The sequence below is a fragment of the Giesbergeria sp. genome (genome assembly GCF_028686475.1).
Classification (GTDB): Bacteria; Pseudomonadota; Gammaproteobacteria; order Burkholderiales; family Burkholderiaceae_C; genus Simplicispira.
Genome location: NZ_JAQUCA010000004.1, coordinates 14,568 through 128,515 on the forward strand (window position 1 = coordinate 14,568; position 113,948 = coordinate 128,515).

Genomic DNA, 113,948 nt, shown 5'->3' on the forward strand with positions numbered 1-113,948 from the left:
CCCTGACCGAAGCCGGTGCCGCTGCTGCCAATGACTTTGAGTCTGGTAACAACAGCTTCGCCTTGGGCGTGGTCGCCACCGATGCCGCTGGCAACGCTTCCGCTGCCACCACCGTGGCGCTGAACGTCACCGACGTGGATGAAACCCCTCCTGACACCGCTGCTCCCGAAGTAGCTGCCGACCAAGCCTTCGACTACGCCGAAAACCAAGTTGCTGGCGCTGTGGTGGCTACCGTGGCTGCTACCGATGATGTCGCCGTGACTGCCTTTGAAATCGTCTCTGGCAACGATGAAGGCTACTTCGCTATCGACGCCGAAGGCAAAATCACCCTGACCGAAGCCGGTGCCGCTGCTGCCAATGACTTTGAGTCTGGTAACAACAGCTTCGCCTTGGGCGTGGTCGCCACCGATGCCGCTGGCAACGCTTCCGCTGCCACCACCGTGGCGCTGAACGTGACCAACGTGGAGGAAAACGCATCCTCTACCTTCACTCTGACCGCAGCTGCTCCGTCTGTGGCCGAAGGTACTGCCGCAGAATTCACCCTGACTGCTGGCCCCGCTGCCGATGTCGATCAAACCTTCCACTTGGTTATCACTGGCGACGACAAGAATGGTGCTGTTGGTATCACCAAAGCTGAACCCGCTGATTTTGCTGCCGATGTGGTGCAAACCGTAGTGCTGCCTGCCGGTCAAACCTCGGTTACCTTCAGCATCACGCCCAAGGCCAACGATGGCACTGAAGGCTTCCAAGGCTTCAAGGTAGCGCTGCTCAACAGCACTTTTGATGCTGTGGCCACCAGTGCTACGGTCATCATTACCGATGGCACCACCGATAGCGATGCCCCCGTAGTAGCCGCCGACCAAGCCTTCAGCTATGCTGAAAACCAAGAAGCTGGTGCCGCTGTGGGCACCGTAGCTGCCACCGATGCTGTGGGCGTGACCGCCTTTGAAATCACCTCGGGCAACGATGAAGGTTTCTTCGCTATCGATGCCGAAGGCAAAATCACCCTGACCGAAGCTGGTGCCGCTGCTACTGCCGCTTCCAACGACTTCGAAACCGGTGACAACAGCTTCACCCTGGGCGTAGTCGCCAAAGATGCCGCTGGCAACGCCTCCGCTGCCACCAACGTCACCGTCAACGTGACCGATGTGGACGACGTGGCCCCCGAGGTGGTGGCCGTCACTGCCAATGGCACCGTGGTCAAGCTCAACTTTGACGAAGCCCTGCAAGCCGCTGTATTGCAAAACCCTGCCGCTTTGTTCACCGTGACCCAAGGCGCTACCAGCTTCAGCGTTGGCACTGCCACCATCAGCGGCAGCTCGGTCACCCTGACACTGACCCAAGCCTTGGCCGCCACAGGCGAAGTCAAGGTCAGCTACGCTGGCAACGTCCTCAAGGATGAAGCCGGTAACGAAGTTGCTGCCATCGACGCTAAGCTGGCCAGCTCCGACGTGGTCGCCCCCACCTTGGCATCGTCCAGCCCCGCCGACAACGCCTCCTCTGTGGCAGCTACAGCCAACCTGACCCTGACCTTCTCCGAAGCTGTGGTTCTGGGCACCGGCAACATCACCATCACCAATGTGAATGATGCTACCGACACCCAAACCATTGCCGTCACCGACGCTGGCAAGGTCACGCTCGATGCCGCCACCAACACCATCACCGTCAATCCTGCGAATGACCTGAAGGTGGGTGCTTCCTACTACGTCAACGTGGCCGACACCGCCGTGCTGGATGCTTCCGGCAACCCTTACGCTGGCATCAGTGACCAAACCACCCTGAACTTCACCGTGGCTACTGCTGCCCCGGTTGATCCTACTGTGGCCAGCTTCACCCTGACCCCCGCAGTGGAAGAGTTCACCCAGCCCGCTGGCAAAGCCACTGCTGGAAACGATACCTACATTGCTACCATCTCTGCTGCCGCTGCTAACACTACCCTGAACACGGGTGATGTGATCGACGGTGCCGCTGGTACTGACACCCTGAACCTGACCATTGACACTGCAGCCGTAAACCCCGTTTACACCCTGAAGAACGTGGAAGTGGTGGAAGTACGCAATGCTGCTGCTGGTGCAGTGTTAGACTTGGCTAACAACCTCGACAACTCCGTCAAGACTGTGGTCGAAAAGCAATCCACTGCTGGCCTGACCGTCAACAACATTGCTGCTGCTGATGTGGCCGTGTCCATCAAGGATGCCACCACCGCCAGCCAAACTTCCGACTACAACTGGAAGTCGGGCGTGCTGTCTGGTACTACCGATGCCGCCAGCCTGACGCTGAACAACGTGGTCGGCGCTGCCGGTGGCCGTTACACTGTCAACTTGGACGGTGGTGCTGCTACCCAAGGCTTTGAAACCGTTAACGTCAAGACCGAAGGCGCTGCCAGCAACTTGGCTGCTCTGAACGTGCGTGACAACGGCGCTGTCAACACCCTGACTAAGCTGGTGGTAACCGGTGACCAAGACCTGACCTTGGGCACCTTGAACCTGGCCAATGCTGGCGGTACGGTCGATGCTTCCGCCTTTGCTGGCAAACTGGCCATCAATGCCGTCAATGCCGTGGATGTGGACTTCAAGGGCGGCACCGGCAACGACACCATCTTGTTTGCTGGCTCGCTGGATGCTGGCGACAAAATCGACGGCGGCGCTGGCAACGACACCTTGGGTGCCAACACCTTTGCCGCACTGCAAGCTGCCTTCAATGCGGGCCGTGTGTCGAATGTGGAAGCCATCAACATCCAAACCCGCCTGACCGCTGGTACTTTGGATGTGTCCAAGGCTGGTAACGTGAATAACGTCACAGTGTTTGGTACGGCAGGTCTCGGCGTAACGACGCAGATTGATAACCTGCAAGACAACGCAGCCTTGAATGTTCTGAATTCTGGCTTGGGTACCATTGCAGCCAACATCAAAGATGCTTCTTTGGCTGGCACCGCCAACACCCTGAACCTGAATTTGGGTACGGCTACCGACGCTGCTGCAGTGGCTGCCGGTACTCTGACCGCTGCAGGTGTCGAAACCCTGAACGTGGCTGCTTTGGGCCGTAGCACAGCTACCAACACTGTGACCGTGACTGGCAATGCCGATCTGGCCAAGCTGGTGGTTGCTGGCTCCGAAGCCCTGACCGTCAGTTTCGCTGGTGGCGGTGCTGCGCTGAAGGAATTTGATGCCAGCGCATCTACCGGTGCGCAAAACACCAGCGCCATCGACTTCTCGGGTTCGGGTGCCACCATCAAGGGCGGTAGCAAGAACGACGTGCTGGTCGGTGATGCCGGTAACGACAACATCGTCGGCGGTGCAGGCAATGACATCTTGGATGGTGCTGCCGGTTCTGACATGTTGACCGGTGGTGAAGGTTCGGATCGCTTTGTTCTGAGCAACAACGGCAATCTGGCCGGCGCTACCAACACCGTAGTCGATAGCATCACTGACTTCACCTTGGGCGCTGGCAATGACGTGCTGGATTTGAGCGGTTTGGGTCTGTCTGGTGCCAACGGTACGGTTTCGTCCACCGTGGTCAAGGCCTTGAACGGTGCTTTGCCTGCTGTTGGTGGCACTGCTGGTACGGCTGAACTGATTATCCTTGACAGCACCATGTCGGACATGCTGGCTGCTGATTCTCAAGCGCTGCAAGCTAAGTTGTTCAACTTGGCTGGTGGTACTGCTGGTGATACTGTGCTGGTGGCCTACTCTGCCACTGCTGGTGGCGATGTGCGCCTGGCCACTGTGACTACCACTGCTACTGGTAGTGGCGTTGACCTGCAAAACGTAGTGGACTTGGCCGTGCTCAAGGGCGTGACCACCGCTTCTTTGGCCGCTGGCTTTGATGCCTCCAACCTGTTGCTGGCTGCTGCACCTGTACCGGTGGTGGCTGCTCCTGTGGCTGTGGCCGCTGGTGGTGCCGTTGCCGCTACTGCAGGCGCGACTACCGCCGATACGGCTGTGGTAGCTACCGCTGCTGCAACCACTACTACGGTAGGCGTGGGCGGTGCTCAAGCTACCCCAGCAACGCTGGCACCCGCGACTGCTGCTAAGGATGGCGGCCAAGATACCATTGTGCTGGCAGCCAAGCCCGTGGCTGCTTCCACTGTGAACATCACTGGCTTCACCGTTGGTACTGGTGCCGATGCTGATAAGCTGCAACTGGGTGGCTATGCCAATCAAGCTGCACTGAATGCAGATATCACCTCCATCGTGGTTTCTGAGTCGAACTCGGCGTTCAATGCTAGCTTCCCTGCTGCTGCGAACAAGCAGTTCCTGAACTTTGCGGTCACCATCAACGGTGCTACCGTCAACTTCAATGACCTGATCGCCTTTGATGCTTTGGCTCCGGCTGTCAGCGCACTGTTGGTTGATGGTGTGACCACTGTACCTGTTGCCGCGACTGCTAATGCTGCTGCTGCTACTGCTTTCGGAACACCTGGCTTCCAGGGTGCCGCTACTGAAACCTTCAACACTCCCGCCGACATCGCTACCATCGTTGGTACCATCGCTGGCAACCTGGAGTTCTTGGGTTAATCAGCCTCGTAGGTTGGGTTGCGTGCAACCCAACATTGCGCGGTAAACGGTAAACCAAACCGCCTTATCCCTTCGGGGGTGGGGCGGTTTTTTCATGGCGGCGTGGAACCCAACACCACGCGGTAAACGGTAAACACAAAAACCGCCTTATCCCTTCGGGGGTGGGGCGGTTTTTTTTATGGGGTGCATCGGTTTGGGGTTTGGTTTGGGGAGCTTCGTAGTTGTGCGGGCTGGCGTTGTGCCGTTAGTCCTTGGGCAGTGTCAGATGCCCCTGTTTGACAGCAAGGGGACTCAAAACTACAATTGTAGTTTATTGCTACAAGGAGAAGCTGCAATGGGTATCCCTATCCGAATTGATGAAGCACTGTACGAGACCGCAAAAGTGCGGGCCAAAGCAGAGATGCGCTCTATTCCCCAGCAAGTGGCCTATTGGGCTAAGGTGGGTAAAGCTGCACTAGACAATCCAGACTTGCCGGTTGAATTTGTGCGCGACACTTTGCTGGCACTGGAAGAGGAGTCAGAGCCATTTGATTTTCCAAATCCATGATAATGGCGTTGCAGCAGCGTCCTGCTTTTAAGCGGGCCTATAAAAAACTACATCCCAATCAGCGCGATGCCGTTCATGAGGCAATGCGTGCAGTGATTCTTAATCCTCAGCTGGGAGAGGAAAAAAAAGGCGACCTTGCTGGTGTGCGGGTGTACAAATTCGACTGCATGAAGCAGCTTTATCTGCTGGCCTATCTGTACGACGAAACTTCACGCACTTTTCTGGCCATTGGCCCCCATGAAAATTTTTACCGCAACCTCAAGCGTTAATAACCTTTTCATGCACCCACACTCCCGGCTCCATTGAAAATCCAGGGGATTGTTGGGTTGCTTACGCAGCCCAACCTACGGGGTGGGGCGGAGGGTGGGGTGGTGGCGGTGGATGCTGCTGTATGGCCAATCTTCGGGGCGTTCTACATACCCATGCTTCACCGGGTTATGGTGAATGTATTGCACATGGTTGGCAAAATCGCGCTCATCCAGAATGCGGTGCTCCCAAAACCGGCGCTGCCAAATCGCTTGCTCTTGCTTGTCGGCGCGACTGCCCCACACGGCGGGGCGTTCTTCGGCGGGCACTTTGGCGGTAAATCCGCGCTTGATGTTGCGCCACCGGGTTGAATAATCGCTATCACCCTCGGGCAATGTCCAAATTGTATGGAGGTGGTCGGGCATCACCACAATGGCGTTAATCTCAAACGGTCGCCGTGCTTTCTCATCGGCAAACGCTTGCCGCAAATGGGCCACATGCCGGGCATCGCTAAACCACGGCCAACGCCTAAACATCACCACGGTAAAAAAATACGTCCCGCCGGGGGTGTTGTCGCGTCGGTATTGCATGGCTGCATGTTGCCATATCCTCGTAGCTTGGGTTGCGTGCAATCCAATATTGCGCGGTCAACGGCCCACTATCTACGCTAATAGCGTACAATGGAAAGCATGGTTTTTGTGGAGCTTCCTATCTTCATTCGCTGTGCCCAAGCGCTGTTTTCGGATGAAGAAATATGACAAATGCAGCTAACGTTGCTAGAGCGTCCTGCTGCTGGTGATGTGATTCCCGGCGGTCGCGGTTTGCGTAAGTTGCGCGTCCCGCTGTCAGGACGTGGCAAGCGCGGTGGGGCCAGAGTGATCTACTACCACTGGGCTAATCAAGACCAGTGCTATTTTGTCTATGCCTATGCCAAGAATGTGGCAGAAGACCTCACACCAAATCAGCTACAGCGTTTGGCCGATGTCATGGATATGGAGTTAAATCATGGACGATAAGCAATTTGAAGAATTGTTACAGAGCGTTCGCGACATGGGTTCTCACATGGATGGCAAAGTGGTCGCCGGTGCCAAGGTGCATGAATTTCCAGAACCTGATGTCAAGGCCATTCGGGAGCGTACCGGTCTAAGCCAGAGCCGCTTTGCCTACCTGATCGGTGTCAAGCCTAAAACCCTACAGAACTGGGAACAACACCGGGTTCGCCCTACCGGCCCGGCTCGTGCATTATTAAAAATCGTCCAAGCTAATCCAAATGCCTTGTTAATGCTCCACACCTGAAAATTTTAGCTGCGTAGCATTGTCGAGAATGGTGGCCTGCCCATCGAGTTGCCTCGCCCCAACCCCACTACACTGGCCGCTATCAAAGATGCTAAGGCAGGTAAAACCACCCGCACCACGCTTGAGGATTTTTGAGCTTGGCACGATCACCACTACAAAATAATTTTTTGGGTACCCCAATTGAGTTCTACCTCCCGCCTTTTGCTGTCGGCGTGTTTGCTGGGGGCCGCTACCGGCGCGCACACGGCACCCGCTGTTCAAACCAGCCCTGCTGCTGTGGTTGCCCCTCCCCCACAGCCATCGGTTGCCCCCTCCTTGCAAGCCAGCAACCCCTTTGACCCTGCGCGCAAAGTCTGGCCCGACCGGGTACCGCCGCCGCCACCGCCGCCGCCACCACCACCACCCACCCCGATTACCGACCAAGATTTGCAACTCTACGGTGTCGTGATTGCTGGCCCGGTCAAGCGGGCCACCGTCAAGGTGGGTAAACGCTTTGCCCATTTGGCCCCCGAAGGCCGTGCTTTTGCCACCCTGAGCGAAGGCCAATCTTTGGGTGAATTTACCTTGGCCAAAATTGAGCCACACCAGCTGGTGCTGCAAGCCAGAGGCGGGCAATTGTGGGTACCCTTCACCAAAAAAACCGACCGCAACGCCAGCGCAGCGGCCCCCGTAGCGACGCCCGTGCAAGGGGCCAGTGCTACGCCCGAAAGCGCGGGCGCTACGGCAGGAGGGGGCACCTCTTTGGCCAACGCCATTGCCACCGCTGGTGCCGAAGGCGCGGCAGCAGCTCCCGCCCCAGCCCCTAGCAGTACTAGCGCAGCAGCACCCAGTACGCCCGGTAGCATCGCGGTGGGCCAAAACGGCAACGCCAATAGCCCTTCTCCCCCAGCAGCTGCCGAGGCCAATCCCAGCAGTGGAGGAGGCTTCAATAGTCTGGCAGCCGCTTTGGCCGCTGCACGCGCCAATGCTGGTGTGCCACGGCCTGTGCAGCCGTTTGTCAATCCGTTTAGCAACTTGCAGCGCTAAACAAAAAAGCCCGCAAGCGTTAAACCTGCGGGCTTGGCAAGCAAGACTGGCGCAAGCAGCGCGCCAGCCGGGCCGGGTTTACATACCCATACCGCCCATGCCACCCATACCGCCCATGCCACCCATGTCAGGGCCGCCTGCCGATTCGGCCTTGGGGCTTTCGGCCACCATGCACTCGGTGGTCAGCATCAAGCTGGCCACAGAAGCGGCGTTTTGCAGCGCAGTGCGGGTTACCTTGGTGGGGTCCAGAATACCCATTTCGATCATATCGCCGTAGGTATCGTTGGCAGCGTTGAAGCCGTAGTTGCCCGAACCAGCCAAGATGGCGTTGACCACCACCGAAGGCTCGCCACCGGCGTTGGCCACGATTTCGCGCAGAGGCGCTTCGATGGCCTTCAATACCAAGGCGATGCCGTGGTCTTGGTCGGTGTTGTCACCCTTGATGGTGCCAGCCGCTTGGCGTGCGCGCAGCAGGGCCACGCCACCACCGGCCACAATGCCTTCTTCCACCGCAGCGCGGGTAGCGTGCAGCGCGTCTTCGACGCGGGCCTTCTTTTCCTTCATTTCGACTTCGGTGGCAGCGCCCACCTTGATGACAGCCACACCGCCAGCCAACTTGGCCACGCGCTCTTGCAGCTTTTCGCGGTCGTAGTCGGAGGTAGCTTCTTCGATTTGCACGCGGATTTGCTTAACGCGGGCTTCGATGTCAGCGGCAGCGCCGTGGCCGTCGATGATGATGGTGTTTTCTTTGCCCACTTCAATGGTCTTGGCTTGGCCCAAATCGGCCAGCGTGACTTTTTCCAAAGTCAGGCCGACTTCTTCAGCGATAACCTTGCCGCCAGTCAGGATGGCGATGTCTTCCAACATGGCCTTGCGACGGTCGCCAAAGCCAGGAGCCTTCACAGCCACGACCTTCAGGATGCCACGGATGGTGTTGACCACCAGCGTTGCCAAGGCTTCGCCTTCGACATCTTCGGCCACAATCAGCAGCGGACGGCCAGCCTTGGCCACTTGCTCCAGCGTGGGCAGCAGGTCGCGGATGTTGCTGATTTTCTTGTCGAACAGCAGCACGAAGGGGTTGTCCAGAATCGCGGCTTGCTTTTCGGGGTTGTTGATGAAGTAGGGCGACAGGTAGCCACGGTCAAACTGCATACCCTCGACCACGTCGAGTTCATTTTGCAGGCTCTTGCCGTCTTCTACCGTAATCACGCCTTCTTTGCCCACTTTGTCCATCGCGTTGGCGATGATTTCGCCGATGCTGGTGTCAGAGTTGGCAGAAATCGAACCCACTTGGGCGATTTCTTTGGAAGTGGTGGTGGGCTTGGAAGCCTTCTTCAGTTCGGCAATCAGGACTTCAACCGCCTTGTCGATACCGCGCTTGAGGTCCATCGGGTTCATGCCAGCGGCCACGTACTTCATGCCTTCGCGCACGATGGACTGGGCCAGCACGGTAGCGGTGGTAGTACCATCGCCAGCGTTGTCAGAAGTCTTGGAAGCGACTTCCTTGACCATCTGTGCGCCCATGTTTTGCAGCTTGTCTTTGAGTTCAATCTCTTTGGCCACGGACACGCCGTCCTTGGTCACGGTGGGGGCGCCGAAGGAGCGCTCCAGCACCACGTTGCGACCCTTGGGGCCGAGCGTGACCTTGACCGCATTGGCCAAAATGTTCACGCCTTCAACCATGCGGGCGCGGGCTTCGCCGCCGAAAACTACGTCTTTTGCTGCCATGTGTATTTCTCCAAAATGCTAAAAATAGGGTTCAGTGCGGTAAGCGCTTAGGCTTCCACTACGGCGAACAGGTCATCTTCTTTCATGACCAACAGTTCATTGCCATCGACCTTGACGGTTTGGCCGCTGTATTTGCCAAACAACACGCGGTCACCCACTTTGATGTTCAGGGCGATCAGTTCGCCCTTGTCGTTCTTTTTGCCGGGGCCGACGGCCAGCACTTCGCCTTGGTCGGGCTTTTCGGCGGCGTTGTCAGGGATAAAAATGCCGGAGGCAGTCTTGGTTTCGCTTTCGATGCGCTTAACGATGACACGGTCGTGCAGGGGGCGAAGTTTCATAGGTCTATCTCCTGAAGGGGTGAAAAAATTTACTTTGTTTACCGACATCTGCATGGGCAGACGCTTGGCCAATCTTCCGCTGACAGGGTGTTGTTAGCACTCTTGCCAGTCGAGTGCTAATGATAAGGGCTTTTTGCCAGCTTTCAAGGGGTAGGCCTACAAAGCCTGTGCCTTAACATTGGGCTTTGCAACAAGAACAACACCATGCAAACTTCTATCCCCTCCTTGCACCAGTCGGTGTTTGAGTACCTGCCCGATGCGGTCTATCTGCTAGACCCGCAAACTTCCAACATCCTCGATTGCAATGCCGCCGCTTTGCAGCAGGTGGGCCTGCCGCGCCATGAAGTGGTGCAGCAGTCGGTGCTGAGTTTGCAAAAAGATGTGATTGGGCTGGAACAATGGGCCAGCATTGCCCAAGCCGTTCGCGCGGCGCAGGGGCAGTTTGTGTTTATTGGCAGCCACCGCCACCGCAGTGGCGCTGAAGTGCCGGTAGAAGTCGCCACCAGTGCGTTCATGCACGAGGGCAAGGAGTATTTTGTCTCGGTAGCGCGCAACATTGGCCGCCGTTTGGCGCTAGAGCAAGACCTGAACGACCGCGATGTGCAATTGCGCTATGCCCTGACCGAGGCATCCGATGGCTTGTGGGATTGGAATTTGCTCAACAACGAAGTCTTTTTTAGCCCACAACTCAAGCGCATGTTGGGCTACGGCCCGCACGAAATGAAGCCTACCTTAGAGACTTGGGTCAACAATGTTCATCCCGAGGATGTCAGTCGGGTGCGCCGCGCCCTGCAAGAACATATCCAAGGCCTGCGCGAACGTTACGAGGCCGAATACCGGCTACGCAACCGCAACGGCCATTACCTGTGGGTACATGACCGAGGGCGGGTGTGCGAACGCGATGCGCAAGGCCAACCAACGCGCGTAGTGGGTATGGTGCAAAACATTACCGACCGCAAGCACGCCGAACAAACTTTGCAAAGGCAGGCCTCACACGATGTACTGACAGGGCTGCTCAATCGCCGCGAGTGTGAACGCATTTTGCCCCAGCAGTTGCAGCGCTGCCAGCGCCAAGAGATTGCTATGGGTTTGTGCTTGCTGGATTTAGACCACTTTAAGGACATCAACGACCGTTTTGGTCACCAAGTGGGCGACCAGGTTCTGCGTACCGTAGCGCGCGAAGTGAAAGCGCAAGTGCGGTCCACCGATTATCTGTTCCGCTGGGGGGGTGAAGAATTTTTGTGGATTAGTACCGGCATGGGCTGTGAACAGGTACAACTCGCTGCCGAGCGCGTGCGCCAGTGTCTAGCAGCCTTGCAATGGCCCGAAGTGCCGGGGCTACAAGGCATCAGTTGCAGTTTTGGTTTGGCGATGTTTCCCCAGCATGGGCAGCGGGCTGATGAGCTGTTTTTGGCGGCTGATTCGGCGCTGTACCGCGCCAAGGCCCAAGGGCGTAATCGGGTAGAAGTGGCTGAGCAGCTGGTAGCCTAGGCGCTGGTTAAGCCCAAAAAGTGGTCTAGCATATGGAAGTGGTCTTCAAAAAACTCGGCTTCTAAGGCGGCCAATTGGCTAATCGGGTGCCATTGGGCGTGCGCGGCATCGTCTCCGGCTTGCACGGCGGGCAAGGCTTGCGTGCCCAAATCAAAATAATGGGTATGCGTGATGGTGCGTCCGCGCTGGCTGCGGTCGGGGTGGTCAAACACGGCCACTTGGCGCAAGGCGGCGCGCAAGCTTTCCTCTGGCAAATTACAGCAGGTTTCTTCGGCCAGCTCACGCAGGCACGATTGCCATAGGGTATCGCGTGGCTCCAAAAAGCCACCCGGCAGCGCCAGCTGCCCGATGCCGGGTGCATGGCCGCGCCGAATCAACAGCACCTGGTCTTGACAGCGCAACAAGGCATCTACCGTGACAAACACCGGCGCATAAGGGGCGCTGGCCCAAGCCGCGCGGTATTGGCGCAGCATCTCCCATTCTCGTTGCAGTGGCGAATAATCACTGCTTTGGGCAAAGCGGTGCAACAGCGCCAAAGTCGTGCTGGGCATCTGCTCGGCCAGTGGGGCCAAGGCCCCTAGCACGGCACCACGGCCAGCGCCAAAATAGGCATCGCGGATGGTGGTGGCATCAATGGCCCCTTGGCGCGCTACGTCCAGTAGCTCCCAACCGGGAAAGCTACGCAAATAGCTGCTGCTGGCATCTTTGAAATGCCCCACCAAAGCAATGCGCGCCCCCGCAGGTATGCGGGCAGCTACCTCTTGGCGCACGTTGGCCACCCAACGCGCTTCGTTGTAATAGTCGCGCACCGGCACAAACTGCACACGGGCATGGTCAGCGGCGGGCAGGGCTTGGCGCAGCATCTCGGCGCGTTCTTGCCAAGAAAAAGGGTTCTTGGCCGAACGCGCTTGCCACGCCGAACCCAACACCACCACTACTTGGCGCGCCTGGGCCAGCGCATGGCGTAACAAGGCGACGTGGCCTTGGTGAACCGGCTGAAAACGTCCAATATAAATAGCGGTGTCGTACATGGTGAAAGGATATTTACAGCCCTGCGGCGGCACGCAGCAGCGCCGCTTTGTAACGCAAGGCGGCTTGAAGCTGCTGGTGCAGCTTCATGGGGCTTTACAGCCCCGCTGCTGCACGCAGCAGCGCCGCTTTGTCGGTGCGCTCCCAAGTGAACTCGGGTTCTTCGCGGCCAAAGTGGCCGTAGGCAGCGGTTTTTTGGTAGATGGGGCGCAGCAAGTCCAGCATTTGGATGATGCCCTTGGGACGCAGGTCAAAATGCTCTTGCACCAGCTTAGACAACTGCTCATCTGGGATCACGCCCGTGCCCTCGGTATAGACCGTGACGTTCATGGGGTGCGCCACACCAATCGCATAGGCCACTTGGATTTGGCATTGCTTGGCTAAACCAGCGGCCACAATGTTTTTGGCGACATAGCGGGCAGCGTAAGCCGCAGAACGGTCCACCTTGGTTGGGTCTTTGCCCGAGAACGCACCGCCGCCATGCGGGCAAGCGCCGCCGTAGGTATCGACAATAATTTTGCGGCCGGTCAAACCGCAATCGCCTTGCGGGCCACCAATCACAAAGCGCCCGGTCGGGTTGATGAGGTATTTGGTGTCTTGCAACCACTCTTTGGGCAGCACCGGCTTGATGATTTCTTCAATCACCGCCTCGACAAAGCTGGGCTTCATCTTGTTGCCATCGCTTTGGTCGGGATGGTGTTGGCTCGACAGCACCACGGTGTCGATGCTGTGCGGCTTACCATCTACATAGCGCATCGTGACTTGGCTCTTGGCATCGGGGCGCAAAAAGGGCAAGCGGCCATCTTTACGCAATTGGGCTTGGCGCTCGACCAAACGATGTGCGTAGTAGATGGGGGCGGGCATCAGCTCGGGGGTTTCGTCGCAAGCGTAGCCAAACATCAGGCCTTGGTCACCGGCGCCAATGTTGAGGTAATCGTCTGAGGCATGGTCCACCCCTTGGGCGATGTCGTTGGATTGCTTATCGTAAGCCACCAGCACCGCACAGCCTTTGTAGTCAATGCCGTAATCGGTGTTATCGTAACCAATGCGCTTGATGGTGTCGCGCGCCACTTGGATGTAATCGACATGCGCGTTGGTGGTGATTTCTCCGGCCAGCACCACCAAACCGGTGTTGGTCAGGGTTTCGGCCGCTACGCGACTGCGCGGGTCTTCGGCAAAGATGGCATCCAGAATCGCATCGGAGATTTGGTCCGCCACCTTGTCGGGATGGCCTTCAGAGACCGATTCGGAGGTAAAAAGAAAGTCGTTCGCCATTTGAATAAACTCCTGTAGTTCAGCACTTGGGCGTTGCGCCCACTCGGAACGAGTTTTGGCGAACGCTTTAGCAGATGTGTTTAACGTCGCCCTGCAAGTTGCTCTTTTTAACTCAGCGACCCCTACATCTTAATGCCTATTGCTTTTCAAGTCTTTTCTAAGCTGCCATTGTGGTTGTTGCACGCTGTGGGCGCGGTGCTGGGCTGGCTGGTTTTTTGTACCTCTGCCAGCTACCGCCGCCGCCTGATAGCCAATGCGGCCTTGGCGGGTTACCGTTTTGCCCAAGTGCGGGCTGGCGTGGCCCACGCCGGGCGCATGGTGGCCGAATTGCCGCGCTTGTGGCTGGGTGCGCCGCCGCCGTGCCGCTTGGTGGGGGAGGAGCATGTGGAGCGCGCCTATGCAGCTGGACGCGGCGTTGTTTATCTCACGCCCCATTTGGGTTGCTTTGAGTTGTCGGCCCAAGCCGCTGCCCGGCGCTGGAGCGCCACGCATGGCCCCATCACGGTACTGTACCGTCCGGCACGCCAGCCGTGGCTGGCCAAGGTGATGGAAACCGCACGCAACCGCCCCGGTATGCAGGCGGTGCCGACCACCTTGGCCGGGGTGCGCCAGATGATTAAAGCGCTGCGCCGGGGCGAGGCCGTGGGCCTGTTGCCCGACCAAGTCCCCCCCGAGGGCCAAGGCCATTGGGCCCCCATGTTTGGCCGCGATGCCTACACCATGACACTGGCAGCCCGGCTGGCCTTGCAAACTGGCGCTGCTGTGGTGCTGGTGCGCTGTGAGCGCCTGTCGTGGGGACGCGGTTTTGTAGTTTTCTTTGAACCCTTGCCCGTGCCACTGGCCCCGCAGCTAGAAACTGCCGTGTTGCAAATTAACCAAGCTATGGAACACCTGATTCACCAATGCCCGCAACAGTATCTGTGGGGTTATGACCGCTACAAACACCCACGCAGCGAGGCAGCAGCACCCACCACCGGAGCTGCTACATGAGCGCGCGCTGGGGGGTCTGGTTGATGCGCCATGTGCTGGCCCGTTGGCCGCTGCCTGTGTTGCGGGCTTTAGGCTGGCTGATTGGCAGTGTGCTGTTTGCCCTGCCGCTATCACGGCGCAAAATCGCCTTGCGCAATCTGGAGTTGTGCTTTCCGCAGGCCAGCACCGCGCAACGCAAGGCGTGGGCGCGCGAGTGTTTTATTGCCTTCTGCCAAACTTGGTTAGACCGCAGTTGGCTCTGGGCCGCCCCGCGTGAAGTCGTGTTAGAGCGGGTGCAATTGCAAGGTGCCGTCCATGAACTCGATGGTGATACTCCCACCATTATTTTTGCCCCGCACTTTTATGGCATGGATGCGGGCGGGCTGGCACTGCCACTGCATACCAACCGGCCTTTTACCTCGATTTTTTCTACGCACCCCAATGCGGCGGTAGATGCGTGGTTTATGCAAGGCCGCCAGCGTTTTGGTGATGTGCGCATGCTCAATCGCGCCGATGGTGTGAAACCGATCATCAGCAATTTGCGCCAAGGCGGACTGTTGTACCTGTTGCCGGATATGGATTTTGGCGCGAACGATTCGCTGTTTGTGCCGTTTTATGGCGTACCGGCGGCCACGGTGCCATCGTTGTCGCGCTTTGCGCGTTTAGGCCGCGCCAAAGTGGTGGGCATGGTGACGCGCCTCACGCCCACGGGCTATGTGGCAGAGATTACCCCGGCATGGGAGCATTTTCCCAGCGGCGACGTGGAAGCGGACACCCTGCGCATGAACCAAGAATTGCAGCGCTACATTGACCCGATACCGGGCCAATATTACTGGGTGCATAAACGCTTCAAAACCCGGCCCGCTGGCGAGCCGGGGGTGTATTAAACCTCTGTGGGTGCCAGTGCCTGCACCAGCAGTTGGCCATCCTCGCGCACCGAAACTTTGTAGGCGTTTTCCTTGACGGTTTGGTTGTTCGACACCAACGCCGTTTTGACGGTGTAGTTTTTGCCCTGGGCTTCGGCGGGCAACTTGAATTTGGAGGTGGTTTGGTAACGCCCCGCGCCATCGACGCTGGCCACGTCTTCCGTTTTTTGTTCTACCAGCTTGTTGTGTTCGTCGTAGATGGCGTAAGTTTGCTGCACCTTGGGTGCTTGGTCGCCATAACCCACCAAATCGGTATTGGCGGTGATTTGCACTTCCTTTTGCCCTTTGGTATCGGGTGCAGCGCTGCTGACTCGGGGTTGAAACTTGGCCACTACCACATCATTTTTGGGTAGATTGACCCGATTTTTAGGTTGAAGTTGGTTTTGGCGTGCGTATTCAGCATTAATTTCTTGGGCAGTTTTGATTTTTTTCGATTCAAAGTGCCACGCAATCATGAACCCCGCCGCCGCACCCACCACGGCACCGGCTAAACAGCCTTTTTTGCCATCAACGGCCGAACCGACAGCGCAGCCCGCCGCTGCCCCCAACAAAGCGCCCATGACTTTACTGTCCAGCTGCTTCGTGCCATCGGGGGCGGTGACGCAAGCGGACAACAAGAAAGCGCTCGCTAAGGCTGCCGCAACGGGCCGTTGTATTTTTTGAAACCCCATCAATCTACCCTCCTTCAGTTTATTGAACAACGCTGGCAATCGGATCATCAATCCCGTGATCGCTGACGTAAGGCCGTTGCTGATTTTCGGTCAAATCGCGCACCCGGCGCGTGACGTAACGCTTGAGGCCACTGGGATAAACCAGCTGGTCGCGCGTGTCTTGCGCCTCGCCGCGCAAACCTTCAATCAAGGCTTTGGTGAAAGCACCATTGCCCCATTCTTCGGTTTCTTGCGATTGTTCTTTGGACGTGGAAGAGGCAAACACAATCACGCCGCGCTCTTCGTCCATCGCATTGATAATACTGGTTGCTCTGGCCTGATTGGCCAGCGCGCCAGAGTAGCAAGTATCTAAGAAAAACAAGGCGCGTCCTGGCAAATTTTGCAAGGTCTCGACAATTTCGGTGCCAGCCAGCCAATCGTTTTGTTTTCCAGCATCATTCGGGCGGTACGGAATGAAATAATAGGCATTGTCCTGCGAAATACCATGCCCGGCCAAAAAGACCACCCCGGCATCTTTTTCGCCCACCTTCTCGCGTAGCCATTGCAGTCCAGCGTGGATATTTTCTTGTGTGGCTTGCTCATCCACCAAAATACGCATTTCTTGGTTGCGGTACAGCTTGACTTTGCCGGGAGGTGGGTTGGCCACGCGCGTCATTTGGCGGCGAAAATCTTGGGCATCCTTCACTGGCAGTTGCAAAGCATTGGGGCCGTGGTATTTGTTGATGGCCACAATCAACATATACAGGGTGTCGTAAGTCTCTAAGTAGGGTGGGGCTTCCGACTTGGCGCTGGCTTCTGGGGCTTGGCGACGCACCTGCACGCTCACCGGCTCGGATTTGCTGTGCCGGTTTTCGGCAATCAGCACAATTTCGGAATTTTTTGGGGGCACCGGAATGTAGCTTTCGTACACCGTGCCATCCACCCCCCGGTTGCTACGCAGCTTGACCTTGCGTTCTAGCTTGCCATTGACGCGCACCTTGACCGCCGTTAGCGGCGCGTTGTCTGGCGAGCGCACCGTGTAGCTGAGGGCAATCTCGGGGGCCAAGCTGTCAATTTGTTGGCCCGATTGCAGCTCAATCACGGGAGGTAAAGCGGCGGTGATAGATGCAGAAGGCGTTGGCGTTGGTGTGGGCGCGCTGGGGCGCACGGCGACTGGCTGGGGTGCAACGGGACGGCTTGGAGGCGCTTCCTCGGCGGCGTTCATGCGTTCCAGCAGCGCCAGTTCTTGTTGTTGCGCGCGCACGGCGGCGGTTTCATCGCCCAATTCGAGCAATTTTTGCACCACGCTGGGCTGGTAAAAGCGTTCACGAAAACGCCCGACCGAGAAAAAATCCGAGGCTTGGTTAAAAGCCCGGTTGACGTGCCAGCCCACCAGCGACTCGCCCCCCATTGAGGTGTCGTAGTAACCCGAGGGAGTCCAGACAATCCAGCGTTCGCGGTCCGCATGGACAAACAAGGCCAACTGCTCTAGGCCGTCGTGGCTGCGGTACCAACGTACACTGCCATCGCCCAGTGCTGCCACAATCCAGCGGCCATCTTGGCTGGCATTGACGGCCCAGACCACGCCGGGGGTGCGGCTTTGCCAGCGCAATCGGCCATCGGTGCCAAAGCAGCGCAAAGCCCATTCGCTGCCCAGCGCAAAGCCTTGGGCCAGTGCGACAGCGCTACGCGCGACCTCGCCTGGTTGCAAGGGCAAAATTTGGCCGCGATAGCGTGGCTGTGTGCTGTTGCGCCACTGTTCTAAGCCCGCTGGCAAGGTCGGCGCTTGGGTGTTGGGCGCAGTATCGCCGGGGCGCAATTCGCCTTGGGTCAAGTCAAAGCTGATGACATCACGCCCACCCATTGTCATGGGCAGCACCAAGGATTTTGCATCGGCACTGACGCGAAACGCCACCCCAGCATCCCGAAAATCGCCACGCGGCGAAGCCTGCATGAAGCGTGGCTGGGCTTGGGCATCCAGCGCCAGCCAAGCGGGTTCGGCAGAACTGGCCACCACGCCTTGGGCATGGCTGGCCAGCGCGCTGATGATGTTGCCAAAGCTGGCCACTTCACGCCCGGCGGCACGACCACGCTCGGCAAAAGCAAACACGGCAAAACGCCCGGCGCGGCTGGCGCTGCCGCCCGCATAAATGGTGCGTCCGTCTGCCGACCACGCCACGCGTCCCAAATTGCCCGCACCACCGACTTCTAAGGCGTGGCGCGGTGTCAAGGTGTCTGCGTCCAAAATCAGGGCACTGGGGCGGTCTTGTAGCCCCACCACCAATTCACGTCCATCGGGTGACCAAGCAATGCCATAAGGCACGCCCGGCAATTGCTTGCGCGCCACACGTTGCAATTGCCCTTGGGCGACGACGTAGAGACGCACTGCGCCGTCCAAACTGGCCACGGCCAAGCGTCCATCTGGGGCAAAGGCGGCCCCATACACCACGTCATTGAACTCAGGGTCTGCGCCAACAAAAGACAAATTACGCCGAAAAACGCGCACCCCTTGCTGGCGCAAACCCACCGCCACCAATTCGCTATCGCTAGACCAGGCCAGCTCGGTGATGGGGGCTTCTAATCCCACCAAGGTGCTTTTGGGCGGCAAGTTGGCCGTGGCCCGGTCAAATAGATACAGGGCGTGGGCGTTGCCATCAAAGGCCGAATTGCCACCTGCAACCACCTGCCGTCCGTTGGGCGAGATAGCAGCGGCGTACAGCGCCCCGAGTTTTTCTGGGCCAATCGGTGGACGTAGCACCGCCAAATGTTGCCCGTTGAGCAGGTTCCAGAGGCGAACCGTTTTGTCTTCGGAGGCGGTGACGGCCCATTGCCCGGCCTTGTCAGCGCTGATGCGGGTAATAGGGGCCAAGTGGGCACCGGTTTCGATGCGTAATACCGGCTCTTTGGGTACTTCTACCGCACCTGCGATGCCAGAGCAGCACAAGACCCAGCCCAAGATCAGGATTTTCCACATGGCGGCCCCTATCGTTTAACGTTGAACGTTTAGCGCACCAACATTTCCACCCGACGGTTGCGCGGTTCTTGTACTTCGTCGGCGGTTTTGACCAGTGGTTCGCGCTCGCCGCGCCCTGCCGCTTGGATGCTATCGGCCGGTAGACCCTGTGTCAGCAACAGCTGGCGTAGCTTTTCGGCCCGGCGCAGTGCCAGCCGGTCGTTATCGGCCAATGGCCCAACCCGGTCGGTGTGCCCTACCACCACCACATCGGGTGCCGGGCGCAGTTTGACGGCCTCTAACACCTGTGCAAAATCGGCCTGCGAGGCATCGGTTAGCTCGTCACTGCCCTCTTTGAAATACAGGGTAAAACGCAGCGGCGCATCGGGTTTGGCCGACAGGGCCTCGCCAAACAAGTTTTGGATTTGTGGCTGCGTTAAGGTAACGCGCTCTGGGGTGCGCCCGGAATGCCCCACAGCGCTGGCATAGGCCCCAGAGATTTGCAGCGCTTGGCCTTGGCGCGGTTGAACCGTCAGGCTACCGGCCTGACCATCGGCCCCCGGCAAAACGGTATAAGTTTCCTGTGGGCCTGCACAGGCAGACAGCAAACCCAGTAGCAGCAAGCCGCCCAGAATGCGTGCGCTTTTTGCGTGTTGCTGCATCCTTATTCTCCTTCTACATGCACAGCAAACTGCTGCGTTTTACCGCTGACGGCGGCTTGGGGGGTTTTCAAGCGCACCGCATCGGGTTGTGCTTGGGCCAAATTGCCCGCCTCAATGGATACGGCACCGCGCTTGACAAAGGCATCAAAAGCCCCTTGGTAGGTGGTGGAATCGTAGGCATAGCGCTCCAACAGCACCTCGCCATTGGGTCCCATCGATAACACCGAGTTGTCGTTGAACATCACCCCCACCGAACCGTTGGCAGCAGTCAATAAGGTGTCGTTTTCTTTCAGGCGCAACCCGACTGGAGCTGGAAAACGCTGGCCAGCGCGCTCCAGCTGGACAATCCCTCGGGCGACTTTGACCTGCGCCACCCAGCCGCCAGTTTGCGCCCAAGCACTGCCCAACAGCAGCAACAAGAGCGCAGGCCCTATTTTTTTACATTGCAACATCGTGACCCTGCTATCAAGAAAGTGTGCAAGATTGCACACGGTTCTTTTCCTGTCCCGACGTGTCTTGCTGACCACATTCGTATCTAACAGGCGTGACTTTCCCGGCTATGGCAGAGACGGTCTCTGTCACAGCGCCGCCGTTGCCGGTCGGACTCGCCACGGGTAGGGCAGTTTCGGTTGCCAGCCGTTGTAGGTTGAGCGCGGCGTTGTGGTCTCGGTCATGGTGGCTGCCGCAGTGCGGGCATGTCCATTGCCGATCTTTCAGCGTTAGCGCTTCGTTTTTCCAATCACAGACCGAACACAGGCGACTGCTTGGATACCAGCGGTCGGCGATAACCAGCCGGGTAGCAAAGCGTTTTGCCTTGTATTGCATCTGCGTGCCAAACATGCCAAAGCCCATATCGCTGATGGCGCGTGCCAGCTTGTCGTTGGCCAGCATCCCTTGGACATTCAAATCCTCGATGACTACCGCTTGGTTTTCGCGGCACAGTCGGGTGGTGAGCTTGTGCATAAAGTCGGCTCTGATATGGGCAATGCGCGCATGGTGCCGTGCCAATGTCGCAGCAGACTTGCTACGGTTGTTAGAAATGGGTAGTCGTGTACCTTTGGGCAGCTTGGCGTTTGGCGCAAACCCAGCCTGAACTTTTGCAGATTCGATTTTGCGACTGATACGCCGCGCACGGATTTTCAGCCTGCGTAGTGCCGCTTTGAGTGGTTTTGGCCCTTGGATGGATTCACCGCTAGAGAGGGTGGCGACTGCCTTGATGCCAAGGTCAACGCCGGTGATGCCGTGTGCTGTTCTGGCCCGGTAGAACTGTGTATCGGGCACTTCCACTTGAATCGCCACAAACCAAGTATCTGCGGTGCGCGAAACTGTTGCGCCGCAGATTTTGCCCTCGAAGCGTAGCGCCTCCGTCATAGCCACTTTGCCAATTTTTGGCAGGCGAATCGTCATGCCATCCACACTGAACTTGTCATTGGCCACATAGAAGCTGTCGCGGCAGCGTCCCTTTTTCTTGAACTGCGGTGCATGGGCGCTTTGGCCTGCCTTGACCTGCGCGAAGAAATGGCTCCAAGCTTTTGCCAGATGTGCAAAGGGTTGGGCGTGGGCATCGCGGTGAATGTCGCGCAACCACGGCTGACCATTTTCATCCAGCCATTGCGCGTCGCTGTACTTGATGGCATTGAATTGCTTTTTCAGTGCCATCGCATTGGGCTTTTGTCCGGCTGCGTATTGACGGTTCCACTCGGCCAGTGCCCAGTTCCAGACGCGCCGCGCAGTGCCGCAAGCGCGCTTGAAATAGTCAGCCTGTTCTGGGGTTGGGCAAAGCGCAATTTTGTGGGACAGTTGCATCGCTGAATCCAATGGTTCGTCTGTCATGAGCGTTTTGATTTCCCGTCACCCGACTGCATCCTATAGGAATTAACCGCCCCTCACGCTCCCAGCGTCGTAGCGTTTTAACCGATATGCCCAGCAGCTTGGCCGCTTTGCCTATACTCATAGTGTTTTTTACAGGAATGATAATACGCATATCATTAGAAATGCCAGAGTTGAGTTCCTTTTCTCTTGACATCGTACCTGCCCAAGCCTCAGATTAGAACCCAGTTGCTGCTGCTTGGGTCAGCAACGAGGACAAAGAACCCGCCAGCACCACGTCACCGCCATGCAGGGTGTACAGCACCAACCCATCCAGAGTAAACAGGCAAATACCGCTGGCAGCGTAACTGCGACCATAGGCCCCAGGAATGCCTTGCAAACAAGCATGGCCCTGTCCTGAGGGCGTGCCTGCGCCCAAAGTGCCGCCCAGCAATTGCTCGGCCCAAGCAAATACCCGGTCGGCCGAGCGCATTTGCGCCGTGGGCACCGGGGCTTGCAGGTTAAGCTTACGCACTGGCACCATCGCGGTACGCTGGATGCTGCTGCGCCCGTCTGACACTTCCACGCTAATCGGATGTTCACCAGCAGGCAAGGCGGCCAAGCTGGCAATGATTTGGTGCGTCTGCCCTGCAGCCAGCCCATCGGCTTGGGCCAACACCGTGTGACCGCTCATCACCTTCACGTTGAGCGCATCGCCATCCGCATCGGTCAATTGCAGGGTCACGGCTAACACATGGCGTGCTGAAGGGATAGAGCGCAATTGCACTGGCCCCATATAAAAATGGCGTGATTCGGGAAGCTCCAATGGGTCGATACGCAAATAGCGCACCATATCGCCCCAAGTGCGCGCACTGGCTGGCTCATACACCAGCTGACTCATGTCAAACCAATAGCGCTGCAAGCCAGGCAACAAAATTACATCGTCGGACGTGACACCTGGGTCGGCATCGTTGGCCTTCCAAGCCAAGCGCATCATGGCACCGCGCGTCAACTCGCTTTGCGCTGTGGCATCCATCGGCACATACAAATCAAAGCCCAACCAACGGTAATTGTTGGCAGCAATTGGATAAGTGTTTTCTTGGAAGGTTAAAAAGACATGCGGATCGCCTTCGGTTTGACCGCTACGGGCTGGCTGGGAAGTGGCATGAAAAAAAGAACCGCTTTGTTCCAAATCTGGAATGCGGTTGATGTATTCCCAACCGCTTAAATTGCTCAGCTCTGGGCGTTTGACTTGGCCCGGTTGCATCGTCCAAGCCTTGCCCTGCTCTACCAAAGCGTAGTCTTCACCATCTTCGGGGCTGGGCGACAAGATTTTGACGCTAGGCCGCGCGTTGATGGTCAATGGCGTATCGTTATAGGCCACAGTTTCTTGTAAGCCTGCCGTCGTGGTGAGGCGTACACTATGCAAGGTAAAGCCGATCCCTTGGTCTACAGCCGGGCCATTGAGGGGGTCAATACGCAAAGCACGTACCAGCCCGGCCCATTGCGGATAACGCTGCAAATCAATCTGGTAGGTAGCACGACCGGCCTGCACTGGAATAAAGTCACTGGGGTGGCGCACGGCCGCCGCCTGATCGCCCCACCAGACCAACAAGCCCGACTCGTCTGGCGGGATGCGGTCTAGGCTCATGTCGATGGTCAGGTAGCGGTATTTACTGGCATCGATCGGCTGCTGCTGTGGAATATCCAGTTGTAGAGACGGATCAGGGTTATTGGTAGTGGCTCGCAGGCCATTGCTATCCGTACTGGCCCCAGATAAACCATAGTTGCTAGACCACAGCACGTCGTTTTGTGTGTCAAACGTCCAAGCCTTGCCGCGCTGGCTCAGGGCGTAATCCCCATCACTGATAGCTGCAACCCGGTAACTACCGGGCGGCAAACTGGCTACCGCCCCTGGTTGGTTGCCCACAGGCAGCACGGTGTTTACAGTTTGGCTGCTGCCTGTGGGTTGGATTTCGGTCAGCCAATGGGTTTTACCGGCTGGCAAACTAATGGGGGTGGCTTCATTTGGATGGTACAAACGTGCCCAATCAATTTGAAACTGCACATTGCATCCGACACAAGGATCAATACGCAAACCGTACATCGTGCCGTTCCACGGCAGGCCTACCCGCGGCGGTAGGGCAGCCAAATCAAAATGGTACAAATGCCAACCCGGATAGACCGGAAACAGTGCCGATTCGGAATAAGCAGCATCAAAAGCCGCGACGGTGTTGCCACCGTGGTGCCACACCAGTCGCCCATTGCTGGCACCAGAGACCACCGTGTCCGGCAACCACATCAAAATAGACAAATGGGTATAACGGTTGGCATCTATCGGGGTTTGTGCCAAGTTGAGTGCAGAGATGGCCGAAGGGATGGGCGGAAACTGCAACCAAAAATGCGGATCTGTATCCCGCGCAGTACCCGTCATCGTGCCATTGGCCACCGTGGCAGCACGGAGGTTGTGTGTCCACCACAGCGGATAGACATCGTCTTGCCCGGTCATGTCCCACGCATTGCCCAAGACTTGGCTGGCATGGTCAGGGCCTTCGGCCACCGTTTGGGCTGCCGCGCCCAAAGCGAAACCCGTGCTAAAACAAGCGACCAAGGCCGCACGAAGAATGGTAGAACGCAGGCGCACAACAAAATCCTTTGGCATGATGATGGACAAGACAGACCGAACCGGAGCTACCCCCAAGCAAAGCCCCTGAAACAATGGTAGCGCTAATCGGCGGTTACGCCGCAGGTTTTCTTCGGCCTTGGCACTGCAATGGACACACCCACAGCGCGCCCGGCCTAAAATCACCCTCCCCCCCTGAATGCACAGAGAGACCACTATGGGACGCACCCTGTACGACAAAATCTGGGACGAACACGTCGTCCACACCGAAGAAGACGGCACTGCCGTTCTGTATATTGACCGCCATTTGGTGCATGAAGTCACTAGCCCGCAAGCCTTTGAGGGCCTGCGCCAAGCCGGGCGCAAAGTCTGGCGCGTCAGCTCGATTGTGGCCACGGCCGACCACAACACCCCTACCACCGGCTGGGAGCTGGGCTACGACGGCATCACCGACCCCATCAGCAAAGAGCAAATTACCACGCTCAACGCCAACATTGCCGAAACCGGCGCGGCGGCGTTCTTCCCCTTCATGCACCAACGCCAAGGCATCGTGCATGTGATGGGGCCAGAAAACGGCGCCACCTTGCCCGGCATGACCGTGGTCTGTGGTGACAGCCACACCAGCACGCATGGTGCCTTTGGCGCTTTGGCCCACGGCATCGGCACCAGCGAGGTGGAGCATGTCATGGCCACGCAAACCCTGCTGGCCAAAAAAGCCAAAAACATGCTGGTGCAAGTGGATGGCAACTTGGCCCCCGGTGTCACGCCCAAAGATGTGGTACTGGCCATCATCGGCAAAATTGGCACCGCCGGTGGCACGGGCTACACGATTGAATTTGCAGGCTCCGTCTTTCGCGCCATGAGCATGGAAGGTCGCATGACGGTGTGCAATATGGCGATTGAGGCTGGCGCGCGCGCTGGTTTGGTGGCGGTGGATGACAAGACCATCGACTACGTCAAAGGCCGTCCCCTGTCGCCCACCGGCGTAGAGTGGGAGCAAGCCGTAGGCTATTGGAAGACGCTGCATTCCGATGCCGATGCCCAATTTGACACCGTGGTCACTCTGAATGCCGCAACCATCGTGCCGCAAGTGACTTGGGGCACCTCGCCCGAGATGGTGTTGGGTATTGATGCCGTCGTGCCCGACCCCGACAAAGAAAAAGATGCCAACCAGCGCGGGGCCATCGAACGCGCTTTGCAGTACATGAACCTGCAACCGGGCAAGCCCCTCAACGATATTTTTGTCGATAAGGTGTTTATTGGCTCCTGCACCAACAGCCGCATCGAAGACATGCGCGAAGCCGCTGCCGTGGTGAAAAAGTTGGGCCAAAAAGTCGCCAAAAATATCAAGCAAGCGCTGGTCGTGCCCGGTTCTGGCTTGGTAAAAGCCCAAGCCGAACGCGAAGGACTGCACGAAATCTTCAAGGCCGCCGGTTTTGAATGGCGCGAACCCGGTTGCAGCATGTGCTTGGCTATGAACGCCGACCGCCTAGAGCCGGGCGAGCGCTGTGCCTCCACCAGCAACCGCAACTTTGAAGGTCGCCAAGGCGCAGGGGGCCGCACCCATCTGGTCAGCCCGGCGATGGCGGCTGCGGCTGCCATCTACGGCCATTTTGTCGATGTACGCACTTTGGCTTAATCACCTTGAAAGAGCATTGTTGTGAAAAAGATTGCCACTCTCATCGCCCTGTCGCTGGCCTTTATGCTGGCTGGCTGCAACACCGTCAAAGGTGTGGGCCAAGATATTGAAAAAGCCGGTTCCGCCATCGAACGCGCTGCCAAGTAACCCACCTACCGCCATGCAAAAATTCAACGTACACCAGGGCCTTGTCGCCCCTATGGACCGCGAGAACGTCGATACCGATGCCATTATCCCCAAGCAGTTTCTCAAGTCGATTAAAAAAACCGGCTTTGGCGTGAACCTGTTTGACGAATGGCGCTACCTGGACCCCGGCGAACCCGGCCAAGACCCCGCCAGCCGCCAGCCCAACCCGGATTTTGTGCTAAACCAAGCACGTTACCAAGGCGCATCGGTTTTATTGGCGCGCAAAAACTTTGGCTGTGGCTCTAGCCGCGAACACGCCCCGTGGGCGCTGGAGCAATACGGTTTCCGTGCCATTATTGCGCCGAGTTTTGCCGATATTTTCTTTAACAACTGCTTCAAAAATGGTCTGCTGCCGATTGTGTTGCCCGAGGCCACGGTGGCGCAGTTGTTTGATGAAGTGGCGGCCTTTACTGGCTACCAACTGACCATTGATTTAGAGCGCCAAGTGATTGTGCGGCCACAAGGCGAAGAAATCCCGTTCGATGTCGTGCCCTTCCGCAAATATTGCCTGTTGAATGGCTTTGACGATATTGGCCTGACCTTGCGCCACGCCGACAAAATCAAAACCTTTGAGGCCGCGCGCTTGGCTACCAAACCTTGGCTGGCACATACGATGGTGGCTTAAAAGCCTATTGCCCCGATATTTTATTTTTCAAAGAAATGACATTATGAAAATTGCAGTTTTACCCGGTGATGGCATTGGTACCGAAATCGTGGCTGAAGCCGTCAAGGTATTAAACGCCCTCGATTTGAAGTTTGAGCTGGAAACCGCCCCCGTAGGCGGTGCCGCTTACGAAGTGGCAGGTCACCCCCTGCCCGAATCTACCCTCAAATTGGCACAAGCAGCCGATGCTATTTTGTTTGGTGCGGTGGGTGATTGGAAATACGACACACTAGACCGCCCACTGCGCCCCGAGCAAGCCATTTTGGGTCTGCGTAAAGCGATGGGCCTGTTTGCCAACTTCCGCCCGGCCATTTGCTACGAGCAACTCACGCACGCCTCTAGCCTGAAGCCCGAGCTGGTGGCAGGCTTAGACATCCTCATCATCCGTGAACTGACCGGCGATATTTACTTCGGCCAACCGCGTGGCCGTCGCATTGCCACCGATGGCCACTTCCCCGGCGCGGAGGAAGCCTTTGACACCATGCGCTACTCGCGCCCTGAGATTGAGCGCATTGCCCATGTGGCTTTCCAAGCAGCACAAAAGCGTAGCAAGCGCGTGACCAGCGTGGACAAGGCTAATGTGCTGGAAACCTTCCAACTCTGGAAGGATGTGATGACCGAAATCGGCCAACAATACCCCGATGTGGCGCTAGACCATATGTATGTGGACAACGCCGCTATGCAGTTGGTGAAAGAGCCGAAAAAGTTTGACGTGCTGGTCACGGGCAATATGTTTGGCGACATTTTGAGCGATGAAGCCTCGATGCTGACCGGCTCGATTGGTATGCTGCCCTCGGCCAGCTTGAACAGTCAAGGCCAAGGTTTGTACGAGCCTAGCCACGGCAGCGCCCCCGACATCGCTGGCAAAGGCATTGCCAACCCCTTGGCTACCATTTTGAGCGCTGCCATGATGTTGCGCTTTAGCCTGCAACAGCCCGAAGCGGCCGACCGCATCGAGAACGCCGTGAAAGCCGTATTGGCCCAAGGTCTGCGTACCGGCGATATTTACAGTGCAGGTACAACCAAAGTGAATACCGTGCAAATGGGTGATGCAGTAGTTAAGGCATTGGGTTAATTAATAATTGGGTTAATCAATAGCCAAGTGCGACGCCATCTTTACCATCTGGGGTTAGGCTGGTGTTTGCTGGCGGCCCCACTGGCGCTGTGGGATATGCAGGGGCGCTGGGCAGAACCTGAACGTGGGATGGTGGTGGCGTTCAAGCTCTGGCTCTTTTGGGCCGCTTGGGCCTTGCTGCCTTGGCTGCTGGCGCTGTGGCCCAAATTGCGCCAAGGTGCTACCAGCACTGGCCAGCGCTGGCTGCACTGCTCAGGGTTGGTCGTGTTGGCAGTGGCTGCTTGGGCTGCTTTGCTAGAGCCGCGTCTGTTGGCATTGCACACCCATCGGTTGGCCGTACTGCCAGCAGGCGCTACGCCGCTGCGTTTGGCGTTGGTGTCCGATATACATGTGGGCCTGTTTGTGCGTGCTTGGCAGTTGGAGCGTTTGGTAGAGCTGCTCAACGCCCAAGCGGTCGATGCAGTGGTGGTAGCCGGTGATTGGACTTACGCCCCCCCACTGGATTTGCAGGCTACTTTAGCCCCGTTGGCCCGGATACGCCACCCAGTCTGGGCGGTTTTGGGCAACCACGACACCCAATCGCCCGGCCCAGCACTGACTTTGGCCCTGCGTGCGGCCCTGCAAAGCCACGGCGTACACCTGTTGGATGGCCAAATGCTGCGCTTTAAGGGCTGGGACATTGTTGGCCTGAGCGATTTATGGGGTGGAAATCCTCATGCCGACATCGTCCGCTGCTTGCCACCCCCGCCACTGGCCCGGCCCCGACTGGTGTTGGCACACCAACCAGACACTGCTGCTTTACTGCCTGCCGATGCGGCTACCTTGGTATTGAGCGGCCATACCCACGGTGGCCAGATACGCCTACCGTGGATTACCCAGCAGCGCGTGCTGCCTGGCATCAGCGCCCACGGTTGGTATGCAGGCCACTACAGCACACCTGCCGGAGCCTTGTTTGTATCCACTGGCGTAGGCACTATTGGGCTGCCAGCAAGGTTGGGAGTGATACCCAGGGTAGATGTGCTGCAACTGCACTAAAGACCAACCACGGAGGGTTGCACCGCATTCAACGCACGCTGGCGTTTAAGCCAGCTTGCCGTGGCACTGCTTAAATTTGGGGGTCAGATTCCAATTATTCCTTGCTTTGGCGCAATAGCACTGCCCGAATCCAGATAGCAAAAATCTGCACCAACTCGGGCTAGGAAAACAGCAGTTTGTAGAAGGCGTGGGTAATGCCTCTAGGGGAGGCGGATTATGAGAGTCTGACCCCCATTTTTCAAGAATTAAAAACCTGCACTTATACGGCAGAAATCCGTATTTTTCTGTAAGGATTTAACAGGATTGACTTCCTAAAATGCCATTTTTTTTACGCGGCAAGCAGCCGCGATGCTTTAGGAGACCCATGTCCAATCCACTGTACGAAAACATCAAGCGCGACCCGCGCTATGCCGAGCTGATACAGCAGCGCGGGCGCTTTGCCACCATGCTGGCCTTGCTGGTAATTGGTGTTTTTTTCAGTTTTGTGCTGCTAGTGGCGTTTGTGCCCAGCGCCATCGCCGTGCGTATTTTTGACGGCAGCAATTTGACGGTGGGCGTGGCACTGGGGTTTTTCCAGTTCGTGTTCTTCTGCTTGCTTACCTGGGTGTATGTGCGCCGTGCCAATGGCGAGTTTGATGCCTTGAATGAACAAATCATCCAAGATGCCCTGAGGAAAACCAAATGACCCGAACGCCTTCTCTACTGTCCCGCCTCGGGCATCCACTGGCGCTAGCACTGTTGTGCCTGCCCACGCTGGCCTTGGCTGGCCCCGACTTGGGAGCCGCTGAAAAACAGCCACTCAATCTGCACGCCATCGGTATGTTCTTTGTCTTCGTGCTGATGACGCTGGGTATCACCTACTGGGCGGCGGGCCGCTCCAAGTCGGCCTCAGACTTCTACACCGCCGGGGGCGGTATCAGCGGCAAGCAAAACGGCTTGGCGATTGCGGGCGACTTTATGTCTGCCGCCACACTGCTGGGACTGACCGCCATGATTTACGGCCAAGGGGTGGATGGCTATATCTACATGGTCGCATTCTTTGTGGGCTGGCCCATTATCCTGTTCCTGATGGCCGAGCGCCTACGCAACCTAGGCAAGTTCACCTTTGCCGACATCACTGCCTACCGCCTCAATCAAGGCCAGGTACGCACGATGGCTGCCATCAGCTCGCTGGTGGTGGTGTGCTTTTATCTGGTGGCGCAAATGGTCGGTGCTGGGCAGCTCATCAAGCTACTGTTTGGGCTAGATTACAACGTGGCACTGGTCGTCGTGGGCGTGCTGATGATGGTGTACGTCATTTTTGGCGGCATGGTGGCCACCACTTGGGTGCAGATTATCAAGGCGTGCATGCTGCTAACGGGCGGTACTGCCATCATGCTGCTGGCGTTTAGTAAGTTTGGCTTCAGCTTCGAGACCCTGACCAACCGCGCTATGGAAGTACACAAGCTGGGACCCAATTTGCTGGCCTCGGGCAGCCTGTTGGCCGACCCAGTAACGGCCATTTCGATGGGCCTGGGCCTGATGTTTGGTATTGCCGGACTGCCGCACATCCTGATGCGCTTCTTTACCGTGACCAACGCCAAAGAAGCGCGCAAATCGGTGTTCTATGCCTCCGGCATCATCGCTTTCTTTTTCCACGTGATTGCCTTCATGGGCCTGTGTGCCATCGTGCTGGTGGGCACCGATCCGCAGTTCTTTGAGGGTGGCGATGTCAGCGGCAAGCTGATTGGCGGCAGCAACATGGTTGCGTTGCACTTGGCCAAGGCCGCTGGTGGCAATTTGCTGTTGGGCTTTTTGTCGGCGGTGGCTTTTGCCACCATCTTGGCCGTGGTGGCAGGTCTGGCACTGGCGGGTGCCTCGGCCATCTCGCATGACCTGTATGCTCGCGTCATCATGAAAGGCAAGGTCTCCGAAGAAAAGGAAATCCGTGTCTCTAAGATGGCGACGCTGGGCCTGGGCGTGGTGGCGGTGCTGTTGGGTGTGGTCTTCGAGAAGATGAACGTGGCCTTCATGGTGGCACTGGCTTTTGGCGTGGCCTCCTGTGCCAACTTTCCGGTGCTGCTGATGTCCATGTATTGGCGCGGCCTGACCACGCGCGGCGCGCTGGTGGGCGGCTATACCGGCCTGATCAGCTCGGTGCTGTTCGTGGTGTTCTCTAAGTCGGTGTGGGTGGATGTGCTGGGCAACGCGGCCCCGCTGTTTCCGTACACCCAGCCAGCGCTGTTTGCCATGCCGCTGGCCTTCCTGTGCATTTACGTGTTCTCCAAGTTGGACAACAGTGAACAAGCTCGGATGGAGCGTGCCGCCTTTGATGACCAGTATGTTCGCGCCCAAACGGGTGTAGGTGCCGACAGCGCTGCTGCACACTGATTCTGTCCCGCACAGTTCATGCGCCTTCGGGCGCATTTTTTTTGCCCGGCGCAGGGGGATGTTGGGTTACATGCGTAACCTAACCTACGCTTTGCGCCGCCGTGTTGGTTTAACTGGAAGCACCGGGGCGATGGCTGCTGTCAGTGCTTGGTAACGGGCAAACAAAAAGGCCACGCGGGCAGTATCGTCGGGTGGGCCTTGGTAGCCACAGGCGAAAAACTCACTCTGGCCTACGCTCGGCCTCATTTTTATTACCACCCTTGCCTGGCTGCATGAATTTTCGTCCAGTCGGTATCCAGTTTGCCGTTGTGAATTTCGCAGCTGGCGTTTTGCGTAACGTAGCCACCATAACCGTTGGTGGCATGGATGGTGATGGACAGGACGCGCCCCTCTTTAGAAGGCGCTGTGTAATAGGCACCTGCTGGATCGCGTAACTTTGGCTTGTACCAAGCCAAGCATGTATCCGCTTCGCGCGTCAGGGGGGATGGCTGGGCTACCGGCGGCGAAACAGGGGGCGGCACCACGCTAGGCTGTGGTGGTGCTGGTGCCAGGTTGGACGTTGGGTTGGCTTGAGCGCTGGTAGGGGCAATGACAGAAATAGGACGTACCTCGAATTTTTCTCCTTGACCAGAGCAAGGGGCATCTTGGTAAGAAACTTTGCCATCAGGCCCGGTGCATTTATGGGCAGCCCATGCTTGGGGAGCAAATATCAGGATGCTGAGAAAAATAACAGGGTTGAACATATAAAAATCAGGGTCAGATAACAACTAAACCAATAGAACCTGCACCCGTTTGCCCAATGCTGCCGCATACTTTTGCAGCGTAGCCAATGATGGTGAATGCTTGCCACTGACCAGCGAGGCCTCCAAACGGGCCACCGCAGGGGCCTTGGTGCCCATGCGCTCTGCCACCTGGGCTTGCGTTAAACCTGCTTCGTGCCGGGCTTTCAGAATGGCATCGAGCATGGGCATTTCTTCGCGTTGCAGGCGTTCGTACTCTGCACGCACGGCTGGATTTTGCAGTGCTTGGGCCTTGAGTTGTTCATGGGTGAGCATCTTTAATCTCCTTTAAGCGTTTGTGGGCCACTGCCAATTCCTTGGCTGGGATTTTGTCGGTTTTTTTAATGAAACTGTGCAACACCACGATGCGCTGCCCGACCAAAGTGCAGTACAGCACACGGGCGATACCCTCAGCGCCTTTGAGGCGCAGTTCTAGCAAACCATCGCCCAGAACCTTGGTGTGCGGCAAGCCCAGATGGGGGCCGTAATCCACCATGCGATCAGCCAAGGCAATGTAACGGGCCAGCTTCGTAGTTACATGCGTAACCCAACCTACGCTTTGCGTCGCCGTGTTGGTTTAACTGAAAGCACCGGGGCGGTGGCTGCCGTCAGGGCTTGGTAGCGGGCAAACAAAAAGGCCACGCGGGCGGCATCGTCGGGTGGGCCTTGGTCGCCATAGGCAAAAAACTCACTCTGACCCTCATGGCACAAAGATAAGCCCCGAGGCAAGAATTTGAAGGTGGGCTGACACCCGGCGCGGTGGTAGGCTGAAGTTGCAAAACCAAACAGCAAACCATCAAGGAGTCAGCCCGCATGAAGGATAACCAATCCAAGCATTTTGATGAGGCGCATTTGCTGCGCCAGCAGTTTGCCCAGTATCCTGACGCTGCCTTCGAGCAAGCACTCAGCGCCGAGCAAATTTGCTCTGTTGTCGAGCAACACTGCCTAGCCACCGTGCGCCAACGCCAGTATCCGCCGCTCAAGACCTTGCGCCTGTTTGTCGGGCAAGCACTGGGCAGCGATGGCTCGTGCCAGAATGTCGTCGTGCGCCAGCTGGCCCAGCGCCTGAGTGCAGGATTGAGCGCCGCCTCGACCAACACCGCCGCCTACTGCCAAGCGCGTATGCGCTTGCCAACGGCCATCGCTTGCGATCTGTCAGCCACGCTGGCAGCGCAACTCGAAGCCATGAGTCCCAAGGTCTGGCGCTGGCAGGGCCGAAGCATCAAGCTCTTTGATGGCACCAGCATGTCCATGCCCGATACCGCCAGCAACCAGGCCGCCTACCCCCAAAGCCGCACACAAGCGCCGGGGCTGGGTTTTCCCATGGTACGCATCGGTGCCTTGATCGGCTTGGCCAGCGGTGCCGTGTTGGGCTACGAGTTGACACCTTTGCGCGGCAAAGGCTCGGGCGAGCAAACGGTGCTGCGTGGCCTGCTCAACAAAGTAATGCCGGGCGATATCGTGTTGGCCGATGCCTTGCTGGCCACTTGGTGGCTGATCCACGCCATCAGTGCGCGCGGTGCTGATGTACTCATGGCCCAGCACGGTAGGCGCAAAAGCGATTTCACGCAGGGCCAGTCTTTGGGCAAGAACGACCATCTCGTGCAGTGGCCGCGCCCAGCCAAGCCGCAGTGGATGAGCGAGCAAGAGTATGCACAGTGCCCGGCTGTGCTGCACATGCGCGAGAGCCAGGTCAATGGCCGGGTACTGGTAAGCACCATGCGCCAGCCCAACTATGCCAGCGCCAAAGCACTCGATCAACTGTACGCTATGCGCTGGAACATTGAGGTCGATTTTAGGGTGATCAGGGCGACGCTAGGGATGGATGTGCTGCGCTGCAAATCGAGCCAGATGATTGACAAAGAGATCGCCGTGGGTATCTTGGCCTACAACCTGGTGCGCTGGGCGATGGCCGCCAGTGCGGTACTGGCCCAAGTGCTGGCGCGCAGTCTGAGCTTTAGCACAGCCAAGCGTTTGCTGGAGCACTTTGGCGCTGCACTGCTCCGTGGCAAAAGTCAGGATGAGGCTGCGCTGGTGCAGGCACTGCTGCAAAACATAGGCAAGCTGCACCTGCGAGCGCGCCCTGGACGCATCGAGCCTCGGGCCAAGAAGCGAAGGCCGAAAAACTTGCCCTTGCTTAGGCAACCACGCCAGCAAGCCCGCGAGGCTATTCAGAGCAAGCGTGGGCTTATCTTTGTGCCATGAGACTCGGTAACGATTTTTACAGCAGTGGTTTGTGGAATGAACGAGGCTATATGCTAGGTTACGACCAGCTTGATCTACCATTTGCGTTAATCAGGCGCATTGCCGCATGGCAGCCTCGTAGGTTGGGTTGCGTGCAACCCAACATTGCTTAATCCAACATTGCTTAACCCAACACCAAACGGCAATTGCATCACTTCTTTGGGGATAAGGTGGTGGTCCGGGTTGGGGGGATGTTGGGTTACATGCGTAACCCAACCTACGCTTTGCGCCGTTTGGGTCGGCTGGCGCTGACGGGGGCGGTGGCTGCTGTCAGGGCTTGGTAACGGGCAAACAAAAAGGCAACGCGGGCGGTATCGTCGGGTGGGCCTTGGTAGCCATAGGCGGCATCGACGGCTTTGTCTAATTGTTGGTGGGCTTTGCTCAGTTGCACCGGCATGGTTAATGGGTCGTACAGGTCAGCCAAGGTGCTATCTGCAAATTGGGCGCGGGCATCCAGCACGGCTTGGGCGGCAGCGGCGATGGCTTGGCGGCGTTTTTGTACCGGAGCTGGCGCTGGCTGCTGCGGGGTGTCTTCTGGCAAATCGGGCCAAGGGAATGTGTTGTAAGTGAGCTTTACAGAATACCGAATGTCACTTTTCAAGCGTCCAGCAGTGATACCCGTCCAAGCCCGGTGCATAGTGCTGGACAAAACGCCAAAGTGGTATAGCGTGGCTTGGGGCACCATCTGCAAGTCGTTGGCGGCGATAACATCGGCATTGAGATAAGCAATAGGCAGGTAATGCCGATGTTCAGAAGATGTGCGTGGAATGGCTAAATAACACCCCTGTGTAGGTTGGCGATTTTCGGTAAACAGCGAAGGCGTGGCGGATTTTTGGCGTGTAGCGGCCTTGCTGCTTTGCTCACGCATGGCTTTTACGGCCTGAACGCGCTGCAATACCAGCGGCATAGTCCGCAAGGTTTGCGGCGGACAATCTACTAGCCATAAACAATAGCGCCACTGATTGTGGATAAGACCTTCAGCACCCAAATATGGGCGCATCCAATGACGGGCTGCTGGTTCGGTTTGCAATAGTGTCTGGTATTCTTCCAGTGACAAAATCAAGTTGCCACCATCCGCAGGAATGCTACCGTTGACTATTTCAGGCACTGCCATCAAAGGTGCGGAACGGGCTTGGGCTATGACATCGGGCGCATCCACCAAATAAGGGTTGATATTCTGTGCCGATACAGCCACCGGCTCCCCGCGAATATCCGGGTAGTGGTAAATCAGCTTGTCCGTGCGCTCCTCTAAGCCAAAACCCACAATCACGCAATGCACAGCGGCCACGCCCTTGGCATCGTTGCTCCATTGGAAGGTGCGGTGGGCAAACTGAATCTTCACCCCTTGGGCCAACATCCAGCCCCACAACACGCCCACCTGTTCGCCTTGGGTAATGCTGTTGGTGGACACAAACGCACAACGCACCCTCCCCGCAGAACTATCGCCGCGCAGATAGCGCGCCGCCTTCACATACCAAGCGGCCACCAAGTCCAACAAACCAGCATTGTTGACATCGGCCAACACCCGGCGCGTGTCTTCACGCTGGGCATCGCTCATAAACTTGGCCCCGACAAACGGCGGGTTGCCAATCACATAACTGCACTGCGTGGGCGGCAGCACCTCGGCCCAATCCAGCGTCAAGGCGTTGCCCTGCACAATGTTGGCCTTACGCACCAGCGGCAAGCGGTTAAAGTGGCCGCCCAATGCTTGGCTGGCGCGCAGGTTTTCTTGGTGGTCGGTCAACCACAGCGCCACCGTGGCAATGTGGGCCGCGCTGGCTTCAATCTCAATACCGTGGCATTGGTGGACATCGCACTGAATTTGCTCAAACTCCTTGGCATCCAAGGTGCCACTGACAGTGCGTTGGCGTTGCTCTAGTTCGAGCAAAGCCTCGACGGCATCCAACTCCAAACGCCGAATTTCGCGGTAGGCCAATACCAAAAAATTGCCACAGCCACAGGCTGGGTCAAAAAAATGCAGGCCGCGCAAACGCGCTAAAAAAGCCTTGAGCCGGGCTTTGCTGCCGCGTGCAGTTTTGAGGTCTGCTTGCAAAGCGTGCAAAAACAGCGGGCCAATCACGCGCAAAATGTTGATTTCGCTGGTGTAGTGTGCGCCCAGTTCGCGCCGCTTGCTGCTCTTGGCCGTCACGCCCTCGTCATCGTGGTGAATCACCGCCTGAAACAAGGAGCCAAAAATAGCCGGGCTGATTTGTGACCAATCAAACTGTTCGGCACAGTTGAGCAACACGCGGCGCGCGGTGCTGTCAAAGTAACAAGGCTCCAAGCGCCCCGCAAACACACTGCCATTGATATACGGAAAGCCGCGCAACTCGTGCGGCAGGTTTTTGGGCCGTTGGTCGGGGGCGCGGTTCAGGGTGTCAAACAGATTTTGCAGCGCGCCGTCCAAGTCGCTGCCATCCTCGCGCGTGTGTTGGCGCACATAGCGGCTGAACGCGCCGGGGCTGTCAAAAATGGCGGTGTCTTCGGCAAACAAGCAAAACAGCAAGCGCACCAAGTAGCGCTCTAAATCGGCCCCGTGGTAGCCACCATCGCGCATGGCATCGTGCAACTGGGCAATGTTGCGCGCTGCGCTTTCGTTCACGGCAATTTGTTCGGCCCTGGCTTGGGTTTCAAAACCGGCCAAAAACAAATAGGCATCAATCTGCTGTGGAAACTCGGCCAGGGTATGGCACAGCGGCGCGCTGCCATCGCCGCGCCGGTACAGGTGCAGGTGCTCAAAATCACTCACCAAAATGTAAGCGGGCAATTCGGCATCTTGCAGGCCGGGCAGGTAATCTAGCGCCTGCTGGTAGGCGGCTTGCAAGTCTGCGCCGCGCGATTTCATCTCTATCAGCAATTTGCCGGGATAGAAACCATCCATGCGCCCACTGCTGCCGCCGGATTTTTTAACACGCTGCTCAAAACTGACCAAGCGTTTGGCCGAAAAGCCGAACACCTCGCACAAATCCCGGATAAAGTTTTGCGCCTGGCCCATTTCGTAGCTGGCGCTGGCGTAGTCTTTAGCAAAGGCGTAGGCGCGGTGCAGAACTTCTGCTTTGTTCAGGGTAACGGTCATGGCCGCATTTTGAGCGCAAAACCGACTGCCACAAGCCCGTGTTAATCCGCCTCGGGCACCTCCTCAGCGGCTGCGTTGCCCTCTTCGGCTGCTGGATGCGCCCAATGCCACAGGCGCAGGGCGGCCTCTTCAACACCTTGTTTTTTGAGGGCAGAAAACATCTGCACCTCGCCGCCGCCGGTTTGCAAACGCGCAATCGACAGCGCCTTGGCCTGCTCGGCGCGCGTGAGTTTGTCGGCTTTGGTCAAAATCACCAAAAATTTCAGACCCTCTTCGACTCTGGGGCGCACCACTTCGAGCAGGGCTTCATCCAACTCGGTCAGGCCCAAACGTGGGTCGCACAGCAGCACAATGCCGGTCAAGCTGGGGCGTTGTATCAAATAATTGACCATCACTTGCTGCCAGCGCATTTTGTCCGAGCGCGACACCGCCGCGTAGCCATAGCCGGGCAAATCGGCCAACACGGCATCTTGAATGCCTTGGCGGCCCAAGCTAAACAGGTTGATATGCTGGGTGCGCCCCGGTTTTTTCGAGGCAAAGGCCAATTGCTTTTGCTGTGTCAGGGTGTTGATACAGGTGGACTTGCCAGCGTTAGAGCGGCCGACAAAGGCAATCTCTGGCACATCAATCTCGGGCAGCTGGTTGAGCTGGGCCGCCGTGGTTAAAAAGCGTGCCGTGTGCATCCAGCCCAAGGCGGTGCGGCCATCCATAGCGGGCGAAGGGGTGCCAGCAACAGGCACAGAAACAGAAGGTGTCATGAAATCAAATTCGGCGGTAAGAGCAGCATTGTAGAATCGGGCTGTTTTGCGCCACCATCAATAAGACCCTCGATATGAAGAAGTTGCTCGCCTCCTTGCTCACGGCTGCCGCGCTGGCAGCTACCGCGTTTCCGGCGTTTTCTGCCGGCCCAGCCAAACCCGATCTGGCTAAAGGCGAGGCCAGCTATGCCGCTGTCTGTGCTGCCTGCCACGCTGCCGATGGCAACTCCACCACCGTGGCCAACCCCAAGCTGGCCCAGCAGCACCCCGAATACCTGACCAAGCAATTGCAAGAGTTCAAATCAGGCAAGCGGGCCAATGCCATCATGTCGGGCATGGTTGCCGCCCTGACCGACGACGACATGCGTAACATCTCTGCTTGGCTCGCTACCAAGCAAGCCACGCCCGGCTTTGCCAAAGACAAGGCGATGGTCATGCTGGGCGAACGCATCTACCGTGGCGGCATTGCCGACCGCAACATTGCCGCCTGCGCCGCTTGTCACAGCCCCAACGGTGCGGGCATTCCGTCGCAATACCCCCGCTTGGCCGGTCAACATGCCGATTACACCGCCGCCCAGCTGGTGCAGTTCCGCGATGGCGTGCGTAACAACAGCATCCAAATGACTGGCGTAGCCGCCAAGCTCAACGACCGCGAAATCAAGGCCGTCTCTGATTACATTGCTGGCCTACGCTAAAACCTAGCCACTGGCGCCGTTCTACGGAACCAAGCGCCGCCAACAGACCCCAAGACGGGCGGGCCATCTTTGCGGTGGCCCGCCCGTTTTAATTTTGCCCCGTATCATCCTTTTCATGTCTGATTCTTCACCCGGCGTGCGCCCCCGTATTGGCGCACAAGCCTTGCGAGCCAGTATGGAAGTGCTGGTCTCGATGCGCTTTGCCATTGCTTTGCTCACGGTCATTTGCATTGCCTCGGTGATTGGCACCGTACTCAAACAGCATGAGCCTATCAACAATTATGTCAACCAGTTTGGGCCATTTTGGGCCGAGTTGTTTTTGGCGCTCAAACTCAATGCCGTTTACAGTGCTTGGTGGTTTTTGCTGATTTTGGCGTTTTTGGTACTCAGTACCTCGCTGTGCATTGCGCGCAGTACGCCCAAAATTTGGGCTGACCTCAAAACCTACAAAGAAAACATCCGCGAAAAAAATCTGGCCGCGTTTCACCACAAGGCCCAAGCCGTTTTGACGGGTGACAGCGCCAGCGAGGCGCAACGCATCGGCCAAATGCTGGTCGGTGGCGGCTGGAAAGTCAAACTGCAGCAGCGCGACACCCCCGCTGGCCCCGGCACCGGTTGGATGGTCGCTGCCAAAGCCGGTGCGGCCAATAAGCTAGGCTACATTGCAGCGCACAGCGCGATTGTGCTGGTGTGTATTGGCGGCCTGTTGGATGGAGATTTGATGGTGCGCGCGCAAATGTGGTGGGGCAATAAACTGCCCTACACCGGCGGCGGCTTAATCTCTGATGTGCCCCAGCAGCACCGCCTGAGCGAGCGCAACCCAACCTTCCGGGGCAATTTACTGGTAGCCGAGGGCACACAGGCCGATACCGCCATCTTGGCCCAATCCGATGGCATTTTGTTGCAAGAGTTACCTTTTGCGATTGAACTGAAAAAGTTCATTGTCGAGCATTACTCCACCGGAATGCCCAAGCTGTTTGCCAGCGACATCATCATCCACGACAAAGCCACGGGTGCCCAAACCCCGGCGCGCATTGAGGTCAACCACCCGGCCAGCTATAAAGGGATTGAGATTTACCAATCCAGCTTTGACGATGGTGGCTCCGCCGTGACGCTGCAAGCCCTGCCACTAACCCCCGGCGGCCAGCGCTTTGAAGTGCAAGGCAGCATTGGGGGCAATTCGCAACTGGTCAAGGCCAGCGGTGGCGATGCGCTCACCTTAGAATTTACCTCGCTGCGCGTGTTCAACATTGAAAATTTTGGTGCCGATGGTTTGAGTTCGGGGGCTGATGTGCGTAAAGTGGATTTGCGCCAGGCCATTGACGCGCGCTTGGGTGCGGCCAACAAAACCAATACGCGCAAAGAATTACGCAATGTTGGCCCCAGCATAGGTTACAAACTGCGCGATGCCGCTGGCCAAGCGCGTGAGTACCACAACTACATGCAGCCCATCGTGCTAGAAGAAGGCGGCACGCCGATGTTCTTGCTGGGCGTGCGCGAAACCCCAGCGGACCCATTGCGCTACCTGCGCCTGCCCGCCGATGCCCAAGGCAGCATGGATGGCTTTATCCGTCTGCGTGCTGCCCTGAATGACCCAGCCCTGCGCGATGAAGCCGTGCGCCGCTACGCCAGCCAAGCGATAGATGCCTCGCGCCCCGAGGTGATAGAGCAATTGCGCCAATCAGCGGCGCGCGCGCTGGGCTTGTTTGCTGGGGCCGAAAACACTGGCAAACCCGGCCAGCCTGGCAAACCTGTGGGCGGCCTGCCAGCGCTGTCCGACTTCATCGAGGCCAATGTGCCCGAATCCGAGCGCAGCAAGGCCAGCGAGGTGCTGATTCGCATCCTCAACGGTAGCCTGTTTGAACTGGCCCAACTGGCACAGCAACGCGCGGGCTTGCCGCCCTTGTCTCCCAATGAGCAAACCCAAGGCTTTATGACCCAATCGGTATTGGCTTTAAGCGATGTGCAGATTTACCCTGCGCCCTTGGTGTTCCAACTGAAAGATTTCACACAGGTGCAGGCCAGTGTGTTCCAAGTAGCGCGCGCACCGGGCAAGAACATTGTCTATTTGGGCTGTGCCTTGCTGATTTTGGGCGTGTTTGCCATGCTCTATGTGCGCGAGCGCCGCCTGTGGATTTGGTTGGCCCCACAGCCACAAGGACAAGGCAGTCAAGCCACAATGGCCCTGTCGAGCAACCGCAAGACGATGGATGCCGACCGCGAATTTGCCCAATTGACCGACAAACTCATCGGTGTACCCCCCGGAGCCAAAACATGAACACGGCGACCACCACGACCAACGCCACCATCACCCTCAACGAGAGTTTTGCCGCACGGCGCAATGCTTTTGATTGGATTTTTGCCGCCTTGGTGTTGCTGGGCGGCTTGTTTGCCCTGCAACGCTATGCCAACTACATGGATGGCTACGAAAAGGGTATTTTGCTGGGCACCATTCCAGCAGTCATTTGGCTGGGCTGGTTTTGGCGACCCTTGCGCGCCCTGATGCTGGGGGCAGGCGCTGGTGCTTTGCTGGCGATTAGCTTGTACCAACAAGGCGATGCGGGCAGTTTGGCACGCGCAGATACGGTGTTTTGGCTCAAATACTTTTTATCCAGCCAATCTGCCATTCTGTGGATGAGCATGTTGTTCTTCATGAGCACCATTTTTTACTGGCTGAGCATGTTCGCCAAAGGCGAAGGCAGCACCATGTCTTTGCTGGGTTCGCGCTTGGTCTGGACGGCGGTGTTCATGGCCTTGGTGGGTACGCTGGTGCGCTGGTACGAGAGCTACTTGCTGGGGCCAGATATTGGCCATATTCCGGTCAGTAACCTGTACGAAGTGTTTGTCATGTTTTGCTGGATGACGGCACTGTTCTATTTGTACTACGAAGAGCAATACAAGACGCGCGCCTTGGGCGCTTTTGTCATGCTGGTGATCAGTGCTGCCGTGGGCTTTTTGCTTTGGTACACCGTGGTGCGTGAGGCGCACGAAATCCAGCCCTTGGTGCCAGCGCTGCAAAGCTGGTGGATGAAGCTGCATGTACCGGCCAACTTTATCGGTTATGGCACCTTTGCCTTGGCCGCGATGGTGGCCTTTGCCTACCTGATTAAACAATCGGCGGGCGAGACGCGCTGGTACAAGCTGGCCCCGCTGTGGTTGCTGGGCGTGGTGCTGTGCTTTGAGCCGGTGGTGTTCCGTACCAGTGCAGGCCAAAACGGCAGCAGCTACTGGATGGTGTATTTTGGTATCTCGGCCATCATCGTGGCCGGGATTTTGCTGGGGCGTGAGCGCATTGCCGCCAAATTGCCAGCGCTGGAGCTGCTCGATGATGTGATGTACAAATCCATTGCCGTGGGCTTTGCATTTTTTACCATTGCCACGGTGTTGGGCGCGCTTTGGGCCGCCGAGGCTTGGGGCGGCTATTGGAGCTGGGACCCGAAGGAAACCTGGGCCTTGATTGTCTGGCTGAACTATGCCGCCTGGCTGCACATGCGCCTCATGAAGGGCCTGCGCGGCACGGTGTCGGCATGGTGGGCCTTAGTGGGCTTGGCCGTGACCACCTTTGCCTTTTTGGGGGTGAATATGTTCTTGTCCGGGCTGCACAGCTACGGCAATTTGTAAGCCGCCCCCATTCCTCGGTTATTGCGCGGCTGCTTGGCCGCGCACCAAGGCCAAGTAATCGCGCCGGGTTTCGGGCGCAACACTGGCCACCAATTGCGCGTAGGGCGTTTGGTGGCGCGCCAACATGCGCGCCGAGGCCATTGTGTGCGATTTGCAAAACCAGTGGCAGGTGTGTTGCATCAGCAGCAGCTCTGCCGACATGGTAAAGGCGCGGTCGCGCTCCGATTGGCCGGGCTGCCGGTGTACCGCACGCTCTAGCCCACGCGCATGGATGCTCAAGGCTTGGCGCATATCAAAGGTGGCTTGTGGCCACCAAACATCGGCCAGGGGTAAAGGCAGGGGCAAGCGGCTGATGCGGGTGCTATCGGCCTGCACTTGGGCAAAATCTTTGGCAAAACGCCGAAACTGCTCGGACAATTGGTGTTCGGTGGTGGCCAGCAGGTGCCAAATTTGCTCACGCCGCTCTGGAGTGCTTTCGCCCAAGGCACGCAGATAGCCATCCATCAGCGCTTCCATCAGCTTTTCAATTTGGTAGGGTTGCAGGTGGCGGCCCAGCAGCAGCATACGGCGGCGTTGATGGCGGTTGTTGAGCCAATACAGCCCCACTGTGAGCAGTAACGCAAGGGTCAAAATATCCATAAATTTTCAGATGCGTGCAGCAAGTATCAGACCCAAAACAGGCTCGATAGGTCATTGACAAAAATGGGCATGTCTTTCCACAAGCCCTTGAGGCGTTTATCGGCCACCGTGACCCATTGCGGTTGGTACAAAAAGGCGTGTACCGCATCTTCGGCCAATAGGCGTTGTGCCTCGCCCAAGAGCCGCGCCCGATCTACCGGACGCGCGGCGCTTTGCAATTGGGCATACAGCGCCTGAAAGGCCGGGGAGCGGTAGCCCCAGTAATAATCGGGTTTGGCAAAATTGCCCAAATCAAACGGCTCGACGTGTGAAATCAGCGTCAGGTCGTAATTTTTGTGTTGGTAGGTGCCACTGAGCCACTGCGCCCACTCGACGTTTTGCAGTTTGACTTGGATGCCAATTTTGGCCAATTGGGCAGCGACAATTTCGCCGCCTTGGCGCGCATAAGGCGGCGGCGGCAGCGTCATGGTGAGCTTGAGCGGCTGCTGCACGCCCGCTTCGCGCAGCAGTTGCCGTGCTTTTTCTGGGTCATAGGGGTTGATGCCGGTGGTATCCACATAGCCAAAGCTGCCGGGCACATAGTGGCTACCAATCGGCACGCCGTAGCCGTCGGCCCCGCCATCAATCAGCGCTTTGCGGTCAATGGCGGCGGCAATAGCGCGGCGCACGCGCACATCATTGAGGGGCTTGCGCGCATTGTTCATGGCAACAATGGTTTTGGCGCGCGAGTTGCTGACCTGCACCTGAAACCGTGGGTTGGCCTTGAACTGCGCCACACTGCGCGGCGTAACGCGGGCAAACAAATCGACATCACCCGCCAACAAGGCGGCCACTTGGGCGGCGGGGTCGGCAATAAAGCGGAAGGTGGCTTGGCGAATGCGTAGCGGCGCACTGGGGCGAAAGCCGCTCCATTGCTCTAGCGTGAGTGAGGAGCCTTTGCGCCACTGCTTGAGTTGGTAAGGGCCAGTGCCCACCGGGTGGGTGGCGTTGCTGGCGGCGCTTTGGGGTTCGACCATCGCGGCGCTGGCTTGGCCCAGCATAAATAAAAAATCGGGGTCAATGTTGTCGTGGTGGACGGACACGGTATGCTCGTCCCGCACCACGGTTTTGAGCGGGGCAAAGCTGCCCTTGTCTTTGTTGGTGCTTTTGGCACTGCCCGCACGGTCTAATGAAAATTTGACGGTGTGCGCGTTAAAGGTGGCACCATTGTGAAACTTGACATCTTTACGCAGGCGCAAGGTGGTGGTTTTGAAATCGGGGGAGACCTCCCAGCTTTCGGCCAACAGCGGCGAGACGCTGCCATCGGCGTTGATTTTGGTCAGGCTCTCAAACAGGTTGTAATGCACGATTTCGCCAATCGCCGAGGCGGCGCCAGAGGTGGGGTCTAGCCCCGGCGGTTCTAGGTGCAGGGCCAGCACCAAGGTGTCTTTGGCTGGCTGGGCTTGGGCGATGCGGGGCAAGGCCAAGGAAAGGCTGGCCAAGCCGCTGCTGGCCAAAAGGGTACGACGCTGGAACATGGAGTGCTGTTTTTTTAGGGCAATGGCGGATTTTCGCCCACTGCCGCTGCCATGCGTTGGCGCAGGGTTTGTTGGCGGCGCGCACGACCGGGGTCCATTTGCGGCACAGCATCGAGCAAGGCCCGGGTGCAGGGGTGCTGCGGATTGGAAAACAAAGCTTGCGGCGTGCCGCGCTCTACCACCTGGCCTTGGTCTAATACCAAAACCTCATCGCACAAATGTTGCACCACGGCCAAATCGTGGCTGATGAGAACATAGCCTAAACCATGTTGCTGTTGCACATCAAGCAGCAAATTCAGCACTTGTGCCTGCACCGATACATCCAAAGCACTGACCGGCTCATCGGCCACCACCAGCAGGGGTTTGGTGATGAGGGCGCGGGCAATGGCAATGCGCTGGCGCTGGCCACCAGAAAACTGGTGCGGGTATTGGTCTAAAGCACTGGCTGGCAAGCCGACTTGGGCCAGCACTTGGGCTGCTTGTGCGCGCTGCTCAGGGCGGCTGATGGGCTGGCCCAAGCCACGCAAGGGTTCGGTGACAATCTGGGCGATGCGCTGGCGTGGATTGAGGGAGCTGTACGGGTCTTGAAACACCATTTGCATGTGGCAACGCGCTTGGCGCAAAGCCGTGGCGTGCAGGGTGTGCAAGGGGGGCCGCCCGAGCAAGCGCACGCCACCGCGACTGGGTGACAGGAGGCCCATGAGCAAGCGCGCCAAGGTCGATTTACCCGCCCCCGAGGCCCCAACAATGCCAATACTGCGCCCCATTTGCAGGGTAAAACTGACATCGTGCAGCACCGTGCGTTGCGTGGCTGTTTGCCACGGCCAAGGCGCTGGTACGGGGTAGCCAAAGCCCAAGTTTTGCACTTGGAGCAAGGGCAACTCGGGCAGGGCATCGGGCGCGGGGGCTTGCCAAGCGCCAGACATTTCCCGAAAGTCGATGTCGATGGCCTGCGTTTTTTGTGGGGCCGAAGTCATCGCAGCCTCCAGGCTTTTTGCCCCGGCGTGCTGCTGGGGGTGGCCTCTATACGCAGGCAGCGCACGCTGTGGCCATCCTCAGACAGGGTTTGCACCCCTGGCGCTTCGCGCTGGCAGGCCGCCAAGGTGAACTCGCAACGCCCGGCAAACGGACAACCAAGCGGCCTATCGGCCAAAGCAGGCAGGCTGCCCGCAATGGCGGGCAGGCGCTGGCGCAAGCGCGAATGCGCCCCCAGCACCGGGCGCGCCGCCAATAAAGCGCGGGTGTAAGGATGCGCCAAATGGGCAAACACCGCTGTGGTGGGGCCGCTCTCTAACACGGTGCCACCGTACAGCACCAACATCTGGTCGGTGTTTTGGGCAATCAAGCCCAAATCGTGCGAAATCAACAGCAGTGCCATACCGCGCTCGGCGGCCACGTCTTGCAGCAACTGCAAAATTTGCTGCTGCAACACCACGTCCAGCGCGGTGGTGGGTTCATCGGCAATCAGCACCTCGGGGCCACAGGCCAAGGCCATCGCAATGGTGATGCGCTGGCGCTGGCCGCCAGAAAATTCATGCGGGTAGCTGTCTAGCCGTTGCGCTGCCTCGGGCAGCCCGACACGCTTTAACAAGGCTAAAGCCTGTTGGCGTGCCGCTGCCCGCCCCAAACCTTGGTGCAGGCGCAAAGGCTCGGCCACTTGGTCGCCAATACGGTGCAGCGGATTGAGTGCTGTCATGGGTTCTTGAAACACCATTGCCAAGCGTTGCCCGCGTATGCGGCACAGAGCAGCATCGGGCAAACCCAACAATTCTTGGCCATGCAGGCGGATACTGCCGCGCACCTGCGCCCCTTGGGGCAACAAGCCCAGCAAAGCCAAGGCAGTGAGGGATTTGCCACTGCCCGACTCCCCCACCAGCCCCAGCGTTTGGCCACGCTCTAGGCTAAAAGACAAGTCGCGCACGGCCTGCACTGGTCCTTGTGCTGTCGGTAGGGCAATCGACAAATTCGTTACTTGTAGCAAAGGCGTGGGCATAGGCGGTGCGTTAAAAGAAGAGGGCCAGCATCGGCATCAGCATCAACGCTGTTGCGACAAACGCGGGTCCAGGGCATCGCGCAGGCCGTCGCCCAACAAATTAAGGCCCAACACCGCCAGCACAATCGCCAAACCGGGCCATAAAGCCAACAATGGCGCTTGCCAGAGCAGGGTTTGGGCCTCGCTGAGCATTCGGCCCCACGAGAGCTGCGGCGGCTGCGCGCCCAGCCCCAAATAAGACAAGGCGGCTTCGAGCAAAATGGCCACGGCAAATTGCACCGTGGCCTGCACCAGCAGCGCCGGGGCGATATTGGGCAACACATGCTCTAAGCTGATGCGCCAGCCACCCTTGCCACTGATGCGTGCTGCCAAAATAAAATCGCGCGTCCATACCACCTGCGCCGAGGCGCGCGCCACGCGCACAAACACCGGAATGTTAAACAAGCCAATCGCCAAAATAGCGTTGAGCAGCCCCGGCCCATACACTGCCGTGAGCATGATGGCCAACAGCACCGCCGGAAAGGCAAACGCCACATCGGCCAGCCGCAACACCAGTTGCTCTAACCAACCGCGCCGCGCCGCTGCCAGCAGGCCCAAAGCGCTGCCCAGCACCAGCCCGATAGCCACGGCCAGCGCCCCGACCAGCAGCGCTTGCCCGGCCCCCAACAGCAGCATGGCGGCGACATCACGCCCCAAGGCATCGGTGCCCAGCCAATGGTGCGCGCTGGGGGTTTGCAGCTTGGCTGCCAAATCGACCTCGTAGGCAGATGCGGGATGCCACAACAAGCCCACCACGGCGGCCAGCAGCCACAAGGCCACCAACAAACCACCCAGCGCCAAGCTGGGGTGCTGGCGCAGCCAAGCCAGCACAGAACGCGCCGGGCGGGGTGCAGCAGAAACAGGCGCAGGAGGAGCAGCAGGCATAGAAAAAAACCGAGGAGTAGGCGGTGCTTTAGCGTATAGCACGCCGCTGGGCCGTCAGGCGCGGGTCTATCAGGGCGTGCAGCATATCGACCACAAAATTGACCCCAATCACCAAAGCAGCCAACAGCAACACCCCATTACGCACCACCAACAAATCGCGGTTGGCAATCGCTTGGAACAGTAGCCGCCCCAAACCCGGCAGCTGGAACACATTTTCTATCACTACCGCCCCGGCCAATAAATTGGCAAATTGCAAGCCCATGATGGTCAGCACCGGAATCATGGCATTGCGTAGCGCATGGCCCCACAGCACCTGCCGATAGGATAAGCCCTTGGCGCGTGCGGTACGCACAAAATCCTCGTGCAGCACCTCTAGCAATGCCGAGCGCAGCGTGCGCGCCAAAATAGCTGCCTGCACCAAAGCCAGCGCCACAGCGGGCAGCAACAAAGCCTGCAAAGCTGGCCACAGGCCACCGCCCTCAGCGGCGGTCCAACCTGGAAAGCCCCCAGCGCTAAACCAAGGCAGTTGGATAGAAAACAACCAAATCAAGCCAATCGCCAACCAAAAGCCGGGCACCGCCATGCCCAGTTGCACCAACCCCATCACGGCGGCTCCGTCCCAGCGCTGCTGGTGCGCGGCGGCATACAGGCCAGCGGCAAAGGCCAAAGCCGTACTCAAGCTGATGGCCAGCAGCGCCAGCGGCACCGTGACGGCCAAGCGCTCTTGCAGCAAATCGGCCACCGGGCTGCCGTAGGCATAGCTGTCGCCCAAATCGCCCGTGAGCAAGCCCCAAAGCCACTGGCCATAACGTTGCAACGCGGGTTGGTCTAGCCCCAATTCAGCGGCTAATGCGGCTACGGCCTCCGGGTCGGCCTCTGGCCCCATCAACACCTGAGCAGCATTGCCCGGCAACACATCCAAGATGCCAAAAATAGCCGCCGATGCGGCCAGCAAAGCCGCCAGCATCCAGCCTAGGCGTTGAAGCAAAAACCATCCCATAGCGGCAATATGACCTGTTGACCCGTGTTGTTGAAGCGAGGGCTGCCAGCATAGCGGCAAAAGAAAGGCCAGCACAGGATAATCCAGCCCCATGAAATTTGTTTTTGCTGCGAGTGCCCTATGGCCTTGATGATTACCGACGAGTGCATCAACTGCGATGTCTGTGAGCCAGAATGCCCCAATCAGGCCATTTTTATGGGGCCAGAAATTTACCAAATTGACCCAGCACGCTGTACCGAATGCGTAGGCCATTTTGATGAACCCCAGTGTATGCAGGTCTGTCCGGTCTCGTGCATTCCGGTGGACCCGCAACACACCGAAAGCCATGAAACCCTGTGGCAAAAGTTTCAGCGCTTACAAAGCAGTGCCTGATGGCGGCAATCTGCGCCACAATGCCCCTATCGTCTGACGCTTGGGGGGCTTTTTTTCATGAAACCACAGATTTTGGCTGCATGGGCGCTGGCACTGGCCACGATGGCCCCTGCTACTTGGGCACAGCCAGCCACCGACACCATCGGCCACCTGCAAAACCTCTCGGGTAGCGCCACGGTAGAGCGCGCTGGCACCGCACTGCCCGCCAGTGCAGGCATGGCATTGTTGCAAAACGACCGCATACGCACCGGCAGTCCGGGGGCAGCGGGTATTGTGCTGACCGATGACACCGCCATCTCTTTAGGCTCGGGCAGTGAATTGTTGCTCAACGACTATGCTTTTGCGCCCCAAGAGGGCAAATTGGCGCTGGCCGTCAAATTGCTGAAAGGTACTTTTGCCTATGTGACCGGGCAAATCGTCAAGCTGGCCCCCGAGGCCGCACAGGTGCAAACGCCCACCGCCACCATTGCCGTGCGCGGCACCAAACTACTCATCGAGGTACAAGAATGAGCAGCAGCAACCCCCTTCCCCCTACCCTTCGACCCGGTTGGGCACTCTATGGCATGGCCGCTGTGCTATTGGCGCTGGGTGGCTGCGCGCGCCAATCGGTGGTCTTGGTGCCCGATGCCGACGGCCACGTAGGCACAGCAGAAGTCCGCACCGCTGCCGGGCGACAGGTATTGCAAAAAGCCCACGACATGACGCAAATTGGTGCTGGCACCAACGCCGCCCCTTCGGCCATCACGACGGCCCAAGCCGAATTTATTACCGCCACCTTTGGTGAAGTGTTGGCGATTGAGCCAGCACCCGCCAAGGTATTTATCCTGCTGTTTGAGAGCGGTACCGCCCAATTGCGCCCCGACGCGCTGGCGCAGTTAGAAGAGATTGCCAAGGCAGCCACACAAAAGGGCACGGTGCGCGTCAGTATCAGCGGCCACAGCGATGCCACTGGCTCGGTGCAAATCAACGATACCCTGTCACACCAACGGGCCGCGCAAGTGCAAGCGCTGCTGCTAGAACGTGGCGTGGCAGCGCAGCTGATGGATGTCAGTTCACACGGCAAAAATAACCCCTTAGTGCCTACTCCAGACGGCGTGCCCGAGCCACGCAACCGCCGTGTCATGGTTGTAGTGCGCTAAAGCTGAGTACCCCGTCCCCGTGGCATCTGCTGGCTTGCAGCATCTGCGTGCCGCGTGGCACCACGAAAAAACCCGTCTGTATGCCTTGGGCCTGTGTTTAAGCGTACTGCTGGCGATGCTCTCGGCATGGCAACCAGTGGCGCTACGCAAAGCCGATGGCGCGGTGTATGACCACCTGTTGGCAGCACGTAGCCAAACGCCGCCCTCCGATGCCGTGGTGTTGGTGGGGGTGGATGAAGCCAGCTTAGCCGCCTTGGGCCAATGGCCGTGGCCGCGTTATCGGCTGGCTTTGCTACTAGAGCAGCTGCAACGCTTGGGTGCGCGCGTGGTAGCGCTGGATATTCTCATGCCCGAACCCGACCGCAGCGCGCCCGATGTCATTGCCCGCGAGCGCCAACGCGATTTGCAAGGCCAAATTTTGGCCAGCAGCCCCAGCGCCCCCAGCAGCCCCAGCGCCCCCAGCAGCCCCAACGGCACTAGCGATAGCAACTCGCAGCGTTTGGCCCAAGCCATGCAAACCATGCCCACGGTGCTGGGTTCTTATTTGCAATTTTTTGCCCCCCCTGCTGGCTCCAGCGCTGTACCCCCTCCCGCCTTGCCTGCTGGCACGGTGTTCTCGCACAACACGCAGGGCGCTTTGCTGTGGCCCCAAGCACAGGGGCAGCTGCGTAGCCTGCCGCAACTCACCCAAGTCGCCGCTGCCGAAGGCTTTACCAACGCCTTGCAAGATATAGATGGCAAATTGCGCCGCGTTCCCCTGCTATTGCCCAGCCCCAATGGCACGGGCTACCAGCCCTCACTGGCCTTAGCCACCTTGCTGCAAGCTTCTACCAACCGCTCACTGCAATTGCAAACCAGCAGCACCGAAGCACATCTGCACTGGAACGGACACCAAATTCCACTCGACCGGGGCGGCAACTTGCTGCTTGATTGGCGCAAGCAGCTCCCAGACCACATCTCAGCGCTGGCCGTGTTGCAAGGCACGGTCGCCCCAGAGCGCATCCGCGACAAAATAGTATTGGTAGGCACTTGGGCGCTAGGCTTGGGCGATTTGCACCTGGCCCCTTCTGGAGCCTCGGTGCATGGGCTGGTATTTCATGCCACCGTAATAAACAACCTGCTGGCCGGGCGCTTTATTGCCCGGCCCGCTTGGGCAGCTGGGGCCGAATGGCTGGCAGTGCTGCTGGTCGGACTGCTCACTACGTGGTGGCTGGCCCATGCTGGTGTGTGGGGCGCAGTATTGTGGGTGGTGTTGGGCAGCAGCAGCATTTATGGGGCCGCGCAAATGTTACTGGTGCAACAAGGCTTGCACCTATCACCACTGATGCCCATGCTGGCGCTGGTGTGCATCAGCTTGTTTTTGAACTTGCTCAAATACGGCATGACAGCGCACAAACTGCGTTTGCGTACCCGCGACCTGCTGGATGCACAAGACGAAATCATCATCAGCCTCTCGGTGCTGGCCGAAACGCGCGACAAAGAAACTGGCCACCATATCCTACGCACCCAACGCTACGTCAAGGTACTGGCACAACAACTGGCCAGCACGCCAGGCTACCGGCACCTGACCCCCCATGACATCGAATTGCTAACCAAATCGGCCCCACTGCACGACATCGGCAAAGTAGGCATTCCAGACCGCATTTTGCAAAAACCCGGCAAACTCACACCCGAAGAGTTTGCCGTAATGAAAACCCACCCCCTGATTGGCGCGCAGGCACTAGAGCGCATCATTGCCAATAGCAGTCGCCCCGAAAAGCAAAATTTTTTAGACTACGCGCGCCAGATGATTGAAGCCCACCACGAACGCTGGGACGGCACCGGCTACCCGCACGGCTTACAAGGACATGCCATTCCCTTGGCTGGGCGTTTGATGGCATTAGCCGATGTCTATGATGCCTTGGTCAGCCGCCGAGTCTATAAAGAAGGCTTCGCTCATGCCCAAGTGCGCCAGATGCTGCTAGAGCAATCAGGACACCACTTTGACCCAGACGTGGTCAACGCCTTTGTGGCCCAAGAAGACGAATTTGTCCGCATTGCCCACGAGTTGGCCGACCCGCCTGAAACACTATCCACCGCTTCGGCTTGATTGATTTTTTCAATTTCTCGCTGTGCCAAAATAGCCCTTCCTTCTACTTTGGGTGTTAGCAATTTTTTGCCATCGCCAAGTTCTATTTTGTCGAGCAGAAAAAGGCAGGCGTAGCGGTGAGAAAAATAGTACACAGCGACATCGTTCTGGGCGAACCAATCGGTTTTTCTATTTATAGCCAAAGCGGTACCTTGCTCTTTCGCCGTGGCTCGGTCATTCACATGCCCGATCAAATATCGCGACTCTTGGTGCGCGGCGCGCAATATGACGAAACCGAAACCGATTTGCGCCCCTACACCCCGGAGGCTCCCCCACCGCCGCCCGAGCCAGAAGAGTTATCGCCGTTTGAACACATGGGCAGTTTGATTTTGAACCTCAAGCATGTGCTGGCCACCATGCTCAAAAATCCTGAGCAAATTGATGTAAGCACCCGCATCAAGAAAATTGCCCAAGAACTACAAAAAATTTGCCAGAAAGACATTGATAGCGCCTTAGCCGCTCCGTGTGTCGATAGTTATAATTCATATATTGTGGTGCAGCAAATGATGGGGGCCGTACTCACTGAACTCATCGCACAAAAAAAAGGCTTAGATGCCGGGCAGCGGCTGTCTTTGGTGTGTGCTGCCCTAACGCGCGATGTGGGCCAACTGCAAATGCAGCTAGAAATGGACAAACATGCTGGCCCACTGCCCGACGATTTATGGGCGCAAATGCGCCAACACCCCGAGTTGGGCGCACAATTGCTACAAAAATCGGGGATTACAGACCCGGTTTGGCTAGATGCCGTGCGCCAGCACCACGAGCATTTGGATGGCAGCGGCTATCCGGCCGAGCTACCCGCCGCGCACATAACGCAAGGCGCCAGAATTTTGGCCGTAGCCGACCGTTACAGCGCCATGACCAAACAGCGACCTTACCGTGCCCAAGCCTATTTTCCACAATTTGCATTGAAAGAAATTTATCTGAAAAAAAATGCTGAAATTGATGAAGAAATTGGCAGAATTTTAATTTCAGTGACCGGTTTATTGTCACCAGGTACGATGGTACGCATTAAATCTGGCGAAGTGGCAGTAGTAAAAAGCCCAACCGTTAAACCCGATGCTGCGGTGGTGTATGCGGTTTATGGAAAAACCGGCATGATTCTATCCACCCCGGCCCGCCGTGATACCTCGCAGCCAGGTTGCGAAATTGTGGGTTTAGTCCCCTTTGCCGATTGCCTTACGGCAGCGGTGGTCATCAAGCAGGTATGGGCTAAGTAGCCCCAAGTCCCACCATAGCCCAGGGAAATAAAACCATGAAAATGAATTTACCGGTGACCGGCCAAGAGCAACTCTTCTCTGCCGACAAAAACATGGTCACCAAGACCAACACCAAAGGCATTATTACCTTTGCCAACAAAGATTTCATTGAAATCAGTGGCTTTTCAGAAGAAGAATTAATCGGCAAAAACCACAATATCATTCGGCACCCCGACATGCCCCCGGCAGCGTTTGCCACCATGTGGCAAACCCTGAAGCGTGGCCTGCCTTGGCAAGGCATGGTTAAAAATCGCTGTAAAAATGGTGACCATTATTGGGTGAATGCGCGTATTGTGCCCATTAAGAAAAATGGCGAAGTTACCGGTTATATGTCGGTACGCTCTTGTCCATCGCGCGAACAGGTGGCCGAGGCCGAAGCAGCCTACCAAGCAGCTACCACCGCCCCCGAAACATTTAAAGAAGAGGCTGCTCCACTTTGGAAAAAGCATTTATCTATTAAAAATGGAATTCCACTCTGGATTTTGTTTGTAACAGTGCTGATGATTGGCGGTGGCATTCTGGGCATGACCGGTATTAACTTATCCAAAGCCGATATTCAAGCGTTATACCATCGAGAAATGGTACCGGTACAATCTATCCATCGCATTAATTTTTTAATGGCCGACAACCGCGCCCAATTGGGACTGGCCCTGAATTTTAAATTTGGCACCCATTCAGAAACCGTCATAGCCCACAGCTCGGGCAACCAGCAATTGATACGCATTCAAAAAAATAAAAAAGAAATTGATGAAATTTTAGCCAGTTACATGGGCCAAGTGATTGATCCTCAAGAAAAACAATTGGCACAACAATATATTCAGGCCCGGAGCCACTACGTCAAAGAGGGCTTATCACAAGCCATGCAGGCAATTGAGGCAGAAGATTATTTGGCAGCGCAGCGCATTTTCTTTCAACAAGTCAATCCGCTGTATGAAGAAGCCAACGCCCGTGCTTCTGCTTTGTTAGACTATTTATTGGCGCGCGGTCATAGCAAATTAGTAGATACCACCGTGCGCGCCGATGTTATCTTAAAAATGGCGATTGCCGGAATTGCTTTCAGCTGTTTGGTGTTGGTGGTGGCTGGATTTTTCTTTTTCCGTTTTACTGCCAAGCCATTGGAAGAGGCGGTACTGGCTTTGGAAGACATCGCCGAAGGCAATCTTTCTAAGCATGTTAATCCGTCGGGCTATGGCGAGCCAGGACGTGTCATGACTGCGGTATTTTTTACCCAAATGCACCTCAAGGTGATGATTTATGAAATCCAACAGTCTTCTGATTCTATTCACCGCCAGTGCAACAATTTGAATCAATTGATGATGGACTTGGCCGAACATTCGGACGAACAACAAGACCGCATTTACCAAACCGTTGATGCGGTAAATGCCTCACGCAGTGCGTTGGCCAGCATTGCAACCCAGATGGATGCTTTATTAGAAACGGTTCATAGCGCAGAAGATGATAATACGCCCCTGCCGCTAGTGCAAAACCAGCTGCCTAGCCCAGCGGATTTGGATTGGATGCCCGCAGAATTATTAGCCACTTTGGGTGATGATTTTGCCGCTGCGACTCCCCTGCCTGCCACTAGCGCCGAAACTCCTGCCACCCCAGCTCCAGCCCCCGCCTTGGCAAGCACGGCAAGCCAGCATGTTGCTACGCATGGCAGCGGCACCAGTTCTGTGGCCTTGCGCCAACAGGTGCAGAGTATTGCCAGCGCAGCGCGCGGTCAAGCTTTGGCGGTAGAAGAGGTAGCGCGCCAACTGAGCCAAGTAGCAGCGCTGGTGGTGCAAAACCGCGAAGATGTGCAAGGTGCTTGGGCGGCATCGCAGCAGCTAGAGCAAGCCGCCAAAGAGTTGGATGAGTTGGTTAAATACTTTGATTGAAACTGACCGCCGCTGACTGCCGCCACCGTCCCGGTGGTTCTGACCAAACCAACACGGCAGCACAGGTATTGATAAATTATTGGGTAGTGGTCAACACAACGGCAACTGAATCCGCAACACCGCCTCTACTTCAGGCAAGCGCGCGCGCACGGCCTCTTCCCGCTCTAGCGCGCGCTCGCGCTGCGCTGCTGCCCACACCGGGGCCGGGAAATGGCTGTCCCAATCAAAGCGGGCAATCACATGCCAGTGCAGGTGCGGCACCATATTGCCCAAGGCCGCCAAATTGATTTTGGTCGGCTGCAACTGTTGGCGCAAAGTGCGCTCCACCGTCGTCACCACCTCTAGGCAATGCAGGCGCTCAAAGGTGGACAAATCGGACAGTTCGGGCAGGTGCGAGGCCCAAACCACCCGGTAAAAGGCCGGAAAACCCGGCTCGTCGGCGCGAATCACGCGCAAACGCTCATTGCGCCAAACCACCGTACCACCATCTTGGCTACACAGCGCACAGCCGGGCTGAATCACTGGGGGCCGCGCGGGCGGCACGGCGGACATGGCGCGTTCAGTCATACTAAAACTCTTTCTATACCGCCCTGATTGGCTTTGGCCACATACTCGGGCAACCAGTTTTCGCCCAGCACTTCGCGGGCCATTTCAATGACGATGTAATCGGCTTCGAGCAGGCCATTTTGCAGGTCATCGCCATAACGGGTTAGACCTTGCAGACAGCTGGGGCAGCTGGTCAGGATTTTGACATTGTCTTGCGCGCCCACGGCACCGCTGGCGCGCAGTGCAGTTTCGCCCTTGCGGATTTCCTCTTCCTTACGAAAGCGCACTTGGGTCGAAACATCCGGGCGCGTGACACCCAACGTGCCCGATTCACCACAGCAACGCTCGCTTTTCAGCACCTGTGGCCCCACCAGGGCTTTCACGGTTTTGAGCGAGTCTTGCAGCTTCATCGGGTTGTGGCAGGGTTCGTGGTAAAGGTACGCGCCCTTGCCTTGCAGGGTGATGCCCTTTTCTAACAGATATTCATGAATGTCGATGATGCGGCAGCCGGGAAATATCTGTTCAAACTCGTATTTTTGTAACTGGTCGTAGCAAGTGCCGCAACTGACCACCACGGTTTTGATGTCCAGATAGTTGAGCGTGTTGGCCACGCGGTGGAACAGCACCCGGTTGTCGGTGATCATCTTTTCGGCCTTGTCAAACTGGCCGCTGCCGCGCTGGGGGTAGCCGCAGCACAGGTAGCCCGGCGGCAGCACGGTTTGCACCCCGGCGTGCCAGAGCATGGCTTGGGTGGCTAAGCCCACTTGACTGAACAGGCGCTCAGAACCGCAACCCGGAAAGTAGAACACTGCCTCGGTCTCCGAGGTGGTGACCTTGGGGTTGCGGATGATGGGCACGTAATCTTTGTTTTCGATGTCGAGCAGCGCACGGGCAGTCTGTTTGGGCAGGCCGCCGGGCAGCTTTTTGTTCACAAAATGAATCACCTGCTCTTTAATGGGTGCCGTGCCCACAGTGGCCGGGGGTTTGGCGGTTTGCTTGCGCCCCACCTTCCGCAGCATGTCCACCGCCATACGCTGGGCTTTGAAGCCCACATCCACCATGCCTTTGCGTAATAGCTTGATGGTGTCAGGGTTGGTGGCGTTGAGCATGGTCATGGCCAGCGCATTGCCGGGGCGGAAGCTCTTTTTGCCCATTTTGCGTAACAAGTTACGCATGTTCATGGTCACATCGCCAAAGTCAATTTTGACTGGGCAGGGGCTTTCGCAGCGGTGGCAGACGGTGCAATGGTCGGCCACGTCTTCAAACTCTTGCCAGTGGCGGATAGAGATGCCCCGGCGGGTTTGTTCTTCGTACAAAAAGGCTTCTACCAGCAACGAAGTGGCAAGGATTTTGTTGCGTGGGCTATACAGCAGGTTGGCGCGTGGCACATGGGTGCTGCACACCGGCTTGCACTTGCCGCAGCGCAGGCAGTCTTTGACCGAATCGGCAATCGCGCCAATGTCGCTTTGCTGCATGATGAGCGACTCATGCCCCATCAGGCCAAAGCTGGGGGTGTAGGCGTGCGTCAAATCCGAGAAGGCCACGCGCTCGCTCAGGGCTTCGCCGTTGGTGGGGGCTGCTGCTGGTTGGTCTTGCGGCCGCAATAGCTTGCCTTTGTTAAAGCGCCCTTGGGGGTCCACCTTGGCCTTGTATTGGGCAAACGGTTGCAGTTCTTTCTCGGTCAAAAACTCCAGCTTGGTGATGCCAATACCGTGTTCGCCCGAAATCACCCCATCCAAGCTACGCGCCAGCACCATGATGCGCTCGACCGCACCGTGGGCCGCTTGCAGCATTTCATAGTCGTCGCTGTTCACAGGCAAGTTGGTATGCACGTTGCCATCGCCTGCGTGCATGTGCAAGGCGACCCAAACGCGGCCCTTGAGTACGCGCTGGTGGATGGCATTGCATTCGGCCAAAATCGGCAAAAAGGCTACGCCGGTAAAGATGTCTTGCAAGCGGGCGCGAATTTGGGTTTTCCAACTGGCGCGCAAGCGGTGGTCTTGCAGTTGCGGGAACAGGGTTTCCACGTCCAGCAGCCAACCTTGCCACAGGTCGCGCACCTCGGCCAGCACCTGCAAGGCTTGGGCCACGCGGTCTTCCAGCATCTCGGCAGCGGGGATTTCGCTGGTTTCGTCGTGCTTGCCCAGCGGCAGGTGGCCGCGCACAAAGAAGGCTTCGAGTTCGTCCACCAGCTTGAGCTTGTTACGCAAGCTCAGTTCAATGTTGATGCGCTCGATGCCATCGGTGTATTCGGCCATGCGCGGCAGTGGAATCACCACGTCTTCGTTGATCTTGAAGGCGTTGGTATGGCGGCTGATGGCGGCAGTGCGCTTGCGGTCGGCCCAGAACTTTTTACGTGCTTCGGGGCTGATGGCAATAAAACCTTCGCCACTGCGCGAGTTGGCAATGCGTACCACTTCGCTGGTGATACGCGCCACATCGTCGGCATTGTCCCCGGCAATGTCGCCAAACAGCACCATTTTGGGCAGGCCACCGTGCTTTTTGCTCTTGGTGGTGTAACCCACGGCCTTGAGGTAGCGGTCATCCAAATGCTCTAAACCGGCCAGCAGCACGCCCGAGCGTTTTTGCTCGGCAAACATAAAGTCTTTGATTTCGACAATGCTGGGCACGGCATCTTTGGCATTGCCAAAGAACTCTAAGCAGACGGTGCGGGTGTGTTCGGGCATCCGATGCACCACCCAGCGCGCGCTGGTAATCAAGCCATCGCAGCCTTCTTTTTGGATACCCGGCAGGCCGCTCAGGAACTTGTCGGTTACGTCTTTACCCAGCCCTTCTTTGCGGAAGGTTTTGCCCGGAATGTCCAGCCGCTCGGTACGGATGAAGGTTTTGCCATCGGCTTCGTAGTAGTTCAGCTCAAAGCTAGCGACTTCGGCATCGTGGATTTTGCCCAAATTGTGGTCCAGACGTACCACTTCCAACCATTGGGCATCGGGCGTAACCATGCGCCAGCTGGCCAAGTTGTCCAGTGCCGTGCCCCACAGCACGGCCTTTTTGCCACCGGCGTTCATGGCGATGTTGCCGCCAATGCACGAGGCTTCGGCGCTGGTCGGGTCTACCGCAAACACAAAACCAGCCCGTTCAGCCGCATCGGCCACGCGCTGTGTTACGACACCGGCTTCTGTCCAGATGGTGCCCACCTCGCGCTCGATGCCGGGCAGCTTGCGCATCTCGACCTCGGTCATGGCTTCGAGCTTTTCGGTGTTAATGACCACGCTCTTCCACGTTAAAGGAATCGCGCCGCCGGTGTAGCCGGTGCCGCCCCCGCGTGGGATGATGGTCATGCCCAAATCAATGCAGCCTTTGACCAGCGCGGCCATTTCGGCCTCGGTGTCGGGGGTGAGTACCACAAACGGGTATTCGACACGCCAGTCGGTGGCATCGGTGACGTGGCTAACGCGGCTGAGGGCATCAAACTTGATATTGTCTTTGGCCGTCAGGCGGCCTAGCGTGCGCCGGGTTTGGCGACGCAACTCGGCCACTTGGTCAAACGCGCCATCAAAGCGGCGAATGGCGCTACCGGCCCGCTCCAGCAGTTCGCCCACCAGCGCATCACGCGCGGCATCGTCTTGCGGCTTGCGGCGCTTTTGCACTTCGCCCAAGCGGTGCTGCAAGGCTTGCACCAGCAGTTTGCGCCGGTCCGGGTTGTCTAGCAAATCGTCTTGCAGATAAGGGTTGCGCTGCACCACCCAGACATCGCCCAGCACTTCGTAGAGCATCCGGGCAGAACGGCCCGTGTGGCGCTCTTCGCGCAGTTGTTGTAACACCTCCCAGGCGCGTGCGCCCAACAGGCGAATCACAATTTCGCGGTCAGAGAAGCTGGTGTAGTTGTACGGAATCTCGCGCAAGCGCACGGGTTCGGGGGACTGCGCCATCAGGGCGGTCAACGCGGTCGGAGCATTCATAAAACGAAACCTTAAAGAGGCGGCGCACCCAGCCAAGCCGGGAAATCGCAAAAGGGGATTTTAGAAGCGCAAGACACCATTGTTCGTGTCAGGGGCAAGACGGGGCCAAACTGCATCCATCAACAGATGCGCGGCAGGGCTTCGGCGGACAGCCAATCCACCATGCGCCGCCCACCCATGCGCGTGTGCATTTGTACAAAACAACGCTCATCGGCAATCACTTCGCCGATGCGGCAGGCTTCACGCCCCAAGGGGTGGGCAATTTCATTCAGCGTGGCCGATAGGCCACCGCGCGTCGGGTCGCGCAGCACATGCACGCCGGGGGCGGCATCGAGCAAATCGGACACCAAACCATGCAGCGCGGCGCTATCGGAAACGATGGGTGCGTCAAAGCTCAGGCCCTCGCGCACCGACATAATCGCCATGCCGTGGTCGCCCAAGGGGCCAGAGAGCAACACCACATCACCCGCTTGGGCATAAGCGCCCGAGACCTCTACGCCATCACGCAACACCCCGACGCCGGTGGTGGTGATAAAAATACCATCGACCTTGCCGCGCTCTACTACTTTGGTGTCGCCCGTGACAATCGGCACACCCGCTGCGCGCGCTGCCTCGGCCATCGACTGCACCACGCGCGCCAAATCGGCCAAAGGCAGCCCTTCTTCCAAGATGAAGCTGGCGGCCAAATACAAAGGCTGTGCGCCCAGCATTGCCACATCGTTAATCGTGCCATGCACCGACAGGGAGCCAATATCGCCCCCCGGAAAGAACAAGGGCGAGACCACATGGGCATCGGTGGCTATGACCAAGCGCCCCGTGCAGGCAGGCAGCCGGGCCGCATCATCGCCTTGGGCTAAAAATTCATTGTGCAACGCACGGGCAAACAGCTGCTCAATCAATTGCGCCATCGCCCTACCGCCAGCGCCGTGCGAGAGGTCAATGTGGCCGTGAACAACATCCAAGGGGGCAGAGGCAAAAGGCTTCATAGAGATTTTTCTTGCAGAATGGAGCTTGCAATTTTTTTCAGCTACATCATGCACTCAGTGTCTGGGCAACTTTCTTTTATGCGTCGTATTTTGTCAGGGCTGTTGGTTTTATGCACTTGCACCGGATGCGCCGTGGTCACAGTGGCCGGGGCAGCGGTTTCGGTGGCCACCACGGCGGTGGGTGTCGGGGTGGCGGTAGTAGGCACCGCTGTGGATGTGGGAGCGGCGGGGGTCAAAGCGGTGGTAGGCAGTGATGATAAAGATTGAAATCAACCATTTTTATGCAAAAATATTTTATCGGCAACCGATATTTTTCGGAGTGGATTTTGCTGCTGGGTGGTTTATTGTTAATCATAGGAATCATAGGATTCAATTTTCACCAAGATTATGTTGATATCAATGTCCGCGAACGAGACCGATTGGCCACCCATGCGCGCGTACTCAACAAAAGCCTTGGTAATGATTTAGAAGTCATCGACAAAGTTTTGCTAGGTATTCGCAAAGATTTACCAGACTGGCATAGCCAAGAGGGGGGAATGTCCCAAGCCAGCTATCGCCTGCGTGCCTTTACCGATGCCATGCCCAGCTTACGCACTATTTTGGTACTGGATGCCACTGGCAATAGCATCGCCGCCAACCGGCCAGAATTATTGGGGCAAAATTTTAGTTACCGGGCCTATTTTAAGACAGCCAGCGCCCACCCTGACCCCAACATTCTTTACATGGCAGCCCCTTTTCGGACCGTGTTGGGGGTTTGGACGATGAATGTAACACGTGTCATGGTAGGCCCCCAAGGGCAATTTTCAGGGGTGATTGTGGCCAGTTTAGACCCCGAAGACCTGCGCGATCAATTAAGTGCCGTGTTGTACCACAAAGATATGTGGGCAGCGATTGCACACGGTGATGGTCTGCAAGTGGTGATGGAGCCTCACCGTCCGGGCCAAGAGGGTATCAATTTGGCCCAGCCCGGTTCTTTTTTTTCACGCCATATGGCAAGTGGCCAAATAGCACAGGTGCTAGAAGGCACAGCGACCGCAACAGGCGAACACCGCTTAATGGCTTTGCACACCATCCGCCACCCGCATGTGCCTATGGACAAACCCTTGGTGATTGCCGTCGGACGCAATATCGAGGCGCTTTATACACACTGGTACCAACAGCTTTGGTTGACCGGAGGATTATTGCTTTTGTTGGTCGGTAGTTCTGTACTAACGCTGGCCTATGTGCAACAGCGCCGTCGGGGTGCTGACGTACTCAAGCAACAGGCAGATGCTGCATTGGCGCGCAGTGAGCATTTTATGCGCTCCCTTATCAATATCATTCCGGGCATGGTAGGCTATTGGAATAAAAACTTGCAATGCACTTTTGCCAACCATGCTTATTTAGAATGGTTTGGCAAAACGCAAGAGCAAATGCAGGGTATTTATATCCACGAGTTAATGGGCCAAGAGCTTTTTCTGCAAAATGAGCCTTATATTCGCGCAGCGCTGGCCGGAGAACGCCAAAGTTTTGAGCGCACCTTAATCAAAGTCGATGGCAGCACAGGGTATGTGTGGGCACATTATATCCCCGATTGGATGGATGGACAGGTGCAGGGATTTTTTGTTTTGGTTTCTGACATTACTGATTTAAAAAAATCCGACTCTGATTTACAAGAAAATCGTCGTTTCTTACAAAATTTGATTGAACACAGTGGCACCTTAATTTTTGCAAAAGATACAGAAGGCCATTATGTGTTGGTCAATTGTATGTTTGAGCAATTTACGGGCTTAGGGCGCGAGCAGGTGCTAGGCCGTACCGATTTTGAAATTTACCCAAAAGAGACTGCCACTGCGTTGCGCGACAATGACACAGCCGTCATGGAATCCATCCAAACCAAACGCTATGAAGAAGTGGTAGGGACGCACCATTTTTTAACCACCAAATTCCCGCTGTTGGATAGTTCTGGTAAAGTGACTGGGGTTTGCGGTATTTCTGCGGACATTACAGAACAGAAAAAAATACAAGAAAAAATAGAATGGCTGGCCAACACCGATGCCCTGACAGGCTTGGCCAACCGGCGACATTTTCACGAATTGGCCGACATCGAAATTTCACGCGCCAAGCGTTTCGGCCATGATTTGGCCGTTTTGATGCTCGACATTGACAATTTTAAATCTATCAACGATACCTATGGGCATGGCGTGGGCGACCAAGTCATTGCCTATTTAGGCGAAGTGTGTCGCAAAGGCTTGCGTGATATAGATATTGCTGGGCGCTTGGGCGGCGAAGAATTTGCTATTTTGTTGCCCGCCACTTCTGCAATGAGCGCACAAGAAGTAGCAGAGCGTCTGCGCGCTGGCATTGCAGCGCATTCTATGGCCTTGCCTGAAAATGTGATGCTTCGTTTTACCGTATCCATTGGCTGCGCCCACAGCACACAGGCTCCATTGCAGATAGAATCGCTGTTAAAACTAGCCGATCAGCATTTATACCAAGCCAAAAATTCTGGCCGAAATTGTGTCGTGGCTTAAAATAGGTGCGCCACCTTGCAACAGTTTATTTGATTGATTTTTTGAGGAGAAAATAATGGGCCGCAATAGCTTTCAATGGGATGATCCATTTTTAATCGACCAGCAACTGAGCGACGAAGAGCGCATGGTACGCAATGCAGCAGCCGATTATTGCCAAACCAAGTTGGCCCCGCGTGTGCTAGAGGCATTTCGCCACGAAAAAATGGAAACCCGTATTTTTCGAGAAATGGGTGAATTGGGCCTGTTAGGCCCCACCATTGCCGAGCAATACGGTGGCCCCGGCCTGAATTATGTCAGCTATGGCCTGATTGCACGCGAAATTGAGCGCATTGATTCGGGCTACCGCTCTATGGCCAGCGTACAAAGCTCTTTGGTGATGGTGCCGATTGAAAAATTTGGTACCGAAGCACAAAAGCAAAAATACCTGCCCAAACTGGCCAGTGGTGAATATATCGGTTGCTTTGGCCTGACCGAATCCGACCACGGCTCCGACCCCGGTAATATGGCAACGCGCGCGCACAAGGTAACAGGTGGCTACCAACTCAGTGGGGCCAAAACATGGATTACCAACAGCCCGGTGGCCGATGTATTGGTGGTTTGGGCCAAAGAAGTTTCTGCCTCCGGTGCGGTGGGGCCGATTCGTGGCTTTATTTTAGAAAAGGGCTGGCAAGGTTTATCTGCCCCCATTATCCACGGCAAAGTAGGCTTGCGTACTTCTATCACCGGCGAAATCGTCATGGATGCGGTGTTTGTGCCCGAAGAAAATGCCTTCCCTGAAGTACAGGGCCTGAAAGGGCCATTTTCTTGCCTGAACAGCGCCCGTTTTGGCATTGCCTGGGGCGCGTTGGGTGCGGCAGAATTTTGTTGGCACACCGCACGCCAATACACCTTAGAGCGCCAACAGTTTGGTCGCCCTTTGGCCGCCAACCAATTGGTGCAAAAAAAGTTAGCCGATATGCAAACCGAAATTGCCTTGGGCTTGCAAGCCTGCTTGCGCGTAGGCCGCCTGAAAGACGAAGGCCAAAACGTGGTCGAGATTACGTCCCTCATCAAGCGCAACAGTTGCGGCAAAGCGCTGGATGTAGCGCGCATGGCGCGCGATATGCTAGGTGGTAACGGCATCAGCGATGCCTTTGGCGTGGCGCGCCACTTGGTGAATTTGGAAGTCGTCAACACCTACGAAGGCACACACGACATCCACGCCCTGATTTTGGGCCGCGCCCAAACCGGCATTGCCGCTTTTGCCAATTAAGACCGCCCGTCTGCATTTTTGCGCCTGACAGAGACGATACAATCGAATTTCGGGTGCGTGGCTTTTGTTCTGCAAAAGTCCACGCTAAACAGGAAGCTGGTGACGCTGCACAGTGCAGCTATTCCGGCGCAGCCCCCGCTGCTGTAAGCCAGACGACTCCGCTCATGCCACTGTGTCACAAGACATGGGAAGGCGCGGACGAGGATGATGGTAAGCCAGAAGACCGGCCCGAAAAATGTCAGCACCATTCCCCGGGGTGACGGGAAAACTGCCTGCAACCGCACTCCGGCTCCACCGGGGTGCTTGCGTGCTTTTTTTCGCTCCCGCATGGTGTTCTTATGAACCATTCGACGGGAGGATTCGAATGCACATCATGGAAGGCTTTCTTCCACTGGAGCACGCGCTGGGCTGGTCTATCGCCTCTGCGCCTTTCTTGGCCTATGGCCTGTATGCCGTGCGCCGAGATGTTCAGCAGCACCCTGAGCGGCGCATGTTGCTGGGCGTGGCGGCGGCTTTCAGTTTTCTGCTTTCGGCGCTCAAGTTGCCCTCGGTCACGGGCAGTTGCTCCCACCCTACGGGCGTGGGCCTCGGCGCGCTGCTGTTTGGCCCTTGGGTCATGGTGCCGATTGCCTTTGTGGTGTTGTTATTCCAAGCCCTGCTGTTGGCGCATGGGGGGGTGACCACGCTGGGGGCCAATCTGTTTGCGATGGGCATCGTCGGGCCATTCTGTGCCTATGTGGTGTTTCGGCTGGCTAAAGCATTGGGCTTGCCCTTGGTGGCAGGGGTGTTTTTGGCCGCTTGTTTGGGGGATTTGTCCACCTACCTGACGACTTCGGTGCAGTTGGCTTGGGCCTTTCCTGATTCGGTGGGCGGCTTTAGCGGTTCTTTGACCAAGTTTGGCGGGATTTTTGCCTTGACCCAAATCCCCTTGGCCATCAGTGAAGGTTTGCTCACCGTGCTGGTGATGAACGCCTTGCAGCGCTTTAACCAAGAGGAGATGCGCGACATGCACCTGCTCCAACCCGCCAAGGCCCGCGCATGAAAAAGTCTAACTGGCTGCTGGCGGTGGCGGTGTTGTTGCTGACCGTCTTTCCGCTGTGGTGGGTGGCCGCGCCTGCCCAAGGCACTGAGGCTTTTGGCGGTGCCGATGCCCAAGCACAAAATTTAATCCAGACCATTGCGCCGCATTACCAAGCGTGGTTTAAGCCCTTGCTGGAGCCTGCCAGTGGCGAGATTGCCTCGCTGCTGTTTGCCTTGCAGGCCGCTTTGGGCGCTGGGGTGATGGGGTACTGGTTGGGGGCGTCCGTCACGCGGGAGAAGCTGCGCCAAGCCCCAGCCCCAGCGAATGCACCAACGGATGCACCATCTACACAGGCTGCTGGCCGTGTGGATTGAACAAGCGGCCTACCACAACCACTGGAGCCACGTCACCCCCCGCGCCAAGGCGATTTTTGCCTTGGCCGCGTTGGGTGCTGCCTATGTGGCGCAAACGCCTAGCGCTGCGCTGGGCGTGGCCTTGGTGGGTGTGCTGGTGGTGTGGCGTGGGGCCGGGGTACCTTGGCGCTGCTATCTGCGGGTGGCGGCGGGGCCACTGGGGTTTTTGCTGTTGTCGGGGGCTTCGCTGCTGGTGTCGGTGGCGTGGGAGCCGGGGGGAACGCTGGCTTGGCAGCTTGCGCCCCATGCGCTGTCGGATGTGGCGATGGTGACGGCCCGTTCGGTGGCAGCGCTGTCGGCGTTGTTGACGCTGGTATTGACGACGCCATTGGCCCACCTGATGGCGTTGCTGCGCCAGCTCAGGCTGCCAGAAATTTTGCTTGATTTGATGGTGCTGTGCTATCGGCTGATTTTTGTGTTCTCTGAATCGTGCCACGACACGCTGGCCGCTCAAACGGCCCGACTGGGTTTTAGTAGCTATGGGCGCTCTATGCGCTCACTGGGGCTGCTGGTGGGCAGTTTGGCGGCACAGGTGGCGCTGCGGGCGCGTGGTTTGCAGTGGGCCGCTGATGCCCGCTGTAGCGATGGCAATTTGCGCTTTCTCACGCCCCATTTTGCCCATACCCGCCGCGATACTGCCATCGGCGTGCTGGCTGGGTTAGGGCTGTTGCTGTTAGGGAGGTACTTGCCATGAGCGTGTTGTTTGAACTACGCGATGTGGCGCACCAATATCCTGATGGCCGCTCTGGCCTGCAAGCATGTTCGATGAGCCTGCGCCGTGCTGGTCGCCATGCCATTTTGGGGCCGAATGGCTCCGGCAAGACCACCTTGCTGCAACACCTCAACGGCTTGTTGCGTCCGGTAGCTGGGGCAGTTTATTTTGATGGTGCCGGTATCGACTACGGACGGCGGGGTTTGCAGGCCGTGCGCCAGCAGGTGGGCATGGTGTTTCAGAACCCAGATCGGCAATTGTTCTCGGCCCATGTCTATGAGGATGTGTCGTTTGGCCCGCTCAATTTGGGGCTGGACGAGGCCACGGTGCGCCAGCGCGTAGCGCAAGCGCTGGAGGCCGTGGACATGGCCGCCCACGCCGATAGGCCGGTGCATGAACTCAGCTTCGGCCAGAAAAAACGGGTGTGTATTGCCGGGGTGCTGGCGATGCAGCCCCGCGCCTTGCTGCTCGATGAGCCAATGGCCGGGCTGGATATGCCCATGCAGACTGAACTGGCAGCGTTGCTTGATCGCCTCCATGCCCAAGGCGTCACGGTGGTGCTGTCTTCGCACGATATGGATTTTGCCTACCGCTGGGCTGACGATATCCACCTCATGGCCGCAGGCCGCTGCGTCGGCTCGTTTGCGGCCACGGCGCTGGCACAAAACACCGATGCGCTGGCTGCTGCCGCCCAACCCTTGCCCACCGCCATGCGTTTGCACACCGCTCTTGCTGGGCGGGGCGTGTTGCCAGCACACCCGCTCCCCCGCAGCGTGGAGGACGTGCTGGCAGCACTGCCTCCCTCTGGCCTCGGCCATACCTCCACCCCATTGACTGTTGCATCCCCGATTGCAGGAAAGTTGGCCCCATGAGCCGTTCATCTTTAGGAAAAATTTGGTTTGTCGGGGCTGGCCCCGGCGACCCAGAACTCATTACCGTGAAGGGCCGCAACCTGCTGGCCCAAGCTGGTGCGGTGCTGTTTGCCGGCTCCTTGGTAGACCAAGCGGCTACCCAATACGCCCCACCCGGTTGCCTGATTCGCGATTCCAAGGACATGACCTTGGAAGAAATGACCGCATGGCTGATGGAGCAAGCACAGCAGCACCCCACCGTGGTGCGGCTGCAAACCGGCGATCCGGGCCTGTATGGCGCGTTGATCGAAATGACCCGCCCTTTGAGTGCGGCGGGCATTGAGTGGGCGGTGGTGCCGGGCGTGTCGTCGGCGATGGCGGCGATGGCGGCAGCGGGTGAATCCATGACCCTGCCCGAAGTGACGCAAAGCGTGATTCTCACGCGCGTAGAGGGCCGCACCCCGATGCCGCCCGGAGAGGATTTGGCCGCACTGGCCGCCCATCGCACCACGCTGTGCATTTTTCTGTCGATCACGCTGTTGCACAAGGTGCAGGCCGGGCTGCGCGCCGCAGGCTGGCCTGAGGATGCGCCGATGCTGGTAGTACACAAAGCCAGTTGGCCCAATGAAGAAAAGATCGTGCGCGGCACGCTGGCCGACATCCGCCAGCGTTGCCGTGAGGCGGGCATTGTCAGCCAAGCCATGATTGTCGCCAGCCCCACTTTGGGCGCGCGCGACTGGGAAACGCTGGCCCGCTCCAAGCTCTACGACCCCGCATTTACCCACCGTTTTCGCAAGGCCACCGCATGAACACCACTGACACTATCCTCCTCGTGGGCCACGGCTCGCGCGAGGCATCGGGCAACCAAGAAATTTTGGCCTTCGCCGCGCAATGGCGTGTGCGTCGCCCCGACTGGCGCATCGAAGTCTGCTTTATTGAGTTTGCACCGCCCTCTCTGCACGATGGCCTACTGGCTGCCGCCCAAGGGGCGCGGCGGGTGCTGGTGTTGCCGCTGATTCTCAATGCAGCTGGGCATGTGAAAATGGAAATCCCCGAAGCGATTGAACACGCCCGCGCCCATGCGCCACAGGTGGAGTTTTTGTACGCCCCCCACCTGAGCGCCTGCGACCCGATTCTGAGTATTTTGAAGCGCCGTCTGCGCCAAGCCATGAGCGCCCTCGATATGCCCGACCCCACCACCACCGGCGTGGTGCTGCTGGGGCGTGGCTCTTCGGACCGCGCCGCCAATGGCGATATGGCGAAGATGGCGCGCTGGTTGCAAGAGGCGGGCGACCACGAAATAGTGGATTTGGCCTTTACTGGCATCACCTTTCCGCGCTTGGAGCGCGTGGTGCAGCGCCAAGCACTGATTGGCATGAAACAAATCGTGGTGTTGCCCTACTACCTGTATACCGGCACGCTGATGCAGCGCATCCACCGCCAAGTGGAACACCTGCGCCAACAGTATCCGCAACTGCGTTTTGTCTGTGGTACCCATTTTGGCTTGGAGCCAGAAATTTTTGCCCTGCTAGAGCAACGGGTGACCGACTTGCAAGCAGGCACCCCAGAAAGCAAGATGGCCTGCGATGGTTGCAGTTTCCGCGAAATTGCCCACGACATGGGCCACGGCCATTCGCATGAACACACCCATGCCGCGCCTGCCGTGGTGCAACTGCATGGCACATTGGAAGGAGCCTTGGCATGAGCAGCGTCAACACCGTGACCGAACAGCTCACCCGCGCTGGGCAAGTGATTGAACACGACAGCTTTGCCATCATTGATGCCGAAGTTGGCCCCCATGCCTACACCGAAGCACAGTGGCCGATTGTGCGCCGCATGATTCATGCGAATGCCGATTTTGACTTCAATGGCCTGACGGATTTTCACCCGCAAGCCGTGGCTGCTGGTGTGGCAGCGATGCTGCGCGGTGGCACGCCGGTGGTGGCCGATGTCGAGATGATTTGCTCTGGGTTGTCAGCACCGCGACTGGCCCACTTTGGCATGAAAACCCACCAGTTCATCAGCGATGCCGATGTCATTGCCCAAGCCCAAGCGGAAAACACCACCCGCGCCGTGCAGGCCATGCGTAAAGCCCATCGCCAAGGCTTGCTGCAAGGGGCCATCGTCGGCATTGGCAATGCGCCTACCGCCTTGATCGAACTGGCGCGGCTGATCCAAGAAGAAGGCGTGCGCCCAGCGTTGGTGGTCGGGATGCCGGTGGGGTTTGTGGCAGCGGCGGAGTCGAAAGACCTGATCGCGCTGCAAAACGAGGTGCCTTGGATGGTGATTCGGGGCCGCAAAGGTGGCTCTACCTTGGTGGTGGCTGCCTTGCACGCGCTGCTGGCGCTGGCGGAAGCGCAGCAAAAGGCGCAACTAGCCGTGCACGCATAAGGGTTTGGTGATGGAAAAAAGTACCCCGCGCGGTACGCGCACCGGCTTTACCACCGGAGCTTGCTCGGCGGCAGCAGCCCGTGCTGCTGTGGTGGGCCTCCTCAGCGGTGAGGTGCCTACGGAAATAGAAAGCCTGCTGCCCAATGGCCACCGTGTTCGGTTTGCTGTGCAAGAAGGCCGCTGTGACGCGCACAGCGCCCATGCCGTGGTGGTCAAGTTTGCGGGCGATGACCCCGATTGCACCGATGGTGCCCACCTGACCGTCGATGTACGCCTGTTGTCCAACCAGCCCGGTAGCGTTGTTTATTGCGCTGGCGCGGGCGTCGGCACCGTGACCATGCCGGGGTTGGGGTTGGAAGTGGGTGGCCCGGCCATCAACCCGGTGCCCCGGCAAAACATCCTCGACAATCTGCGCGAAGCTGCCCCCGGCCTGCTGGCCGAACAGGGCTTGGAAGTCACCATCAGCGTGCCCGGTGGTGAGCAAATGGCTAAAAAAACCACCAATGCCCGCTTAGGCATTTTGGGCGGCATCAGCATTTTGGGTACCACGGGCATCGTCAAGCCCTACTCAACCGCCGCATGGCGGGCCAGTGTGGTGCAAGGTGTTCGGGTGGCGGCCACGCTGGGGCACGGCATGGTAGCCCTGACCACCGGCGGGCGCACCGAGAGCTTTGCCATGACCGAACTGCGCCGCGAACAGCCCGGTTTGCCTGCGGCTTGCTTCATCCAAATGGGTGACTTTTTGCGCTACGCCTTGGATGAAGTGGTGGCGCAAGGCATACCGCTGGTGGTGTTGGGGGTGATGGTGGGCAAACTGACCAAAATGGCCCAAGGCGAGACCATTACCCACGCCAACCGCGCCGAAGTCGATACCGATTTGGTGGCCCGCATTGCCCGCCAAGTGGGTGCCAACGAGGCCGACTGCCAAGCCATTGCCCAAGCCGAAACCGCCCGTTTTGGTGCTGAACTGATGGTCGAGCGCGGCTTGGGCGAGCCATTTCACCGCGCACTGGCGCAAAGCGCCATCAATACCCTGACCGCCTCTGGGCGCTACGGCAACGCCTTTCAGTTGCGCGTGCTGGTGTGTGATTTTTCTGGCAACAAGGTGGCCGATGTGCTGTGTGCCCCTGCCGCTTCGACTTTGGATACCTGATGGAACCCCGCGACAAAGACCCCAACCCCTGCCGCGTGATTGGCGTACTCGATGATGGTATCGCCAGCCTAAACCCTACGGCACTGGCCCACCTGCGTACAGCCGATGTCGTGATTGGTGGCAGCCGTACCTTGGCGCTGCTGGCGCAAGAATTCAAGCCCGGCGCTGTGCTGCACGACTTGACCGGCCAACTGCGTGCCGTGCCAGACTGGGTGCGTAGCGCGCGCCAAGCCCACCAGAGCAGTGTAGTGTTGGCCACGGGCGACCCCCTCTGCCACGGTATTGCACCGTTTTTGGCGCAACATTTGTGTGTACACGCCCTCGATATTTTGCCCAATCTCTCCACCCTGCAATTAGCCTGCGCCCGCATCGGGCTGGCATGGCAGGATGCGCGCATTGTCTCGGTGCATAGCCAAGATGCCGGGGAATGGGTGCGTGGCAGCACCCCTGCACATGGCCTGTACGCACTGGCGCAGGCTTTGCGCGCCCACCAACGCCTGCTGCTGCTCACCAGCCCGGCCAACAGCCCGGATCGCATCGCCCGCTTGCTGCTGGCCGAAGGCTTGGGCGAAGAATTTCAGATGGCCGTGGCCGAAAACCTGCTGCAACCCACCGAGCGGGTGTTGGCCGAGTTATCGCCAGAGGATGCGGCCCAGATGCAGTTTGCCCCGCTCAATGTGGTGCTGTTGTGGCGCACCCGGTTACAGCCGGAGCCAGTGCGTTTTGGGCTAGAAGATGCGGCCTACCAACAACGCCAACCCGACAAAGGCTTGATTACCAAGCAGGAAGTGCGCGCCGTCAGTTTGGCGCGGCTGCAACTGCGCGCTGATAGTGTGGTGTGGGACATCGGTGCCGGGTCAGGCTCGGTCGGGTTGGAAGCCGCGCGGCTGTGCCCACACGGCCATGTCTATGCCATCGAGAAAAACGAGGCCGACCACGCCATTGCCGGGCGCAACCATGCCGCCTTCGCCGTGAGCAACTACAGCCTGCACTGGGGCAAAGCCCCGCAAGGCTTAGAGCATTGGCCCGACCCCGACGCGGTGTTTATCGGTGGCTCGGGTGGCGAGTTGGCCGAACTCATCGCCTTGGTGCTGCGCCGCCTGCGCCCCAGCGGGCGCTTGGTGATGAACTTTGTCACGCTGGAAAACCTGGGTACCGCCATCCACACGCTGGAATCTGCGGCCAATGTGGTGTGGGATGTTCTGCAATTGCAGGCCGCCCGCAGCAAACCGATTTTGCAGATGCACCGCATGGCGGCAGAAAACCCGGTCTGGCTGGTGTGCGCGCAAGCACAGGCTACATCTCAGGAGGTCCATCATGGTTGAAACTTTGACCACGGGCCGAGGCACCTTGTGGGGCATCTCGCTCGGTCCCGGCGATCCGGGCCTCATCACCCGTGCGGCTTGGGCCGCTTTGCAACGCCGTGACACCATCTGGGTCTATCCGGCCCGCAGCGGCAAAACTCCCAGTTACGCGCTCGATATTGTGCAGCGGGCAGAACTGGCCCTACCGGCTGAACATGCACAACTACTGTTCCCCATGACCCACGATGCCGAAAAACTGGGCCGCGCTTGGCTCAAGGCGGCGCAAACGGTGCTGCCTTGGCTGCAAGCCGGGCGGGATGTGTTGTTTTTGGTCGAGGGCGACGCCAGCACCTACGCTACCTTCGGCCATTTGGCGCGCACGGTACGCAGCTTGGATGAGCAGGTGCCGGTGCAGGTGGTGGCGGGTGTCAACTCGTTCACGGCGGCTTGTGCCGAAGTCGGCCAGCCTTTTGCCGAGCAAGACGATACCGTGGCCATCGTGCCTGCCGCCTATGGCATTGCGTCCGTGAATCGCTTACTGCCCGACTTTGACACGCTGGTGCTGATGAAAATCAAACCCCTGCTGGACGAGCTATTGGACTGGCTAGAGCGCAAAGAACTATTGGCCGGTGCCCACTTTATTGAGCGCGTCGGGGCATTGGACGAGCGCCGCCTCTCTGGCACCGAGCTACTGGCCCTGCGCGGCAGCAAGGTCAGTTATTTGTCATTGTTGATCGTAAAAAACCCGCACCGGATTCGCGGCGAGCGCATCAAAGGTTGCCTGAAAAAAACCTCCCCGGAGTTGCCCGCATGAGCCATGAGACTTCTACGCAGGTGGTGCTGTCTGCCCCCGCCAAAGCGCAGCCCCGCATTGGCATCGTTGCCATTACCAAACATGGGACCGCACTGGCGGCGCAGTTGGCACAAGAGCTGCCCGAAGCCCATATTTGCACCGCCAGCAAGTTCGCCGCTGCCTTTGCCCACCTGTCCCAGCCGGTGCATTGCTACGAAGGTGCTTTGCGCGATGAAATAGCGCGCTTGTTTGCCGAGTACGACCAGATCGTGTTTTTTGTCTCGCTGGGGGCCGTGGTGCGCCTGATCGCGCCGCACCTGAAAAGCAAGGACGAAGACCCCGGCATCACCGTGGTGGATGATGCGGGCCAGTTTGTCATTCCGGTGTTGTCGGGCCATGTGGGCGGTGCCAATGCCATGAGTGAGCGTGTGGCTGACCTGATGGGCGCTACCGCCGTGCTCACCACAGCGTCGGATGTGGGCAAAACCATTCCGGTGGATATTCTGGGTCGCCATTTGGGCTGGCGCGTCGAAGCTCCCAAAATCAACATCACCCGCGTTTCGGCCCATGTGGTCAATGGCGAACCGATTGCCGTGGTGCAAGAGGCAGGCCGCCGCGATTGGTGGACGCGCCCGACGCCGCTGCCCGCCCATATCGAACTGTTAGAGCGTTTTGACCAAGTACGCCCCGAACACCACCGCGCTGTATTGTGGATTACCCATGCCGCTATTGCCCCGGCGCAATGGCAACAATGGGCCGAGCGGCTGGTGGTGTACCGCCCTCCCACCGAGGCCACACCATGAGCCAGCCCACGGCATCGGCCCTGGTGTTGGGCTTAGGCTGTGACCGGGGCACGGCTTTTGCCACCCTGCAAGAGGCAGTAAGCCAAGCGCTGCACCAAATAGGCGCTCAAGTGGGCGATGTGGTGGCCTTGGCCAGCATTGACCTCAAAGCCGATGAACCTTGTCTGCACGCTTTAGCGCAGCAATGGGGCTGCCCTGTCTATTTCTACCCCGCCGCTGTGCTGGCCCCGGTGCCGGTGCCCAACCCCAGTGCCACGGTGTTGCGCTACACCGGCACGCCCTCGGTCAGTGAGGCCGCCGCCCTGCTGGCCGCAGGCACGGCGGGCCAGCCTGCCCCGATCCACGCCTTGCTGCTTGAGAAACACAAATGGCGCGGTGCCGATGGCAAGAATGCCACAGTATCTATCGCCCGCCTGCCCCCTTCTATGTTGCCCTCCATGCCCCCAGAAAGCCACTCCAGCATGACCACCCCCACACAGGAAACCACCACAGCCCCCACCACGGCAGGCAAAATCATGCTGGTGGGCATTGGCCCCGGCAGCGCCGCCCACATGACGGCCCGCGCCCGCCAAGCCATCATTGAGGCCGATACAGTGATTGGCTATGTCACCTACATCAAGCTGGTGGCCGATTTGCTCGATGGCAAAGAAGTCATCCGCAAAAGCATGACCGAAGAGCTAGACCGGGCCGTGACTGCACTGGAAGCCGCCCGCCAAGGCAAAAAGGTAGCATTGATTTCTTCGGGTGATGCAGGCGTGTATGGCATGGCTGGCCCGACCTACGAGGTGCTGTTTCAAGCCGGTTGGACGCCCGATGATCCCGTACAGGTAGAAATCATTCCGGGGGCTTCGGCGCTCAACAGTTGCGCTGCGCTGGTGGGTGCCCCGCTGACGCACGATTTTTGCGCCATCTCGTTGTCCGATTTGCTCACGCCGTGGCCCACCATTGCCCGGCGGCTGGATGCCGTGGCAATGGCCGATTTTGTCGTGGCACTCTACAACCCCAAAAGTGGCCGCCGCACCCGGCAGATTGTCGAGGCCCAGCGCCTGTTTTTGCGCCACCGCCGCCCCGATACCCCGGTGGCCATCGTGAAAAGTGCCTACCGCCGCCGCGAGAGCATTATCTTTACTACGCTAGACCAAATGGCCGAGGCCGATATTGGTATGTTAAGCACCGTGCTGATTGGCAACAGCAACACCGTTGTGCGCCACGGTTTGATGGTGACGCCGCGCGGCTATGCCAACAAGTACGATTTGGAGCAAAACGGCGAAACCCGCGAGGGCGAAAAACGGGGCCGTTCGTTGTCCACCGGGCTACTGGGCTGGCTAGAGACTTTGCAGGCGCAATATGCCGAAGGCACCGACATTGAGACCTTGGCGCAACAATACCGACTCCCTGCCGACTATATTCGCGCCACTTTGTTGGAGCCAATTTCTGAGCTTGCCAGCACCAATAGCGCAGAGGAAGAAGCATGAGCACTGAGAGCGTAGAGAAACCCAAAATCGGTGACTACCGCCGCCACCTGCTGGTGTGTACCGGCCCGCGCTGCACCCAAGATGGCGCAGCGCAGGCCCTGTTTGATAGCTTGGGCGACAAATTCAAGGCCGCCGGGCTGGACAAGGGCGATTTGCGCGTCAAGCGCAGCCGGGTGAATTGTTTTGCGGCCTGCAAAGGTGGCCCGGTGATGTGCGTGCAGCCCGATGGTACGTGGTACTACAACGTCACGTCCGAGAACATGGAGCGCATCATTGCCGACCATCTGGTGGGTGGGCAGCCGGTGCAGGAACTCGTTTTTCATCAGGGGCCAGCGGCATGATGCCCGTGCTGTCAGAACAAGCGCCGGGCACGGTATCGCTGGTGGGGGCTGGACCGGGCGATTTAGAACTGCTCACGCTGCGCGCTTGGCGGCGCTTGCAACAGGCCGAGGTGGTGGTTTATGACAACTTGGTTGGCCCCGGTATTGTCGATTTGGTACCCGCGCAAGCGCAGCGCATCTATGTGGGTAAATCCGCTGGCAACCACACCCTCGCCCAAGAAGACATTTGCCAGTTGCTGGTCGATTTGGCCCGGCAGAGTTTGCGCGTGGTGCGGCTCAAGGGCGGCGATCCGTTTGTTTTTGGCCGGGGTGGCGAAGAAATGGACGTATTGTTGCAACAGCAGATTCCCGTCGAAATCGTGCCCGGCATCACCGCTGCCTTGGGGGCTGGGGCCAGTTTTGGCTTTCCGCTCACGCACCGCGACCATGCGCAAAGCTGCATCTTTGTCACCGGGCACCTCAAAGACCACACGGTCGATTTGAACTGGCAAACGCTGGCACAGCCGCACCAAACGGTGGTCATTTATATGGGGGTCACGGCATTAGCCACCATTGCGCGAGAGCTACAAGCCGCCGGGCTGGCCGCCAGCACCCCAGCTGCGCTGATCTACAAAGCCACTTGGCCACAACAGGCCATTTACACCACCACCGTGGCCGAGTTGGACGCCACCGCCCAACGCCATAGCATCAAGCCACCCACCTTGTTGGTGATAGGTACGGTGGTGTCCATGCACAGTAGCTGCTCACACAGCAAACAGCCCCCACGATACCCGTAATAATTACGGGTATGATCACTCCGCTGCCTTTGAAAATCAATGATGCCACCATGCTACGGCTGGTGCGTGAGGCCGCCCAAGACTCTAGCCGGGTATTTTTTGAGCCTCATGCAAAACAGCGTATGCGCCAGCGCAAAATCACGCCAAAGCATGTGCTGGCTTGCTTGCGCCAAGGCGCTATAGAGGAGCCAGCCCACCTGAATATCAGGGGAAATTGGAAATGCACTTTGCGCCACATCTACGCGGGCGACGAAGTGCGCGTGGTAGCGGTGTTGGAGCAAGATGAGGCAGGAAACTGGATTGCGGTTGTCACCGTATTCTGAGAGGTTAAAGCGATGTACCACTACACAGAATCTGGTTTGCAAAATATCTGGCTGGCCAATGGCTATGCCAAACGCACCACAGCGCAAGGTGAAGCAGTAGCCATCCATGCTCTGGACACGCTGCACAACGCTATTGGCCGTATTTTGGCCACTCGCCCAAAATTGACCGGGGCTGGGTTGCGTTTTCTGCGCCAAGAGCTTGGGTTATCTCAAAAAAGATTGGGCGATACAGTAGGCGCATCTGAAGAGACAGTCTCACTCTGGGAGCGGCGCGGGCGTATCCCCAAAAGTGCTGACCGCATTGTTCGGGCCATCTATCTGGAACATCTTGATGGCAATGTTCATGTCACGCAGATGATTCAGCGCTTAATCGAGTTAGATGAAAAACCAGATGAAAAACTGGTTTTTGCCGAAACAGACCAAGGGTGGCGCATGGCCGCCTAATGCCATACTGAAAGCCACCCGGGGAGGCAATGATTTAAATATAGTGTGCCGTGGTCGTCATGACCTTGGCCGCCGCCTGCATCAGTGCTTTGGCAGGGGCGGGCAGCTCCAGCGCGCCCGCCGCCAGCGCATCGGCAGCATGGCGCTCTTCATCTTCTTTCATGCGCGCCACAATGGCCCGTGAGGCTTCATCTTCTGCGGGCAGGCGGTCTAAGTGGCTTTGCAAATGGGCGGACACTTGGTTTTCCGTCTCCACCACAAAGCCCAAACTGACGGCATCGCTGATTTTCGAGGCCACTACCCCGATGGCAAACGCCCCGGCATACCACAGCGGGTTGAGCAAGCTGGGCCGGTCGCCCAGTTCATCCAAGCGTTCGCGTGTCCAAGCCAGGTGGTCGCCTTCTTCGCGTGCCGCTTGTAACAAGTGGGCGCGCAATGCCTCATCGCGCGTCACGCTGGCTTGGGCCGTGTAGAGGGCTTGGGCGCAAATTTCGCCCACATGGTTGACGCGCATCAAAGCCCCCGACAGGCGCTGCTGTGCTGGCTCCATTTGTGGCTTGGCACAATCGCGCGCCGGTGATGCTTCTTGGGCGCGGTGCGGGGCAAACAAGGTTCGCAAGGCCGCATCGGCGGCAGTCAGCAAAGTGTCCATTAAAGTTCTCCGGGCAAAGGCAACAGGCAATGAGGGTAGATTTTGCCTGCCGCCAGCCCTCGCAATGTTGCAGCAGTGCAACGGATTTTGCGTTTAACGGCCATTGTGGGGGAATTCCTTTGCGAAACTTGCGCGCGTCTGGTGCAATAGGAGCAACTTCCCCACCAGGAGGTTGGCCCGGGGAACCGGCGGGACTGCGTAGGCTCTGTGCAACCAAGCCCCCCCGTACCGGCGCCCTCTGTTTAACCTTGGAGTACTCGCAATGAAAAAATCCCTGATCGCCCTGGCCGTGCTGGCCGCTTCCGGTGCCGCTATGGCCCAATCTTCTGTCACCCTGTATGGTGTGATTGACGCTGGCGTGGTCAAGCGTACAGACCAAACCGTTGCATTGAATGGCAACCTGAACGGCACTAGCCGTATCGGTCTGCGTGGCACAGAAGACTTGGGTGGCGGCCTGAAGGCTTCGTTCAACCTGGAACAAGGCATCGACCCCGGAAATGGTGGCGCTTTCAGCACTGGTAGCGATGTGGTCGGCCGCGCTACCGGTGGTGGTAGCAATTGGGCTCGTGCTGCCTACGCTGAACTGTCGGGTGGCTTCGGCGCGGTGCGTCTGGGCCGCAGCCTGAACCCCAGCTACAATGGCATGGCTGCTTGGGAACTGACCGGCGCTGCCAACTATTCTGCCGTGGCCAGCCAATTCGGTTTTGTGGGTGATGATGATGGCCGTAACAATGCCCAAATTGCTTACACCAGCCCCAATTTTGGTGGTGTCACTGCCAGTGCCGCTGTGGTACTCAAGGGCAATACCAATGTGGCAGCCGCTGGCGCTCCTAAGGATGAAAAAGCCAAGTACGACCTGAATGTGGTGTACGCCAATGGCCCCATCGCTGCTGGCTTCTCCTACAACAAGGTCAAAGATTACAAGGCCAATATGTCCTTGGGTGGTTCTTACGATCTGGGCGTAGCCAAGATCGCTGCCTCCTACCAAGCTGGTTACAGCGCCCTGCGTAGCACAGGCGGTTGGGTTCCCTCCTCTACCGCGCAAACTAGCTTCGCTCTGGATCAACAGAAATACCGTGGCTTCACCGTTGGTGCTACTGTGCCTGTCGGTGCCTTTGCCGTTACGCTGGACATCGCACGTGACACCGAAGCCAAAGACACCAACGTGCTGCTGGAAGGCAAGTACGCTCTGTCCAAGCGCACCTTCACCTACGCTTACTACTTGAACAATGGCAAAAACGACTTCGGCGTGGCTAAGGTCAACACCGTTGGTCTGGGCGTTCGCCACAACTTCTAATCCCCCGCTGGCCTAAGCCAGTCGTGATTTAGACCCCAAAGCCACCTAGTCTAGTGCTGGGTGGCTTTGCCTTTTTTGGCGTAACCTTGCCCAGCTTGCTGTCTCAGGCGCTTGTTTTGTGCAAAAACCACCGTATCCGCCACACATCCGTGTCAAAGAATGATATCGATGAGTACCATCCACACTTTAGCGCCTAGCGCCTTTGTCGAGAAGCGCCAACCTAATTTTTAGCAACGAGGTAAGAAGGAGATACTGCTATGCGACCATCTGTAGCACTCGATAGGCAGCGCAACGCCGTGCGCGCAGCCACTAGCCGCTTCCGCACCACCAACCCGCGTATCTTTGGCTCGGTACTGCATGGCAATGACCGCGACGGCAGCGACCTCGATTTGCTGGTAGATGCCCTGCCGGGTGCAACATTGTTTGATCTGGGGGGTTTACAAGATGAGCTGGAGTCACTGCTGGACGTGCAGGTGGATGTATGCACGCCCGCCGATCTGCCGCCCAAGTTTCGCGCCCAAGTGCTGTCCGAGGCGCAATCGCTATGAACGAAAACCGACTGAGCGACTACCTCGACCACATGCACCAAGCTGCCAGCGACGCTTGTAGCTTTGTCGAGGGCGTGGCTAAAGATGATTTTTTGGAAGATAAGCGCACCCAGCAAGCCGTCATCATGAGCCTGATCATCATCGGCGAAGCGGCCACCAAGGTTATGGATGGCTATGCCCCATTTGCCCAAGCGCACACTCAAGTGCCTTGGCGCAGTATGCGTGGCATGCGTAACCGCATCGCCCACGGTTATTTCGACATCAACTTGGATGTAGTGTGGGGCACAGTGCAAACGGCGTTGCCACAATTGCTTGAGCAATTGCTTGCGGTGCGCGCAGCTGCTAATAACGCGAATCAAGCGATCTCTTGATAGGCCCGCTACACTCTCATAACCCCTGGCGCCGCCACCAGCGCACTGCTGCTTGGCGCTGGTTCTCCCGATTTGAAAGTGTTGCCTTCCATGTCTCTTATTCCTGCCACCATCCTGACCGGCTTTTTAGGTTCGGGCAAAACCACGCTGCTCAAGCGCGTCCTCAGTGAAGCACACGGCCAAAAAATTGCCGTGATTGAAAACGAGTTTGGCGAAGAAAACATCGACAACGACATTTTGGTCACCGAGTCCAAAGAGCAAATCATCCAGATGAGCAATGGCTGCATCTGCTGCACCATCCGCGAAGACCTGCGCGAAACGCTGCAACTGCTGGCCGCTAAAAAGCGCAAAGGCTTGCTCGATTTTGAGCGCATCATCATCGAAACCACCGGCCTAGCCGACCCCGGCCCGGTAGCGCAAACTTTCTTCATGGATGAAGAAATCGCTGAAACCTACCTGATTGACTCCATCATCACCTTGGTCGATGCCAAACACGCGGCACAACAACTCAATGACCGCCAAGAAGCACGCCGCCAAGTGGGCTTTGCCGACCAAATTTTCTTGTCCAAAACCGATTTGGTCAGTGCCGAAGAAGTCGATGCCCTGACGCACCGCCTCAAGCACATGAACCCGCGCGCGCCCATCAAAGCAGTGCATTTTGGCGAAGTCGCACTGAAAGAAGTGCTGGACTTGCGCGGCTTCAACCTGAACACCAAACTCGACATTGACCCGGACTTTCTAAAAGAAGAAGACGCGCACGACCACGACCACCACGGGCACGACCATGACCACAGCCACTGCGGCCATGACCACACGCACGACCACGGCGCGCATTGCCACCACCCGTCACACCAACACAGCCACGGCCACCACCATCACCACGATGATGATGTGAAGAGTTTTGTCTATCGCGCCGAGCGCCCCTTTGACCCAGCCAAGTTAGAGGACTTTCTGGGCGCTATCGTCAACATTTATGGCCCGCGCATGTTGCGCTACAAAGGCATACTGCACATGGTAGGCACCGAGCGCAAAGTGATTTTTCAGGGGGTACACCAGCTCATGGGCAGCGATTTGGGGCCAGCTTGGGGGCCAACGGAACCACGCAGCAGCAAAATGGTCTTCATTGGCATTGACATGCCACAAGACATTTTGCGCCAAGGTCTGGAGCAGTGTTTAGCCTAAGCCTGCCCGTAGCCGATACAATCGCGCCCCGACAAACATCTGGGTTGCTACGCACCCTATCGCCTCTTGGCGCACCCTCGGTGCTGCCACAGGCCCGCCCTACTGTGAGGAGACAGGAAGTGAAAGTCGAAACCAGCCAAGCCAAGGCCCCAGCAGCTGCCAAAACAGCAGCCACCAAAACACCGGCCAAAGCAGCTGCCAAAGTGGCCTCCAAGGCCCCCGCTCGTACCGCAAGTTCCCCACCAGCCCCAGCGCAGCCCGCTGCAAGCGGGCCGGACACCATACTGCGTAGCACAAGGCCCTCCTCGCGTCTGGCGGCCCTAACCGTGCCGTCGATGGCGCAGACCGTGGCCTCTACCGCTGCCAAAGCCAGCTACACCAACACCATGCCTTCTACGATGCAAGTGTCACCCAGTGTCGGCTCCATCAAAAAAGATGCCAAACTGGCCAACAACTGGAAAACCAAGCCACTCGAAGCGCTCACCGATGCCGAAGTCTTGGCCATGCCCGACAGCGAGTACATGAACGATGTGCAAATGGCGTTTTTCCGGCTCAAGCTGGTCAGCCTCAAAAACGACATGCACACCAACGCTGGCGAGACCACCGAGCATCTGCGCGAAGACACCGTCGTGGTGCCAGACCCAGCCGACCGTGCCACGATTGAAGAAGAACACGCCCTAGAGCTACGCACCCGTGACCGCGAGCGCAAGCTGCTGAAAAAGATTGAGCAATCCATCAACCGCATTGATGCCGGAGACTATGGCTACTGCGATGAAACCGGCGAGCCTATCGGCGTAGGTCGCTTGTTGGCCCGCCCCACCGCCACCCTCTCGCTAGAAGCGCAACAGCGGCGCGAACTCAAGCAGAAAATGTTTGGCGATTAACGCCGCTGGGCGTGGCCTGAATGCTGTAGCACTCCCACGGTCTGAACTGCCATGAGCAAAGAAGAATCTTCCCCCGGTGGCCTGTTGTCGAAGGTGGTGCGCTTTGTGCGTAACCCCACAGTCAACTGGACAGACCTCGACACCATCGACAGCGACCGCGAGAGCCAATACAGCAAGCAAATGCTCAAGGAGATGCTCGAACGCAAGCGGCGCAACGATTTTGTGCGTAAGCGCGAGTTTGACTATCTGCGTAACATTCGTCAGCGCGATACCTTGGTGGGCCACCGCACCGAAGACCCGGCGGTGCGCCCCTCCTTTTTCCAAAGCAGCCTCACCCCGCCCGATGACCGTGCTGGCACCATCAAAAAAATCGACGAAATTGAAGCACAAATGTCGATGCAGTGGTGGAAAGGCAAGTCGGCCAGCGATGCCGTAGCCAGTGCGCGCCCCACCCCGCTGAGTGCAGCCGCCGCCAACGCCCAAGCCGTCGATATTGCGTTAGGCACACGCCCGGCTTCGCTCACGCCCGCCAGCCCGGCCTTGCCGCCGTTGCACTTGGGCGATGCCATCCCTGCTGCGGGCCTGAGTGTTTCGTTTGCCTCTACCGTACCCGTCTCGTTGCCCGACGGACTAGGCCCGCAAGCGATGGCCGAACCGCTGTTTGGCCACGATAGTATGCCCATTGCCAACTTTGGCGGAGCCACGGCGCAATGGATGTCTTCTACCCCAGATGCCCCGCTTGAGTTTTCGCCCATGCCTGCGGCGGTGGCACCTGCCCCTCTGGAGCCTTTTGTGCACGACCCCGATCTGGAAGAAGCGGCCATTTTGTTTGCCAATGCCGACTATGCGGGTGCTGCTGCCTGCCTGCTCGACGTGGTAGCCCAGCACCCAGCCCAAGCCACCCCAGAGCTACAAGAGATTTGGATGACGCTGTTTGATTTGTACCGGGCCACCGGCGAACAAGAAGCGTTTGACCATCTGGCGATTGATTTTGCCGCGCAATTTGGCCGTTCGGCCCCACTGTGGTTCTCTATGCCCGAGTTATTGGGCCTGACCCCCGCCGCGCCCCCCACAACGACAGGGGGACTGATTCGCAAAGATTTCAGCTGGAACGCACCTTCCACCATCACCTTGCAATCGGTCGCTGCACTGCAAGCGTCTTTGGCGCGCGCGGCCCCTCCTTGGACACTGGTTTGGAGCCGCGTGGCGCACATTGACGAGGCCGCCCTGCCCGCCCTGACACAAGAATTCAACCGCTGGGGCGACCAAAAAGTGCAGCTGGTGTTTGTCGGGGCCGACCGCTTGCAAGCGCTGTTGCAGGCGCACACACAATCGGGCGAGCGCAGCAACAACCCCGAATGGTGGCGCCTGCGTATGGCCACCTTGCGTTTTATGGGCCTGCCAGAAGACTTTGAAATGGTGGCGCTAGACTACTGCATCACCTACGAGGTCTCGCCGCCGTCTTGGGTTGACCCCCGTTGCAGCTATGCCGATGCCGCCGAAGGCGAGGCCGCTGGCCAAGATTTACTCTCGGCTGATGCAGCCCCCGAGGCCGCCAATGGCACCACCACGGTAGGCTTGTCTGGCCACATCGAAAGCGATGCCACCGAGGCACTCAAGGCGCTAGAAGCGCAAGCACGCCCCAACGAGCCACTGGTGGTACCCTGCGACCGCCTGATTCGCGTGGATTTTTCTGCGGCAGGTTCGGTGCTCAATTGGGCCGCCGAGCAGCAGGCACAAAAACGCGAAGTGCATTTCAAAAACCTGCACCGCTTGGTAGCCATTTTGTTCAACGTGGTGGGTGTCAACGAACATTCCTTGATTATTCCGCGCAAAAATTGAGCTTCACGCTCCCCCTTAAAGCCGCTATGCAATCCAACAGCCAAGCCGCCGTGTTCCACGGCACTACCATTTTGAGCGTGCGCCGCCAAACCCCCGAGGGCATCCAAGTCGCCATTGGTGGCGATGGCCAAGTCACTTTGGGCCATATTGTGGTCAAAGGTACGGCGCGTAAAGTGCGTAAGCTCTACCACGGCAAGGTGTTAGCTGGTTTTGCCGGAGCCACTGCCGATGCCTTTACCTTGTTTGAGCGCTTTGAAGCCAAACTCGAAAAGCACCAAGGCCACCTGACCCGCGCCGCCATCGAACTCACCAAAGACTGGCGCACCGACCGCGTACTGCGCCGCCTAGAGGCCATGTTGGCCGTGGCCGACCACAGTGCCAGCCTCATCATTACCGGCAATGGCGACGTGTTAGAACCTGAGCAAGGCATTGTCGCCATTGGCAGCGGTGGTGCTTATGCCCATTCTGCCGCCAAGGCACTGCTCAACAACACCGAACTGCCCGCCGCCGAGATTGTGAAAAAGTCGCTCGAAATTGCGGGCGAGTTGTGCATTTACACCAACATGCACCACACCATCGAGACGCTCTAAACCGCCGCACCCCAAAATTTGCCCATGTCTGCTATGACCCCCCAAGAAATCGTTGCCGCCCTCGACCAGCACATCATTGGCCAAGCTGCCGCTAAACGTGCGGTAGCGATTGCCTTGCGTAACCGTTGGCGCCGCCAGCAGGTGGCCGAGCCACTGCGCCACGAAATCACGCCTAAAAACATCCTGATGATTGGCCCCACCGGCGTGGGCAAAACCGAAATTGCCCGGCGCTTGGCCCGGCTGGCCGATGCACCCTTTATCAAGGTCGAGGCCACCAAGTTCACTGAGGTGGGCTATGTGGGTAAAGATGTGGATGCCATCATCCGTGATTTGGCCGAAATTGCCGTCAAGCAAGAGCGCCAAGCCCAAGTGCAAAAAATGCGCGAACGGGCCGAAGATGCCGCCGAAGAGCGCATTTTGGATGTGCTGATTCCGTCCGCGCGCACCGGCGAGCCACCCACCGACAGCACCGCGCGCCAAGTGTTTCGCAAAAAACTGCGCGAAGGCCAATTGGACGACAAAGAAATCGACATTGATTTGGCCGACACCCGCCCTCAAGTGGAAATCATGGGGCCGCAGGGCATGGAAGAAATGGCCGAACAACTGCGTAGCGTGTTCAGCCAAATGGGCCAAGACAAGCGGCGCACGCGCAAGCTCAACATTGCCGAAGCGCGCAAACTGTTGATTGACGAAGAAGCTGGCAAGCTGGTCAATGAAGAAGAAATCAAAACCCGCGCCCTGCACAACGCCGAGCAAAACGGCATTGTGTTTATTGACGAAATCGACAAAGTAGCGGCGCGCCAAGAAACCAGTGGAGCCGATGTTTCGCGCCAAGGCGTGCAACGCGATTTGCTGCCGCTGGTAGAGGGCACCACCGTTTCCACCAAGTACGGCATGGTCAAAACCGACCACATTTTGTTTGTCGCTTCGGGGGCGTTCCATCTCAGCAAGCCCAGCGATTTGATTCCAGAATTGCAGGGGCGCTTTCCGATTCGGGTGGAGTTGGATTCGCTCTCAGTGCAAGATTTTGAGGGCATCCTCAACCAAACCAACGCCTCACTGGTCAAGCAATACCAAGCCCTGCTGGCCACTGAGGGCGTGCAGCTTGAATTTACCCCCGAAGGCATCACCCGCTTGGCGCGCATTGCCTTTGAAGTGAACGAGCGCACCGAGAATATCGGCGCCCGGCGCTTATCCACCGTAATGGAGCGCCTGCTGGATGAAGTCAGCTTTGATGCCACCCAGCGCAGCGGCCAAACCTTGCTGGTAGATGCGGCCTATGTGGACCAGCGCCTGCAAGCCCTGAGCCAAGACGAAGATTTGTCGCGCTACATTTTGTAACAGTAAAACCTTCTGGGCAATACCCTCCTGAGGCGCTAAATGGGCAGCAGCGTCTTGGGGGAAACGCCAATTCCTGCTACAGTGCCAAGTGTTTGCGCTATGGCAAGATAAAGCGCATTTTTTCCCGATTTTTCGGGGTAAGTCAACAAAAAACTAGCAGGGGTTTCTGTGTTCCAAAGACGTTGCTCGCGGGGGTGGGGTGCGAAGAAAAAGTCTATGGCAACACACCCCAATAGTATCGTCATATTTACCCTTGCTTTGCTATAGGCAATAACCATAACCATGACCACCATAGCATTGCAACACACCACCGTGCTGCTACACGAAGCCGTAGAGGCTCTGCTGGGCAACGCCGCCGCCATGCCACCGCACAGTTTGTGGGTGGATGCTACCTTTGGCCGGGGCGGGCACTCTAGGCATATTTTGTCGCGATTACCGCCCGTCGGGCGCTTGCTGGCGTTCGACAAGGACCCCGAGGCTATCTCCGAAGCAGCGCGCATCCACGATGCGCGTTTTTCGATTCGCCACGAGGGCTTTCGCCACTTGGCCGATTTGCCCGCAGGCAGTGCCGCCGGGGTGCTGATGGACTTGGGTATCAGCTCGCCGCAAATTGACAGCCCCGAGCGCGGCTTTAGCTTTCGCTTTGATGGCCCCTTGGACATGCGTATGGACACCACACGCGGCCAAAGCGTGGCCGATTGGTTGGCCCAAGCCGATGCCGGTCAAATTGCCCAAGTGGTGCGCGACTATGGCGAAGAGCGCTTCGCTGGCCCGATTGGCCGGGCGATTGTGGCGCGCCGCCAAGAGCGTGGCCCGCTGCAAACCACGGCAGAATTGGCCGATTTGGTAGCCAGCGTGGTCAAAACGCGCGAAGGAGGCCAACACCCGGCCACGCGCACCTTCCAAGCCTTGCGTATCTTTATCAATGCCGAGCTGGATGAGTTGCAACAAGCCTTGCAGGCCAGCTTGAACGTATTGCAGCCGGGCGGGCGCTTGGTGGTGATTAGCTTTCACTCGCTCGAAGACCGCATCGTGAAGCAATTTATTGCCCAACATGCCAAAGAGGTCTATGACCGGCGTGCGCCTTTTGCGCCGCCGCAAGCCATGCGCTTGCAAGCGCTGGAGCGCATCAAGCCCAGCGCGGCAGAAATCGCCGCCAACCCGCGCGCACGCAGTGCTGTGATGCGTGTAGCCCAGCGCACCGACGTAGCAGCCACCACAGGGGTTGCATTGGCATGATGCGCCTGAATCTGCTGCTGCTGGTGCTGGTGGTACTCAGCGCCATGCAAGTGGTGCGTACCCAATACGAGGCCCGCGTGCTTTACACCGCACTCGACCGCGCTGTAGTCGAAGCACGCCAGCTAGAGACCGAGCATGAGCGCTTGCAGGTAGAAAAACGCGCCCAAGCCACCCCTTCGCGGGTCGAGACGATGGCGCGCGACCAATTGCACATGCACACGGCCACGCCGCCCATTACCCAATATGTGCAAGCACCGGCCAAGGAGCAGCCATGAGCAGCCGCAGCGTGCCCTACACCTCTAGCCCATTGCTGGCCAGCAAAACGCCCATCTGGCGCAGCCGCTTTATCGTGGTGATGATTGCCTTGGGCTTTATTGGGCTGGGCGCGCGCGCCGCTTATGTGCAGGTGGTGGGCAATGATTTCTTCTTGCGCCAAGGCGAAGTGCGCTTTGCGCGCACCCTAGAGCTACCGGCCAACCGGGGCAAAATTTTGGACCGCAACGGCCTGATTTTGGCTTCTAGCGTGCCAGCGGCCAGTATTTGGGCCATCCCCGAAGACGTAGAGCTTGACACCCCCGAAGTGCGCGCCAAGCTGCCCGAGTTGGCCAAGCTGCTAGAGATGCCCCTGCCCGAGCTGCAAGCCAAATTGAGCGAAGAAAAATCCTTTGTCTGGATTAAGCGCCAATTGGATTGGGAGATTGGGCAAAAAATCACCGCCTTAGACATCAAAGGGGTGTACCAGCGCAAAGAATACAAGCGCCAATACCCCGAGGGCGAATCTGCCGCCCACGTGGTGGGTTTTACCAACGTCGAAGACAAAGGCCAAGAGGGTATGGAGCTGGCCTTTGACAAGCTGTTGGCGGGCAAAGCTGGTTCGCGCCGGGTAATTAAAGACCGGCTAGGCCGGGTGGTTGATGGGGTGGGCGAAGAAGTGCCGCCGCAAGATGGCCGCGACATGCAGCTCTCGATTGATAGCAAGGTACAGTTTTTTGCTTACCAAAAACTGCGCGACCAAGTCGAATTTCATAAAGCCAAGGCGGGCAGCGTGGTGGTATTGGATGCCAACACCGGCGAGGTGCTGGCACTGGCCAACTACCCCAGCTATGTGCCCGATAAGCGCAAAAACCTGACCGGCGAGCAACTCCGCAACCGCGCCATCACCGATACCTTTGAGCCTGGCTCCGTCATGAAGCCGTTTACCGTCGGCATTGCCCTAGAGACCAAGCGCGTGCGCCCCGACACCATTGTGGATACCGGCAATGGGCGCATCACCATCACCGGCTCCACCATTTCAGATACGCACAGCTATGGCGCGCTGACGGTCGAGGGCATCATCCAAAAGTCTAGCAACGTCGGCACCACCAAATTGGCCATGCAAATGCCGGCCAAAGAGATGTGGGAGAACTTCTCTGCCGTGGGCTTTGGCCAAAAGCCGCAAATCGCCTTTCCAGGGGCTGTCAGTGGACGCTTGCGCCCGTACAAAACCTGGCGCCCGATTGAGCAGGCGACCATGTCGTATGGCTATGGTTTATCGGCCAGTTTGTTCCAAATGGCGCGCTCTTACACCGTGTTTGCCCACGATGGCCGCATTATTCCGGCCACAATGCTCAAAACCACCGAGCCTGCCGTGGGCGTGCCGGTGTTCTCGCCCAAAACCGCCGCCCAAGTACGCAAAATGCTGCAAATGGCCGCTGGGCCGGGTGGCACCGGCCAACGCGCCCAAACCCAAGGCTATTCGGTGGGTGGCAAATCGGGCACCGCGCGCAAACAAATTGGCAAAAGCTATGCCTCAGGCAAATACCGGGCTTGGTTTGCTGGCATGGCCCCGATTGACAAACCCCGCATCATTATTGCGGTCATGGTCGATGAGCCTAGCAACGGCCAAGTGTATGGCGGTTTAGTCGCTGCTCCGGTATTTAGCGAGGTGGCCCAGCAAACCTTACGCATGATGGGTGTGCAGCCCGATATTGATGTCAAACCACAAATTGTGGCCAACCCGGTAGAGGAGTCTTTGTGATGGTTCATCTCGCTTCGCTTCAAGAGGTGCTGCAATGGCTGCGCGCGCGCGTTACCGGCACTTTGCAAACCGATAGCCGCTTGGTACAGCCCGGCGATGGCTTTATTGCTTGGCCGGGGGCCAGTACCGATGGCCGCGCCCATGTACCACAGGCCCGCGCCCGTGGGGCGGTGGCTTGTTTGGTCGAGCTGGCTGGGGCTGCGCCTTTTGCACTAGAAGGCGACGATGTCGCTGCCTATGCGGGCCTAAAAATTGCCACGGGCTTAATCGCCGCTGAATGGTTTGGCAGCGCCAGCAAAGCCTTAGATGTGGTGGCCTTTACTGGCACCAACGGCAAAACCAGCAGCGCTTGGTGGTTGGCCAATGCCCTGAGTGGTTTGGTGCATGAGTCCGCCAACGACCGTCCCATTCCGTGCGCCCTGATTGGCACCTTGGGCATGGGCGTGTTGCCACGCCTGACCCTGACCGGCCTGACCACCCCGGACCCGGTGCGGCTGCAACGCGCCTTGCGCCAATTTGTCGATGCTGGGGTGCGTAGCTGCGCGATAGAAGCCTCCTCCATCGGCTTGGCCGAGCATCGCCTAGAAGGCACGCGCATCCGCGTGGGCGTGTTTACCAATTTCACCCAAGACCATCTGGACTACCACGGCAGCATGGAAGCCTACTGGCAAGCCAAGTCGGCCCTGTTTGACTGGCTGGGCCTAGAAACCGCCATCATCAACATTGATGACCCGCAAGGCGCGCAACTACACGCCTCTTTGCTGGGGCGTGGGCTGGATTTGTGGAGCGTCTCGATGCGCCAACCGGCCCGCTTGCAAGCGCAAGATGTGGATTTGGGCGGCGACGGCCTGCGCTTTGTGGTGGCCGAAGGGCAAGAACAATACCTGTTGCAAACCACACTCATCGGCGATTACAACGTCTCGAACCTGTTGGGCGTGATTGCCGCGCTACGCAGCTTGGGCATCCCCTTGCAAGCCGCCGTGCAAGCCTGCGAAGCATTAGAACCCGTGCCGGGGCGGATGCAGCGCATCACCGGCCCCGGCCTGCCCTTGGTGGCCGTCGATTACGCCCACACCCCCGATGCCTTGGCCCAAGCCCTGCGCGCCCTGCGCCCAGTGGCCCAAGCGCGTGGCGGCCAATTGTGGTGCGTGTTTGGCTGTGGCGGCGAGCGCGACAGCAGCAAGCGCCCCCTGATGGGTGCCGCCGCCCAACACGGGGCCGATTGGGTGGTGGTCACCAGCGACAACCCGCGCAGCGAGTCACCGGAAGCCATCATCCACCAAATTTTGCAAGGCACGATTGCAGGTACCACGTTACTGGTAGAGCCAGACCGCGCTGCTGCCATCTCCGAAACACTGGCCGAAGCCGATGCCGCCGATGTGGTGCTGATTGCCGGTAAAGGCCACGAAGACTACCAAGAAACCGCAGGTGTGCGCCGTCCATTTTCTGACATGGCCCAAGCCCAAGCCGCCCTCCAACGCCGCGAAGGCGCTGCCCTATGAACCACCCGCCTCCCATGATGACACTGGCCCAAGCTTTGGACTGGATAAGGCAATGGCAACCGCAAGCACGCTTAGTAGGCGAGGCGGGCCGCTCCATTGCGCGCGTGCATACCGATAGCCGCAGTTTGCAGCTGGGCGATTTGTTTGTGGCCCTCAAAGGCGAGCGCTTTGATGCCCATGATTTTCTGGCCCAAGCACGCGCCGTGGGGGCCACAGCCGCCATAGCCCATAGCGGTTTGGCCGAAGTGGGCCTGCCCGGCATCGAGGTGCCCGACACCCTGAGCGCCTTGGGGGCTTTGGCCGCTGGTTGGCGCAGTCAGTTTGCCCTGCCACTGGTAGCCGTGACGGGCAGCAATGGCAAAACCACCGTCACGCAAATGCTGGCGGCCATTTTGCGCGCCCATGCTGGCGAAGCGGCGTTTTTTACCCAAGGCAACCTCAATAACGCCATCGGTGTGCCGCAAACGCTGCTGCGCCTGAATGCCACACACCGCATCGGCGTGGTGGAGCTGGGCATGAACCACCCCGGCGAGATTGCCGTGCTGGCGCGCATCGCCCAAGCTACGGTGGCGCTGGTCAACAACGCCCAGCGCGAACACCTTGAATTTATGGGCACCGTGCAAGCCGTGGCCGAAGAAAACGGCTCCGTGCTGGCTGCCTTGCCCGCCGACGGCGTGGCCGTGTTTCCGGCTGATGAACCCTATACCGCTTTGTGGCAAGGTTTGGCCGGGGCGCGCCGCTGCCTCACTTTTGGCGCTACTGGCGCTGATGTGCAAGCCATTGCCGCCGACTGGCAGGCGGGCGCTTGGCAAGTACGCATCAATACCCCGCAAGGGCATTTCGATACGGCCCTGCACATTGCAGGCCGCCACAATGTACGCAACGCCTTGGCCGCCACCGCCTGCGCGCTGGCCGCTGGGCTGCCCTTGACTGCCATTGCCCAAGGCTTGGGCGATTTTGTGCCCGTCAAGGGGCGCTCACGCGCCTTGGCGCTCAATGTAGCTGGACGCAATTTAACACTGGTGGACGACAGCTACAACGCCAACCCCGATTCGGTGCGCGCAGCCATCGACGTATTAGCCGATTTACCCGGCCCGCGCCTGCTGGTGTTGGGCGATATGGGCGAGGTGGGCGACCAAGGCCCACAGTTTCACGCCGAAGCTGGGGCCTATGCCCAAGCGCGTGGCATCGAACAACTGCTGGCACTGGGCCAGCAAAGCACGCACGCCGTGGCCGCTTTTGGCACCGGCGCGCAGCATTTTGACAACATGGCGCAACTGCAAACGGCAGTGCGCGCAGCCCTGCCCGACGTGGGCAGTATGCTGATTAAAGGGTCTCGCTTCATGAAGATGGAACAGGTGCTAGAGCTTACGGCCACCACGGGGGCTGCATGTTGATTTGGTTGGCGCAGTGGTTGCAGGGTTTATCGCCCGAGTTTGGTTTTTTTCGGGTGTTTCAGTATTTAACTTTTCGCGCCGTCATGGCGGCCCTGACGGCCCTGCTCATCGGCTTGGTGGCGGGGCCAGCGGTGATTCGCCGCCTGACCTCGTTAAAAATTGGCCAGCCGATTCGCACCAACGGCATGGAAACCCACCATGTCAAGAGCGGCACGCCCACGATGGGCGGTGTGCTAATTTTGATGTCGATTGCGGTTTCTACCCTGCTGTGGTTTGACTGGGCCAATCGCTTTGTTTGGATTGTGCTGATTGTCACGCTGGGCTTTGGGGCCATTGGTTGGGCCGACGATTGGCGCAAAGTGGTCAACAAAGACCCGGAGGGGATGCCCTCGCGCGAGAAATACATGTGGCAATCCCTCATCGGCCTGCTGGCAGCGCTGTATTTGGTGTTTAGCATTTCCGAGAGCAACAACTACCGCGTGTTGGAGCTGTTTACCTCGTGGGTGCGCTCGGGCTTTGATGTCAACTTGCCCGCGCAGGCCGGGCTGCTGTTGCCCTTCTTTAAGGAAGTGAGCTACCCGCTGGGCGTGCTGGGCTTTGTCATCATGACCTATCTGGTGATTGTCGGGGCCAGCAATGCCGTCAACCTGACGGATGGTCTGGACGGCTTGGCCATCATGCCGGTGGTGATGGTCGGCTCGGCTTTGGGCGTGTTTGCCTACGTCACGGGCAATGCCTTTTATGCCAAATACCTGTTTTTGCCCCACATTGCGGGTTCTGGCGAGTTACTGATTTTTTGCGCCGCGATGGCTGGGGCCGGTTTGGCCTTTTTGTGGTTTAACACCCACCCGGCGCAGGTGTTTATGGGCGATGTAGGCGCGCTGGCGCTGGGTGGCGCGCTGGGCACCATCGCCGTGATTGTGCGCCAAGAGATTGTGCTGGCCATCATGGGCGGTATTTTTGTGGTCGAGGCGCTGTCCGTCATGGCCCAAGTCATGTGGTTCAAGTTCACCAAAAAGCGCTACGGCCAAGGCCGCCGCCTGCTCAAAATGGCCCCGCTGCACCACCATTTTGAAAAGAGCGGCTGGAAAGAAACCCAAGTGGTAGTGCGCTTTTGGATTGTCACCATGCTGCTGTGCTTGGTCGGTCTGTCCACCCTCAAACTGCGGTAAACACCATGTCTTTGCACGAGCAGCATATTCTGATTTTGGGCCTAGGGGCCTCTGGGCTGGCGATGGCGCGCTGGTGCGCGCGTGCGGGGGCCAAAGTCACGGTGGCCGATACGCGCGCCCAACCGCCCCAGTTAGAAGCCTTGCAGGCCGAATGGCCGCAAGTCAAGTTTGTGGCCGGGCCATTCGGTGCCCATTTGCTTGAAGGGCAGCAGCCGGTGCAGGCGGTGTACCGCTCGCCGGGCCTCAGCCCCGATGCCGTCGCCCCCGTGTTGGTAGCGGCCAGCGCCAGCAGCATCCGCATCGGCGGCGAACTGTGCTTGTTCTTTGCCGCTTTGCAAGATTTACGCGCCAGCCAAGCCTATGCCCCGGCAGTGCTGGCCATTACAGGCACCAATGGCAAAACCACTGTCACCTCCCTGACCGGGCAATTGGTCGAGCGCGCCGGTAAAAGCGTGGCCGTGGCGGGCAACATTGGCCCGACGCTGCTCGATACCTTGGCCACACGGCTCCAAGCCAACGCCTTGCCCGAAGTGTGGGTGCTAGAGCTGTCCAGCTTCCAATTAGACAGCGCCAGCGGCTTTGAGCCTACGGCAGCAGCGGTACTCAACGTGACGCAAGACCATTTAGACTGGCATGGCAGCATGGCAGCCTATGCCCAAGCCAAGGCACGCATTTTTGGGGCCAAAGCGCTCATGGTACTCAACCGCGAAGATGCTGCCGTGATGGCGATGCTGCCTGCGCCGGTGCCGGTCAAACTGCAAAAACCACAGCAGCGCGCGCATATCACCTTTGGCGGCGATTTACCGCGCCGCCCCGGCGACTTTGGCATTGAAACCGTGGGCGGCATGGCTTGGCTGGTGCGTGCCATGCCTGCCGACGAAACCCGCCAGCGCAGCCGCAACCCCGAAGCTGAAGAGCTGCACATCCAACGCTTAATGCCAGCCGATGCCTTGCGTATCCGTGGCCGCCACAACGCCATCAACGCCTTGGCGGCCTTGGCCTTGGCCCAATCGGCTGGCTGTGGCTTGGCCGCCATGCTGTACGGCCTGCGCGAATACCAAGGCGAGCCACACCGGGTAGAGTCCATCGGCATCGTCAATGGCATTGAATACTTTGACGATAGCAAAGGCACCAACGTCGGCGCCACCGTGGCCGCTTTAGCTGGCTTGGGGGCCGACCGGCAGCTGGTGGTCATTTTGGGCGGCGATGGCAAAGGGCAAGATTTTTCTCCGCTGGCCGTGCCGGTGGCGCGCCATGCGCGTGCCGTGGTGCTGATAGGCCGCGATGCCCCACAAATCACTGCCGCCCTGCAAGACACCGGCGTACCCTTGTTGCAAGCCGCCAGCCTGCCCCAAGCGGTGCAATGGGCCAGCCAGCAAGCCCGTGCAGGTGATGCGGTACTGATGTCGCCCGCCTGTGCCAGTCTGGACATGTTCTCCAACTACGCGCACCGCGCCCAAGTGTTCTGCACCGCAGTGCAAACCCTGGCCGATGAGGCCGGTCAAAGTTTGCTAGGGAGCCTGTAATGGCAGAGCAAGAGCGCGCCGGAATGCGCCAGCGGGTGCGTGGCTGGTTCAACCCGATGCAAGCGGCTGGGGTCGATGGCCTGCCGGTACGCATCGGTGGCATGGAATACCGCCAAACCTCGGCCACACCCGCCAGCGTGTTGGGCTTTGACCAAGCCCTGCTGTGGGTGGTGGTGGCGCTGCTCACTTGGGGGCTGGTGATGGTCTATTCGGCCTCTATCGCCCTGCCCGACAACCCGCGCTTTGGCAAAATTGCCCCCACCCATTTCTTGGTGCGCCATGTGTTTGCCTTGGGCGTAGGCTTTGTGGCCGCCATCATGGCTTTTCAAATCCCCATGAAGGCCTGGGAGCGCCATGCGCGCAGCTTGTTTTTACTCTCGCTGTTTACCCTGGTGCTGGTGCTTGTACCGGGCATCGGCACGGTCGTGAATGGGGCGCGGCGTTGGTTATCACTCGGGGTAATGAACTTTCAGCCCTCTGAGCTGGCCAAGTTGGCCGTGGTGATTTACGCCGCTGATTACATGGTACGCAAAATGGAAGTCAAAGAGCGCTTCTTCCGTGCCGTGCTACCGATGGGCGCTGCCGTGGCGGTGGTGGGGGCCTTGTTGCTGGCCGAGCCAGACATGGGGGCCTTCATGGTGATTGCCGTGATTGCAATGGGCATCTTGTTTTTGGGCGGTGTCAATGCGCGCATGTTCTTTTTGATTGCCCTCATCTTGGTGCTGGCCTTTGCGGCGATGGTGTGGTTTTCTGACTGGCGACGCGAGCGCATTTTTGCCTACCTAGACCCGTGGAGCGAAAAACACGCCCTCGGCAAGGGCTACCAGCTTTCACACTCACTGATTGCGATTGGCCGGGGCGAGATTTTTGGTGTCGGACTGGGTGGCAGCGTCGAAAAACTGCACTGGCTGCCCGAAGCACATACCGACTTCTTGCTGGCCGTGATTGGCGAAGAATTCGGCCTGATTGGTGTGCTGCTCTTGATTGGCATGTTCTTTTGGCTCACGCGGCGCATCATGCACATTGGCCGCCAAGCCATCGCGCTGGATAGGGTATTTGCCGGATTGGTGGCCCAAGGCGTGGCCATGTGGATGGGTTTTCAGGCGTTTATCAACATGGGCGTGAACTTGGGCGCTTTGCCCACTAAGGGCCTGACCTTGCCTTTGATGAGCTTTGGCGGTTCGGCCATTTTGATGAACTTGGTCGCGCTGGCGGTGGTGTTCCGGGTGGATTATGAGAATAAATTATTAATGCGCGGAGGCCACGCATGAGCCAAAAAATCGCCCTCATCATGGCCGGGGGCACCGGCGGGCATATTTTTCCGGGCTTGGCCGTGGCCCACGCCCTGCGCGAACGCGGTTGGCAGGTACATTGGCTGGGCGCACCCGCCAGCATGGAGGCGCGCTTGGTGCCGCCGCAAGGCTTTGCCCTCGAAACTATTGATTTCTCAGGCGTGCGCGGCAAGGGGATTAAAACGCTGGCCCTGTTGCCTTGGCGTTTGCTCAAAGCCTTGGCGCAAGCCTTGGCCGTGGTGCGCCGGGTGCAACCCGATGTAGTGGTCGGCTTGGGTGGCTATATCAGCTTTCCGGGGGGCATAGCGGCCCGACTGGCGGGCAAGCCCTTGGTGCTGCACGAGCAAAACTCGGTGCCCGGCATGGCCAATAAACTGCTGGCGCACATGGCAGCGCAGGTATTTACGGCCTTTCCCAAGGTATTTGCCCAAGGGCATTGGGTCGGCAACCCCTTGCGCGTCGCTTTTTTACAACAACCCGAACCAGCACAACGCTTTGCCGGTCGCAGTGGCCGCCTGCGCCTATTGGTCGTGGGGGGCAGCTTGGGGGCCAAGGCGCTCAATGAGGTGGTGCCGCAAGCCTTGGCCTTGTTGCCACAGGGGCAACGCCCCATCGTGACGCACCAAAGCGGCACGGCGCAAATAGAAGCCTTGCAGCAAAACTACGCTGCCGCTGGGGTGCAAGCCACCCTCACCCCGTTTATTGACGACACCGCCCAAGCCTTTGCCGATGCCGACATCATTGTGTGCCGCGCCGGGGCCAGCACCGTGACCGAAATCGCCGCCATTGGCGCTGCCGCCATTTTTGTGCCCTTCCCTGCCGCTGTCGATGACCACCAAACCGCCAATGCGCGCTTTTTGGTCGATGCTGGGGCTGCTTGGCTGCTGCCACAGCCCGAGTTGTCAGCCCAAACGCTGGCCAAAATGTTACAAACCCTAGACCGCCCTGCACTGTTGCAGCGCGCCATTCAAGCTAAAAAAATGCAAAAAACAGAAGCCACATTGATGGTGGTCAGTGCGTGCGAGGCGCTACTGGCATGAAACACGCCGTTCAACACATCCATTTTGTCGGTATTGGCGGCTCGGGCATGAGCGGCATTGCCGAAGTGCTGCACAACCTAGGCTATACCATCTCTGGCTCGGATTTGGCCGATAGCGCCACCCTGCGCCGCTTGCAAGGGCTGGGCATCACTACCCATTTGGGCCACGAGGCCGCCCATATCGCCGGGGCCGATGCCGTCGTCACCTCTACCGCCGTGCAGGCCGATAACCCCGAAGTGCAGGCCGCGCGCGAGAAAAAAATCCCCGTCGTGCCACGCGCCCTGATGCTGGCCGAGCTGATGCGCCTCAAACGCGGCATTGCCATTGCTGGCGCACACGGCAAAACCACCACCACCAGCTTGGTCACCAGCGTACTGGCCGAGGGCGGCCTGGACCCCACCTTTGTAATTGGTGGCCGCCTCAACAGCGCCGGGGCCAATGCCAAGCTGGGCAGTGGTGAATACATTGTGGTCGAGGCCGACGAGTCCGATGCCTCCTTCCTGAACCTGCTGCCGGTGATGGCCGTGGTCACCAATATCGATGCCGACCACATGGAAACCTACGGCCACGATTTTGGCCGTTTGAAGAAGGCTTTTGTCGATTTTCTGCACCGGATGCCGTTTTACGGTACCGCCATTTTGTGCATCGACAGCCCAGCAGTGCGCGACATCCTGCCCGAAGTCACCTGCCCCATCACCAGCTATGGCTTGGCCGAAGATGCCCAAGTGCGCGCCGTGAATCTGCGCGCCGAGGCCGGACAAATGCGCTTTACCGTACAACGGCGCAACGGCGTGACCCTGCCCGATTTGGAAGTGGTACTCAATTTGGCCGGTGAACACAACGTCCTGAACGCTTTGGCCGCCATTGCCATCGCGGTCGAATTGAACATCCCCGACGAGGCCGTGCTGCGCGCGCTGGCCGGGTTTACCGGGGTCGGGCGGCGCTTCCAACACTACGGCGATTGGCCCGCACCCGCTGGCGGGGGCCATTTCACTTTGATTGACGACTACGGCCACCATCCGGTCGAAATGGCCGCCACCTTGGCCGCTGCACGCGGGGCCTTTCCGGGGCGGCGCTTGGTGCTGGCCTTCCAACCGCACCGCTACACGCGCACCCGCGATTGTTTTGAAGATTTCGTCAAAGTGCTGGGCAACGCCGACGCGGTGCTACTGACCGAAGTCTATGCGGCTGGCGAAGCCCCCTTGGTAGCCGCCGATGGCCGGGCCTTGGCGCGCGCGCTGCGTGTCGCTGGGCGGGTCGAGCCAGTATTTATCGACAATATCGCCGATTTGCCCCACAGCATCATCGCCCAAGCGCACGCCGGTGATGTGGTGCTGTGCATGGGTGCAGGCTCGATTGGAGCCGTGCCGGGCAAGGTGGTCGATGTATTCAAACAACAACCGTCGGAGTAAAGGCGTCAATTACCCCATCCTGAAGGATGGAGCTTGAAGCCGAAAGGATACAAGCCAGGTTGACCAGGGAAAGCGGTAGCCAACCCGCTACGTTGACAACAGGTCGTTGAGACGCACCAGCAAATGCTTCCTCAGTTTGCTGCTCTGCAAGGTTTTAATCATGCTGGACCAAGGTAAAAGCCCGAAGCTTGAAACCGCAGCTTGTAAAAGCTGGAGCCGGTTGCCAACATTCCCGAGGGGAGCGACATCGCAAGGTGTCCCTCACTAAGCCCGTAAGGGCTGACTAGCTGGAAAGACAGCCGTTTTTTTGGAGAGATGGAGAGATACGTGGCAGTTTTTGTGTTGGATTCCCAAGGTAAGGCATTGATGCCCTGCACCGAAAAGCGCGCCCGGCTGCTGCTGGCGCGTGGCCGGGCGCGGGTGCATCGCTTGGTACCGATGGTGATTCGACTTACAGACCGTGCAGCCGATACCTGCGTGCTTCAGCCACTGCGTTTGAAGCTGGACCCCGGCAGCAAAACCACCGGCTTGGCCTTGGTGCGCGATGCCCAAGTTATTGACGCACAGTCCGGCGAAGTGCAAACCGCTGCTGTGGTGCTGAACCTGATGGAGTTAATCCATCGCGGTAAGCAAATTTCCGAAGCCTTAACCGCTCGCCGCCAGATGCGCCGTCGGCGCAGAAACCAGTTGCGCCACCGTGCGCCGCGTTTTCTTAATCGCGGTAATAAAAAGTCCGGCTGGTTGGCCCCCTCACTACAACATCGCGTGGATACCTGCATGGCGTGGGTGCGACGGATTCAGCGCTGGGCACCTATCAGCGCTATTAGTAGCGAGCTGGTGTGCTTTGATACGCAAGCCTTGCAAAATCCGGAAATCTCGGGAATCGAGTACCAACAAGGCACCTTATTCGGCTATGAACTGCGCGAGTACCTACTGGAAAAATGGCACCGCCAGTGCGCCTACTGCGATGCCCAAAATGTACCGTTGCAAGTGGAACATATCCACCCTAAAGCCCGAGGCGGCAGCAATCGGGCTTCTAATCTCACGCTGGCTTGCCAGTGCATGGTTTTGGCACTGGCGACATGGTGCGCGCGGAGGTACCTTCGGGCCTCAAGGCTGGCATCTACATCGGTCGTGTGGCCGTGCGGGCCAGTGGCTCTTTCAACATCCAAAGCTACCAAGACGGACAATCCGTCGTGGTGCAAGGTATCGGCCACAAGCATTGTCGCGTCATTCAGCGCGCTGATGGCTATGGCTATTTCTTCAACCGGGCCAACAACACAAGACGTGAACCGGCAAGGCCCCAAGCCAGGAACGCTGCGCGTTCCGCGCTCTGCCTCCCCGGCATGAATGCCGAGGTTTCACGCGCACACTGATGAGCCTTCTGGATAACATAGATGCAGCAGCCTTGGGCAAAGTCGCCGTGTTGATGGGCGGCAACTCCGCCGAGCGCGATGTCTCGCTCATGTCGGGCAGTGGCGTGTTACAGGCACTGCGCGCACGCGGTGTCGATGCCCACCTGTTTGACCCAGCTTATAACGACTTGGGCGATTTAAAACGCCACGGTTACCAACGCTGCTTTATCGCTCTGCATGGCCGCCACGGCGAAGATGGCACCGTGCAAGGCGCGCTAGAGCTGCTCGGCATCCCCTACACCGGCTCGGGCGTGCTGGCTTCCAGCATCGCGATGGACAAAATCATGACCAAACGCCTGTGGCGTGCCGAGGGCCTGCCCACCCCCGATTGGCGTTTGGTCGCCAGTGCCACCGAAACCGAACAAGCCCTGCAAGCCTTGGGCGCGCCCATGATTGTCAAACCGGCGCGCGAAGGCTCCACCATCGGCCTGACCAAAGTCACCGATGCCAGCCAATGCGCCCAAGCCTATGCACTGGCCGCGCGCTACGACCCCGAAGTGCTGTGCGAGCAATTTATTGACGGTGACGAGACCACCTGCCCGATTTTGGGCGAAGCGGCCAGCGCCCAAGCCCTGCCCGTGATTCGCATTGAAGCCCCCCAAGGCAACTACGACTACGAGCACAAATACTTCACCGACGACACCCAATACCACTGCCCCAGTGGCCTGCCCGAAGCCGAAGAACAAGCCATCCAAACCTTGGTAGTGCAAGCCTTTCGCAGCGTGGGTTGCCGGGGCTGGGCGCGCGCCGACATCATGATTCGTGCCTCTGACCGCCAGCCGTTTTTGCTAGAAATCAACACCTCACCCGGCATGACTGGGCATTCTTTGGTGCCCATGTCGGCGCGCGCTGCCGGTATCAGCTACGAAGACCTGTGCCTGCACCTGCTGGCCCAAGCCAGCTTAGATACCCCACTGCCTGCACAGCAGCCTGCACAGCCAGCCACAGCACAGCCCGGAGACATTGCATGACAGACACCCTGCCCGCACCGCTGGATGTCCGGCTCATGAACTTGGCCGCCTCGGTCTTGTTCTTGGGCTGTGTCGTGCTGGTGCTGGCAGCTGGGGCTTGGTGGGCACTGCGCCACCCCGCTTTTGCCATTGGGCGCATTGTGGTGCAGGGCGAGTTGGTACACAACAACGCCGTATCGTTGCGCGCCAACGTCGCGCCCCAGCTTACGGGCAATTTTTTCACCATCGACTTGACCGCTGCACGCCAATCCTTTGAGCAGGTGCCTTGGGTACGCACCGCCCAAATACGCCGCCAATACCCACGCACCTTGCAGGTGGTGTTGCAAGAACACCACGCCGTAGCGCATTGGGGCAGCGAGCCGGGCGATGAAATGCTCAACAACTACGGCGAGATTTTTGAAGCCAACGGCGACGAATCTGACCTAGAAGATTTGCCGCGCCTGCACGGCCCCCCAAGCCAATCGGCCCAAGTTTGGCAGATGTACCAGCGCTTACAAAACGTCCTCGGCTCCCCCATCAAAACCCTAGAACTGTCAGGGCGCGGTGGCTGGCGCGTGGGCCTACAAAGCGGTGCCATGCTGGAATTGGGCGGCGGCAGTGCAGCGGAGATAGAGCAACGCACCCAACACTTTGTCAACACGCTGGCACAGGTGACAGCACGCTATGGCCGCAAGCCCGACAGCCTAGAGTCGGCAGACCTGCGCCACAGTGGCGGCTATGCCGTGCGCTTGCGCGGTGTTACCACGGTGATTGCCCCTGCGGGCGCACCAACGCGCAAATAAAGCCCAGCAGGCAGCACAAGACAACAAAAGGCAAACACGGATATGGCAAAAGAATACAAAGATGTGGTGGTCGGGCTGGACATCGGTACCGCCAAGGTCATGGCGGTGGTGGCAGAAGTCTTGCCCAATGGGGCGCTCAAACTGGTGGGTTTGGGCGTAGCCCCCAGCAACGGCCTCAAGCGCGGGGTGGTAGTCAATATAGATGCCACGGTGCAAAGCATCCAACTGGCCCTCAAAGAGGCCGAACTGATGGCCGATTGCAAAATTCAGCGCGTTTATACCGGCATTACCGGCAGCCATATTCGCGGACTCAACTCCAGCGGTATGGTGGCCATCAAAGACAAAGAAGTCACTGCCGCCGACGTGGCGCGCGTGGTAGAAACCGCCAAAGCCATCAATATCTCTAGCGACCAGCGCCTGCTGCTGGTCGAGCCGCAAGAATTCGTCATTGACGGCCAAGATGTCAAAGAACCGATTGGCATGAGCGGCATCCGCCTAGAAGCCAAAATCCACATCGTGACCGGCGCACAAAGTGCCGCCGAAAACATCATCAAATGCGTGCGCCGCTGCGGCTTAGAAGTAGAGCAATTGCTGCTCAATCCACTGGTGTCAAGCCAAGCGGTACTCACCGATGATGAGCGCGAGTTGGGCGTGGCCGTGGTGGACATTGGCGCAGGCACCACCGATGTCGCTATTTTTACCGGCGGGGCCATTCGGCACACCGCCGTGATTCCGATTGCCGGTGATTTGATTACCAGCGATATTGCAATGGCGCTACGCACGCCCACCAAAGATGCCGAAGACATTAAGGTAGAAAGCGGCTATGCCAAACAACTGCTGGCCGACCCTGAAGCCCAAGTCGAAGTGCCCGGTTTGGGCGACCGGGGGCCACGGATGCTCAGCCGCCAAGTGCTGGCGGGTGTCGTCGAGCCACGGGTGGAAGAAATTTTCTCTTTAGTACAACAGGTGATTCGCGAATCGGGCTATGAAGAAGTGCTGTCTTCGGGTATCGTACTGACTGGCGGCAGCTCTGTGATGCCGGGCATGGTAGAGCTGGGCGAAGACATCTTTCTCAAACCGGTACGCCGGGGAGTTCCTAAGTATTCTGGCGCTTTGGCCGATATGGTGGCCCAACCGCGCGCTGCTACCGTCATGGGCTTACTAGAAGAAGCGCGCTTGGCACGAATGCGCGGCTTCAAAGTGGCCCAAAAAACCGGCACGGTACAGACCGTTTTTGGCCGGTTCAAAGAATTCATTGTCGGAAATTTTTGATCGTGATGCACGCGAGGTTTTACACTTCGCGGCAAAAAAACACGTTCTTTACCTTTTATTTACTTTTGCCAGCGCATACCATACAGGTTCAGGAGCACCAACTATATGCCAATTGAAATCATCGACGTGGAAGAATTCAACCAGGGCACACAAATCAAAGTCATTGGTGTCGGTGGCGGTGGCAGCAATGCGGTAGAACACATGATTGCACGAAATGTGCAAGGTGTCGAGTTTATTAGTGCCAACACCGATGCCCAAGCACTGACCCGCAGTTCTGCCCACCGCCAAATTCAGCTCGGCGCTACCGGTTTAGGGGCCGGCAGCAAACCCGAAAAAGGCCGCGAAGCCGCCGAAGCCGCCATCGACAACATCCGCGCAGCCATCCAAGGCGCGCACATGTTGTTTATTACCGCTGGTATGGGCGGTGGCACCGGCACCGGCGCGGCCCCCGTGATTGCCCGTGTCGCCAAAGAAATGGGCATCCTCACGGTGGGTGTGGTCACCAAGCCCTTCGATTGGGAGGGTGGCCGCCGCATGAAAAACGCCGACAGCGGCCTGTCTGAGCTAGAGTCGAATGTGGATTCGCTCATCGTGGTACTCAACGAAAAGCTGCTGGACGTGCTGGGCGATGAAGTCACCCAAGACGAAGCCTTTGCCCATGCCAATGATGTGCTGCGTAACGCCGTAGGCGGTATTGCAGAAATCATCAACGAGTATGGCCAAGTCAACGTGGACTTTGAAGACGTGCGTACCGTCATGGGCGAGCCGGGCAAGGCCATGATGGGCACCGCCACCGCCGCTGGCCCCGACCGCGCCCGCATTGCCGCCGAGCAAGCCATTGCCTGCCCGCTGCTAGAGGGCATTGACCTCTCGGGCGCTAAGGGCGTGCTGGTGCTGATTACCGCCAGCCGGGGCAGCCTCAAGCTGTCCGAATCGCGTCTGGCCATGAACACCATCAAAGCCTACGCCTCCGAAGATGCCCATGTCATTTTTGGTGCCGCCTACGACGAAACCTTGGGCGACTCTATCCGCGTCACCGTGGTGGCCACGGGCTTGTCGCGCCAAAACGCGCGCCGCCAAAACATCCAAGTGGTGCAAGGTGGCTTGCGTACCGGCACCGACAACGTAGCCTACCAAGTAGCTGGTTTGGGCGGCAGTAGCTCCACCAGCGGCACCGACTACCACGGCATGGCCGTGCCCAGCGTCTGGCGCAACAACCGCAACCAAGCCGCTGCCAAAGTCGATGCCCTCTCGTCGGGCGGCATGGACGATTTAGAAATCCCGGCCTTCTTGCGTAAGCAGGCCGACTGAAATCGCTTGGTCGGCCCAGCATTTTTGCTGCCCCCTAGCGACAAAGACGGCGGACTGCCTGCACGGCGGCCCGCCCTTTTTTATGGCCACGATAGCCAAAGTTTGCTGCGGCCCCTCTGTGCATAGCAGCTGGCAAAAACTAAAATCGAGCCATGCTCCAGCAACGTACCTTAAAAACGCTTACCCGCGCCGTCGGTGTCGGCCTACACAGTGGCCAACGGGTAGAACTCACCCTGCGCCCGGCCCAACCCAACACGGGCATTGTGTTTCGGCGCATTGATTTGCCCGAACCCATAGACATTCCCATTTCGGCCACGGCGGTCACGGATACGCGCATGGCCTCGACTATCTCTGCTGGTGCGGCCAAGGTGCATACGGTAGAGCATTTGATGTCGGCCTGCGCCGGTTTGGGCATTGACAACCTGTATATCGACATCACCGCCGAGGAGGTACCGATTTTGGATGGCTCCTCGGCCTCGTTTGTTTTTTTGTTACAAAGTGCTGGCATTGCGTTACAAAAAGTAGCCAAGCGCTTTATCCGCGTCAAACGCCCAGTGCAAGTAGCCCAAGGCGAAGGGGCGCAGGCCAAATGGGCCAAGCTAGAGCCTTATCATGGTTTTAAGCTGCGTTTTGAAATTGATTTTGCCCACCCGGCGGTAGATTCGACCGGCCAATGTGTAGAGTTTGATTTGGGCAGCGGCAATTACAGCCGCGATATTGCCCGCGCGCGCACCTTTGGTTTTACCAAAGACGTAGAAATGATGCGTGCCAACGGCTTGGCCTTGGGCGGTGGCCTAGACAACGCCATCGTCATGGACGATTACAAAGTGCTCAACGCCGACGGCCTGCGCTACGACGACGAGTTTGCCAAACACAAAATTTTGGATGCGATGGGCGATTTGTACCTGATTGGCCACCCGCTGCTGGCTGCGTACAGCGCCTTCCGCTCCGGCCATGCCCTCAATAACCTGTTACTACGCGAACTGCAAGCCCAGCCCGATGCCTGGGAATGGGCCAGTTTTGACAGCGAACGCCAAGCCCCCAAGGGCTTTGCCCAGCCCGCGCGGGCTTGGTAATTGCCCACGGCTTAACACAAGCTCAGGCGCGCTATGTTGTTGTTTCGCTGGCTGGTGATTTTACTGCTGATGGTGGCCGCCGTGTGCTTTGCCTTTTACATTGGCACTGGCCGGGCCTATTACAAGCGCTTGGGCTTTATCGTACTCAAGTGGACGACGATTGCCGCCACGCTGTTTTTTACCGTGCTGATTGCCGAACGGGTGTTTTAGACCGACTTCGCCGCTTTACCCAGCTTAAAGCGATTTTTGTCGCCACGCCAACAAGGCACCCAACCACAGCGCAGCGGCAGAAAACAGCAGCCCGCGTGCCAAGCCACCCGGCCCATCGGAAATCCAGCCCACCACCGTCGGCCCCAGGATTTGCCCCACGGCAAAAATAATCGTAAAACCGCTGATGCCGCTGGCCCATTGGGCTTGGGGCAAATTGTGGCGCACCAAGGCCGTAGTGGCCGCCACCACCGATAAAAACACCGCGCCAAACAGCACCCCCGACAGCACCAAAACCGGCAAAGCGCTGGTCAAGGCGGGTAGCAAAGTTGCAACCCCCAGCAAAGCATTGAGCCGCGCCAGCGGCTGGCCATCGCGGTGGCGGTCTAACAAGCCTGCCCACAGGCGCGACGAGGCCACCACCGCCAGCCCGAGCAAGCTATAAAAAAGGGTGATAGCGCCGTCCGAATTGCCCTGCGCGCGCAACAGTGCAATTACAAACGTCATGTAGCCGATATAGCCCACGCCAAACAAGCTATACCCCAGCAGCGCTGGAGCAAAGGCTCGCCAAGGCACTGCCGTAGCCACTACGTCGCTCGGGGTGTTCTGGGTGCTGGTGGTACTACTGGCGGCGCTGGCGCTAGGCGGCATGGCCGGGCCAGTTTCTATACCGTGGCGGTGCAAGGCGCGCAGCGCCAGCACCAACACCAGCGTGGCCGCGCCCGCCCAGCCAGCCAAAATCCACCATGCCCACATCCACGGATGGGCTTGTGGCCCCGCTAACTGCAACGCCGCAGGCACCGACAAAGCGCACAGCACAATCCCCCAACCAGCGCCGCCGTAATACAGCCCAAGCAATAAACCGCTGTGCCCCGGCCAGCGCAGGCTCAAGCGTGCCGCCAGTAAACCCCCGGCGGTAAAAATCCATGCGCTAAAAATACCTGCCAACAGGCGCTGGCCTAACAAAGCACCCGATGCCGTAAACAATCCACCCGCCACCATACAGACGCTGGCCACTGCCGTACTCCACAACAACAAAGGCCCCGGCCCGCAACGGCGCATTAAGGCGGGCGTACTCAAGGCCCCCAACAGGTAACCGATGGCGTTAAAGGTATTCATCAAACCGGCCAAGGAGTAGCTCCAGCCCAAATCCTCGCGCATGGGGGGCAACAGCAAGCCATAAGAAAACCGCGTAATGCCCAAGGCCACCACCGCCGCCAAGGACAACGCCAAAGCCAAGCCCAAACCACCGCTTTCTTGTGGCTGTACTGGTGCTACGGTATGGGGAGGAGCATGGGGCATGGCTGGGTGTTTGTCCAATGAAAAAGCCGTCCACCTGTACTAGGTTGGACGGCTTTGTTCTGGTTGTTGGTCGGTGTGAAAGGATTCGAACCTTCGACCCCTTGCACCCCATGCAAGTGCGCTACCAGGCTGCGCCACACACCGAAGACGCTTATTATATACCTGAAAACATAGCGCTTCTAAAGAAGGTGTCCAATTTTTTGCCAACTCAAGGGGAACGGTGCAAGCGCGGGGCCGCCAGCAGGGCGCGCTCTTCTTCTACCACCTTGTCTAATTGCTTTTGCGCTGGCGTGGCTGGCAAGGCTGCCAGCAGGGTTTGCAGCCGGGTTACATCGGCCACCGTGGGTGCCACTTTGATTTGGGCCACCGCCGCAGGCAATTGCCCTGATTTGACCAGCGTAAACACCTTGGTCGCCCATTCATTTTTTCCGCGTGCCATGCTTGTCTTTCTTTGTTGTGGTGCGCGTCCGGCACCCATGCCGGTAGCATAGGCTGCACTTTAACGCTTACGCTGATAAATCATGTCTGAGATTGAGAACCAAATTGTTGTCCCGCCTTCGTTCATCGCCCTGTACAGCGACGCGCATGGCCGCCTGCGTGAACGCCCAGCTTTGGTACGGGAGCGCTACGAACTGTGCGAAGACTTGGCCGGGCATCTGGTGGGGCAGGCGCAAACCTTGTACCAATTGCAGGTACCTTCAGAGTTTGAAGTGCTGCGCCGCATCCATGCTGGCTTGTGCGCTGCCGAGGCCAGCGTCTCGGTGGCCGAAGCCACTTGGATGGTGACGCGGCTGGCCGAGCTGCTGCAATGGCAATGCCCCGCGCTGACGGCGCAAGCGCCGTCCAACTAAGTGCCCGCTGGTTTAATCGCAGTGCTGCGCGATATAGGCTTTAACCTGCGCCACATCGGCGGGCATCACCTGCACGCGCTTGGGCAAGTCTTCAATGCCCACAAACTTGGCCGGGCGCTCGGGGGCGTGGCCCAAGGCTTCAACAATGGTTTCGGCAAACTTGATGGGCAGGGCGGTTTCTAGCACCAGCATCGGAATGCCGGGGCTGCGGTGTTCGCGTGCCACTTTCACGCCATCGGCGGTGTGGGTGTCGATGGTCATGCCAAAACGGGCGTGGGTGTCACGGATAGTGGCGAGGCGGTCGGCATGGGTGCTTTTGCCACTGACAAAACCGTAACGCTGTGCGGCTTGGGCAAAGACTGGGTTCTGGCTCAGGTCAAAACGGCCTTGTTGGCTCAAGGCAGCGCCAAACAGCGCTTGCACTTGGGCACCATCGCGCCCCAGCAGGTCAAAAATAAAGCGTTCAAAATTGCTGGCTTTAGAGATGTCCATCGAGGGGCTAGAGGTCTCGTGCGTGTCGGCGCTGGCGCGCACACGATAAACCCCGGTGCGGAAGAACTCATCCAGCACATCATTTTCGTTGGTGGCTACCACCAGCGTATGGATGGGCAGGCCCATCATGCGCGCCACATGACCCGCGCAGACATTGCCAAAGTTGCCGCTGGGCACGGTAAAGCTGACCTTCTGGTCGTTGCTTTCGGTGGCTTGGATGTACCCGGCAAAGTAGTACACCACTTGCGCCAACAAACGCGCCCAGTTGATGGAGTTGACCGTGCCAATTTTGTATTTGCGCTTGAACTCCAAGTCATTGCTGACGGCCTTGACGATGTCTTGGCAGTCGTCAAACACGCCTTCAATGGCGATGTTGTGGATGTTCTGGTCTTGCAGGCTGAACATTTGCGCCTGCTGGAAGGCGCTCATGCGGCCATGCGGACTGGTCATAAAGACGCGCACGCCTTCTTTGCCGCGCATAGCGTGTTCTGCGGCGCTGCCGGTATCGCCACTGGTAGCGCCCAGAATGTTGAGTTGCTCGCCCCGGCGCTTGAGTTCGTACTCAAACAAATTGCCCAGCAACTGCATGGCCATGTCTTTGAAGGCCAGCGTCGGGCCGTTGGACAGGGCTTCTAGCCACAGGCTGTCTTCCATGTGGCGCAGCGGCACGATTTCGCCGGTACCAAACACGGCAGCGGTGTAGGTTTTGTGGCACAGGGCGCGCAAATCCTCGGGCGGGATGTCGTCAATGTAGAGCGACAAAATCTCAAACGCCAGCTCAGAATAACCTTGCTTGTGGTAAACGGTGCGCCAGCGCGTCAGGGTGGCATCGTCAATCTGCGGATAGCTTTCGGGCAGGTACAGGCCGCCATCGGGGGCCAAGCCCTCTAGCAGGATGTCGCAAAAATGCTTGCGCTCGGGGTGGCCACGGGTGGAGAGGTACAACATCAGTTCAATTCCTCTTTGCGGATGCGGGTGATGGCGGCCAACACGGTGGGCAGCTGTTGCATTTGGGCGATGGCATCGTTCATGGTGCCTTCGCGCGTGTCGTGTGTCAGGATGATGAGGTCGGTTTGCGTGCTGCCTTCGCCGCCCACTTCGTCGGCTTCGCGTTGCAACATGGCATCAATGCTGATGCCCAATCCGGCCAAAATACCCGTCACTTGGGCCAAGACGCCCGCTTGGTCGGCCACGCGCAGGCGCAGGTAGTAGCTGGTGACCACTTCGCTCATGGGCAGCACCGGCAGGCTGTCCATCGCGGCATGGAGGGTGTGCGCTTGGAAGGCCAAGTGCGGCACGCGGTGGTGGGGGTCTGCGGTGTGCAGGCGGGCAATGTCCACCAAATCGGCAATCACGGCGCTGGCGGTAGGCTCGGAACCCGCTCCCTTGCCGTAGTAGAGCGTCGTGCCCACGGCATCACCATTCACCACCACGGCGTTCATCGCACCTTCCACATTGGCAATCAGGCGCTTGGCAGGAACCAATGCCGGATGCACGCGCAGCTCCACGCCCTTGTCGGTGCGCTTGCTGATGCCCAACAGCTTGATGCGGTAGCCCAGTTGCTCGGCGTATTTGATGTCGGCAGCGCCCAGCTTGGTAATGCCTTCGACATAGGCTTTGTCAAACTGCACCGGAATACCAAAGGCAATCGCGCTCATCAGCGTGGCTTTGTGCGCGGCATCCACACCTTCAATGTCAAAGGTGGGGTCGGCTTCGGCGTAGCCCAAGCGTTGCGCTTCTTTCAACACCACGTCAAAGTCCAAACCCTTGTCGCGCATCTCAGACAGAATAAAGTTGGTGGTGCCGTTGATGATGCCCGCCAGCCATTGGATGCGGTTGGCCGTTAAACCTTCGCGCAGCGCCTTGATGATGGGGATGCCACCGGCCACGGCGGCTTCATAGGCCACCATCACCCCCTTGGCCGAGGCGGCAGCAAAAATCTCGGTGCCATGCACGGCCAGCAGGGCTTTGTTGGCGGTAACTACATGCTTGCCCGCTGCAATCGCTTCTAACACCAGCGCCTTGGCAATACCGTAGCCGCCAATCAGCTCGACCACGATGTCGATGTCAGGGTTGGCAATGATGGCGCGGGCATCGCTGACCACCTGTGCGCTTTCGCCCACCACGCTTTTGGCGCGTTCTACGTCCAAATCGGCCACCATGCTGATTTGGATGCCACAGCCCGCGCGGCGGCTGATTTCTTCTTGGTTGCGTTGCAGTACGTTAAAAACGCCGCTGCCGACAGTGCCGATGCCCAACAGGCCAACTTGAATGGGTTTCATAAAGATGCTTGGATAGATAGAGGAAAAATGGAAGATGCCAACGCCTCAGGCGGTGCCGTGGCGCTTGCGGTATTGTTCTAAGAACTTGGCGACACGGCCAATGGCTTCGCGCAGGTCGGCCTCGTGCGGCAAAAAGACGATGCGGAAGTGGTCGGGGTGCGGCCAGTTAAAGCCTGTGCCTTGCACCAACATCACTTTGGTTTCTTGCAGCAACTCTAAGAAGAATTGCTGGTCGTCTGCAATGGGGTAAACCGCTGGGTCGAGGCGCGGAAACATGTACAGCGCCGCCTGGGGCTTGACACACGTCACGCCCGGAATGGCGCTAATCAACGCATGGGCCAAATCGCGTTGCTTACGCAGGCGGCCCCCCTCGCAGACCAAATCGTTGATGCTTTGGTAGCCGCCCAACGCCGTCTGAATGGCCCATTGGCCCGGCACGTTGGCACACAGGCGCATATTGGAGAGCATGTTCAGGCCCTCGATGTAGTCTTTGGCGGCTTTTTTATCGCCCGAGACCACCAACCAGCCCGCGCGGTAGCCGCAGGAACGGTAACTCTTGGACAAGGAATTGAACGTGAGCGTGAGTACATCTTCGCTCAGTCTGGCCAGCGGCGTGTGTTGGATGCCGTCGTACAGCACCTTGTCATAGACCTCATCGGCAAAAATCACCAAATTGTGTTCACGCGCAATCGCAATAATGCCCTTGAGCAGCGCGTCGGAATACAGTGCGCCGGTGGGGTTGTTGGGGTTAATCACCACAATGCCCTTGGTGCGCGGCGTGACTTTGGCGCGAATATCGTCCAGATTGGGCATCCAGCCGTTGTCCTCGTCGCACAAATAATGCACCGGCGTGCCACCCGATAAGCTGGCGCAAGCCGTCCAGAGGGGATAGTCGGGGGCAGGCAGCAGCAGTTCGTCGCCGCTATCGAGCAGCGCGTTGGTGGCCATCGCAATCAGCTCAGAAGCCCCATTGCCCAAGTAGATGTCTTCTAGCGTGACACCTTTGATGCCTTGTTTTTGCGTCTCGTGCATCACCGCTTTGCGCGCGGCAAAAATGCCCTTGCTGTCGGAGTAACCTGCCGAGTTGGGCAAGTTGCGAATCATGTCTTGCTGGATTTCTTCGGGCGCATCAAAACCGAACACGGCCAAATTGCCGATGTTGAGTTTGATGATTTTGTGGCCGTCTTCTTCCATCTGCTTGGCCGCGTCCATGATGGGGCCTCGGATGTCATAACAGACGTTGGCGAGTTTGGCAGATTTGCGTATCGGTTTCATGGCAGGCAAGGGCAGCAGGGCGAAACCTATAATTTGACCACAGTTCCGCCGTCTCTTGCTACGCTCAACGCCACACCCACACACCATGAAATTTCAGCCCGACCGCCAAGATATTTACAGCATCACTGGCTATGGCCCCGGCTGGATTGCCGTCGGGCCAGACAAGGTGCATTCCAGCTTAATTTTGGGCGCGCGTGGCCTGCGCTTGCCGTGGGATTGCGCCCGCTTTGAAGACCTGACTGCCGCCCATTTTGCCCCGCTGTTTGGGCTGGAGGCCGAGTTAATTTTGTTTGGCAGCGGCACGCGCAACCGCTTTGTGCCCCCGGCGTGGTTGCAGCCGCTGATGGCCAAGCGCATCGGGCTAGAAACGATGGACACCCAAGCCGCTTGCCGCACCTACAACATCTTGGCGGGTGAGGGGCGCAATGTGGTGGCAGCGCTGTTGCTAGAGAGCGACTAAAACAGGCCAAAAACGGTTTCGGGGTAAAATGCCGGGTTGCGGCCAGAGGCAATCCAGAACAACACCTCCGTTCCTCCGGCTTCCAACGACCACACCCCCGAGAGACTGCAGTTTATATGGCGATCGTTGTCAACAAGCCCCTCCCCGAATTTGAAGCCAACGCCACCGGTGGCATCAAGGTGACCAACACCTCGCACCACGGGCAGGTGATGGTGCTGTATTTTTACCCCAAAGACAACACGCCCGGCTGCACCACCGAAGCGATGCAGTTCCGCGATCTGTATAAAAACTTTGTCAAAGCCGGTGCAGCAGTGTTTGGTGTCTCGCGCGACAACATGAAGTCGCACGACGAGTTTAAAGAAAAGCTAGAACTGCCCTTCGAGCTGATTGCCGACACCGAAGAAAAAATGTGCCACATGTTCGGCGTGGTCAAAAACAAAATCATGTATGGCAAGAAGGTCAAGGGCATTGAGCGCAGCACCTTCCTCATCAACGAAGAAGGCATCTTGACGCACGAGTGGCGCGGCCTGAAAGTGCCCGGCCATGTCGAAGAAGTGCTCAAGGCGGTTAAATCGCTCAAAGCACTTAAAAAAGCCGCCTGATTGCTTTGCCATCGCTGGCGTGCATAATGGGTCGATGCCGCTGAAATCCGCGAAGCTCTTTTCTTGACCACCAAGCCGCCTGGGTTTCCCGGCGGCTTTTTGCTTTCTGAACTTGCCTGTTTGAGGTCTTTGCCCATGCCACCCTTGCCCCCTGCCCCCACGCGGCGTGCCGCCCAACTGCCCCCCGAGGCATTTAAGTCCAGCACGCGCAAAGCCACCCGTGCCAGCCCAAGCGCCGAGCCTGACGAAGCGGCCTTGCCTGCCACGGCTGTCGCCAGTGCCTTAGCGGATAGCGCCGTGGCCACACCTGCTGCACGCAAAACCGGCCGCCGTCAGGTGTCGGCGCAAAGCACCAGCACCAGCCCTGCACGCACCAGCCGTCGCAGCGCGCAAACCGCTGCCTTGGTACAAGCCCCAGTGGCGACCTTGAGCGCAACGCCAGAAGCCATTTTGGCGACAGCGCCAGCCCTGAGCGCCGTGCCAGTAGTCGCCACCGCCACCGCTCCAGCCAGTAGCAGTCCCCCCCCTGCCGCAGAGGCTAAGGCACCAGAAAGCCGCCGCCAGCGCAGCCGTAGCCGCAAGGCAGCCAACAGCAGCGGGCCGACCAAGCTGTTTGTGTTGGATACCAATGTGCTGCTGCACGACCCCACCAGCTTGTTCCGCTTTGAAGAGCATGACATCTACCTGCCGATGATTGTGCTGGAGGAGCTGGACGCGCACAAAAAGGGCATGACCGAAGTGGCGCGCAATGGCCGCCAAGTCAGCCGCTCTTTAGACGGGCTGGCCGCTGCCCAAGGCGCCGACATTGGCCAAGGGCTCAAATTGGACTCTACCGGCCAACGTGCGGCCACTGGGCATTTGTATTTCCAGACCTCGGCTTTGGACTACCAACTGCCCACCAGTTTGCCCCAAGGCAAGGCCGATAACCAAATTTTGGGCGTGGTCGAGGCATTACGCAAACAATATGCACCGCGCGAGGTGGTGTTGGTGTCCAAAGACATCAATATGCGCGTCAAAGCGCGCGCGCTGGGCTTGCCCGCCGAAGATTACCAAAACGATAAAGCGCTGGACGATGACGATCTGCTCTACTCCGGCGCACTGGCTTTGCCAGCCGACTTCTGGAGTCGCCACGGCAAGGCGATAGAAAGTTGGCAAAGCGGCCCCAATACCTTCTACCGCATCAGCGGCCCGATCGTGGCACAGCTGATGATCAACCAGTTCGTCTATTTTGAGGCCCCCGGCGAACCC

At 58.3% G+C, this 113,948-nt stretch carries 109 protein-coding genes, 1 tRNA gene, 2 pseudogenes and 1 riboswitch (1 of these 113 only partly in view); of the genes and pseudogenes, 76 read left to right on the forward strand and 36 right to left on the reverse strand.

Annotation, left to right across the window (positions count from 1 at the left end):
- From PHX60_RS03565 to PHX60_RS03575, 3 genes are all read left to right on the forward strand, one after another.
- Positions 1-4,517: Ig-like domain-containing protein (locus tag PHX60_RS03565; RefSeq protein WP_300074821.1), on the forward strand; the 4,517-nt coding region annotated here is incomplete at its 5' end.
- A gap of 265 nt (positions 4,518-4,782) precedes the next feature.
- Positions 4,783-5,064 (forward strand): ParD-like family protein, encoded by a 282-nt coding sequence (locus tag PHX60_RS03570; protein WP_300074823.1) that lies wholly within the window; start codon positions 4,783-4,785, stop codon positions 5,062-5,064.
- Entirely contained in the window at positions 5,061-5,333 is a 273-nt protein-coding gene (locus tag PHX60_RS03575; RefSeq protein ID WP_300074825.1) for a type II toxin-antitoxin system RelE/ParE family toxin, read from the forward strand. The genes PHX60_RS03570 and PHX60_RS03575 overlap by 4 nt, the downstream gene beginning before the upstream one ends.
- A gap of 75 nt (positions 5,334-5,408) precedes the next feature.
- On the opposite strand, the gene PHX60_RS03580 is transcribed toward PHX60_RS03575, so the two are convergent.
- Entirely contained in the window at positions 5,409-5,900 is a 492-nt protein-coding gene (locus PHX60_RS03580; RefSeq protein WP_300074827.1) for a transposase, read from the reverse strand.
- Positions 5,901-6,071: 171 nt separating this feature from the next.
- Between PHX60_RS03580 and PHX60_RS03585 the strand changes: the two genes are divergently transcribed.
- The 4 genes from PHX60_RS03585 to PHX60_RS03595 are packed head-to-tail and all read left to right on the forward strand — an operon-like array spanning position 6,072 to position 7,632.
- Complete coding sequence (locus tag PHX60_RS03585; RefSeq protein WP_300074830.1) at positions 6,072-6,326, forward strand: type II toxin-antitoxin system RelE/ParE family toxin; 255 nt, start codon at positions 6,072-6,074, stop codon at positions 6,324-6,326.
- Positions 6,316-6,606 (forward strand): transcriptional regulator, encoded by a 291-nt coding sequence (locus PHX60_RS03590; protein WP_300074832.1) that lies wholly within the window; start codon positions 6,316-6,318, stop codon positions 6,604-6,606. Before PHX60_RS03585 ends, PHX60_RS03590 begins: the two co-directional genes overlap by 11 nt.
- An 18-nt stretch (positions 6,607-6,624) precedes the next feature.
- On the forward strand, positions 6,625-6,741 hold the full coding sequence (locus PHX60_RS15980; RefSeq protein WP_366144332.1) for a hypothetical protein: 117 nt from the start codon (positions 6,625-6,627) through the stop codon (positions 6,739-6,741).
- A gap of 45 nt (positions 6,742-6,786) precedes the next feature.
- Complete coding sequence (locus PHX60_RS03595) at positions 6,787-7,632, forward strand: hypothetical protein (RefSeq protein ID WP_300074833.1); 846 nt, start codon at positions 6,787-6,789, stop codon at positions 7,630-7,632.
- Between the two features lie 78 nt (positions 7,633-7,710).
- On the opposite strand, the gene groL is transcribed toward PHX60_RS03595, so the two are convergent.
- Together groL and groES are read right to left on the reverse strand one after the other, a co-directional pair.
- On the reverse strand, positions 7,711-9,360 hold the full coding sequence (groL, locus tag PHX60_RS03600) for a chaperonin GroEL (RefSeq protein ID WP_300074835.1): 1,650 nt from the start codon (positions 9,358-9,360) through the stop codon (positions 7,711-7,713).
- Between the two features lie 47 nt (positions 9,361-9,407).
- On the reverse strand, positions 9,408-9,698 hold the full coding sequence (groES, locus tag PHX60_RS03605) for a co-chaperone GroES (protein WP_300074837.1): 291 nt from the start codon (positions 9,696-9,698) through the stop codon (positions 9,408-9,410).
- Between the two features lie 204 nt (positions 9,699-9,902).
- Here groES and PHX60_RS03610 point away from each other — a divergent pair, with 204 nt between their 5' ends.
- Entirely contained in the window at positions 9,903-11,189 is a 1,287-nt protein-coding gene (locus PHX60_RS03610; protein WP_300074838.1) for a diguanylate cyclase, read from the forward strand.
- Here PHX60_RS03610 and PHX60_RS03615 read toward each other — a convergent pair.
- The gene (locus PHX60_RS03615; protein ID WP_300074839.1) at positions 11,186-12,220 is read right to left on the reverse strand and encodes a bifunctional nicotinamide-nucleotide adenylyltransferase/Nudix hydroxylase; all 1,035 of its coding nucleotides are present in this window, start codon (positions 12,218-12,220) and stop codon (positions 11,186-11,188) included. The two genes, PHX60_RS03610 and PHX60_RS03615, sit on opposite strands and share 4 nt — an antisense overlap.
- 94 nt (positions 12,221-12,314) lie before the next feature.
- Positions 12,315-13,493, reverse strand: coding sequence for a methionine adenosyltransferase (metK, locus tag PHX60_RS03620; protein WP_300074840.1), 1,179 nt, complete (start codon positions 13,491-13,493; stop codon positions 12,315-12,317).
- A 132-nt stretch (positions 13,494-13,625) separates the two neighbouring features.
- Between metK and PHX60_RS03625 the strand changes: the two genes are divergently transcribed.
- A complete protein-coding gene (locus PHX60_RS03625; RefSeq protein WP_300074842.1) occupies positions 13,626-14,483 on the forward strand; it encodes a lysophospholipid acyltransferase family protein in 858 nt (285 codons plus the stop codon).
- A complete protein-coding gene (locus PHX60_RS03630; protein WP_300074844.1) occupies positions 14,480-15,349 on the forward strand; it encodes a lipid A biosynthesis acyltransferase in 870 nt (289 codons plus the stop codon). The genes PHX60_RS03625 and PHX60_RS03630 overlap by 4 nt, the downstream gene beginning before the upstream one ends.
- On the opposite strand, the gene PHX60_RS03635 is transcribed toward PHX60_RS03630, so the two are convergent.
- From PHX60_RS03635 to PHX60_RS03660, 7 genes are all read right to left on the reverse strand, one after another.
- The gene (locus PHX60_RS03635; protein WP_300074846.1) at positions 15,346-16,005 is read right to left on the reverse strand and encodes a glycine zipper domain-containing protein; all 660 of its coding nucleotides are present in this window, start codon (positions 16,003-16,005) and stop codon (positions 15,346-15,348) included. The two genes, PHX60_RS03630 and PHX60_RS03635, sit on opposite strands and share 4 nt — an antisense overlap.
- A 73-nt stretch (positions 16,006-16,078) precedes the next feature.
- Positions 16,079-19,012: a caspase family protein gene (locus PHX60_RS03640; protein WP_300074848.1), complete on the reverse strand. Its 2,934-nt coding sequence runs from the start codon at positions 19,010-19,012 to the stop codon at positions 16,079-16,081.
- A 29-nt stretch (positions 19,013-19,041) separates the two neighbouring features.
- Positions 19,042-19,653 (reverse strand): OmpA family protein, encoded by a 612-nt coding sequence (locus PHX60_RS03645; protein WP_300074849.1) that lies wholly within the window; start codon positions 19,651-19,653, stop codon positions 19,042-19,044.
- 2 nt (positions 19,654-19,655) lie between these two features.
- On the reverse strand, positions 19,656-20,105 hold the full coding sequence (locus PHX60_RS03650; protein WP_300074851.1) for a FecR domain-containing protein: 450 nt from the start codon (positions 20,103-20,105) through the stop codon (positions 19,656-19,658).
- Between the two features lie 13 nt (positions 20,106-20,118).
- Positions 20,119-21,459 carry an RNA-guided endonuclease TnpB family protein gene (locus PHX60_RS03655; protein ID WP_300074853.1) on the reverse strand — a complete coding sequence of 447 codons (1,341 nt, stop codon included), beginning with the start codon at positions 21,457-21,459 and terminating at the stop codon, positions 20,119-20,121.
- Positions 21,410-21,679, reverse strand: a complete 270-nt coding sequence (locus PHX60_RS15985; RefSeq protein ID WP_366144331.1) for a MerR family DNA-binding transcriptional regulator — start codon at positions 21,677-21,679, stop codon at positions 21,410-21,412. Before PHX60_RS15985 ends, PHX60_RS03655 begins: the two co-directional genes overlap by 50 nt.
- 21 nt (positions 21,680-21,700) lie before the next feature.
- Positions 21,701-24,124 (reverse strand): hypothetical protein, encoded by a 2,424-nt coding sequence (locus tag PHX60_RS03660; protein ID WP_300074855.1) that lies wholly within the window; start codon positions 24,122-24,124, stop codon positions 21,701-21,703.
- Between the two features lie 178 nt (positions 24,125-24,302).
- Here PHX60_RS03660 and leuC point away from each other — a divergent pair, with 178 nt between their 5' ends.
- The 7 genes from leuC (at position 24,303) to PHX60_RS03695 (ending at position 31,054) form a co-directional block, all read left to right on the forward strand.
- Complete coding sequence (gene leuC, locus PHX60_RS03665; protein ID WP_300074857.1) at positions 24,303-25,724, forward strand: 3-isopropylmalate dehydratase large subunit; 1,422 nt, start codon at positions 24,303-24,305, stop codon at positions 25,722-25,724.
- 21 nt (positions 25,725-25,745) lie between these two features.
- Positions 25,746-25,871 (forward strand): entericidin A/B family lipoprotein, encoded by a 126-nt coding sequence (locus tag PHX60_RS03670; protein ID WP_300074859.1) that lies wholly within the window; start codon positions 25,746-25,748, stop codon positions 25,869-25,871.
- 13 nt (positions 25,872-25,884) lie between these two features.
- A complete protein-coding gene (gene leuD / locus PHX60_RS03675) occupies positions 25,885-26,535 on the forward strand; it encodes a 3-isopropylmalate dehydratase small subunit (RefSeq protein WP_300074861.1) in 651 nt (216 codons plus the stop codon).
- Positions 26,536-26,578: 43 nt separating this feature from the next.
- Positions 26,579-27,649: a 3-isopropylmalate dehydrogenase gene (gene leuB, locus PHX60_RS03680; RefSeq protein ID WP_300074863.1), complete on the forward strand. Its 1,071-nt coding sequence runs from the start codon at positions 26,579-26,581 to the stop codon at positions 27,647-27,649.
- 27 nt (positions 27,650-27,676) lie between these two features.
- On the forward strand, positions 27,677-28,684 hold the full coding sequence (locus tag PHX60_RS03685) for a metallophosphoesterase (protein WP_300074866.1): 1,008 nt from the start codon (positions 27,677-27,679) through the stop codon (positions 28,682-28,684).
- Positions 28,685-29,048: 364 nt separating this feature from the next.
- Positions 29,049-29,369 (forward strand): DUF485 domain-containing protein, encoded by a 321-nt coding sequence (locus PHX60_RS03690; RefSeq protein WP_300074868.1) that lies wholly within the window; start codon positions 29,049-29,051, stop codon positions 29,367-29,369.
- Positions 29,366-31,054: a cation acetate symporter gene (locus tag PHX60_RS03695; RefSeq protein WP_300074871.1), complete on the forward strand. Its 1,689-nt coding sequence runs from the start codon at positions 29,366-29,368 to the stop codon at positions 31,052-31,054. The genes PHX60_RS03690 and PHX60_RS03695 overlap by 4 nt, the downstream gene beginning before the upstream one ends.
- Before the next feature lie 84 nt (positions 31,055-31,138).
- Here PHX60_RS03695 and PHX60_RS03700 read toward each other — a convergent pair whose 3' ends face one another.
- Genes PHX60_RS03700 through PHX60_RS03720 form a run of 5 tightly spaced genes read right to left on the reverse strand, consistent with a single transcriptional unit; the run spans position 31,139 to position 32,544 of the window.
- Entirely contained in the window at positions 31,139-31,300 is a 162-nt protein-coding gene (locus tag PHX60_RS03700; protein ID WP_300074874.1) for a hypothetical protein, read from the reverse strand.
- Between the two features lie 5 nt (positions 31,301-31,305).
- The gene (locus PHX60_RS03705) at positions 31,306-31,797 is read right to left on the reverse strand and encodes a hypothetical protein (RefSeq protein ID WP_300074875.1); all 492 of its coding nucleotides are present in this window, start codon (positions 31,795-31,797) and stop codon (positions 31,306-31,308) included.
- 24 nt (positions 31,798-31,821) lie between these two features.
- Entirely contained in the window at positions 31,822-32,109 is a 288-nt protein-coding gene (locus tag PHX60_RS03710; RefSeq protein ID WP_300074878.1) for a helix-turn-helix transcriptional regulator, read from the reverse strand.
- On the reverse strand, positions 32,096-32,359 hold the full coding sequence (locus tag PHX60_RS03715; RefSeq protein WP_300075247.1) for a type II toxin-antitoxin system RelE/ParE family toxin: 264 nt from the start codon (positions 32,357-32,359) through the stop codon (positions 32,096-32,098). Before PHX60_RS03715 ends, PHX60_RS03710 begins: the two co-directional genes overlap by 14 nt.
- Before the next feature lie 26 nt (positions 32,360-32,385).
- Complete coding sequence (locus PHX60_RS03720) at positions 32,386-32,544, reverse strand: hypothetical protein (RefSeq protein ID WP_300074881.1); 159 nt, start codon at positions 32,542-32,544, stop codon at positions 32,386-32,388.
- A gap of 102 nt (positions 32,545-32,646) precedes the next feature.
- On the opposite strand from PHX60_RS03720, the gene PHX60_RS03725 reads away from it, so the two are divergent.
- Positions 32,647-34,038, forward strand: coding sequence for an IS4 family transposase (locus PHX60_RS03725; protein WP_300074883.1), 1,392 nt, complete (start codon positions 32,647-32,649; stop codon positions 34,036-34,038).
- 256 nt (positions 34,039-34,294) lie between these two features.
- Here the strand turns inward: PHX60_RS03725 and PHX60_RS03730 are convergent, their stop codons facing one another.
- Positions 34,295-37,153 carry a DNA methyltransferase gene (locus PHX60_RS03730; protein ID WP_300074885.1) on the reverse strand — a complete coding sequence of 953 codons (2,859 nt, stop codon included), beginning with the start codon at positions 37,151-37,153 and terminating at the stop codon, positions 34,295-34,297.
- Between the two features lie 41 nt (positions 37,154-37,194).
- Positions 37,195-37,911: a ribosome biogenesis GTP-binding protein YihA/YsxC gene (gene yihA, locus PHX60_RS03735; RefSeq protein WP_300074887.1), complete on the reverse strand. Its 717-nt coding sequence runs from the start codon at positions 37,909-37,911 to the stop codon at positions 37,195-37,197.
- Between the two features lie 74 nt (positions 37,912-37,985).
- On the opposite strand from yihA, the gene PHX60_RS03740 reads away from it, so the two are divergent.
- The 3 genes from PHX60_RS03740 to ccsB all read left to right on the forward strand — a co-directional run bounded on the left by PHX60_RS03740 (position 37,986) and on the right by ccsB (position 42,227).
- Positions 37,986-38,606: a c-type cytochrome gene (locus tag PHX60_RS03740; protein WP_300074890.1), complete on the forward strand. Its 621-nt coding sequence runs from the start codon at positions 37,986-37,988 to the stop codon at positions 38,604-38,606.
- Between the two features lie 115 nt (positions 38,607-38,721).
- Positions 38,722-40,884, forward strand: coding sequence for a cytochrome c biogenesis protein ResB (locus PHX60_RS03745; protein WP_300074893.1), 2,163 nt, complete (start codon positions 38,722-38,724; stop codon positions 40,882-40,884).
- On the forward strand, positions 40,881-42,227 hold the full coding sequence (ccsB, locus tag PHX60_RS03750; RefSeq protein ID WP_300074896.1) for a c-type cytochrome biogenesis protein CcsB: 1,347 nt from the start codon (positions 40,881-40,883) through the stop codon (positions 42,225-42,227). The genes PHX60_RS03745 and ccsB overlap by 4 nt, the downstream gene beginning before the upstream one ends.
- A gap of 18 nt (positions 42,228-42,245) precedes the next feature.
- Here ccsB and PHX60_RS03755 read toward each other — a convergent pair whose 3' ends face one another.
- The 6 genes from PHX60_RS03755 to PHX60_RS03780 are packed head-to-tail and all read right to left on the reverse strand — an operon-like array spanning position 42,246 to position 48,300.
- On the reverse strand, positions 42,246-42,866 hold the full coding sequence (locus PHX60_RS03755) for a hypothetical protein (RefSeq protein ID WP_300074899.1): 621 nt from the start codon (positions 42,864-42,866) through the stop codon (positions 42,246-42,248).
- A gap of 26 nt (positions 42,867-42,892) precedes the next feature.
- On the reverse strand, positions 42,893-44,383 hold the full coding sequence (locus tag PHX60_RS03760) for an ABC transporter substrate-binding protein (protein WP_300074902.1): 1,491 nt from the start codon (positions 44,381-44,383) through the stop codon (positions 42,893-42,895).
- 14 nt (positions 44,384-44,397) lie between these two features.
- Complete coding sequence (locus PHX60_RS03765) at positions 44,398-45,309, reverse strand: ATP-binding cassette domain-containing protein (protein WP_300075248.1); 912 nt, start codon at positions 45,307-45,309, stop codon at positions 44,398-44,400.
- 47 nt (positions 45,310-45,356) lie between these two features.
- A complete protein-coding gene (locus PHX60_RS03770) occupies positions 45,357-46,376 on the reverse strand; it encodes an ABC transporter ATP-binding protein (RefSeq protein ID WP_300074905.1) in 1,020 nt (339 codons plus the stop codon).
- Between the two features lie 42 nt (positions 46,377-46,418).
- Positions 46,419-47,300 carry an ABC transporter permease gene (locus PHX60_RS03775; protein WP_300074908.1) on the reverse strand — a complete coding sequence of 294 codons (882 nt, stop codon included), beginning with the start codon at positions 47,298-47,300 and terminating at the stop codon, positions 46,419-46,421.
- 28 nt (positions 47,301-47,328) lie between these two features.
- Complete coding sequence (locus tag PHX60_RS03780) at positions 47,329-48,300, reverse strand: ABC transporter permease (RefSeq protein WP_300074911.1); 972 nt, start codon at positions 48,298-48,300, stop codon at positions 47,329-47,331.
- Positions 48,301-48,420: 120 nt separating this feature from the next.
- On the opposite strand from PHX60_RS03780, the gene PHX60_RS03785 reads away from it, so the two are divergent.
- The 6 genes from PHX60_RS03785 to PHX60_RS03810 all read left to right on the forward strand — a co-directional run bounded on the left by PHX60_RS03785 (position 48,421) and on the right by PHX60_RS03810 (position 55,078).
- On the forward strand, positions 48,421-48,672 hold the full coding sequence (locus PHX60_RS03785) for a YfhL family 4Fe-4S dicluster ferredoxin (protein WP_300074914.1): 252 nt from the start codon (positions 48,421-48,423) through the stop codon (positions 48,670-48,672).
- Positions 48,673-48,729: 57 nt separating this feature from the next.
- Positions 48,730-49,182, forward strand: coding sequence for a FecR family protein (locus tag PHX60_RS03790; protein ID WP_300074917.1), 453 nt, complete (start codon positions 48,730-48,732; stop codon positions 49,180-49,182).
- Positions 49,179-49,811, forward strand: coding sequence for an OmpA family protein (locus PHX60_RS03795; RefSeq protein WP_300074920.1), 633 nt, complete (start codon positions 49,179-49,181; stop codon positions 49,809-49,811). Before PHX60_RS03790 ends, PHX60_RS03795 begins: the two co-directional genes overlap by 4 nt.
- A gap of 19 nt (positions 49,812-49,830) precedes the next feature.
- Positions 49,831-51,900 (forward strand): CHASE2 domain-containing protein, encoded by a 2,070-nt coding sequence (locus PHX60_RS03800; RefSeq protein ID WP_300074923.1) that lies wholly within the window; start codon positions 49,831-49,833, stop codon positions 51,898-51,900.
- Between the two features lie 116 nt (positions 51,901-52,016).
- Positions 52,017-53,159, forward strand: coding sequence for an HD domain-containing phosphohydrolase (locus PHX60_RS03805; protein ID WP_300074926.1), 1,143 nt, complete (start codon positions 52,017-52,019; stop codon positions 53,157-53,159).
- A 35-nt stretch (positions 53,160-53,194) separates the two neighbouring features.
- A complete protein-coding gene (locus PHX60_RS03810) occupies positions 53,195-55,078 on the forward strand; it encodes a Tar ligand binding domain-containing protein (RefSeq protein ID WP_300074928.1) in 1,884 nt (627 codons plus the stop codon).
- 90 nt (positions 55,079-55,168) lie between these two features.
- Here the strand turns inward: PHX60_RS03810 and PHX60_RS03815 are convergent, their stop codons facing one another.
- The 3 genes from PHX60_RS03815 to hypE all read right to left on the reverse strand — a co-directional run bounded on the left by PHX60_RS03815 (position 55,169) and on the right by hypE (position 60,533).
- Positions 55,169-55,645, reverse strand: coding sequence for an HIT family protein (locus PHX60_RS03815; protein ID WP_300074931.1), 477 nt, complete (start codon positions 55,643-55,645; stop codon positions 55,169-55,171).
- Complete coding sequence (locus PHX60_RS03820; protein WP_300074934.1) at positions 55,642-59,547, reverse strand: FAD/FMN-binding oxidoreductase; 3,906 nt, start codon at positions 59,545-59,547, stop codon at positions 55,642-55,644. The genes PHX60_RS03815 and PHX60_RS03820 overlap by 4 nt, the downstream gene beginning before the upstream one ends.
- A 119-nt stretch (positions 59,548-59,666) precedes the next feature.
- Complete coding sequence (gene hypE / locus PHX60_RS03825) at positions 59,667-60,533, reverse strand: hydrogenase expression/formation protein HypE (RefSeq protein ID WP_300074937.1); 867 nt, start codon at positions 60,531-60,533, stop codon at positions 59,667-59,669.
- 78 nt (positions 60,534-60,611) lie between these two features.
- Between hypE and PHX60_RS03830 the strand changes: the two genes are divergently transcribed.
- From PHX60_RS03830 to PHX60_RS03925, 20 genes and pseudogenes are all read left to right on the forward strand, one after another.
- Entirely contained in the window at positions 60,612-60,800 is a 189-nt protein-coding gene (locus tag PHX60_RS03830) for a hypothetical protein (RefSeq protein WP_300074940.1), read from the forward strand.
- A gap of 14 nt (positions 60,801-60,814) precedes the next feature.
- Positions 60,815-63,046 carry a diguanylate cyclase gene (locus PHX60_RS03835; protein ID WP_300074943.1) on the forward strand — a complete coding sequence of 744 codons (2,232 nt, stop codon included), beginning with the start codon at positions 60,815-60,817 and terminating at the stop codon, positions 63,044-63,046.
- Positions 63,047-63,101: 55 nt separating this feature from the next.
- Positions 63,102-64,298: an acyl-CoA dehydrogenase gene (locus PHX60_RS03840; protein WP_300074946.1), complete on the forward strand. Its 1,197-nt coding sequence runs from the start codon at positions 63,102-63,104 to the stop codon at positions 64,296-64,298.
- Positions 64,299-64,332: 34 nt separating this feature from the next.
- Positions 64,333-64,545: riboswitch (cobalamin riboswitch) on the forward strand.
- A gap of 117 nt (positions 64,546-64,662) precedes the next feature.
- Positions 64,663-65,340, forward strand: coding sequence for an energy-coupling factor ABC transporter permease (locus PHX60_RS03845; protein WP_300074949.1), 678 nt, complete (start codon positions 64,663-64,665; stop codon positions 65,338-65,340).
- Entirely contained in the window at positions 65,337-65,693 is a 357-nt protein-coding gene (locus PHX60_RS03850; protein WP_300074952.1) for an energy-coupling factor ABC transporter substrate-binding protein, read from the forward strand. Before PHX60_RS03845 ends, PHX60_RS03850 begins: the two co-directional genes overlap by 4 nt.
- Positions 65,656-66,426 (forward strand): cobalt ECF transporter T component CbiQ, encoded by a 771-nt coding sequence (gene cbiQ / locus PHX60_RS03855; RefSeq protein WP_300074955.1) that lies wholly within the window; start codon positions 65,656-65,658, stop codon positions 66,424-66,426. Before PHX60_RS03850 ends, cbiQ begins: the two co-directional genes overlap by 38 nt.
- Positions 66,423-67,316 (forward strand): ABC transporter ATP-binding protein, encoded by an 894-nt coding sequence (locus PHX60_RS03860; RefSeq protein ID WP_300074958.1) that lies wholly within the window; start codon positions 66,423-66,425, stop codon positions 67,314-67,316. The genes cbiQ and PHX60_RS03860 overlap by 4 nt, the downstream gene beginning before the upstream one ends.
- On the forward strand, positions 67,313-68,104 hold the full coding sequence (gene cobM, locus PHX60_RS03865) for a precorrin-4 C(11)-methyltransferase (RefSeq protein ID WP_300074961.1): 792 nt from the start codon (positions 67,313-67,315) through the stop codon (positions 68,102-68,104). The genes PHX60_RS03860 and cobM overlap by 4 nt, the downstream gene beginning before the upstream one ends.
- A complete protein-coding gene (locus PHX60_RS03870) occupies positions 68,101-69,000 on the forward strand; it encodes a sirohydrochlorin chelatase (protein WP_300074964.1) in 900 nt (299 codons plus the stop codon). The genes cobM and PHX60_RS03870 overlap by 4 nt, the downstream gene beginning before the upstream one ends.
- A complete protein-coding gene (locus tag PHX60_RS03875) occupies positions 68,997-69,686 on the forward strand; it encodes a precorrin-8X methylmutase (RefSeq protein WP_300074967.1) in 690 nt (229 codons plus the stop codon). Before PHX60_RS03870 ends, PHX60_RS03875 begins: the two co-directional genes overlap by 4 nt.
- 10 nt (positions 69,687-69,696) lie before the next feature.
- The gene (locus PHX60_RS03880; RefSeq protein WP_300074970.1) at positions 69,697-70,839 is read left to right on the forward strand and encodes a cobalt-precorrin-5B (C(1))-methyltransferase; all 1,143 of its coding nucleotides are present in this window, start codon (positions 69,697-69,699) and stop codon (positions 70,837-70,839) included.
- Positions 70,839-72,164, forward strand: coding sequence for a precorrin-6y C5,15-methyltransferase (decarboxylating) subunit CbiE (gene cbiE, locus PHX60_RS03885; protein ID WP_300074972.1), 1,326 nt, complete (start codon positions 70,839-70,841; stop codon positions 72,162-72,164). The genes PHX60_RS03880 and cbiE overlap by 1 nt, the downstream gene beginning before the upstream one ends.
- Positions 72,157-72,957, forward strand: coding sequence for a precorrin-2 C(20)-methyltransferase (gene cobI, locus PHX60_RS03890; RefSeq protein ID WP_300074975.1), 801 nt, complete (start codon positions 72,157-72,159; stop codon positions 72,955-72,957). Before cbiE ends, cobI begins: the two co-directional genes overlap by 8 nt.
- Positions 72,954-73,739, forward strand: a complete 786-nt coding sequence (locus PHX60_RS03895; protein WP_300074977.1) for a cobalamin biosynthesis central domain-containing protein — start codon at positions 72,954-72,956, stop codon at positions 73,737-73,739. The genes cobI and PHX60_RS03895 overlap by 4 nt, the downstream gene beginning before the upstream one ends.
- Positions 73,736-74,137: pseudogene (locus PHX60_RS03900) on the forward strand (cobalamin biosynthesis protein); the annotation flags it as partial. The gene PHX60_RS03895 and the pseudogene PHX60_RS03900, both read left to right, overlap by 4 nt.
- 63 nt (positions 74,138-74,200) lie before the next feature.
- The gene (gene cobJ / locus PHX60_RS03905) at positions 74,201-75,214 is read left to right on the forward strand and encodes a precorrin-3B C(17)-methyltransferase (protein WP_300075249.1); all 1,014 of its coding nucleotides are present in this window, start codon (positions 74,201-74,203) and stop codon (positions 75,212-75,214) included.
- Positions 75,211-75,555, forward strand: coding sequence for an NAD(P)H-dependent oxidoreductase subunit E (locus PHX60_RS03910; RefSeq protein WP_300074979.1), 345 nt, complete (start codon positions 75,211-75,213; stop codon positions 75,553-75,555). The genes cobJ and PHX60_RS03910 overlap by 4 nt, the downstream gene beginning before the upstream one ends.
- Positions 75,552-76,331, forward strand: coding sequence for a uroporphyrinogen-III C-methyltransferase (cobA, locus tag PHX60_RS03915; protein WP_300074981.1), 780 nt, complete (start codon positions 75,552-75,554; stop codon positions 76,329-76,331). Before PHX60_RS03910 ends, cobA begins: the two co-directional genes overlap by 4 nt.
- Before the next feature lie 29 nt (positions 76,332-76,360).
- Positions 76,361-76,654: a DUF4258 domain-containing protein gene (locus PHX60_RS03920; RefSeq protein WP_300074984.1), complete on the forward strand. Its 294-nt coding sequence runs from the start codon at positions 76,361-76,363 to the stop codon at positions 76,652-76,654.
- A 12-nt stretch (positions 76,655-76,666) separates the two neighbouring features.
- Entirely contained in the window at positions 76,667-77,098 is a 432-nt protein-coding gene (locus PHX60_RS03925) for a transcriptional regulator (RefSeq protein ID WP_300074987.1), read from the forward strand.
- Between the two features lie 34 nt (positions 77,099-77,132).
- Here PHX60_RS03925 and coq7 read toward each other — a convergent pair whose 3' ends face one another.
- Positions 77,133-77,750 carry a 2-polyprenyl-3-methyl-6-methoxy-1,4-benzoquinone monooxygenase gene (coq7, locus tag PHX60_RS03930; RefSeq protein ID WP_300074990.1) on the reverse strand — a complete coding sequence of 206 codons (618 nt, stop codon included), beginning with the start codon at positions 77,748-77,750 and terminating at the stop codon, positions 77,133-77,135.
- Between the two features lie 262 nt (positions 77,751-78,012).
- Here coq7 and PHX60_RS03935 point away from each other — a divergent pair, with 262 nt between their 5' ends.
- The 8 genes from PHX60_RS03935 (at position 78,013) to hslU (ending at position 85,805) form a co-directional block, all read left to right on the forward strand.
- Positions 78,013-79,047, forward strand: coding sequence for a porin (locus tag PHX60_RS03935; protein ID WP_300074993.1), 1,035 nt, complete (start codon positions 78,013-78,015; stop codon positions 79,045-79,047).
- A 257-nt stretch (positions 79,048-79,304) separates the two neighbouring features.
- Positions 79,305-79,595, forward strand: a complete 291-nt coding sequence (locus PHX60_RS03940; RefSeq protein WP_300074996.1) for a nucleotidyltransferase family protein — start codon at positions 79,305-79,307, stop codon at positions 79,593-79,595.
- A complete protein-coding gene (locus PHX60_RS03945; RefSeq protein ID WP_300074999.1) occupies positions 79,592-79,966 on the forward strand; it encodes a DUF86 domain-containing protein in 375 nt (124 codons plus the stop codon). The genes PHX60_RS03940 and PHX60_RS03945 overlap by 4 nt, the downstream gene beginning before the upstream one ends.
- A gap of 90 nt (positions 79,967-80,056) precedes the next feature.
- The gene (locus tag PHX60_RS03950) at positions 80,057-81,148 is read left to right on the forward strand and encodes a GTP-binding protein (protein ID WP_300075002.1); all 1,092 of its coding nucleotides are present in this window, start codon (positions 80,057-80,059) and stop codon (positions 81,146-81,148) included.
- A gap of 119 nt (positions 81,149-81,267) precedes the next feature.
- Positions 81,268-82,032, forward strand: coding sequence for an RNA polymerase-binding protein DksA (gene dksA / locus PHX60_RS03955; RefSeq protein WP_300075005.1), 765 nt, complete (start codon positions 81,268-81,270; stop codon positions 82,030-82,032).
- Between the two features lie 51 nt (positions 82,033-82,083).
- The gene (locus PHX60_RS03960; protein WP_300075008.1) at positions 82,084-83,874 is read left to right on the forward strand and encodes an STAS domain-containing protein; all 1,791 of its coding nucleotides are present in this window, start codon (positions 82,084-82,086) and stop codon (positions 83,872-83,874) included.
- 26 nt (positions 83,875-83,900) lie between these two features.
- Positions 83,901-84,464 carry an ATP-dependent protease subunit HslV gene (gene hslV / locus PHX60_RS03965; RefSeq protein ID WP_300075011.1) on the forward strand — a complete coding sequence of 188 codons (564 nt, stop codon included), beginning with the start codon at positions 83,901-83,903 and terminating at the stop codon, positions 84,462-84,464.
- A gap of 24 nt (positions 84,465-84,488) precedes the next feature.
- A complete protein-coding gene (gene hslU / locus PHX60_RS03970) occupies positions 84,489-85,805 on the forward strand; it encodes an ATP-dependent protease ATPase subunit HslU (protein ID WP_300075014.1) in 1,317 nt (438 codons plus the stop codon).
- Between the two features lie 35 nt (positions 85,806-85,840).
- On the opposite strand, the gene PHX60_RS03975 is transcribed toward hslU, so the two are convergent.
- A complete protein-coding gene (locus PHX60_RS03975; protein ID WP_300075017.1) occupies positions 85,841-86,098 on the reverse strand; it encodes a hypothetical protein in 258 nt (85 codons plus the stop codon).
- Between PHX60_RS03975 and rsmH the strand changes: the two genes are divergently transcribed.
- The 17 genes and pseudogenes from rsmH to PHX60_RS04060 all read left to right on the forward strand — a co-directional run bounded on the left by rsmH (position 86,088) and on the right by PHX60_RS04060 (position 105,439).
- Positions 86,088-87,044: a 16S rRNA (cytosine(1402)-N(4))-methyltransferase RsmH gene (gene rsmH, locus PHX60_RS03980; protein ID WP_300075020.1), complete on the forward strand. Its 957-nt coding sequence runs from the start codon at positions 86,088-86,090 to the stop codon at positions 87,042-87,044. The two genes, PHX60_RS03975 and rsmH, sit on opposite strands and share 11 nt — an antisense overlap.
- Positions 87,041-87,319: a cell division protein FtsL gene (gene ftsL / locus PHX60_RS03985; RefSeq protein ID WP_300075023.1), complete on the forward strand. Its 279-nt coding sequence runs from the start codon at positions 87,041-87,043 to the stop codon at positions 87,317-87,319. The genes rsmH and ftsL overlap by 4 nt, the downstream gene beginning before the upstream one ends.
- Complete coding sequence (locus PHX60_RS03990; RefSeq protein WP_300075026.1) at positions 87,316-89,061, forward strand: penicillin-binding protein 2; 1,746 nt, start codon at positions 87,316-87,318, stop codon at positions 89,059-89,061. The genes ftsL and PHX60_RS03990 overlap by 4 nt, the downstream gene beginning before the upstream one ends.
- Positions 89,061-90,563: a UDP-N-acetylmuramoyl-L-alanyl-D-glutamate--2,6-diaminopimelate ligase gene (locus PHX60_RS03995; protein WP_300075251.1), complete on the forward strand. Its 1,503-nt coding sequence runs from the start codon at positions 89,061-89,063 to the stop codon at positions 90,561-90,563. Before PHX60_RS03990 ends, PHX60_RS03995 begins: the two co-directional genes overlap by 1 nt.
- 14 nt (positions 90,564-90,577) lie before the next feature.
- A complete protein-coding gene (gene murF, locus PHX60_RS04000) occupies positions 90,578-91,960 on the forward strand; it encodes a UDP-N-acetylmuramoyl-tripeptide--D-alanyl-D-alanine ligase (protein WP_300075252.1) in 1,383 nt (460 codons plus the stop codon).
- Positions 91,954-93,132 (forward strand): phospho-N-acetylmuramoyl-pentapeptide-transferase, encoded by a 1,179-nt coding sequence (gene mraY / locus PHX60_RS04005; protein WP_300075029.1) that lies wholly within the window; start codon positions 91,954-91,956, stop codon positions 93,130-93,132. Before murF ends, mraY begins: the two co-directional genes overlap by 7 nt.
- A gap of 5 nt (positions 93,133-93,137) precedes the next feature.
- Complete coding sequence (murD, locus tag PHX60_RS04010) at positions 93,138-94,658, forward strand: UDP-N-acetylmuramoyl-L-alanine--D-glutamate ligase (RefSeq protein WP_300075032.1); 1,521 nt, start codon at positions 93,138-93,140, stop codon at positions 94,656-94,658.
- A gap of 23 nt (positions 94,659-94,681) precedes the next feature.
- Positions 94,682-95,929 carry a putative lipid II flippase FtsW gene (gene ftsW, locus PHX60_RS04015; protein ID WP_300075254.1) on the forward strand — a complete coding sequence of 416 codons (1,248 nt, stop codon included), beginning with the start codon at positions 94,682-94,684 and terminating at the stop codon, positions 95,927-95,929.
- Positions 95,926-96,990 carry an undecaprenyldiphospho-muramoylpentapeptide beta-N-acetylglucosaminyltransferase gene (gene murG / locus PHX60_RS04020; protein ID WP_300075035.1) on the forward strand — a complete coding sequence of 355 codons (1,065 nt, stop codon included), beginning with the start codon at positions 95,926-95,928 and terminating at the stop codon, positions 96,988-96,990. The genes ftsW and murG overlap by 4 nt, the downstream gene beginning before the upstream one ends.
- Positions 96,987-98,402, forward strand: coding sequence for a UDP-N-acetylmuramate--L-alanine ligase (gene murC / locus PHX60_RS04025; protein WP_300075037.1), 1,416 nt, complete (start codon positions 96,987-96,989; stop codon positions 98,400-98,402). Before murG ends, murC begins: the two co-directional genes overlap by 4 nt.
- A gap of 327 nt (positions 98,403-98,729) precedes the next feature.
- Positions 98,730-99,778: pseudogene (gene iscB / locus PHX60_RS04030) on the forward strand (RNA-guided endonuclease IscB).
- A complete protein-coding gene (locus PHX60_RS04035; RefSeq protein WP_300075040.1) occupies positions 99,778-100,788 on the forward strand; it encodes a D-alanine--D-alanine ligase in 1,011 nt (336 codons plus the stop codon). Before iscB ends, PHX60_RS04035 begins: the two are co-directional and overlap by 1 nt.
- Positions 100,785-101,570, forward strand: a complete 786-nt coding sequence (locus PHX60_RS04040) for a cell division protein FtsQ/DivIB (protein WP_300075043.1) — start codon at positions 100,785-100,787, stop codon at positions 101,568-101,570. The genes PHX60_RS04035 and PHX60_RS04040 overlap by 4 nt, the downstream gene beginning before the upstream one ends.
- Before the next feature lie 42 nt (positions 101,571-101,612).
- Complete coding sequence (gene ftsA / locus PHX60_RS04045) at positions 101,613-102,842, forward strand: cell division protein FtsA (RefSeq protein WP_300075046.1); 1,230 nt, start codon at positions 101,613-101,615, stop codon at positions 102,840-102,842.
- 105 nt (positions 102,843-102,947) lie between these two features.
- Positions 102,948-104,153, forward strand: coding sequence for a cell division protein FtsZ (ftsZ, locus tag PHX60_RS04050; protein ID WP_300075049.1), 1,206 nt, complete (start codon positions 102,948-102,950; stop codon positions 104,151-104,153).
- Positions 104,154-104,305: 152 nt separating this feature from the next.
- On the forward strand, positions 104,306-105,229 hold the full coding sequence (gene lpxC / locus PHX60_RS04055) for a UDP-3-O-acyl-N-acetylglucosamine deacetylase (protein ID WP_300075052.1): 924 nt from the start codon (positions 104,306-104,308) through the stop codon (positions 105,227-105,229).
- Between the two features lie 33 nt (positions 105,230-105,262).
- Positions 105,263-105,439 (forward strand): hypothetical protein, encoded by a 177-nt coding sequence (locus tag PHX60_RS04060; protein WP_300075054.1) that lies wholly within the window; start codon positions 105,263-105,265, stop codon positions 105,437-105,439.
- A gap of 24 nt (positions 105,440-105,463) precedes the next feature.
- Here the strand turns inward: PHX60_RS04060 and PHX60_RS04065 are convergent, their stop codons facing one another.
- The 3 genes from PHX60_RS04065 to PHX60_RS04075 all read right to left on the reverse strand — a co-directional run bounded on the left by PHX60_RS04065 (position 105,464) and on the right by PHX60_RS04075 (position 107,177).
- Positions 105,464-106,738 (reverse strand): YbfB/YjiJ family MFS transporter, encoded by a 1,275-nt coding sequence (locus PHX60_RS04065; RefSeq protein ID WP_300075057.1) that lies wholly within the window; start codon positions 106,736-106,738, stop codon positions 105,464-105,466.
- Between the two features lie 67 nt (positions 106,739-106,805).
- Positions 106,806-106,882: transfer RNA gene (locus PHX60_RS04070), tRNA-Pro, on the reverse strand.
- Between the two features lie 64 nt (positions 106,883-106,946).
- Entirely contained in the window at positions 106,947-107,177 is a 231-nt protein-coding gene (locus PHX60_RS04075) for a hypothetical protein (protein WP_300075060.1), read from the reverse strand.
- 82 nt (positions 107,178-107,259) lie between these two features.
- On the opposite strand from PHX60_RS04075, the gene PHX60_RS04080 reads away from it, so the two are divergent.
- Positions 107,260-107,589, forward strand: a complete 330-nt coding sequence (locus tag PHX60_RS04080; RefSeq protein ID WP_300075063.1) for a hypothetical protein — start codon at positions 107,260-107,262, stop codon at positions 107,587-107,589.
- Positions 107,590-107,601: 12 nt separating this feature from the next.
- On the opposite strand, the gene thrC is transcribed toward PHX60_RS04080, so the two are convergent.
- The 3 genes from thrC to PHX60_RS04095 are packed head-to-tail and all read right to left on the reverse strand — an operon-like array spanning position 107,602 to position 111,638.
- A complete protein-coding gene (gene thrC / locus PHX60_RS04085; protein WP_300075066.1) occupies positions 107,602-109,029 on the reverse strand; it encodes a threonine synthase in 1,428 nt (475 codons plus the stop codon).
- The gene (locus PHX60_RS04090) at positions 109,029-110,363 is read right to left on the reverse strand and encodes a homoserine dehydrogenase (RefSeq protein ID WP_300075069.1); all 1,335 of its coding nucleotides are present in this window, start codon (positions 110,361-110,363) and stop codon (positions 109,029-109,031) included. The genes thrC and PHX60_RS04090 overlap by 1 nt, the downstream gene beginning before the upstream one ends.
- A gap of 45 nt (positions 110,364-110,408) precedes the next feature.
- The gene (locus tag PHX60_RS04095; protein WP_300075072.1) at positions 110,409-111,638 is read right to left on the reverse strand and encodes a pyridoxal phosphate-dependent aminotransferase; all 1,230 of its coding nucleotides are present in this window, start codon (positions 111,636-111,638) and stop codon (positions 110,409-110,411) included.
- Between the two features lie 85 nt (positions 111,639-111,723).
- Between PHX60_RS04095 and PHX60_RS04100 the strand changes: the two genes are divergently transcribed.
- The 3 genes from PHX60_RS04100 to PHX60_RS04110 form a co-directional block, all read left to right on the forward strand.
- A complete protein-coding gene (locus tag PHX60_RS04100) occupies positions 111,724-112,098 on the forward strand; it encodes an Mth938-like domain-containing protein (protein ID WP_300075074.1) in 375 nt (124 codons plus the stop codon).
- A gap of 116 nt (positions 112,099-112,214) precedes the next feature.
- Complete coding sequence (locus PHX60_RS04105) at positions 112,215-112,700, forward strand: peroxiredoxin (RefSeq protein WP_300075077.1); 486 nt, start codon at positions 112,215-112,217, stop codon at positions 112,698-112,700.
- Between the two features lie 135 nt (positions 112,701-112,835).
- Positions 112,836-113,948, forward strand: partial view of a PhoH family protein gene (locus PHX60_RS04110; RefSeq protein ID WP_300075080.1) — the 5' portion only. It continues 741 nt past the right edge of the window; 1,113 of the gene's 1,854 nt are visible here — the first part of the coding sequence; it begins with the start codon at positions 112,836-112,838; its stop codon lies off the right edge, out of view.

Coding starts and splice junctions, on each gene's coding strand:
- PHX60_RS03790 (WP_300074917.1), top strand. CDS start 48,730: ATGAAACCACAGATTTTGGCTGCATGGGCGCTGGCACTGGCCACGATG.
- PHX60_RS03570 (WP_300074823.1), top strand. CDS start 4,783: ATGCCCCTGTTTGACAGCAAGGGGACTCAAAACTACAATTGTAGTTTA.
- rsmH (WP_300075020.1), top strand. CDS start 86,088: ATGACCACCATAGCATTGCAACACACCACCGTGCTGCTACACGAAGCC.
- PHX60_RS03780 (WP_300074911.1), bottom strand. CDS start 48,300: ATGGGATGGTTTTTGCTTCAACGCCTAGGCTGGATGCTGGCGGCTTTG.
- ftsZ (WP_300075049.1), top strand. CDS start 102,948: ATGCCAATTGAAATCATCGACGTGGAAGAATTCAACCAGGGCACACAA.
- PHX60_RS03950 (WP_300075002.1), top strand. CDS start 80,057: ATGTCTCTTATTCCTGCCACCATCCTGACCGGCTTTTTAGGTTCGGGC.
- cobI (WP_300074975.1), top strand. CDS start 72,157: ATGGTTGAAACTTTGACCACGGGCCGAGGCACCTTGTGGGGCATCTCG.
- PHX60_RS03990 (WP_300075026.1), top strand. CDS start 87,316: ATGAGCAGCCGCAGCGTGCCCTACACCTCTAGCCCATTGCTGGCCAGC.
- PHX60_RS03740 (WP_300074890.1), top strand. CDS start 37,986: ATGAAGAAGTTGCTCGCCTCCTTGCTCACGGCTGCCGCGCTGGCAGCT.
- PHX60_RS03870 (WP_300074964.1), top strand. CDS start 68,101: ATGAACACCACTGACACTATCCTCCTCGTGGGCCACGGCTCGCGCGAG.
- PHX60_RS03940 (WP_300074996.1), top strand. CDS start 79,305: ATGCGACCATCTGTAGCACTCGATAGGCAGCGCAACGCCGTGCGCGCA.
- PHX60_RS03705 (WP_300074875.1), bottom strand. CDS start 31,797: ATGTTCAACCCTGTTATTTTTCTCAGCATCCTGATATTTGCTCCCCAA.
- PHX60_RS03840 (WP_300074946.1), top strand. CDS start 63,102: ATGGGCCGCAATAGCTTTCAATGGGATGATCCATTTTTAATCGACCAG.
- ccsB (WP_300074896.1), top strand. CDS start 40,881: ATGAACACGGCGACCACCACGACCAACGCCACCATCACCCTCAACGAG.
- PHX60_RS03975 (WP_300075017.1), bottom strand. CDS start 86,098: ATGGTGGTCATGGTTATGGTTATTGCCTATAGCAAAGCAAGGGTAAAT.
- PHX60_RS15985 (WP_366144331.1), bottom strand. CDS start 21,679: ATGTCAAGAGAAAAGGAACTCAACTCTGGCATTTCTAATGATATGCGT.
- PHX60_RS03575 (WP_300074825.1), top strand. CDS start 5,061: ATGATAATGGCGTTGCAGCAGCGTCCTGCTTTTAAGCGGGCCTATAAA.
- PHX60_RS04035 (WP_300075040.1), top strand. CDS start 99,778: ATGAGCCTTCTGGATAACATAGATGCAGCAGCCTTGGGCAAAGTCGCC.
- mraY (WP_300075029.1), top strand. CDS start 91,954: ATGTTGATTTGGTTGGCGCAGTGGTTGCAGGGTTTATCGCCCGAGTTT.
- PHX60_RS03695 (WP_300074871.1), top strand. CDS start 29,366: ATGACCCGAACGCCTTCTCTACTGTCCCGCCTCGGGCATCCACTGGCG.
- PHX60_RS04075 (WP_300075060.1), bottom strand. CDS start 107,177: ATGGCACGCGGAAAAAATGAATGGGCGACCAAGGTGTTTACGCTGGTC.
- PHX60_RS03810 (WP_300074928.1), top strand. CDS start 53,195: ATGAAAATGAATTTACCGGTGACCGGCCAAGAGCAACTCTTCTCTGCC.
- leuD (WP_300074861.1), top strand. CDS start 25,885: ATGCAAAAATTCAACGTACACCAGGGCCTTGTCGCCCCTATGGACCGC.
- murG (WP_300075035.1), top strand. CDS start 95,926: ATGAGCCAAAAAATCGCCCTCATCATGGCCGGGGGCACCGGCGGGCAT.
- lpxC (WP_300075052.1), top strand. CDS start 104,306: ATGCTCCAGCAACGTACCTTAAAAACGCTTACCCGCGCCGTCGGTGTC.
- ftsL (WP_300075023.1), top strand. CDS start 87,041: ATGATGCGCCTGAATCTGCTGCTGCTGGTGCTGGTGGTACTCAGCGCC.
- PHX60_RS04090 (WP_300075069.1), bottom strand. CDS start 110,363: ATGAAACCCATTCAAGTTGGCCTGTTGGGCATCGGCACTGTCGGCAGC.
- PHX60_RS03895 (WP_300074977.1), top strand. CDS start 72,954: ATGAGCCATGAGACTTCTACGCAGGTGGTGCTGTCTGCCCCCGCCAAA.
- PHX60_RS03860 (WP_300074958.1), top strand. CDS start 66,423: ATGAGCGTGTTGTTTGAACTACGCGATGTGGCGCACCAATATCCTGAT.
- PHX60_RS03660 (WP_300074855.1), bottom strand. CDS start 24,124: ATGCCAAAGGATTTTGTTGTGCGCCTGCGTTCTACCATTCTTCGTGCG.
- PHX60_RS03755 (WP_300074899.1), bottom strand. CDS start 42,866: ATGGATATTTTGACCCTTGCGTTACTGCTCACAGTGGGGCTGTATTGG.
- cbiQ (WP_300074955.1), top strand. CDS start 65,656: ATGCACCATCTACACAGGCTGCTGGCCGTGTGGATTGAACAAGCGGCC.
- PHX60_RS03925 (WP_300074987.1), top strand. CDS start 76,667: ATGTACCACTACACAGAATCTGGTTTGCAAAATATCTGGCTGGCCAAT.
- PHX60_RS03785 (WP_300074914.1), top strand. CDS start 48,421: ATGGCCTTGATGATTACCGACGAGTGCATCAACTGCGATGTCTGTGAG.
- PHX60_RS03945 (WP_300074999.1), top strand. CDS start 79,592: ATGAACGAAAACCGACTGAGCGACTACCTCGACCACATGCACCAAGCT.
- PHX60_RS03935 (WP_300074993.1), top strand. CDS start 78,013: ATGAAAAAATCCCTGATCGCCCTGGCCGTGCTGGCCGCTTCCGGTGCC.
- thrC (WP_300075066.1), bottom strand. CDS start 109,029: ATGTTGTACCTCTCCACCCGTGGCCACCCCGAGCGCAAGCATTTTTGC.
- PHX60_RS04060 (WP_300075054.1), top strand. CDS start 105,263: ATGTTGTTGTTTCGCTGGCTGGTGATTTTACTGCTGATGGTGGCCGCC.
- PHX60_RS03960 (WP_300075008.1), top strand. CDS start 82,084: ATGAGCAAAGAAGAATCTTCCCCCGGTGGCCTGTTGTCGAAGGTGGTG.
- PHX60_RS04040 (WP_300075043.1), top strand. CDS start 100,785: ATGACAGACACCCTGCCCGCACCGCTGGATGTCCGGCTCATGAACTTG.
- PHX60_RS03760 (WP_300074902.1), bottom strand. CDS start 44,383: ATGTTCCAGCGTCGTACCCTTTTGGCCAGCAGCGGCTTGGCCAGCCTT.
- PHX60_RS03690 (WP_300074868.1), top strand. CDS start 29,049: ATGTCCAATCCACTGTACGAAAACATCAAGCGCGACCCGCGCTATGCC.
- PHX60_RS04080 (WP_300075063.1), top strand. CDS start 107,260: ATGTCTGAGATTGAGAACCAAATTGTTGTCCCGCCTTCGTTCATCGCC.
- PHX60_RS03630 (WP_300074844.1), top strand. CDS start 14,480: ATGAGCGCGCGCTGGGGGGTCTGGTTGATGCGCCATGTGCTGGCCCGT.
- PHX60_RS03710 (WP_300074878.1), bottom strand. CDS start 32,109: ATGCTCACCCATGAACAACTCAAGGCCCAAGCACTGCAAAATCCAGCC.
- PHX60_RS03835 (WP_300074943.1), top strand. CDS start 60,815: ATGCAAAAATATTTTATCGGCAACCGATATTTTTCGGAGTGGATTTTG.
- PHX60_RS03585 (WP_300074830.1), top strand. CDS start 6,072: ATGCAGCTAACGTTGCTAGAGCGTCCTGCTGCTGGTGATGTGATTCCC.
- PHX60_RS03640 (WP_300074848.1), bottom strand. CDS start 19,012: ATGTGGAAAATCCTGATCTTGGGCTGGGTCTTGTGCTGCTCTGGCATC.
- murF (WP_300075252.1), top strand. CDS start 90,578: ATGATGACACTGGCCCAAGCTTTGGACTGGATAAGGCAATGGCAACCG.
- PHX60_RS03615 (WP_300074839.1), bottom strand. CDS start 12,220: ATGTACGACACCGCTATTTATATTGGACGTTTTCAGCCGGTTCACCAA.
- PHX60_RS03645 (WP_300074849.1), bottom strand. CDS start 19,653: ATGCAGCAACACGCAAAAAGCGCACGCATTCTGGGCGGCTTGCTGCTA.
- hslU (WP_300075014.1), top strand. CDS start 84,489: ATGTCTGCTATGACCCCCCAAGAAATCGTTGCCGCCCTCGACCAGCAC.
- PHX60_RS03775 (WP_300074908.1), bottom strand. CDS start 47,300: ATGCCTGCTGCTCCTCCTGCGCCTGTTTCTGCTGCACCCCGCCCGGCG.
- PHX60_RS03830 (WP_300074940.1), top strand. CDS start 60,612: ATGCGTCGTATTTTGTCAGGGCTGTTGGTTTTATGCACTTGCACCGGA.
- PHX60_RS03580 (WP_300074827.1), bottom strand. CDS start 5,900: ATGCAATACCGACGCGACAACACCCCCGGCGGGACGTATTTTTTTACC.
- PHX60_RS03770 (WP_300074905.1), bottom strand. CDS start 46,376: ATGCCCACGCCTTTGCTACAAGTAACGAATTTGTCGATTGCCCTACCG.
- yihA (WP_300074887.1), bottom strand. CDS start 37,911: ATGACACCTTCTGTTTCTGTGCCTGTTGCTGGCACCCCTTCGCCCGCT.
- PHX60_RS03815 (WP_300074931.1), bottom strand. CDS start 55,645: ATGACTGAACGCGCCATGTCCGCCGTGCCGCCCGCGCGGCCCCCAGTG.
- PHX60_RS03650 (WP_300074851.1), bottom strand. CDS start 20,105: ATGTTGCAATGTAAAAAAATAGGGCCTGCGCTCTTGTTGCTGCTGTTG.
- PHX60_RS04095 (WP_300075072.1), bottom strand. CDS start 111,638: ATGAAACCGATACGCAAATCTGCCAAACTCGCCAACGTCTGTTATGAC.
- PHX60_RS03610 (WP_300074838.1), top strand. CDS start 9,903: ATGCAAACTTCTATCCCCTCCTTGCACCAGTCGGTGTTTGAGTACCTG.
- hslV (WP_300075011.1), top strand. CDS start 83,901: ATGCAATCCAACAGCCAAGCCGCCGTGTTCCACGGCACTACCATTTTG.
- ftsW (WP_300075254.1), top strand. CDS start 94,682: ATGCGCCAGCGGGTGCGTGGCTGGTTCAACCCGATGCAAGCGGCTGGG.
- cobJ (WP_300075249.1), top strand. CDS start 74,201: ATGACCACCCCCACACAGGAAACCACCACAGCCCCCACCACGGCAGGC.
- cobM (WP_300074961.1), top strand. CDS start 67,313: ATGAGCCGTTCATCTTTAGGAAAAATTTGGTTTGTCGGGGCTGGCCCC.
- PHX60_RS04100 (WP_300075074.1), top strand. CDS start 111,724: ATGAAATTTCAGCCCGACCGCCAAGATATTTACAGCATCACTGGCTAT.
- PHX60_RS03625 (WP_300074842.1), top strand. CDS start 13,626: ATGCCTATTGCTTTTCAAGTCTTTTCTAAGCTGCCATTGTGGTTGTTG.
- PHX60_RS03845 (WP_300074949.1), top strand. CDS start 64,663: ATGCACATCATGGAAGGCTTTCTTCCACTGGAGCACGCGCTGGGCTGG.
- coq7 (WP_300074990.1), bottom strand. CDS start 77,750: ATGGACACTTTGCTGACTGCCGCCGATGCGGCCTTGCGAACCTTGTTT.
- PHX60_RS03880 (WP_300074970.1), top strand. CDS start 69,697: ATGGAAAAAAGTACCCCGCGCGGTACGCGCACCGGCTTTACCACCGGA.
- PHX60_RS03875 (WP_300074967.1), top strand. CDS start 68,997: ATGAGCAGCGTCAACACCGTGACCGAACAGCTCACCCGCGCTGGGCAA.
- PHX60_RS03745 (WP_300074893.1), top strand. CDS start 38,722: ATGTCTGATTCTTCACCCGGCGTGCGCCCCCGTATTGGCGCACAAGCC.
- murC (WP_300075037.1), top strand. CDS start 96,987: ATGAAACACGCCGTTCAACACATCCATTTTGTCGGTATTGGCGGCTCG.
- leuB (WP_300074863.1), top strand. CDS start 26,579: ATGAAAATTGCAGTTTTACCCGGTGATGGCATTGGTACCGAAATCGTG.
- groES (WP_300074837.1), bottom strand. CDS start 9,698: ATGAAACTTCGCCCCCTGCACGACCGTGTCATCGTTAAGCGCATCGAA.
- PHX60_RS03820 (WP_300074934.1), bottom strand. CDS start 59,547: ATGAATGCTCCGACCGCGTTGACCGCCCTGATGGCGCAGTCCCCCGAA.
- PHX60_RS03700 (WP_300074874.1), bottom strand. CDS start 31,300: ATGAGGCCGAGCGTAGGCCAGAGTGAGTTTTTCGCCTGTGGCTACCAA.
- metK (WP_300074840.1), bottom strand. CDS start 13,493: ATGGCGAACGACTTTCTTTTTACCTCCGAATCGGTCTCTGAAGGCCAT.
- PHX60_RS03910 (WP_300074979.1), top strand. CDS start 75,211: ATGAGCACTGAGAGCGTAGAGAAACCCAAAATCGGTGACTACCGCCGC.
- murD (WP_300075032.1), top strand. CDS start 93,138: ATGTCTTTGCACGAGCAGCATATTCTGATTTTGGGCCTAGGGGCCTCT.
- PHX60_RS04105 (WP_300075077.1), top strand. CDS start 112,215: ATGGCGATCGTTGTCAACAAGCCCCTCCCCGAATTTGAAGCCAACGCC.
- cbiE (WP_300074972.1), top strand. CDS start 70,839: ATGGAACCCCGCGACAAAGACCCCAACCCCTGCCGCGTGATTGGCGTA.
- PHX60_RS03995 (WP_300075251.1), top strand. CDS start 89,061: ATGGTTCATCTCGCTTCGCTTCAAGAGGTGCTGCAATGGCTGCGCGCG.
- PHX60_RS03795 (WP_300074920.1), top strand. CDS start 49,179: ATGAGCAGCAGCAACCCCCTTCCCCCTACCCTTCGACCCGGTTGGGCA.
- ftsA (WP_300075046.1), top strand. CDS start 101,613: ATGGCAAAAGAATACAAAGATGTGGTGGTCGGGCTGGACATCGGTACC.
- leuC (WP_300074857.1), top strand. CDS start 24,303: ATGGGACGCACCCTGTACGACAAAATCTGGGACGAACACGTCGTCCAC.
- PHX60_RS03655 (WP_300074853.1), bottom strand. CDS start 21,459: ATGCAACTGTCCCACAAAATTGCGCTTTGCCCAACCCCAGAACAGGCT.
- groL (WP_300074835.1), bottom strand. CDS start 9,360: ATGGCAGCAAAAGACGTAGTTTTCGGCGGCGAAGCCCGCGCCCGCATG.
- PHX60_RS04065 (WP_300075057.1), bottom strand. CDS start 106,738: ATGCCCCATGCTCCTCCCCATACCGTAGCACCAGTACAGCCACAAGAA.
- hypE (WP_300074937.1), bottom strand. CDS start 60,533: ATGAAGCCTTTTGCCTCTGCCCCCTTGGATGTTGTTCACGGCCACATT.
- PHX60_RS03850 (WP_300074952.1), top strand. CDS start 65,337: ATGAAAAAGTCTAACTGGCTGCTGGCGGTGGCGGTGTTGTTGCTGACC.
- PHX60_RS03590 (WP_300074832.1), top strand. CDS start 6,316: ATGGACGATAAGCAATTTGAAGAATTGTTACAGAGCGTTCGCGACATG.
- PHX60_RS03730 (WP_300074885.1), bottom strand. CDS start 37,153: ATGACCGTTACCCTGAACAAAGCAGAAGTTCTGCACCGCGCCTACGCC.
- PHX60_RS03725 (WP_300074883.1), top strand. CDS start 32,647: ATGAAGGATAACCAATCCAAGCATTTTGATGAGGCGCATTTGCTGCGC.
- cobA (WP_300074981.1), top strand. CDS start 75,552: ATGATGCCCGTGCTGTCAGAACAAGCGCCGGGCACGGTATCGCTGGTG.
- PHX60_RS03765 (WP_300075248.1), bottom strand. CDS start 45,309: ATGTCTGGCGCTTGGCAAGCCCCCGCGCCCGATGCCCTGCCCGAGTTG.